The sequence below is a fragment of the Limnohabitans sp. MORI2 genome, from assembly GCF_027925025.1.
In the GTDB taxonomy this organism is placed as follows: Bacteria; Pseudomonadota; Gammaproteobacteria; order Burkholderiales; family Burkholderiaceae_C; genus Limnohabitans.
In genome coordinates this window covers 2,381,989-2,497,331 of the sequence record NZ_AP027058.1, presented here as the reverse complement: position 1 = coordinate 2,497,331, position 115,343 = coordinate 2,381,989, and the positions used below count along the sequence as shown (strand labels likewise).

The 115,343-nt window shown below is 54.8% G+C and carries 96 protein-coding genes, 9 tRNA genes and 6 rRNA genes (1 of these 111 running past the window's edge); 89 read left to right on the top strand and 22 right to left on the bottom strand.

Annotated elements, in window-relative coordinates; all coding sequences use genetic code 11:
• The 5 genes in view from lptA to QMG27_RS11945 are tightly spaced (at most 32 nt apart) and all read left to right on the top strand, a layout consistent with a single transcriptional unit that may run on beyond the window.
• A protein-coding gene (gene lptA / locus QMG27_RS11965; protein ID WP_281814658.1) for a lipopolysaccharide transport periplasmic protein LptA crosses the window boundary here: on the top strand, positions 1-110 show its final stretch. Its footprint begins 409 nt before the window's first position; only the last 110 of its 519 coding nucleotides appear in the window; its start codon lies off the left edge, out of view; the stop codon is at positions 108-110.
• A gap of 32 nt (positions 111-142) precedes the next feature.
• Positions 143-889 carry an LPS export ABC transporter ATP-binding protein gene (gene lptB / locus QMG27_RS11960; protein WP_281814655.1) on the top strand — a complete coding sequence of 249 codons (747 nt, stop codon included), beginning with the start codon at positions 143-145 and terminating at the stop codon, positions 887-889.
• 9 nt (positions 890-898) lie between these two features.
• Positions 899-2,470 (top strand): RNA polymerase factor sigma-54, encoded by a 1,572-nt coding sequence (locus QMG27_RS11955; protein ID WP_281811604.1) that lies wholly within the window; start codon positions 899-901, stop codon positions 2,468-2,470.
• Positions 2,471-2,478: 8 nt separating this feature from the next.
• Positions 2,479-3,852: a THUMP domain-containing protein gene (locus tag QMG27_RS11950; RefSeq protein ID WP_281811602.1), complete on the top strand. Its 1,374-nt coding sequence runs from the start codon at positions 2,479-2,481 to the stop codon at positions 3,850-3,852.
• Positions 3,849-4,295 carry a putative toxin-antitoxin system toxin component, PIN family gene (locus QMG27_RS11945; protein WP_281811600.1) on the top strand — a complete coding sequence of 149 codons (447 nt, stop codon included), beginning with the start codon at positions 3,849-3,851 and terminating at the stop codon, positions 4,293-4,295. The genes QMG27_RS11950 and QMG27_RS11945 overlap by 4 nt, the downstream gene beginning before the upstream one ends.
• 25 nt (positions 4,296-4,320) lie before the next feature.
• Here QMG27_RS11945 and QMG27_RS11940 read toward each other — a convergent pair whose 3' ends face one another.
• The 4 genes from QMG27_RS11940 to apaG are packed head-to-tail and all read right to left on the bottom strand — an operon-like array spanning position 4,321 to position 6,739.
• The gene (locus QMG27_RS11940) at positions 4,321-4,836 is read right to left on the bottom strand and encodes a CinA family protein (protein ID WP_281811598.1); all 516 of its coding nucleotides are present in this window, start codon (positions 4,834-4,836) and stop codon (positions 4,321-4,323) included.
• Positions 4,833-5,339 (bottom strand): phosphatidylglycerophosphatase A, encoded by a 507-nt coding sequence (locus QMG27_RS11935; RefSeq protein ID WP_281811596.1) that lies wholly within the window; start codon positions 5,337-5,339, stop codon positions 4,833-4,835. Before QMG27_RS11935 ends, QMG27_RS11940 begins: the two co-directional genes overlap by 4 nt.
• Positions 5,340-5,351: 12 nt before the next feature.
• Positions 5,352-6,341: a thiamine-phosphate kinase gene (gene thiL, locus QMG27_RS11930; RefSeq protein ID WP_281811594.1), complete on the bottom strand. Its 990-nt coding sequence runs from the start codon at positions 6,339-6,341 to the stop codon at positions 5,352-5,354.
• Between the two features lie 5 nt (positions 6,342-6,346).
• Positions 6,347-6,739 carry a Co2+/Mg2+ efflux protein ApaG gene (gene apaG, locus QMG27_RS11925; RefSeq protein WP_281811592.1) on the bottom strand — a complete coding sequence of 131 codons (393 nt, stop codon included), beginning with the start codon at positions 6,737-6,739 and terminating at the stop codon, positions 6,347-6,349.
• 55 nt (positions 6,740-6,794) lie between these two features.
• Between apaG and rpe the strand changes: the two genes are divergently transcribed.
• From rpe to QMG27_RS11890, 7 genes are all read left to right on the top strand, one after another.
• Positions 6,795-7,484 carry a ribulose-phosphate 3-epimerase gene (rpe, locus tag QMG27_RS11920; protein ID WP_281811590.1) on the top strand — a complete coding sequence of 230 codons (690 nt, stop codon included), beginning with the start codon at positions 6,795-6,797 and terminating at the stop codon, positions 7,482-7,484.
• Between the two features lie 28 nt (positions 7,485-7,512).
• Positions 7,513-7,908, top strand: coding sequence for a YkvA family protein (locus QMG27_RS11915; protein ID WP_281811588.1), 396 nt, complete (start codon positions 7,513-7,515; stop codon positions 7,906-7,908).
• Positions 7,909-8,012: 104 nt separating this feature from the next.
• Positions 8,013-10,517 (top strand): TonB-dependent receptor, encoded by a 2,505-nt coding sequence (locus tag QMG27_RS11910; protein ID WP_281811586.1) that lies wholly within the window; start codon positions 8,013-8,015, stop codon positions 10,515-10,517.
• Between the two features lie 108 nt (positions 10,518-10,625).
• Complete coding sequence (locus QMG27_RS11905; protein ID WP_281811583.1) at positions 10,626-11,393, top strand: hypothetical protein; 768 nt, start codon at positions 10,626-10,628, stop codon at positions 11,391-11,393.
• Positions 11,394-11,461: 68 nt separating this feature from the next.
• The gene (locus QMG27_RS11900; RefSeq protein ID WP_281811581.1) at positions 11,462-12,010 is read left to right on the top strand and encodes a hypothetical protein; all 549 of its coding nucleotides are present in this window, start codon (positions 11,462-11,464) and stop codon (positions 12,008-12,010) included.
• A complete protein-coding gene (locus QMG27_RS11895) occupies positions 12,007-12,522 on the top strand; it encodes a hypothetical protein (protein WP_281811579.1) in 516 nt (171 codons plus the stop codon). The genes QMG27_RS11900 and QMG27_RS11895 overlap by 4 nt, the downstream gene beginning before the upstream one ends.
• Positions 12,523-12,524: 2 nt before the next feature.
• On the top strand, positions 12,525-13,274 hold the full coding sequence (locus tag QMG27_RS11890; RefSeq protein ID WP_281811577.1) for a hypothetical protein: 750 nt from the start codon (positions 12,525-12,527) through the stop codon (positions 13,272-13,274).
• Here QMG27_RS11890 and QMG27_RS11885 read toward each other — a convergent pair.
• Genes QMG27_RS11885 through QMG27_RS11865 form a run of 5 tightly spaced genes read right to left on the bottom strand, consistent with a single transcriptional unit; the run spans position 13,253 to position 18,334 of the window.
• Positions 13,253-13,900: a response regulator transcription factor gene (locus QMG27_RS11885; protein ID WP_281811575.1), complete on the bottom strand. Its 648-nt coding sequence runs from the start codon at positions 13,898-13,900 to the stop codon at positions 13,253-13,255. The genes QMG27_RS11890 and QMG27_RS11885 overlap by 22 nt on opposite strands.
• Complete coding sequence (locus QMG27_RS11880; RefSeq protein ID WP_281811573.1) at positions 13,897-14,784, bottom strand: ATP-binding protein; 888 nt, start codon at positions 14,782-14,784, stop codon at positions 13,897-13,899. The genes QMG27_RS11885 and QMG27_RS11880 overlap by 4 nt, the downstream gene beginning before the upstream one ends.
• Positions 14,781-15,341 carry a cytochrome b gene (locus QMG27_RS11875; protein WP_281811571.1) on the bottom strand — a complete coding sequence of 187 codons (561 nt, stop codon included), beginning with the start codon at positions 15,339-15,341 and terminating at the stop codon, positions 14,781-14,783. Before QMG27_RS11875 ends, QMG27_RS11880 begins: the two co-directional genes overlap by 4 nt.
• A gap of 21 nt (positions 15,342-15,362) precedes the next feature.
• Positions 15,363-16,310, bottom strand: a complete 948-nt coding sequence (locus QMG27_RS11870) for a beta-propeller fold lactonase family protein (protein ID WP_281811569.1) — start codon at positions 16,308-16,310, stop codon at positions 15,363-15,365.
• Between the two features lie 11 nt (positions 16,311-16,321).
• Positions 16,322-18,334: a TonB-dependent receptor gene (locus QMG27_RS11865; protein ID WP_281811567.1), complete on the bottom strand. Its 2,013-nt coding sequence runs from the start codon at positions 18,332-18,334 to the stop codon at positions 16,322-16,324.
• A gap of 335 nt (positions 18,335-18,669) precedes the next feature.
• On the opposite strand from QMG27_RS11865, the gene QMG27_RS11860 reads away from it, so the two are divergent.
• The 6 genes from QMG27_RS11860 (at position 18,670) to QMG27_RS11835 (ending at position 26,372) form a co-directional block, all read left to right on the top strand.
• Positions 18,670-20,715, top strand: coding sequence for a 4Fe-4S binding protein (locus tag QMG27_RS11860; protein ID WP_281811565.1), 2,046 nt, complete (start codon positions 18,670-18,672; stop codon positions 20,713-20,715).
• Complete coding sequence (locus QMG27_RS11855) at positions 20,712-21,695, top strand: FAD:protein FMN transferase (RefSeq protein ID WP_281811563.1); 984 nt, start codon at positions 20,712-20,714, stop codon at positions 21,693-21,695. The genes QMG27_RS11860 and QMG27_RS11855 overlap by 4 nt, the downstream gene beginning before the upstream one ends.
• A 309-nt stretch (positions 21,696-22,004) precedes the next feature.
• Entirely contained in the window at positions 22,005-23,693 is a 1,689-nt protein-coding gene (locus QMG27_RS11850; protein ID WP_281811561.1) for a PQQ-dependent methanol/ethanol family dehydrogenase, read from the top strand.
• 80 nt (positions 23,694-23,773) lie between these two features.
• Positions 23,774-24,106: a c-type cytochrome gene (locus tag QMG27_RS11845; RefSeq protein ID WP_281811559.1), complete on the top strand. Its 333-nt coding sequence runs from the start codon at positions 23,774-23,776 to the stop codon at positions 24,104-24,106.
• Positions 24,107-24,394: 288 nt separating this feature from the next.
• Positions 24,395-25,915 carry an aldehyde dehydrogenase gene (gene adh, locus QMG27_RS11840; protein WP_281811557.1) on the top strand — a complete coding sequence of 507 codons (1,521 nt, stop codon included), beginning with the start codon at positions 24,395-24,397 and terminating at the stop codon, positions 25,913-25,915.
• Between the two features lie 73 nt (positions 25,916-25,988).
• Positions 25,989-26,372: a DUF779 domain-containing protein gene (locus QMG27_RS11835; protein ID WP_281811555.1), complete on the top strand. Its 384-nt coding sequence runs from the start codon at positions 25,989-25,991 to the stop codon at positions 26,370-26,372.
• Between the two features lie 4 nt (positions 26,373-26,376).
• Here QMG27_RS11835 and QMG27_RS11830 read toward each other — a convergent pair whose 3' ends face one another.
• Positions 26,377-28,410, bottom strand: coding sequence for a sigma-54-dependent Fis family transcriptional regulator (locus tag QMG27_RS11830; RefSeq protein WP_281811553.1), 2,034 nt, complete (start codon positions 28,408-28,410; stop codon positions 26,377-26,379).
• A 262-nt stretch (positions 28,411-28,672) separates the two neighbouring features.
• Here QMG27_RS11830 and pedF point away from each other — a divergent pair, with 262 nt between their 5' ends.
• From pedF to QMG27_RS11805, 5 genes are all read left to right on the top strand, one after another.
• Entirely contained in the window at positions 28,673-29,107 is a 435-nt protein-coding gene (pedF, locus tag QMG27_RS11825) for a cytochrome c-550 PedF (RefSeq protein WP_281814651.1), read from the top strand.
• A 9-nt stretch (positions 29,108-29,116) separates the two neighbouring features.
• The gene (locus QMG27_RS11820) at positions 29,117-29,992 is read left to right on the top strand and encodes a transporter substrate-binding domain-containing protein (RefSeq protein ID WP_281811551.1); all 876 of its coding nucleotides are present in this window, start codon (positions 29,117-29,119) and stop codon (positions 29,990-29,992) included.
• A gap of 87 nt (positions 29,993-30,079) precedes the next feature.
• Entirely contained in the window at positions 30,080-31,210 is a 1,131-nt protein-coding gene (locus QMG27_RS11815) for a Re/Si-specific NAD(P)(+) transhydrogenase subunit alpha (RefSeq protein ID WP_281814648.1), read from the top strand.
• Positions 31,211-31,229: 19 nt separating this feature from the next.
• Positions 31,230-31,550, top strand: a complete 321-nt coding sequence (locus QMG27_RS11810) for an NAD(P) transhydrogenase subunit alpha (protein ID WP_281811549.1) — start codon at positions 31,230-31,232, stop codon at positions 31,548-31,550.
• Complete coding sequence (locus tag QMG27_RS11805) at positions 31,547-32,983, top strand: NAD(P)(+) transhydrogenase (Re/Si-specific) subunit beta (RefSeq protein WP_281811547.1); 1,437 nt, start codon at positions 31,547-31,549, stop codon at positions 32,981-32,983. The genes QMG27_RS11810 and QMG27_RS11805 overlap by 4 nt, the downstream gene beginning before the upstream one ends.
• A gap of 6 nt (positions 32,984-32,989) precedes the next feature.
• Here the strand turns inward: QMG27_RS11805 and QMG27_RS11800 are convergent, their stop codons facing one another.
• Positions 32,990-33,766, bottom strand: coding sequence for a hypothetical protein (locus tag QMG27_RS11800; RefSeq protein WP_281811545.1), 777 nt, complete (start codon positions 33,764-33,766; stop codon positions 32,990-32,992).
• Positions 33,767-33,846: 80 nt separating this feature from the next.
• Here QMG27_RS11800 and QMG27_RS11795 point away from each other — a divergent pair, with 80 nt between their 5' ends.
• The 24 genes from QMG27_RS11795 (at position 33,847) to QMG27_RS11680 (ending at position 58,937) form a co-directional block, all read left to right on the top strand.
• Positions 33,847-34,569 carry a phosphoglycolate phosphatase gene (locus QMG27_RS11795; protein WP_281811543.1) on the top strand — a complete coding sequence of 241 codons (723 nt, stop codon included), beginning with the start codon at positions 33,847-33,849 and terminating at the stop codon, positions 34,567-34,569.
• Positions 34,570-34,784: 215 nt separating this feature from the next.
• Complete coding sequence (gene trpE / locus QMG27_RS11790) at positions 34,785-36,296, top strand: anthranilate synthase component I (RefSeq protein WP_281811541.1); 1,512 nt, start codon at positions 34,785-34,787, stop codon at positions 36,294-36,296.
• Positions 36,293-36,862 (top strand): aminodeoxychorismate/anthranilate synthase component II, encoded by a 570-nt coding sequence (locus QMG27_RS11785; RefSeq protein ID WP_281811539.1) that lies wholly within the window; start codon positions 36,293-36,295, stop codon positions 36,860-36,862. The genes trpE and QMG27_RS11785 overlap by 4 nt, the downstream gene beginning before the upstream one ends.
• A gap of 9 nt (positions 36,863-36,871) precedes the next feature.
• Positions 36,872-37,921: an anthranilate phosphoribosyltransferase gene (gene trpD, locus QMG27_RS11780; protein ID WP_281811536.1), complete on the top strand. Its 1,050-nt coding sequence runs from the start codon at positions 36,872-36,874 to the stop codon at positions 37,919-37,921.
• Positions 37,922-37,947: 26 nt separating this feature from the next.
• Positions 37,948-38,739: an indole-3-glycerol phosphate synthase TrpC gene (gene trpC / locus QMG27_RS11775; RefSeq protein ID WP_281811534.1), complete on the top strand. Its 792-nt coding sequence runs from the start codon at positions 37,948-37,950 to the stop codon at positions 38,737-38,739.
• A 6-nt stretch (positions 38,740-38,745) separates the two neighbouring features.
• Positions 38,746-39,546, top strand: coding sequence for a uracil-DNA glycosylase (locus QMG27_RS11770; RefSeq protein WP_281811532.1), 801 nt, complete (start codon positions 38,746-38,748; stop codon positions 39,544-39,546).
• Between the two features lie 60 nt (positions 39,547-39,606).
• Positions 39,607-39,692 (top strand) — tRNA-Tyr (locus QMG27_RS11765).
• Between the two features lie 63 nt (positions 39,693-39,755).
• Positions 39,756-39,829 (top strand) — tRNA-Gly (locus QMG27_RS11760).
• Positions 39,830-39,867: 38 nt separating this feature from the next.
• Positions 39,868-39,942, top strand: a tRNA-Thr gene (locus QMG27_RS11755).
• 39 nt (positions 39,943-39,981) lie between these two features.
• Positions 39,982-41,172 (top strand): elongation factor Tu, encoded by a 1,191-nt coding sequence (gene tuf, locus QMG27_RS11750; protein ID WP_281811530.1) that lies wholly within the window; start codon positions 39,982-39,984, stop codon positions 41,170-41,172.
• Between the two features lie 24 nt (positions 41,173-41,196).
• Positions 41,197-41,270, top strand: a tRNA-Trp gene (locus QMG27_RS11745).
• A 99-nt stretch (positions 41,271-41,369) separates the two neighbouring features.
• Positions 41,370-41,753 (top strand): preprotein translocase subunit SecE, encoded by a 384-nt coding sequence (gene secE, locus QMG27_RS11740; RefSeq protein WP_281811528.1) that lies wholly within the window; start codon positions 41,370-41,372, stop codon positions 41,751-41,753.
• Positions 41,753-42,349 carry a transcription termination/antitermination protein NusG gene (gene nusG / locus QMG27_RS11735; protein WP_281811526.1) on the top strand — a complete coding sequence of 199 codons (597 nt, stop codon included), beginning with the start codon at positions 41,753-41,755 and terminating at the stop codon, positions 42,347-42,349. The genes secE and nusG overlap by 1 nt, the downstream gene beginning before the upstream one ends.
• Before the next feature lie 112 nt (positions 42,350-42,461).
• Positions 42,462-42,893: a 50S ribosomal protein L11 gene (gene rplK, locus QMG27_RS11730; protein ID WP_281811524.1), complete on the top strand. Its 432-nt coding sequence runs from the start codon at positions 42,462-42,464 to the stop codon at positions 42,891-42,893.
• 1 nt (position 42,894) lies between these two features.
• On the top strand, positions 42,895-43,590 hold the full coding sequence (rplA, locus tag QMG27_RS11725) for a 50S ribosomal protein L1 (protein ID WP_281811522.1): 696 nt from the start codon (positions 42,895-42,897) through the stop codon (positions 43,588-43,590).
• Positions 43,591-43,851: 261 nt separating this feature from the next.
• Positions 43,852-44,352, top strand: coding sequence for a 50S ribosomal protein L10 (rplJ, locus tag QMG27_RS11720; RefSeq protein ID WP_281811520.1), 501 nt, complete (start codon positions 43,852-43,854; stop codon positions 44,350-44,352).
• 39 nt (positions 44,353-44,391) lie between these two features.
• Positions 44,392-44,769: a 50S ribosomal protein L7/L12 gene (gene rplL / locus QMG27_RS11715; protein ID WP_281811518.1), complete on the top strand. Its 378-nt coding sequence runs from the start codon at positions 44,392-44,394 to the stop codon at positions 44,767-44,769.
• A 258-nt stretch (positions 44,770-45,027) separates the two neighbouring features.
• A complete protein-coding gene (gene rpoB, locus QMG27_RS11710) occupies positions 45,028-49,140 on the top strand; it encodes a DNA-directed RNA polymerase subunit beta (protein WP_281811516.1) in 4,113 nt (1,370 codons plus the stop codon).
• 28 nt (positions 49,141-49,168) lie between these two features.
• Entirely contained in the window at positions 49,169-53,395 is a 4,227-nt protein-coding gene (gene rpoC / locus QMG27_RS11705; protein WP_281811514.1) for a DNA-directed RNA polymerase subunit beta', read from the top strand.
• Between the two features lie 74 nt (positions 53,396-53,469).
• The gene (locus tag QMG27_RS11700; RefSeq protein WP_281811512.1) at positions 53,470-54,027 is read left to right on the top strand and encodes a LemA family protein; all 558 of its coding nucleotides are present in this window, start codon (positions 53,470-53,472) and stop codon (positions 54,025-54,027) included.
• A complete protein-coding gene (gene rsmB / locus QMG27_RS11695) occupies positions 54,024-55,364 on the top strand; it encodes a 16S rRNA (cytosine(967)-C(5))-methyltransferase RsmB (protein WP_281811510.1) in 1,341 nt (446 codons plus the stop codon). The genes QMG27_RS11700 and rsmB overlap by 4 nt, the downstream gene beginning before the upstream one ends.
• Before the next feature lies 1 nt (position 55,365).
• On the top strand, positions 55,366-55,980 hold the full coding sequence (locus tag QMG27_RS11690) for a DUF4390 domain-containing protein (RefSeq protein ID WP_281811508.1): 615 nt from the start codon (positions 55,366-55,368) through the stop codon (positions 55,978-55,980).
• On the top strand, positions 55,977-58,256 hold the full coding sequence (locus tag QMG27_RS11685; protein ID WP_281811506.1) for an ATP-binding protein: 2,280 nt from the start codon (positions 55,977-55,979) through the stop codon (positions 58,254-58,256). The genes QMG27_RS11690 and QMG27_RS11685 overlap by 4 nt, the downstream gene beginning before the upstream one ends.
• Before the next feature lie 21 nt (positions 58,257-58,277).
• A complete protein-coding gene (locus tag QMG27_RS11680; protein ID WP_281811504.1) occupies positions 58,278-58,937 on the top strand; it encodes a response regulator in 660 nt (219 codons plus the stop codon).
• Position 58,938: 1 nt separating this feature from the next.
• On the opposite strand, the gene QMG27_RS11675 is transcribed toward QMG27_RS11680, so the two are convergent.
• Entirely contained in the window at positions 58,939-59,535 is a 597-nt protein-coding gene (locus QMG27_RS11675; RefSeq protein ID WP_281811502.1) for a hypothetical protein, read from the bottom strand.
• Positions 59,536-59,629: 94 nt separating this feature from the next.
• On the opposite strand from QMG27_RS11675, the gene QMG27_RS11670 reads away from it, so the two are divergent.
• A tRNA-Phe gene (locus QMG27_RS11670) sits at positions 59,630-59,705 on the top strand.
• A 95-nt stretch (positions 59,706-59,800) separates the two neighbouring features.
• Positions 59,801-60,313 (top strand): methyltransferase domain-containing protein, encoded by a 513-nt coding sequence (locus QMG27_RS11665; protein ID WP_281811500.1) that lies wholly within the window; start codon positions 59,801-59,803, stop codon positions 60,311-60,313.
• 14 nt (positions 60,314-60,327) lie between these two features.
• Here the strand turns inward: QMG27_RS11665 and QMG27_RS11660 are convergent, their stop codons facing one another.
• Positions 60,328-62,412: a UvrD-helicase domain-containing protein gene (locus QMG27_RS11660; RefSeq protein ID WP_281811498.1), complete on the bottom strand. Its 2,085-nt coding sequence runs from the start codon at positions 62,410-62,412 to the stop codon at positions 60,328-60,330.
• A gap of 63 nt (positions 62,413-62,475) precedes the next feature.
• On the opposite strand from QMG27_RS11660, the gene QMG27_RS11655 reads away from it, so the two are divergent.
• On the top strand, positions 62,476-63,444 hold the full coding sequence (locus QMG27_RS11655) for an AEC family transporter (RefSeq protein ID WP_281811496.1): 969 nt from the start codon (positions 62,476-62,478) through the stop codon (positions 63,442-63,444).
• A 37-nt stretch (positions 63,445-63,481) separates the two neighbouring features.
• Here the strand turns inward: QMG27_RS11655 and priA are convergent, their stop codons facing one another.
• The 4 genes from priA to QMG27_RS11635 all read right to left on the bottom strand — a co-directional run bounded on the left by priA (position 63,482) and on the right by QMG27_RS11635 (position 69,642).
• Positions 63,482-65,578 carry a primosomal protein N' gene (gene priA, locus QMG27_RS11650; RefSeq protein WP_281811494.1) on the bottom strand — a complete coding sequence of 699 codons (2,097 nt, stop codon included), beginning with the start codon at positions 65,576-65,578 and terminating at the stop codon, positions 63,482-63,484.
• 347 nt (positions 65,579-65,925) lie between these two features.
• Entirely contained in the window at positions 65,926-67,032 is a 1,107-nt protein-coding gene (hemE, locus tag QMG27_RS11645; RefSeq protein WP_281811492.1) for a uroporphyrinogen decarboxylase, read from the bottom strand.
• A gap of 25 nt (positions 67,033-67,057) precedes the next feature.
• The gene (locus QMG27_RS11640) at positions 67,058-67,462 is read right to left on the bottom strand and encodes a CoA-binding protein (RefSeq protein WP_281811491.1); all 405 of its coding nucleotides are present in this window, start codon (positions 67,460-67,462) and stop codon (positions 67,058-67,060) included.
• A gap of 2 nt (positions 67,463-67,464) precedes the next feature.
• The gene (locus QMG27_RS11635) at positions 67,465-69,642 is read right to left on the bottom strand and encodes a thioredoxin family protein (RefSeq protein ID WP_281811489.1); all 2,178 of its coding nucleotides are present in this window, start codon (positions 69,640-69,642) and stop codon (positions 67,465-67,467) included.
• 74 nt (positions 69,643-69,716) lie between these two features.
• On the opposite strand from QMG27_RS11635, the gene QMG27_RS11630 reads away from it, so the two are divergent.
• Entirely contained in the window at positions 69,717-70,553 is an 837-nt protein-coding gene (locus tag QMG27_RS11630; protein ID WP_281811487.1) for a creatininase family protein, read from the top strand.
• A 59-nt stretch (positions 70,554-70,612) separates the two neighbouring features.
• Here QMG27_RS11630 and QMG27_RS11625 read toward each other — a convergent pair whose 3' ends face one another.
• The 3 genes from QMG27_RS11625 to QMG27_RS11615 are packed head-to-tail and all read right to left on the bottom strand — an operon-like array spanning position 70,613 to position 73,819.
• Positions 70,613-71,281 carry a histidine phosphatase family protein gene (locus tag QMG27_RS11625; RefSeq protein ID WP_281811485.1) on the bottom strand — a complete coding sequence of 223 codons (669 nt, stop codon included), beginning with the start codon at positions 71,279-71,281 and terminating at the stop codon, positions 70,613-70,615.
• A gap of 22 nt (positions 71,282-71,303) precedes the next feature.
• The gene (locus QMG27_RS11620; protein ID WP_281811482.1) at positions 71,304-71,927 is read right to left on the bottom strand and encodes a LysE family translocator; all 624 of its coding nucleotides are present in this window, start codon (positions 71,925-71,927) and stop codon (positions 71,304-71,306) included.
• Entirely contained in the window at positions 71,924-73,819 is a 1,896-nt protein-coding gene (locus tag QMG27_RS11615; RefSeq protein WP_281811480.1) for an ATP-binding cassette domain-containing protein, read from the bottom strand. Before QMG27_RS11615 ends, QMG27_RS11620 begins: the two co-directional genes overlap by 4 nt.
• Positions 73,820-74,286: 467 nt before the next feature.
• Here QMG27_RS11615 and QMG27_RS11610 point away from each other — a divergent pair.
• The 10 genes from QMG27_RS11610 to rrf (QMG27_RS11565) all read left to right on the top strand — a co-directional run bounded on the left by QMG27_RS11610 (position 74,287) and on the right by rrf (QMG27_RS11565) (position 85,213).
• Positions 74,287-75,821 (top strand): 16S ribosomal RNA (locus tag QMG27_RS11610).
• 100 nt (positions 75,822-75,921) lie between these two features.
• Positions 75,922-75,998: transfer RNA gene (locus tag QMG27_RS11605), tRNA-Ile, on the top strand.
• 19 nt (positions 75,999-76,017) lie between these two features.
• Positions 76,018-76,093 (top strand) — tRNA-Ala (locus QMG27_RS11600).
• Between the two features lie 352 nt (positions 76,094-76,445).
• A 23S ribosomal RNA gene (locus tag QMG27_RS11595) occupies positions 76,446-79,322 on the top strand.
• A 131-nt stretch (positions 79,323-79,453) separates the two neighbouring features.
• Positions 79,454-79,566, top strand: a 5S ribosomal RNA gene (gene rrf / locus QMG27_RS11590).
• Positions 79,567-79,933: 367 nt separating this feature from the next.
• Positions 79,934-81,468: ribosomal RNA gene (locus QMG27_RS11585) — 16S ribosomal RNA — on the top strand.
• 100 nt (positions 81,469-81,568) lie between these two features.
• A tRNA-Ile gene (locus tag QMG27_RS11580) sits at positions 81,569-81,645 on the top strand.
• Positions 81,646-81,664: 19 nt separating this feature from the next.
• Positions 81,665-81,740 (top strand) — tRNA-Ala (locus tag QMG27_RS11575).
• 352 nt (positions 81,741-82,092) lie between these two features.
• Positions 82,093-84,969: ribosomal RNA gene (locus tag QMG27_RS11570) — 23S ribosomal RNA — on the top strand.
• A 131-nt stretch (positions 84,970-85,100) separates the two neighbouring features.
• Positions 85,101-85,213, top strand: a 5S ribosomal RNA gene (gene rrf / locus QMG27_RS11565).
• The 16S, 23S and 5S rRNA genes sit together here with 4 tRNA genes alongside, the layout of an rRNA operon.
• A gap of 57 nt (positions 85,214-85,270) precedes the next feature.
• Here the strand turns inward: rrf (QMG27_RS11565) and QMG27_RS11560 are convergent.
• On the bottom strand, positions 85,271-86,188 hold the full coding sequence (locus QMG27_RS11560) for an MBL fold metallo-hydrolase (protein ID WP_281811478.1): 918 nt from the start codon (positions 86,186-86,188) through the stop codon (positions 85,271-85,273).
• A 127-nt stretch (positions 86,189-86,315) separates the two neighbouring features.
• Between QMG27_RS11560 and QMG27_RS11555 the strand changes: the two genes are divergently transcribed.
• The 20 genes from QMG27_RS11555 (at position 86,316) to QMG27_RS11460 (ending at position 105,004) form a co-directional block, all read left to right on the top strand.
• Positions 86,316-87,068: a GNAT family N-acetyltransferase gene (locus QMG27_RS11555; protein ID WP_281811476.1), complete on the top strand. Its 753-nt coding sequence runs from the start codon at positions 86,316-86,318 to the stop codon at positions 87,066-87,068.
• A gap of 230 nt (positions 87,069-87,298) precedes the next feature.
• Entirely contained in the window at positions 87,299-88,021 is a 723-nt protein-coding gene (locus QMG27_RS11550; protein ID WP_281811474.1) for a CBS domain-containing protein, read from the top strand.
• A gap of 3 nt (positions 88,022-88,024) precedes the next feature.
• Positions 88,025-89,659: an apolipoprotein N-acyltransferase gene (gene lnt / locus QMG27_RS11545; RefSeq protein WP_281811472.1), complete on the top strand. Its 1,635-nt coding sequence runs from the start codon at positions 88,025-88,027 to the stop codon at positions 89,657-89,659.
• Between the two features lie 64 nt (positions 89,660-89,723).
• Positions 89,724-90,629: a glycine--tRNA ligase subunit alpha gene (gene glyQ / locus QMG27_RS11540; protein ID WP_281811470.1), complete on the top strand. Its 906-nt coding sequence runs from the start codon at positions 89,724-89,726 to the stop codon at positions 90,627-90,629.
• A gap of 18 nt (positions 90,630-90,647) precedes the next feature.
• Positions 90,648-92,777 carry a glycine--tRNA ligase subunit beta gene (gene glyS / locus QMG27_RS11535; protein ID WP_281811468.1) on the top strand — a complete coding sequence of 710 codons (2,130 nt, stop codon included), beginning with the start codon at positions 90,648-90,650 and terminating at the stop codon, positions 92,775-92,777.
• A gap of 15 nt (positions 92,778-92,792) precedes the next feature.
• Positions 92,793-93,359: a D-glycero-beta-D-manno-heptose 1,7-bisphosphate 7-phosphatase gene (gmhB, locus tag QMG27_RS11530; protein ID WP_281811466.1), complete on the top strand. Its 567-nt coding sequence runs from the start codon at positions 92,793-92,795 to the stop codon at positions 93,357-93,359.
• A complete protein-coding gene (locus QMG27_RS11525) occupies positions 93,359-94,105 on the top strand; it encodes a lysophospholipid acyltransferase family protein (protein WP_281814646.1) in 747 nt (248 codons plus the stop codon). The genes gmhB and QMG27_RS11525 overlap by 1 nt, the downstream gene beginning before the upstream one ends.
• A gap of 10 nt (positions 94,106-94,115) precedes the next feature.
• Positions 94,116-95,183: a SprT family zinc-dependent metalloprotease gene (locus QMG27_RS11520; RefSeq protein WP_281811464.1), complete on the top strand. Its 1,068-nt coding sequence runs from the start codon at positions 94,116-94,118 to the stop codon at positions 95,181-95,183.
• A 59-nt stretch (positions 95,184-95,242) separates the two neighbouring features.
• Positions 95,243-95,674, top strand: a complete 432-nt coding sequence (locus QMG27_RS11515) for a MerR family DNA-binding transcriptional regulator (protein ID WP_281811462.1) — start codon at positions 95,243-95,245, stop codon at positions 95,672-95,674.
• Positions 95,671-96,120, top strand: a complete 450-nt coding sequence (locus tag QMG27_RS11510; protein WP_281811460.1) for a PaaI family thioesterase — start codon at positions 95,671-95,673, stop codon at positions 96,118-96,120. Before QMG27_RS11515 ends, QMG27_RS11510 begins: the two co-directional genes overlap by 4 nt.
• A 21-nt stretch (positions 96,121-96,141) precedes the next feature.
• Complete coding sequence (locus QMG27_RS11505; RefSeq protein ID WP_281811458.1) at positions 96,142-97,323, top strand: isovaleryl-CoA dehydrogenase; 1,182 nt, start codon at positions 96,142-96,144, stop codon at positions 97,321-97,323.
• A 76-nt stretch (positions 97,324-97,399) separates the two neighbouring features.
• Entirely contained in the window at positions 97,400-98,053 is a 654-nt protein-coding gene (can, locus tag QMG27_RS11500) for a carbonate dehydratase (protein ID WP_281811456.1), read from the top strand.
• Between the two features lie 40 nt (positions 98,054-98,093).
• Positions 98,094-99,284: an acetyl-CoA C-acyltransferase gene (locus tag QMG27_RS11495; RefSeq protein WP_281811454.1), complete on the top strand. Its 1,191-nt coding sequence runs from the start codon at positions 98,094-98,096 to the stop codon at positions 99,282-99,284.
• A gap of 5 nt (positions 99,285-99,289) precedes the next feature.
• Positions 99,290-99,955 (top strand): SDR family oxidoreductase, encoded by a 666-nt coding sequence (locus tag QMG27_RS11490; RefSeq protein WP_281811452.1) that lies wholly within the window; start codon positions 99,290-99,292, stop codon positions 99,953-99,955.
• Between the two features lie 36 nt (positions 99,956-99,991).
• Positions 99,992-101,122, top strand: coding sequence for an acyl-CoA dehydrogenase family protein (locus QMG27_RS11485; protein WP_281811451.1), 1,131 nt, complete (start codon positions 99,992-99,994; stop codon positions 101,120-101,122).
• Positions 101,122-101,535, top strand: a complete 414-nt coding sequence (locus QMG27_RS11480; RefSeq protein WP_281811449.1) for a YchJ family metal-binding protein — start codon at positions 101,122-101,124, stop codon at positions 101,533-101,535. The genes QMG27_RS11485 and QMG27_RS11480 overlap by 1 nt, the downstream gene beginning before the upstream one ends.
• A 10-nt stretch (positions 101,536-101,545) precedes the next feature.
• Complete coding sequence (locus QMG27_RS11475; RefSeq protein WP_281811447.1) at positions 101,546-102,196, top strand: HAD family phosphatase; 651 nt, start codon at positions 101,546-101,548, stop codon at positions 102,194-102,196.
• Between the two features lie 312 nt (positions 102,197-102,508).
• Complete coding sequence (locus QMG27_RS11470) at positions 102,509-103,273, top strand: glucose 1-dehydrogenase (RefSeq protein ID WP_281811445.1); 765 nt, start codon at positions 102,509-102,511, stop codon at positions 103,271-103,273.
• A 5-nt stretch (positions 103,274-103,278) separates the two neighbouring features.
• Positions 103,279-104,304 (top strand): AraC family transcriptional regulator, encoded by a 1,026-nt coding sequence (locus QMG27_RS11465; protein ID WP_281811443.1) that lies wholly within the window; start codon positions 103,279-103,281, stop codon positions 104,302-104,304.
• A 10-nt stretch (positions 104,305-104,314) separates the two neighbouring features.
• Positions 104,315-105,004 carry an epimerase gene (locus QMG27_RS11460; protein WP_281811442.1) on the top strand — a complete coding sequence of 230 codons (690 nt, stop codon included), beginning with the start codon at positions 104,315-104,317 and terminating at the stop codon, positions 105,002-105,004.
• Positions 105,005-105,405: 401 nt separating this feature from the next.
• Here the strand turns inward: QMG27_RS11460 and QMG27_RS11455 are convergent, their stop codons facing one another.
• Positions 105,406-106,419 carry an AraC family transcriptional regulator gene (locus tag QMG27_RS11455; protein WP_281811440.1) on the bottom strand — a complete coding sequence of 338 codons (1,014 nt, stop codon included), beginning with the start codon at positions 106,417-106,419 and terminating at the stop codon, positions 105,406-105,408.
• A 118-nt stretch (positions 106,420-106,537) separates the two neighbouring features.
• On the opposite strand from QMG27_RS11455, the gene QMG27_RS11450 reads away from it, so the two are divergent.
• From QMG27_RS11450 to QMG27_RS11415, 8 genes are read left to right on the top strand one after another with little or no spacing between them, the layout of a single operon-like run.
• Positions 106,538-108,145: a carboxyl transferase domain-containing protein gene (locus QMG27_RS11450; protein ID WP_281811438.1), complete on the top strand. Its 1,608-nt coding sequence runs from the start codon at positions 106,538-106,540 to the stop codon at positions 108,143-108,145.
• A gap of 12 nt (positions 108,146-108,157) precedes the next feature.
• Positions 108,158-108,952, top strand: coding sequence for an enoyl-CoA hydratase/isomerase family protein (locus QMG27_RS11445; protein ID WP_281811436.1), 795 nt, complete (start codon positions 108,158-108,160; stop codon positions 108,950-108,952).
• Positions 108,953-108,973: 21 nt separating this feature from the next.
• Positions 108,974-110,998 carry an acetyl/propionyl/methylcrotonyl-CoA carboxylase subunit alpha gene (locus tag QMG27_RS11440; protein ID WP_281811434.1) on the top strand — a complete coding sequence of 675 codons (2,025 nt, stop codon included), beginning with the start codon at positions 108,974-108,976 and terminating at the stop codon, positions 110,996-110,998.
• Positions 110,999-111,000: 2 nt separating this feature from the next.
• Positions 111,001-111,915, top strand: coding sequence for a hydroxymethylglutaryl-CoA lyase (locus tag QMG27_RS11435; protein ID WP_281811432.1), 915 nt, complete (start codon positions 111,001-111,003; stop codon positions 111,913-111,915).
• Positions 111,916-111,944: 29 nt separating this feature from the next.
• Complete coding sequence (locus tag QMG27_RS11430) at positions 111,945-112,208, top strand: DUF1289 domain-containing protein (protein ID WP_281811430.1); 264 nt, start codon at positions 111,945-111,947, stop codon at positions 112,206-112,208.
• A complete protein-coding gene (locus QMG27_RS11425; protein ID WP_281811428.1) occupies positions 112,205-112,837 on the top strand; it encodes a 2-hydroxychromene-2-carboxylate isomerase in 633 nt (210 codons plus the stop codon). The genes QMG27_RS11430 and QMG27_RS11425 overlap by 4 nt, the downstream gene beginning before the upstream one ends.
• 27 nt (positions 112,838-112,864) lie before the next feature.
• Positions 112,865-114,685 carry a DUF294 nucleotidyltransferase-like domain-containing protein gene (locus QMG27_RS11420; RefSeq protein ID WP_281811426.1) on the top strand — a complete coding sequence of 607 codons (1,821 nt, stop codon included), beginning with the start codon at positions 112,865-112,867 and terminating at the stop codon, positions 114,683-114,685.
• Positions 114,685-115,341 carry a 3'-5' exonuclease gene (locus QMG27_RS11415; protein WP_281811424.1) on the top strand — a complete coding sequence of 219 codons (657 nt, stop codon included), beginning with the start codon at positions 114,685-114,687 and terminating at the stop codon, positions 115,339-115,341. The genes QMG27_RS11420 and QMG27_RS11415 overlap by 1 nt, the downstream gene beginning before the upstream one ends.
• Positions 115,342-115,343 lie beyond the last annotated feature (2 nt).

Below are 115,343 nucleotides of genomic sequence, written 5' to 3'. Positions count from 1 at the left end.
CCGATGTGTTCAGCATTGATGGCCACTTACCTCAAGACGCTGGCAAGGGTGTTGTGGGTCGAGTCAAAGTCGTTTTAGCGCCGCGCAATAAAACATTGGAAAAACCGTGATCGAAGTGCTCACCCCAACTGATGCAGCAGAGATGAGCGAAAGCCGCTTGGAGGCTCGCCATTTGCAAAAAGCCTATGGCAGCCGTCAAGTGGTGCACGACGTCTCGATTTCCGTGAGAAAAGGTGAAGTGGTTGGTTTGTTAGGCCCTAACGGCGCAGGTAAAACCACTTCGTTTTACATGATTGTGGGCTTGGTGCGTGCCGATGGTGGCAGCATCACGATTGATGGCGAGCCTGTGGCGCATTTGCCCATTCATCGCCGCTCGCGTTTGGGGTTGAGCTATTTGCCGCAAGAGGCGTCTATTTTTCGCAAGTTGAATGTGGAAGACAACGTGCGTGCGGTGTTAGAGCTACAACGTGATGACGACGGCAAGCCCCTGCACAGCGATGAAATTGAAAAGCGATTGACAGCGTTGTTGCAAGAGTTGCGTGTGGAACATCTGCGCATGTCGCCCTCTCTGGCCTTGTCGGGCGGTGAGCGTCGACGCGTCGAGATTGCACGCGCTTTGGCCACCAATCCTCGTTTCATCTTGTTGGACGAACCCTTTGCGGGTATCGATCCGATTGCTGTGATTGAGATTCAACGCATCATTGGTTTCTTGAAAGCGCGTGGCATGGGGGTGTTGATCACCGACCACAATGTGCGCGAAACGCTTGGCATTTGTGACCACGCGTGCATCATCAGCGATGGTCGTGTGTTGGCGCAAGGAACGCCGCGCGAAATCATTGAAAACGTGGATGTACGCCGCGTTTACCTTGGCGAACATTTCCGAATGTGATCGAGCATCATGAAACAAGGCTTATCACTCCGCGTTTCCCAACATCTGGCGCTCACGCCCCAGTTGCAGCAGTCGATCCGACTGCTGCAGTTGTCGACGCTGGAGTTGAGCCAAGAGATTGAGCAAATGCTCGATGAGAACCCGTTTCTAGACAAAGACTTTGAAGAAGCCCCTCGCGAAGAATTTGGTTTAGACAAGGCTGATACACCTGCGCGCGATGACGAGGTGGAGACCACGCGCGAGGTGCCATCTCTCGATGGCGTCATGTCCGAAATCAGTGTAGATAACACAGCCAGCGACACTGAGCCAAGTGTGGACGGTGTGGCTGAGAGCTGGGATGGCGACGGCAGCGTGGAGTTTTCTGCGGACGATTCTGAGTGGGGCGGCGACGCGCCCGCGAGCAACAGCAACAACACCGCAGACAGTGATGCTGCCGATGCGACTGAGCTGGCGCGCATGCAAGAGTCGCTGGCCTCGCATTTGCATCGCCAAGCACTGGCTTTGCGCTTGAGCCCTACTGATCAAGCTGCCTTGCGTTATTTGATTGAAAACCTCAACGACGACGGCTACCTGGAAGACACCTTGCGCAGCTTGGCCGAAGGTTTGGGTGGCGACGACGAAGAGCAAATCGAAGAGCTCGAACACCGCTTCCAAGTTGCCTTGTCACTGCTGCAAAGCCTAGAGCCTGTGGGCGTGGGTGCACGCGATTTGGCCGAGTGCTTGACACTGCAACTCAAAGCCTTGGAGCCCAAGGGTGAAGAAGCTTTGCAGATCCGTGACACAGCCATTCGCATGTGCAAGCAACCGATGGACATGTTGGCCAAACGCGATTTCAAACGCTTGGCCGTGTTGGTGGGCGACAGCGAAGCCAATGTGAAAGTGGCCATTGCGTTGATTGGCCGCTTAGAGCCCAAGCCCGGCCGCCGCTTTGCAGATGTTGAGCGTCATGTGGTGGTGCCCGATGTGTTGGTCACCCGTGTGGGCAAGTCAACTACTGCTCCGAAATTCAAGGTGGCTTTGAACCCCGATGTGATGCCCCGTTTGCGCGTGCACGACATTTACGCCAACGCACTCAAAGGCGGCAAAGGCGAAGCGCATGCGGGTTTGCAACAGCGCTTGCAAGAAGCGCGTTGGTTCATCAAAAACATCCAGCAACGCTTTGACACCATCTTGCGTGTGAGCAACGCGATTGCCGAGCGTCAAAAGAACTTCTTCATCCACGGTGAGCTCGCCATGCGCCCCATGGTGCTGCGGGAGATCGCCGAAGAGTTGGGGCTACACGAGTCCACCATCAGCCGTGTGACGACCAATAAATATATGAGCACGCCCTACGGCACGTTTGAGCTCAAGTATTTCTTTGGCTCTGGCCTTGAGACAGAGAGCGGCAACAACGCGTCGAGTACAGCGGTGCGTGCGCTCATCAAACAATTTGTGGCGAGCGAAAACCCTAAAAAACCGCTGTCGGATAATCAGCTTTCCGAAATGCTCAAAGAGCAAGGCATTGAGTGCGCTCGCCGCACCGTGGCCAAATACCGTGAGGCGCTGCGTATTGCGCCCACGACATTGCGCAAAGCGCTCTAAAGAAATCTATGAACCAACTGCATCTTTTCCTGCCCTGTGCGGCGGGCGTTGAAACCTATCTGGCCGAAGAGGTTCGGCACATCACGGGCGTGGGTGACGAAGACTTGCGCGTGTTTCGTGCCGGTGTGATGGTGCGCACGTCGTGGCGCGATGTGTTGAAACTCAACTTGCACAGCCGCTTGGCGCAGCGTGTGTTGGTGGAGTTGTCACACACGATGTATCGCCAAGAACAAGACCTGTACCGTGCGGCGTGTGAGGTGGCGTGGGAGTTGTGGTTCTCCCCCAAAGAGACGTTCAAGATTGAAATCACCGCGCAGCACAGCCCCTTGAAGAGTTTGAACTTTGCGGCCTTGAAAGTGAAAGATGCCGTGGCGGATCGCTTCCGTCACAAGTTTGGTGTGCGCCCTGATGTCAACACACAGTGGCCCGATGCGCGCATCTATGTGCACCTGACCACCGATGAGTGCACGCTCTACATCGACACCTCGGGTGAGCCACTGTTCAAACGCGGTTGGCGCGCTGACAAAGGCGATGCACCGCTGAAAGAAACCCTCGCCGCCGCCATGCTGGCCGCAAGCGGTTGGAGCATGGGCGATGGCACACCCGCCAACCCCGACGGACTTGCGGCCCAAGGCGTGCCGCTGTATGACCCCTGCTGCGGCAGCGGCACGATCGCGGTGGAAGCAGCACAAATTGCTTGCAACATCGCGCCGGGGTCGATGCGCAAATTTGGTTTCCAAAAACTCATTCCTTACCAAGAGCACGTATGGCATGGTTTGCTCGATAACGCCCGCGCGCAAGAGTGTGAGCCGCGTGCCCAAGTGTTCGGCAGTGATGTGGCCTTCCGTATGGTTGACTTTGCGCAGCGCAACGCCGAGCGCGGCGGTGTGGCACACGCGGTGCAGCTCAGAGGCGGTGATGCCTTGCAGCGCATGCCGCCCTGCGATGTGCCAGGTGTGATGTTGGTCAACCCGCCCTACGGCGAACGTATTGAAGCCGCAGGTATTGCGGGCGCTGCTCGCCGTGCGCGCTACTCACCACCTACCGAATATGTGTCGCCCTACGAAGACGTGAATCAAAACGGCGACGCTGGTTTTGATGATGCGGCTTATGGCGGCGGCATGGTGCGCGATGACATGCCACGTTTTGGCGCGCGCGATATTGCGCAAACCGAAGACGGTGGTGATTTCTTTGCCCAGCTTGCCAGCCACTGGAAGAAAAACTACGCAGGTTGGAGCGCTTGGATGCTGACGCCTGACCTCAAGCTGCCCAGCCGCATGCGCTTCAAAGAGTCGCGTCGCGTACCCATGTGGAACGGCCCGATTGAATGCCGCATGTTTCGCTTTGACTTGCGTGCGGGTTCGATGCGCAACAAGCCATGACAGCCGTGCGCGTGGTGCTCGACACCAACATCGTGCTCGACCTTTGGCTCTACAAAGATGCAGCTACACCTGCGTTGTTAGAAGCGCTTGAAAGCAAGTCTGTGCAGTGGCTCGCGACGCAAGTCATGCGTGACGAGTTAGAGCGCGTACTGGCTTACACGCACATTGCCAGTCGTTTGGCGTTCAGCCAGCTCAAGGCGCAAGACATCTTGAATCAGTTTGATGCGCATGCGCAGCTGATGCCTGTTGCGCCCAAGTGCCAGTTTGTGTGCAAGGATGGCGATGATCAAAAGTTCATTGATCTCGCAGCACAACACCAAACTCAACTCATCAGCAAAGACAAAGCGGTGTTGACCATGCGCAACCGCACGGCGCGTTTGGGTGTGGCGGTGGGTAAAGTGTTTCCAGCGGCTTTGCCCGCTTCAAAGGACGGCAGGCTTTGAGTGCTGTGTGAAGCGCATCGAGGCTTCAGTGTTGTTGCAATAAATCGAGCAGCGTTTTCAGCGCATGTTGCGCAGCAGCTTCACGTACCGCTGCTCGGTCACCACTGAAGTGCATCAACTCAGTTTTGACCCACGCTGTTTCTGCGCCTAGCGTGGGGCCTGTATCACTGGGCGTGGCCCATGCGAACCAAACAGTCCCCACGGGCTTGTCAGCAGAGCCGCCAGTGGGGCCAGCTACACCGGTGACGGCCAATGTCACTTGCGCATGTGAGCGGCGCATCGCGCCCAATGCCATGGCTTGCGCCACGGCTTCGCTCACCGCGCCATGTTCCGCAATCAAAGCTGAGTCCACGCCGAGCATGTCGTGTTTGGCTTCGTTGCTGTACGTCACAAAGCCGCGTTCAAACCAGTTGCTAGAGCCTGGCAAATCGGTGCAGCTGGCTGCGACCATGCCGCCGGTGCAACTCTCGGCGGTGGCCAGCATCCAGCCGTGTTGTTGCAGCACTTCGGCGAGTTGCTCCGTCAAAGTAGGTGAATTCATAGCGACCTCCAAACAGCAAACACCAGCAAAGTGCAAAACGCTGCGACCAAGTCATCAAATATGATGCCCCAGCCCCCGCGCCAGCCAAAACCTTTGAACAAGCTGTCTGCCCAGCGCACAGGGCCAGGCTTGGCTGCATCAAAGTAGCGGAACAACACAAACGCGCCCAGTTGCCCCCAAAACGTGGTGGGCGTCACTAGCCACAGCACTAACCAAAAAGCGATGACCTCGTCCCACACAATCGCGCCAGGGTCTGCCACACCCATGTGCTGCGCGGTGACGGTGCAAGCCCACCAGCCAACCAATGTGGACGCGGCAATCAGCACGCCCATTTGTAGCGGCGTGAGCCACATTTGCAAGAGGGCAAACACGGCCCATGCCCACAAGGTGCCCGCAGTGCCGGGCGCCAAGCGGCTCAGACCGGAGCCTGCGCCAAGCGCAATGAAATGCGCAGGGTGCGACATTAAAAAGCGGCGGTTGAGTTGGGGGGTGAAATCAGTCATGCAGTTTTCGCTTTAAGCGAAATGGTCAAACGATGCAAAGCGCTTGGCAATGGGCTGGCCTTGCGGGTCGAGCACCACCAAGCCTTGCTCAGCCGTGATGCGGCCAATGCGTGTGACAGGCGTGTTGGTTTCCCAGGCTGCGGCGTGCACCAGCTCGCGCTGGTTCACGGGTGCGGTGAAGCACAGCTCGTAGTCGTCACCACCCGATAACGCGAATTCGAGGCGTTTGTTCCAAGGCAAGTCAGCCAATGCAGGTGTGATGCCAGCGGGCAAACGCGCTTCGCCAAAAGCGCCAGCGGCTTGTAACCAGCCCGTGTCAATTTGTGCACCCACGCCAGATCGCTTGAGGATGTGGCCTAAGTCGCCCAGCAAGCCGTCGCTCACGTCAATGGCAGCGTTGGCTATGGCGCGTAATGCAGTGCCCAGTGCCACCCGAGGTGTGGGTTGCTCCATGCGCAAGCGGGCTTGCTCAAAGGTCTCGCCTGAAAGGGCGTGTGAACCACGAAACACCTCAAGCGCCAAGCGTGCATCGCCCACCGTGCCGCTGATGTAAATGTCGTCGCCTACTTGTGCGTTTTGGCGCAGCAGTGCATCGCCCGGCGGCACTTCGCCAAATACGGTGATGCAAATGTTGAGTGGGCCTTGGGTGGTGTCGCCGCCGACCAGTTCGCAGCCGTGTGCATCGGCCAAGGTCAACAGGCCACGAGAAAACCCTGCCAGCCATGCTTCGTCCACGCGGGGCAAAGACAGCGCGAGCGTGAAGCCCAACGGCTCTGCACCCACGGCGGCTAAATCGCTGAGGTTCACCGCCAAAGCCTTGTGGCCGAGGCGAACGGGGTCGACCGTGCTCAAGAAGTGGCGACCTTCCACTAACATGTCGCTGGACACGGCGAGCTGCATACCCTCGGTGGGCCGCAACAAGGCACAGTCATCCCCCACGCCCAGCGCCGCTTTGTTTGCGGGGCGTTTGAAGTAGCGCTCGATCAGGTCAAATTCACCCATGGCGGTCAGTGAAGGTTACGCCCGCCCGGCTCATCGCTGAGCGCGTCGAGCACAAACATGGGAATGTCGACATCAAACTTTTCGCCGTCTTCAGCCACGCAAAAGTAGCTGCCGTGCATCGTGCCTGTGGGCGTGCGCAGGCGTGTGCCGCTGGTGTATTCAAACTGTTCACCAGGTTTGAGGAATGGTTGGTGGCCGACCACGCCAAGGCCCTTGATTTTTTCGTGCGTGCCGTTGGCATCGTTCACATTCCAAGTGCGCGAGATGAGTTGCGCCGCCACATTGCCCACATTGGTGATGGTGATCGTGTAGGCAAACATGTACAAACCGCCGTCTGGGTCGGATTGCTCAGACAGGTATTGCGGTTGAACTTCGACTTGGAATTTGTAACGCAGCATGGGGTGATTTTGGCCTAAGCCGAAAACCCTGCCGAAGGGGTGAAATAATCACCCCATGACCAGCCCACGCCCCTCATTCAACATCGCCCCCTCTATCTTGTCTGCCGACTTCGCCCGTTTGGGCGACGAGGTGAAAAACGTCATCGCTGCTGGCGCTGATTGGATTCACTTCGACGTGATGGACAACCACTACGTGCCCAACCTCACGTTCGGCCCCATGATTTGCCAAGCCTTGAAACCGCACGCCAAAACGCCAGCGGGCGTGGCCGTGCCGATTGATGTGCATTTGATGATTTCGCCTGTGGACGCTTTAGCCGCATCGTTTGCCGAAGCAGGCGCGGACTACATCAGCTTTCACCCTGACGCCAGCGCCCATGTGCACCGCAGCATTCAAGCCATCAAGAGCAAGGGCGTCAAGGCGGGTCTGGTGTTTAACCCCGCCGAGCCGCTGGACGTATTGGAGTGGACGATTGACGAGATTGACCTCATTCTCATCATGAGCGTCAACCCTGGCTTTGGTGGCCAAAGCTTCATCGACTCGGCTCTGCGCAAAGTCGAACTGGCGCGCAAGTGGATCGAGCGCAGTGGCAAAGACATTCGCCTTGAGGTGGACGGTGGCATCAAGCCCGACAACATCCGCCAAGTAGCCGATGCCGGTGCTGACACCTTTGTGGCGGGCAGCGCGATTTTTGGCAAACCTGACTACAAGGCGGTGATTGACCAAATGCGCGTGGCGTTGGCCTAACGCCCAACCCGACCAGCGTATTGACGACATGAGCGATGACACCCCCGCCAGCACTTCCTTCATAAACAAGGCGAAGTCTTGGGCGCGCGGCATCAAGCGGGATGTGGTGACGGTTTACTTCGCTGCGCGTGATCCCAATGCGCCCCTGCTGGCGCGTATATTGGCTGGGTTGGTGGCGGCGTATGCGCTGAGCCCGATTGATTTGATTCCAGACTTCATCCCCGTGCTGGGCTATTTGGACGATTTACTCATCGTGCCTTTGGGCTTGTTGTTGGTCATTCGTTTGATGCCCGATGAGGTGCTGATCAATGCGCGCTCCAAAGCCGATACCCTGTTGGCTAGACCACGCAGCTGGTTAGCAGCCGCATGCATTGTGGCGGTCTGGTTGGTACTCGGGTTTTACCTAGCCCTATGGCTTGGGTGAGCGGGATTTATTCCCTGTTTCTTTCAGCGCAAAACACCTAAATTCATCAACATTCAGTCAAGGCATGTTGCCTTGTATCAGAGGTTGTTGATGGGTTGGTTTGCATGAATACGTTTCGTCCTTCTTGGGTTGCTTTGGCTGTCGCAGCCGTGTGCATGAGTTCTGGCGCGATGGCGCAAGATGCGGCTGAGTTACCCGTCGTCACCATCGTGGGCACCATGCCTATTCCCAGTCTATCGCAGCCTTTGTCCGAAATTCCTTCGGCGGTCCAAACGGCCAACAGCACAGACATTGCCAACAGCCAAGCCTTGGACTTGTCGAGCTTCATGAACCAGCGTCTGGGTGGCGTGTATGTGAACGAGGTGCAAGGCAATCCGCACCAAATGGATGTGAACTACCGCGGGTTCACCGCGTCGCCATTGCTGGGCACACCACAAGGTTTGTCGGTGTACATGGACGGTATGCGCATGAACCAACCGTTTGGCGATGTGGTGAGCTGGGATTTGATTCCCCGTTCTGCCATTCAGAACATGACCCTCATGCCCGGTTCCAATCCCTTGTTTGGTTTGAACACCTTGGGTGGTGCGGTTGCTGTGCAAACAAAATCAGGCCTGACAAGCCCCGGTACATCTGTGCAAACAACGCTTGGGTCGAATCAACGCCGCTCAATGGAGCTTGAGCATGGGGGACGCAATGACAAAGGTTTGCATTGGTTCGTGACAGGCAATGTGTTCAACGAAGAGGGATGGCGCGAGGCATCACCCTCGCGTGTGCGCCAAGCCTTTGGCAAGCTGGGCTGGAAAGATGGCCCGACCGATGTCGCTCTGACGATGAGCCACGCCAACAACGCACTCACCGGTAACGGTCTGCAAGAAGAGCGCATGCTGGCCAATGATTACCGCAGCGTCTACACCAAGCCCGATGAAACGCACAACCGCTCGACCTTGCTCAACCTCACGGGCAAGCATGTCATTGATGACAACACTTTGTTTGCTGGCAATGCTTATTACCGAACCATGCGCACACGAACCTTGAATGGGGATGTGAATGAAGGATCTTTGGATCAGTCTGTTTATCAGTTGAGTGCTGCTGATAGAGCCGCTTTGCAAAGTGCTGGGTACACCGGTTATCCAACAGCAACTTCAGGCTTGAACAAAACAAATACACCCTTTCCAATGTGGCGATGCATTGCTCAAGCACTGCAAAACGACGAGCCAGGCGAGAAGTGCACAGGGCTGTTAAACCGAACCAGTACAGATCAAAGCAATCACGGCTTTTCGGGTCAATTGACTTTGTTAGATCCTCTGCTGGGACATCGCAATCAATTCACAGGTGGCATGGGCTACGACACCAACCGCACAAAGTTTGAGCAATCGAGCCAATTAGGGTATGTCAATCCAGACCGTAGCATCACAGGCATCAATGCTTATGCCGATGGCGTCACAGGTGGCAACGTCGATGGCACGCCGTTTGACAACCGTGTCAACCTCAAGGGCCAAGCCACCACGTGGAGCGTATTTGCGACAGACACCATTTCTCTGGATGATCGCTGGCACGTCACCCTGTCTGGCCGTTACAACAGAACTCATGTGAGTAACCAAGATCAGATTAAACCCAGCGGAGTGGCCGGCTCCTTGGATGGAGACTACGTGTACCAGCGCTTCAACCCGGCAGCTGGTTTGGCATTCGCCATCAACCCAGCACTGAGTACTTATGTGGGTTATAGCGAAAGCAGCCGTACACCAACATCCATCGAGCTAGGTTGCGCTGATCCCGCTAATCCTTGCAAACTACCCAATGCAATGGCAGGTGACCCGCCTTTGAAACAAGTAGTGACGAAGTCTTGGGAGGCGGGATTGCGTGGATCTTTGTCTAAAGACACACAATGGACAGCAGGTGTTTTCCGCGCTCAAAGCGCCAACGATATTTTGTTTGTCGCCGCACCCAACGCCAATTCTTTTGGGTACTTTAAAAACTTTGGCGAAACGCTTCGCCAAGGCATAGAGCTTGGGCTGAACAGCAAACAAGGTGCGTTGAGTTATGGGGCGCATTACACATGGCTGCAAGCCACCTATCAAAGCGCAGAAACATTGGGCGGAGCTGCTAACAGTAGCAATGATCTTCATGGCTCTGGTTTAGATGGAAACATCGCCATCAAGGCCGGTGACACGATGCCATTGACACCCAAACAAATTCTGAAACTGCATGGCGATTACCAGTGGAGTGACGCATGGCGCAGTGGTGTTGGGGTCACTGCATTTGGCAGTATGTATGCACGCGGCAATGAAAACAACCAACACCAAGCCAACGGCGGGAACTACTTGGGAAGTGGCAAAACGGCTGGCTACAGCACAGTGAACTTCAACACCAGCTACAAATCTTCACGCGATACAACTTGGCTGATGAACATCATGAACTTGTTCAATCGTCAATATGCGACAGCAGCCCAATTAGGGCCCACTGCCTTCAATGCAAACGGCACCCAGTTTGTGGCTCGGCCATATGCAGGTGTAGGCAATCCCGCTCAATATCCATTGCAAAACAGCATGTTTGTTGCTCCCGGCGCGCCACGCAGCGTCTGGCTGAGCATGCGACACAACTTCAACTGATGTGTTGACCAGTCGGAGCGCTCTGTCAATTGGCTTAGCGTCTCAGGCTCAATATCCAAATTGAGAGCTAGGTTTTCAGTTACATTGCAAATAAATTAGCCACTGGGTGTGAATTTGAAATTAACTAACGCCTTCAGTTTGCCGAGCTTTGGCAAGCCTGTATTGCCACCCAATTCGGTGGATGCCAAAGTCGATATTGAGCCGATCTTGGCGCTATGGGCGTCGTTTGCTGGACTTTTGCTATTTGCCGGTTACTTGCTGTATGAAAAAGGTGTTTGGGCTTCTCTGTTGAGTGCCGATCCAACCTGCCTCACGGCCTTGATCGTCATTTTGTTTGTGGGTGCCACCGTATGGGTTGGACTGAGGGCCAATCAATTAGAGCAAGAGTACGAACACTTCACACAGTTCGAGACCTTACTTATCGACAGTCCATCTGCAGCTAAAGACTGGTTAAAGCGAAAACAATCATCGTGGGCGTACGAGTATTTCACGGCTATCCAAAGCAAGGGCCAAGCTTGGAGAGACCATTCGCGTTTGGTTGATTTGCTGGCAGAGAAAACATCTGCACCACACGAAATGCCATGGTGGATCAATGGTGTATTGCTCAAGTTGGGTTTGCTTGGCAAAGTAATTGGTTTTTCCATCATGGCCTTGCAACTAGGCGAGATGAGTAGTTTTGATTCTGGGCAAACCTCTGCGGTGCTAAAAACACTGACGGGTGGTCTAGGTATTGCCCTGTTAACCACCATGACAGGGCTGACGGCCAATATTTTGCTTGGCATACAGTTGATGCGCTTGGATCGCTTTGCCGATTACGTAACTGCCAAGGCGATCAAGATCAGTGAAGTCGATCTGCAAAAAATCATGGATTGCTGACAGTGGGCATTTCCAGACGAAAGCCACGTGAGCCAGAGGCAGACCCGTTTTATGACATGTTGTTCAACATGCTCATTGCCTTCGTTTTTTGTTTCGTGATTGCCTTGTTGGCATTCAACCCAAAATCCAATAAATCGGGTGATATTCCCGCCCATGCAGAATTCATCATCACCGTCACTTGGCCGGATATGAATCCGAACGATCTTGATACGTGGGTGGAGGATCCCGCGGGCAATGTGGTCTGGTTTAAAAAACGAGATGCCGGGCTGATGCACTTAGATCGCGATGATCGCGGCATGGCCAACGATACATTGCTGATGAATGGTCAAGAAGTGGTCAATCCGTTGAATCAAGAGGTGGTAACCATACGGGGTTTTGCCGCAGGTGAATATACCGTTAACGTTCATTACTATCAGAGCAAAGATAAGAAAGCAGTAGAAGCCAACGTATCAGTTGTCAAAGTTAATCCAAAAGCCGAAGTGATTTACTACGGGGCCGTTCAACTGCCACGCAGTGGTGAAGAGCGAACGGCCTGTCGATTTGTTGTAGGTAGTCAGGGTGAGGTTTTGAGTGTGAATACTTTGCCTAAATCCATTGTTGAAAGTACACAAAAATGAACTCCACTGTCGTTTTGGCCTTGTCGATTGGATTTGCCGTCTTGTGCTTTTTGCTGCTTTGTTTATGCATGCATGGCAATCTGACGAATCGCAACAAGATGCTGATGGTGTTGGTGGTCACAGCCTCCTACTTTATTGGTTACCAAGCTCTCAACGACAGCCAAGGCTGGGCATCTTCACGAGAGTTACCGCCTAGGTTCGTGTTGCTTGCCGCCGTGATTGAGGAGCCTTTGAAAGACAAAACAAAAGGAGAAATCTTTGTGTGGCTGCAGCCACTGACAGACAACCGACCTTCAGGTGAACCACGTGCCTTTAGGTTTCCTTATGAAAAAGGCCTTCACAGTCTTTTTGAAGAAGGCATGAAGAAGAATCGCAATGGCAATTCGCAAATGGGGGTTGTTGAATCGGCGCAACGCGGCTCGCGTGGCGTATCGTGGTTGAAACCTGCCGGTGCAGATGTGCAGCGCATCAAACTCAGAGACATGCCTGCTGCGCAGCTGCCGGAAAAGTAACCATGAAATTCGAAACAATTACTCAGTCAAAAAAAATCCAAATAGGATGCTTCATCACTGTTGCACTTGGATTGATTTTTTACCTAGCTCAGTCCGAGGTACTGGATGCAGATGACCCTAGTCATGGATTGTTCCCTCTGACGGTGGGGAAAACATGGATATATCAAGTCGCGACAGAAATGGATGATCCGGCAATCGAGAAAACATTGACTCTCTCAGTAGATCGGAAAATTGATTTTGAAGATATGACGACTTGGGTCCGGCGTAGTGCTGATGGCGCTGAATACTACATTCGCAGGGATGACACAGGCATCTACCGGGTGGCGCACCGGACAGATCTGGAAGAGCATGCAGCCAAAGACCCAAGTCGCCGCTACATACTTAAAACGCCTCTTCGAGTTGGAGACTCATGGGATGGGGGCATAACTGTGCCGTACTTGATTCGTCGCCCTAATCAGGTTCCAAATGACCTGAAGCAAAGCCATAAAGCGATCATGACTTTTCGTGTAGAGGCGCTGAACGAAGACGTTGCAGTGCCATTGGCTAAGTACACCGGATGCGCGCATGTGATAGGTGAAGCCAGTGTTCGCCTCTTTACCGATCCCATCAATGGCTTCAATGATGTGCCTCTCATTAGCCACGAGTGGTATTGCCCAAGAGTGGGCTTGGTCAAGTTTTCCAGAGAAGAAATTGTGCCGGGTCAATTCATGACAGGAGGCAAAGTGACTTATCAACTCAGCGATATGTATTGATTAATCAGCTGATGGCGTTGAGCCATATGAACCAACGCAGCAGTGTTGTTGACGGCTAGTTTTTCTTTGATTTGAGTTTGGTTGTTGGCCACAGTTTTGAGGCTGATGTTCAAGCGCTCAGCACATTCAGATGCGGTACAACCTTGAGCCAAGAGGCGCCAAATTTCTAATTCACGCAGGGTGAGTTGGGCAATGCGATCCGCCTCATCGTCTGTTGCTTGTTCGAATTGGTTGATTGATAAATCGTCGCTCAAATAGCGTTGTCCGTTGTGCGCTGATTTCACGCCAGTCACCAAGTTTTCAGGGGGCGAGTTTTTTGTGACAAAACCGATGGCCCCACCCTCTAGGGCGCTACGCACCAAGTTGCGTCCGTCATACATGCTGCACATCAAGACCTTAGCCTTGGCATCGCGTTGCTTGATCTTGCGCAACAACTCAAGCCCACCCACTGTGGGCATGGAAATATCGGAGATGGTCACATCCGGCTGGTATTGCAAATACGCGATGTAGCCAGAGGTGGCGCAGCTTGCTTCTGCGACCACGGAGATATCGCCTTCTTGTTCTAAAAAGCGTGCGTAGCCTGCGCGAACGACGGGATGGTCATCAACTAACAAAACTCGGATCATGACGATGCCTTTGAAATCGGAACTTCAACGTGGATGCGAAGCCCAGGCTGTGCATCTTCGAAATGGATGTGTCCGTGTAGGCTAGCAACTCGCTCGCGCATCCCGGTTAGGCCCAGGCCTTGCGTCTTATTTGAGCCTTGTTGCAACCCTCGCCCGTTGTCAGAGATCGACAAGGTCAACACATCTTGATGCGCATGGAGGCTGATCCACACTTGACTCGCTTGGGCGTGTTTAGCGATATTGGTCAATGCCTCTTGAGTGACACGGTACAAGGCAGTGCACAACACATCAGGCAAGCCGTGGGGTAAGTTATTCATTAGGCAGTGACATTGAATGTGGCAGTGTCGTTCCCAGCTGGTACATAGCTCTTGGATGCTCTCTGCAAGCCCCAAGCTGTCAAGGTTGGGTGGGCGCAACCGTTTGAGCATGTCTCGCGCCAAGCTGTGCATGCGTAGGGATGATTGGTCAATGCGCTGCGCCGCTTCAAGCGCGGCACTTGGATTGCTGTGAATGGTTTTGGTGATGTAGGCCGCTTCAATGCGCAACGCCGTGCAAGCTTGGCCCACTTCGTCGTGCAGTTCTTGCGCCAAGGTGCGCCGTTCATCTTCTTGGGCGCTCATCAAGCGTTGCGTCAAGTGACGATTGGCCACAAGCAACTCAGAAACTTCATGCGTGCGTTGAAAAGCAAACCAAGCCAATCCAATGGACAACACCAACAAGGTCAGGGGCACTTCGTCTAACTGAAAACGCTCATAGCTTTGCAATGTGTGCGCGAGCTTTTCAGACAATTCCCAGTGCGCAGCCAATACCCAAAACAAGACGACCACCACCAGCACGCGAAACAGGTCGCGCCATGCGGGTGAGGTGGCCTGGTTGGAGGTCATGGCAGCATGCGTTTGGCAATGCCATCGCGACGCACCATGTGCAGCAACGCGGCAAGAATGTGCACAGCAATCGTCACCATGAATACATAGCTGCATGCGGTATGCAAGGCGCTGAACACTTCTTTCAGATCGGCAGATGCCTCCCACAAACGAGGCAGAGGTGTACCAAAAAATTTGATGGGGTAAGCCGTGAAGCTAGATCCCAAAAATCCAGTCAAGGGCATCAACACCATGCACCCATACAGCAAGGCATGGCTGGTATGTGCCGCCCATGTTTGCCAAAGTGGCATGGTGTCGGGTAGTGCAGGTGGACGATGCGTCAAACGCCACAAGCCACGCAACACGATGAGCAAGCCCAATACGATACCAATGGATTTGTGCCAGTTGAACCACTCGGCGCGCAGGCCTGGCGGTGTTTTGGGAATGTCGCCCATCCATACCCCCAGCCACAGCTGGTAGATCAAACCCATCGCCAATAACCAGTGCAGTGCGATGGCGACGCGTGTGTAGCGTGTGGATGTGTTTTGATGCTCGAGTTCAGGTGTTGGTTCTTGCATGCGGGTCTTTCAAGCAGTAGATCAGTTGGCAGCAGCGCCCCAAGGTAGTTTGCCTACAGGGATCGTGACGATGGGTGTGAAGTTGTTGGCATCCACCACGCTGAGTGCATGGCTGCGACCTGCTGCGACGTAGAGCTTGTTGCCATCCGGTGTGATGGCCATATTCCACGGACGTTGACCCACAGGCACTTTGGTGTGAACTGTGAAGCTTTCTGTGTCAATCACAGCCACGTTGGCATCGCCGCCATTGCTGGCAAACAACCACTTGCCGTTGGGGTGCATGACAAGGCCGTTGGTGCGAGTTCCAACCGATAGCGATCCTTTGACCGTTAGCTTGGTCACGTCAATCGCCACCAACAAGCTGTCGGTCTCGACAGCCACATAAGCCGTTTTGCCATCTGGGCTGAATGCAATCCCGCGTGGGCGATTGCCCACGCGAATGCTTTTGATTTGTTTGCGTTTGGTCACATCGATCACGTCGATTTGGTCCGCCTCTTCTGCAGAAACCAGCATGAGTTTCCCGTTGGGGCTGAACACCGCGTGCTCAGGATTTTTCCCTTGCACAGGAATAGAAAATCTCACTTTCCAACGGGCTGTGGAAATGAAGCTCACGCTATTGCTACCCTCGTTGGCCACAGCGACCCATTGACCATCGGGTGAGCAATACACCGCTTCGGGAGACTCACCCAAAGTCAGTGTTTTGTCGATGTTCAAGCTCTCGGTGTGAATGGCTTGGAGTTGCGAACCGTTTTGGTTGCTCACATACAAATGCAGGTCATTTTTGCAGAGGGCCAAACCGCGAGGCTTACCGTCTGTGGCAATGGTTTGCACCACCATGTCCGTGCTGCTGTCGATGACGGAGATGTCGCCAGAGCCTTCGTTGGTGACAAAGACTTGGCCAGCGGCAAATGCTGCGCTATGGAGGGTGATCAAGAAACTGACCAATGCGAGGCGTGGATGGTTTTTCATGGGCAAGCGCATTACAGCGGAATTTGACTTTGAATACCTACAACCCAAGAGCGAGGTAGGCCGGGCTCGAAGTATTGTTTCGAGGATTGATTGACGATCACCGAGCTGACGGTGTCTTTGTTGGTCAAGTTGTCTACACCGACGAAGGCATCCAAACGGGCAGTTCCCACTTGGTAGCGCTGACGGATACGTGCATTCAACTGGCTGTAGCCAGATGCCAAGGCGTAGTCAGCTGTTGTGCTTGAGTTGGCATCATTGGCCCACATCCGTGAACGATTGATCAAATCTAAACCAGCCTCTAGACCCAGTGCAGGTTTTTGTCCCGCTGGTGCGAAACCTTTTTCCGACCACTGCAATGAAGCGAAGATTTGACGTTTGGGGATGGCTGGCAAGCTGTTGCCATTGGGTGGGCTATAGCTGGCTGAGCCTCCCTCGTAAGTTGCATTCATGAAAGTGGCTGAGGCCTGCGTGCGCCAGTTAGAGGTGTGCTGGTGACGCAGTGCCAACTCAATCCCTTCTCGTTTTGTTTGAGCAGCATTCGCATAAGCTGTTTTCCCATTGGACGATAGGGCCGCAACAATTTCATTGCTTGTGTCAATCTGAAACCACGCCGCATCAAATCGTGTGCTGGGTGATGGCAGCCATTTGCTTCCGACTTCCAGGTGTTTACTTCTTGAGGCTAACAAGCTTGGGTTGAATTTTTCAACGAAGTTGTTGTTGGCATCGCGTGAATAAGCCGCCTCTGCCATGGTCGGTGTTTCAAAACCTTTGCCTTGGTTGATGTAAACGTTTAGGTTGTTGTGTGCATGCCAAGTCAAACCGAGCACTGGGCTGGTGGCTTTGTAATTGACCGAGCCAGAGCCGTCGACGCCCGATGTCATGTCGTCGCGGCTTTTCAAGGTAACGTTGCTCTGACGAGCGCCAGTGGTTAAGGTGTATCGCTCACCCAAAGACCAATTCGCCTGCGCAAAGTAGTCTTGATTGCTTGCCTCATTGAGTTCGTTGCGCGTCAATGCACCGCTTTTTTCACCATTGGCAGCGGCGCCTCCTTGGCGTTGCTCTTGCGCATGATCGAACTCCGTGCCGATGACCCAATTCATGCGTTGGCCATCAAATACGTTTGCTTTACCTGTCGCTTGTAGACCTAAGCCTTCATAGCGTCTGTCAAGACCGGTCCACAGGTTGGTCGATTGGTACTGCAAATTTGTTCGCGTGCCGCTATAGATGCGAGCTTGCAGTTGTAGATCGCTGCTTACCCGATGCTCGGCCACGGCTCCTACTTGGTCTTGCTGCACCGTCTTGCGCGTTCTCCTTGCCACGGCATTGGTGCCTGCTTGTGCCGGATCGGCAGCCAGTTGTGCCGATGTCAAGCCCAGCGCATCATTGGCGTAGGGCATATCGAAAATATTAATGATGAATTTAAAGCGCGTATCTGGCTTCGCATCAACCGTGATGACGCTGTTGAGCTGTTTGCGTTGAGCGCCACTGTTGGTGCGATATCCATCGATTTCAAATGAGCTGTAGTCAGCGACTAGACCCACGTCACCACTGCGTTGGCTGAATTGCCAATCTGTGCGCTGCATGCCAAAAGAACCTGTATATAAGCTCACTTGTGCCTCGGGTGTATCACCTGCTTCGCGTGTAAAGGTTTGAATCACACCACCCGATGCATTGCCGTAGAGTTGTGCCAGCGGCCCTGTTAACACTTCCATGCGGTCGGTAGATGTCATGCTCACGGTCGATGCTTGACCTTGTCCATCGGGCATCGATGCTGGAATGCCATCGGTCAGGAGACGAATGCCTCGCAAACCAAAAGCAGCACGAGATCCAAAACCGCGAATCGAGATTTGCAAATCTTGTGCGTAGTTGTTGCGATTGAGTGCGACAACGCCTGGGGCTCGGTTGAGGACATCGGAGATGTTGACTTGAGCACCAGAGTTGCGAATGGTGTCTGCGTCGACCGTGAAGATCGAGGCTGGGGCATCAAATTGCTTTTGTTCGAGCCGGCCACTTTGGACGACCACTTCACTTATGGATGTCGTTGTTTGCGCATAGATGAGAGCGCTAGGGAAAACACTCAGGTAGAAAAGAGAGGCCAACTTGAGGGCATGATGAGGTTTGCTGAATTTATTTTTTTTCATGATGGATACAAGTGCAGGTGCTGGCGTATGTCTAGCAAAACTTATTCCAGCTCAGAGTACGCGGATCTGTGATGGCATCGTTCGTGCTTTTGATTTCTGATTTGTTAATTACTTGTGAATGAATGGATCAATTGAGGACTCGTCTAGTGACACATCTTCTAACGAGTGTGGCCTTGTTTCTCTCAGGGTTGTTCCTGATAAGTGCCCACGCGGGGGTGATGACGCGTGAAGCGATGGAGCGTGCATTCCCTGCTCCCTGGGTGGTGGGCGAAAAAGAGCGTGATCTGCCGGTTTGGCCTATCTTTCGTCAAGAACTGACGTCAACCACTATCGCGGCGTACGCCTTCGAGTCACAAGACTTTGCGGCGATTCCTGGCTTTTCCGGTACGCCGTTTAATTTGCTAATTGCACTGGATCCCAATGGCGAGTTTTTGGATGTGCGGGTGTTATCCCATCACGAGCCCGTGTTTCTAGAAGGCTTGGGCGAAAAGCCATTGTTTGCATTTGTGGAGCAATACAAAAATCTGTCGCTGAAACAAAGCATCAAGATTGGAACGGGGCAGAACAAGAGTGGCAAAGAAAGCGGTGCCAATGTCTACATCGACGGCGTGAGCAAAGCCACCGCCTCGGTGCGCATCTTGAACCAAAGCTTGTTGGCAGCTTCGCTCAAGGTGGCGCGTGCCAAGCTGGGCTACAGCGAAGGCCGTGACCCCGACCTAGTGGCCAAAGTTCGCACCGATGTGTTCAAACCCCTTGACTGGGCTGGCCTGCAAAAAGCAGGACTGATACAGCGCGCAACCTTTAAAAACAGCGACATTGAAAGCGCGTTTGTAGGCACCGCTGGCGAAGGCCAAGATGCCGAAGCCGTGCAACAGCCCAGCGCGGTCTTTGCGGATGTCTATGTGGCGCATTTGAGTGTGCCGACCGTGGGCAAGAACTTGTTGTCGCCCGAGAAATGGGCCTACTTGCAGCAGCGACTGGACCCTGGCGATCATGCTTTGTTGGTGCTGGCCAAAGGGCGTTACCCCTTGATGGGGGAGGATTTTGTGCGTGGAACCGTGCCCGATCGCCTGTCTCTGACGCAGCAAAAATTGCCCATCGAAATTCGTGACATGGACTTGGATGCCGTCTTGAACCTGCCAGCAGAACTGGTCGATGCGCAGTGGATGGTGGTGCGGGTCATTGCACCTGCGGGCTTAGACCCCGCTCAGCCGCTGAACTATGAGTTGCATGTCACGCGCAGCAAAGGCATTGTTTACCCCGAGCGGGTGACGCGACATTTCAGTGTTGTGGCCGAGTTGTCGCACGACTATGTGGAGCGAGCCGAATCGGATCAAAAAACATGGCACAGCATTTGGCTTGACCGCTGGCTCGAATTGGCGGTGTTGCTGGCCGCGCTGGCTTTGCTGGTGTGGGCTCTGCGCGAGCCACCTTGGTTGATGCGCCATCCATTGCGCATGGCCTGGTTTAGACGCGGTTACTTGTTGTTCACCTTGTGCTTTGTGGGCTGGTATGCGCAGGGGCAACTCTCGATCGTCAACCTCACGGCCTTCGTGCAAGCTGTGGTGGCAGGTAGGGGGCTTGGCTTTTTCATGTACGACCCGATGACGGTGCTGCTGTGGGCTTTTGTGGGCGTCACATTTTTCGTGTGGGGACGAGGCACGTTTTGTGGGTGGCTTTGCCCGTTTGGGGCTTTGCAAGATTTGGTCAGTCAAATTACCCAACGATTCGGGTTGAAGGTATGGCGGATCCCGCAGCGCTGGGACGATCGACTGAAAAAAATCAAATACGGGGTGCTGCTCGTGTTGTTGGCTTGCGCGGCGGTATCGGTGACGTGGACCGATCGATTGGTTGAAATCGAACCCTTTAAAACCAGCATCACGCTCAACTTTGTTCGCGCTTGGCCATTTGTGGTGTGGGCTGTAGCCATGGTGGTACTCAGCGCCTTTGTTTACAAGGGGTATTGCCGTTATCTCTGCCCCTTGGGGGCCGGCATGGGAGTGTTAGGCAAGCTGCGTCGCTGGGATTGGATTGCGCGCCGCAGTGAATGTGGCCAACCCTGTCAGCGTTGCCGCAGCGACTGCGCATACCAAGCCATCGACAAACAGGGCAAGGTGGATTACGACGAGTGTTTTCAGTGCATGGATTGCGTGGTGATTTACGAGAGCGATGCCTTATGTGTGCCACGTATTTTGGAGGTGCGTGAACGACATGCGGTGATACCGATTCATCTCGTCGACAAGAGGGAGAAGGGGAGCAGATGAAACGTCGCAACTTCATACAAGCAAGCTTGGGCTTGGGCATTTGGCCCATGGCTGTAACAGCTCAGCATCAGGCCTTGATTTGGCGAGACATCACATTCACAGGCTTGGGCACGGTATTGACCCTTCGTGCGGCACATGTAGACGCCAAAGCCTTGGACTTTGCCTTGCAACGTGCCCGAAAAGTGATTGAGCGCATTGAGGACGAGATGAGCCTGTTTCGTCCTGACAGCGCGCTCAGCCGATTCAATGCCAGCGGCGTGTTGATCCGTCCTTCCGCTGATTTGCTAAAAATTTTGCGAATCAGTCAGTACCTAGCCAAGCGCAGCCATGGCGCATTCGATGTGACAGTTCAACCTTTGTGGCAGCTTTATGCGCAAGCTCAAAAAGAGGGGCGATTACCTGCTGCAGACGAGGTTGACCAAGCACGTAAAAAAGTTGGCTGGCAGCGATTGTTGGTCACCGCCGATCGATTGGCTTTTGCCCAACCCGATATGGGCGTTTCTCTCAATGGCATTGCTCAGGGGTATGCCGCAGACCAAGTGCGCGCTAGCCTTGTGCGTGATGGCGTGGCGCATGCATTGATCAACACCGGAGAATGGGCAGCCATAGGCTTGGCAGAGGGGAAGCGCCCTTGGATGTTGGGCATTGCTGACCCTCATCGTGCCGATCATTGGTTGACGCGCGTGACGATGCAGGGGTGGAGTTTGGCGACATCAGCGGATGACCAATGCATGTTCAGTGCTGATCGCAAACACCACCATATTTTTGATCCCCATACCGGATATTCCCCCTACGATATTGCGAGTGTCAGCGTTGCAGCGCCTACCTGTACGGTGGCTGATGCCTTGACCAAGGTCTTATTTGTAGGAGGCTATGACCGTGCAATGCACTTGGCCAAAGCCTGGGGGGTATTGGCCTTGGTCGTTCTTAAAAATGGGAATTGGATAGCGTCTGACAACTTTCCACATGCCGCAGGCTGATTGAAATGTCACATAGCAAAGTGTTCCAAATGTGAACACCTGTGACAAATGATGTGACACATCTTTGAAAACAAACTGCTGAGACCCGAGGGTTAACGATGGGTTTGCGATGGCTTCTCTTTGCGTAATGATGGGGTTCCTCGCGTTGCGGGTTGGCATGTGTATTGCAAATCAAATGTGTACGGATGGGTGAGCTTGCAACGGGCTGCTTCTTCCGCACCGAGTAAACAAACGGAAGCGACGTTTATTTTTAACTGGAAAAAATACAGGAGATATGCTGTGAAAAGAAAACTTCTAAGCGTGCTGGTCATGCTTGCAACCGCCCATGTGTCGGCGCAAGTCACGGATGCCATGATTGCTAAAGATGCCGCAGATACCGATTCGGTATTGAGTTGGGGTATGGGCACACAAGGGCAGCGTTATTCACCCTTGACCACCATCAACACCAAAAACGTCAGCAAGCTGGCTCCCGCATGGTCCATGTCATTCGGTGGAGAAAAGCAACGCGGTCAAGAATCTCAGCCATTGGTTTACAAAGGCAAGATGTTCGTCACAGCATCGTATTCACGCATTTTTGCGATTGATGTGAAGACCGGTGAGAAGGTTTGGAAATACGAACACCGCCTGCCAGAAGGCATCATGCCTTGCTGTGACGTGGTTAACCGCGGCGCTGCATTGTTTGACAACTTGGTGATCTTCGGTACCTTGGATGCTCAATTGGTGGCCTTGGATCAAAACACAGGCAAAGTGGTGTGGCGCGAAAAGATCGACGACTACACCGCAGGCTACAGCTACACCGCTGCACCTTTGATCGCCGACGGTTTACTGTTGACCGGTGTGTCTGGTGGTGAATTTGGTGTCGTGGGGCGTGTCGATGCGCGTGATCCTAAGACCGGTAAATTGGTTTGGTCACGCCCAACCGTTGAAGGCCACATGGGCTACAAAGATGGCAAAGAAAACGGCATCAGTGGCACCACCAACGCCACTTGGCCAGGCGAGACATGGAAAACCGGTGGTGCATCCACTTGGTTGGGTGGCTCTTACGATGCGTCCACAGGCTTGGCTTACTTCGGTACAGGCAACCCTGGACCATGGAACAGCCACGTGCGTAAAGGCGACAACTTGTATTCATCGTCTACCGTGGCGATTGATGTCAAGACCGGCAAGATCGCATGGAGCTACCAAAACACGCCCAACGACGCGTGGGACTTTGACGGCGTGAACGAGTTTGTGACCTTTGATATGGACGGCAAACGCGTGGGTGCAAAGGCTGACCGTAACGGCTTCTTCTATGTGAACGATGCCAAGACCGGTAAGCTGATCAATGCGTTCCCCTTCGTGAAGAAAGTCACTTGGGCTTCTAGCATCGATCTGAAAACAGGCAGGCCTGTGTTTGTGCCTGAAAACCGTCCTGGCGATCCAACCGCAAGTGCGGATGGCAAGAAGGGTTCTTCGGTTTTTGCAGCCCCTGGCTTCTTGGGCGGCAAAAACCAAATGCCTATGGCTTACAGCCCCAAGTCTCAGCTGTTCTATGTGCCCACCAACGAATGGGGCATGGACATTTGGAACGAGCCAATCAGCTACAAAAAAGGCGCCGCCTACTTGGGCGCTGGCTTCACGATGAAGCCCTTGTTTGATGACCACATTGGCTCTTTGCGCGCCATCGATCCAAAGACTGGCAAAGTGGCTTGGGAAGTCAAGAACAACGCGCCTTTGTGGGGTGGTGTGCTGACCACCGCTGGTGATTTGGTGTTCTGGGGTACGCCTGAGGGTTACCTCAAAGCAGCTGATGCCAAAACAGGCAAAGTGTTGTGGCAATTCCAAACAGGCTCTGGCGTGGTGGCTCCTCCCATCACATGGAGCGACGGTGCTGACCAATACGTGAGCGTGGTCTCCGGTTGGGGTGGTGCTGTGCCTCTGTGGGGCGGTGAAGTGGCCAAGAAGGTCAACTTCCTCGAGCAAGGTGGTTCTGTTTGGACATTCAAGCTGCCCAAGTAATCGGCTGACTTTTTGATCCTAGAAGGGGTTTTAGAAGGCGCAAGCCCTCTGAAACCCCTTTTTAAATCAAGGCGAACTTTATGAAGAAAATCACACTCCTATTGATGTTGGCAACTGTTCAGGCGGCGTTCGCTGCTCCCTCACTCAGCGCCAAGGAAACTGCAGCAGCCATGGAGCTGGCAAAGTCCAACGGTTGTTTAAGCTGTCATGCCTTAGATGAAAAAATTGTGGGGCCTGCTTACTCAAAAGTGGCAGCTAAATACAGCGACGACAAAGATGCCGCAGCATCACTTGCCCAATCCATTCGCAACGGCTCGCAAGGTAAGTGGGGGCGTATCCCGATGCCCTCACATGGCACGATGAGTCAAGACGACATCAATCTCTTGGCACGTTGGGTGTTGACGATTAAATAGTCAAGATTCAATTCCCCCATCCATGAACACCTCGCACGCTCAAAGCGTGCGAGGTGTTTTTTCTTGTTGTGGATGTTTACTCGCGATATCCCCTATGAAACTCATTACATAAAGTAACAATTTGTAACAGGTGTCACGCATTGACGCATGAGAGTGTGACAAAACGCATCTATTTGTTGAGCATGAATATTTTTCGAATGATCTCTGTAAAGAAATAAAGCTGGAACAGCTTTTGCTGAATGCAAACACCCAATCAGGGAGTTTGAAGATTCAACAACGGAGATAGAAATGATTTATGCAAATCCTGGTGCAGCTGGCGCCAAAGTGCAATACAAAGCCCACTACGACAACTTCATCGGTGGCAAGTGGACACCCCCAGTCAAAGGTCAGTACTTCGATGTGATCACGCCTATCACTGGCAAGGTTTACACCAAAGCTGCACGCTCTGATGCTGCTGACATCGAGTTGGCACTTGATGCAGCGCATGCTGCAGCAGACAAATGGGGCAAAACCGATGCAGCCACACGCAGCAACATTTTGCTTAAGATTGCAGATCGCATTGAAGCCAATTTGGAATTGTTGGCTTACGCTGAGACCGTGGACAACGGCAAAGCCATTCGCGAAACCTTGAACGCGGACATCCCACTTACCGTCGACCATTTCCGTTATTTCGCTGGCGCTTTGCGCGCACAAGAAGGCGGCATCAGCGAGATTGATGAAAACACCATGGCGTATCACATCCACGAACCTCTGGGTGTGGTGGGTCAGATCATTCCTTGGAACTTTCCCATTTTGATGGCCGCATGGAAACTCGCTCCCGCATTGGGCGCTGGTAACTGCGTGGTGTTGAAGCCTGCTGAGTCCACCCCCATTTCCATTTTGATTTTGGTGGAGTTGATCGCTGACTTGCTGCCACCTGGCGTGTTGAACATCGTCAACGGTTTTGGTCGTGAAGCCGGTATGCCCCTGGCCACCAGCACACGCATTGCCAAGATTGCCTTCACCGGTTCGACCACCACAGGTCGCGTGATTGCACAAGCTGCAGCTAATAACCTGATTCCTGCTACCTTGGAATTGGGTGGTAAGTCGCCCAATATCTTCTTTGCCGATGTGATGGACAAAGACGACGGCTTCCTCGATAAAGCCATTGAGGGCATGGTGCTGTTTGCGTTCAACCAAGGCGAGGTGTGTACCTGCCCATCACGCGCGTTGATCCAAGAAAGCATCTACGACAAGTTCATGGAGCGCGTTTTGAAACGTGTGGCTGCGATCAAGCACGCCAACCCGCTGGATACCGACAGCATGATGGGTGCGCAAGCGTCAAAAGAACAGCTCACCAAGATCATGTCCTACCTCGACTTAGGCAAGCAAGAAGGTGCTGAAGTATTGGCAGGTGGCGGACAAGCGCATTTGGGCGGCGACTTGGAGGGGGGCTACTACGTGCAGCCGACCTTGTTCAAAGGTCACAACAAAATGCGCATCTTCCAAGAAGAAATCTTTGGCCCTGTGTTGGCTGTGACCACATTCAAAGACGAAGCCGAAGCCTTGGCCATTGCCAATGACACGCTCTACGGTTTGGGTGCGGGTGTGTGGAGCCGCAACGGCAACGTGGCTTACCGCATGGGCCGCGCCATCAAGGCCGGTCGCGTGTGGACCAATTGCTACCACGCTTACCCTGCACACGCAGCATTCGGTGGCTACAAAGAGTCAGGCATTGGCCGCGAAACCCACAAGATGATGTTGGACCATTACCAACAAACCAAGAACTTGTTGGTTAGCTACAGCGAAAGTAAGCTGGGCTTTTTCTAAATTGGAACGCTGATTTGTCTCTGGTTGCGCGTGGTGAGCAATTGCCACGCGCTTTTTTGTAGAGGAGCAAGACATGGTTGACAAAGTGGTGGCCACGCCCGCAGCGCTGGAGCTGGTTGAGTTGCTAAAGAAAAAACATGGCACGTTGATGTTCCATCAGTCAGGGGGCTGTTGCGACAACAGTGCTGCCAATTGTTATTTGCCTGGCGAGATCACGATGGGCGCTGGTGATGTGCTGCTGGGGAAGATTGGTGATTGCGAGTTTTACATCGGGCGCAATCAATACCAGTACTGGAAGCATACGCAGCTGATCATCGATGTGATCGAAGGCACGGGAGGCACTTTCTCGCTCGAAGGGCCTGAGGGTAAAGCTTTTCACACACGGTCGCGCGTCTTCACGCAAGCCGAACTGGATGAGTTGAATGCAGAGGAAGCTCGGGTTGAAGCAAAGCCTTGATGGCTTAGCTCAAGACATCTTCTGGCAGCAAATGCTTTTTGCGATAAATGGTGTTGCGTGACACGCCGAGCAATTTGGCAGCGGCAGACACGTTGCCTTTGCAGCTGCGCAGTGCTTGCGCAATCGCATCAATGGCCACGTTTTCAAGGTTCATGGCTTGCGACTGGGTGCGCATGTCGCTTGCCCATGTGGGAGCGGCTTGCGTCGCACTTTGTGGGAGCGGCGTTTGCGCCGTCTGAGCGCAGATGGACACGGGTGCCAAATCTTGAATTTCAGACACAAAGTCATCGGGCAGGTGATGCATTTGAATGTCGTTTTCACATTCGGCCATGACCACGGCGGTTCGCAATAGGTTGTAGAGCTGGCGAAAGTTGCCGGGCCAAGCGTAGCGGTGAAATACATCCATCACGTCTGCTGCGATACCAATGGATTTTTCAGCCGGGCAGACGCTAGCCAAAATCTTTTTGGCGACGACTTCTAAGTCTTTGCGCTCGCGCAAGGCGGGGAGTTTGACGACCAAGCCGTTCAGTCGATAGTACAAGTCTTCGCGGAATGTGCCATTGGCAATCATTTCCTTTAGATTTTTGTTCGTGGCGCAAATGATGGTGATGTCAACGTCAACTTCACGACCCGAGCCCAATGGATTGACCTTGCGTTCTTGCAGTACGCGCAATAGACGTGCTTGCAAATGCAAGGGCATGTCACCAATTTCATCTAGAAATAAGGTGCCTTCATTGGCAAATAAAATTTTGCCAGTGGAGCCTTTGCGTTTTGCGCCCGTAAAGGCGCCTTCTTCATAGCCAAACAGCTCGGACTCGATCAGGTTCTCTGGAATCGAGGCGCAGTTAACCGATACAAAATTTTTATGGCTGCGCGTGGAGTCGTTGTGAATGGCTTGGGCCAGCAAGTCTTTGCCAGTGCCAGTTTCACCCAGGATCATGATGGGGATATCTCGGCCTTGAATGATGCGCAGTTTTTGAATCACAGACGCAACTTGAGGATCCCCAGTGTCTAAGTAACGCAAACTAGAAAGTGGGATTTTGTCGTCTTTGCGCTTTTTATAAGGCGCAGTTGTGGCGTGCAAGGAAGTTGTGTGGTGCGATAAGTGAGAGGTTGGCGTGTTGAATTTAAGCTCGCTCTTGCAGCACACGCTCACCCCATCATGCAAACACAATCGGAAATATTGACCGTTGGCACTGCGCGCTTGGTCAAAAAATTGAGAGATCCCAATGCCAAATAAGGATGAAAAAGTATGAGCGCGCAGTGAATTGGTGGACATGCCAAATTGAAACTGTGCGCTTCGATTGGCTGACAAAAAGCGCCCATCGGTCGTGAAGACCGCAATGCCTTCGACGATGGTGCCGATGAATTCGGGGCGCGCGTGAAAATGAATGCGAACTTCCGTCGGGAACACATCGGCGAACATGTGGTTCTCAATCATTTGAGCGGACATGCGGGCCAGTGCCATGGTATGTTGGTGGTAACTGCGGTAGTCGCCCGTGACATCAAGTGCGCCAATGACATCGCCATGCGGGTCAAGGATGGGGGTACAGGAGCAGGTTAAAAATTGATTGGCTTGGAGGTAATGTTGGCTTCCGTGGACGACCAATGCTTGACCCTCTGCCAGCGCTGTACCAATCGCGTTGGTGCCTTTGCTTTTTTCGGACCAATCGACGCCCGGTGCCAGCGCGATTTGCGATGCTTTTTCCAGGAAATCGGTGTCACCCAATGAGTGAAGAATAGTGCCCGTGCGTGTGGTGAGCAGCACCATGCTGTGTGTGTTGGCAATTTGCTGATACAGCGTTTCCATCACGGGTGCTGCATGTTGGAACAAAAAATGATTTTCCTCGAGCAGCGCATTCACAGCGTGTGTAGAAGTGCCGCTGTAGTCGGGTGCATTGGCTGATGTAAGGCCAAAACCACGAGAGCGCTCTTGCGAAGAGGCAATGATGGCCGCGTGTTCAGGGCTGTTGTATTCCGCACCTTGGGAGTGGGCGCTCATCACGCCGCGGGCTGATGGTGGGTTGGCATTCATCATTTAGGGGTCCGTCTGGTATTAACTGCAAATCAGTGTTCGGTTTGAATATTTTCTGTTTGCATGAGTCACTTAGGAGATAGTTCTTTCCCTAGTTGGCCTCAAAATATTGTTCCAAATTGGCACACTCAGATGCCAATTTCAGTGGCTTGCTAATTGCTAGTTCAAGACGTATCGTTCACTTTTCAAAATTGAGGTTATGCAAGTCATGTCAATCACACGCCAACAATTTCATCGCCCATTCATTGCTCTTTGTGTTGCCTTGATGGCTGGGTGTTTCGCACAAGCCAGCTTTGCGCACGGCGATGTTGTGCCTCAATCGGTAGATACCTCCACATTGCCCCAGTTAGGCGCGAAATGGCTGGACGACAACCCCTATTCCAAAGGTGCGGCAAACAAAGAAGCGTTGCGAATTGGTACATCGGCCTACAACCAAAATTGCGCGCGCTGTCACGGCCTTGAGGCGATCTCTGGTGGCATCTCGCCAGACCTGCGAAAGATCGACAACGATTGCGCCGATTTGGCAGACCAAGCCAAGAAAAATGCTTGCTATCAAGAGATCAATGAGTATTTCGTTGCCACCGTGCGCCGTGGTCGCGCGCGGGATGGACGTGTGTATATGCCGCCATTTGAAGGCACCTTGTCGCAAGAGGCGATTTGGTCCATCAAGACCTATTTAGAAACACGTCGTGAGCGTTAAGGAGCTGTTTTGCAAGTCACCACAAAAAACCTAGGCGCATCGCGCCGTCAAGTCTTGGCCCTGGCGCCTTTGCTCTTGGGCACGCACGCTCTTGGTAATGCACAAGAGTTGAGTGCCATGGAAAAGATCAAAGCACGAGGTGTGCTGAAGGTGGCTATCTATAAAGACAACGCGCCTTATTCTGGCGGACCGGTGGCGGACATTCAGGGTGTGGATGTTGCACTTGCCAAAGCCTTAGCGACTCAACTCCAACTTCAGCTCGCACTGTTGCCTTTTGACGCAGGCGAGAACATGAATGACGATTTGCGCAACATGGTTTGGAAAGGTCATTACTTGGGGTATGGCCCTGCCGATGTGATGATTCATGTGCCGGTGGATCGCTATTTGATGAACGAAAACAAGCAAGTGCTGATTTTTGGTGCGTATGTGCGAGAACATTTGGTTGTGCTGCACAGTCCCACCAAGTTGCCTCGAGTTGAGAATCCAGAGGATCTCCAAGGGAAAACGATAGCTGTAGAAAAAGGCAGTGGTGCGGCCAGTGCTTTGATGGGTTATCGAGGTGGTTTGTTGCGCGACAAAATTTCTATTTTTAAAGATGGTGTGGACGCGGCAAAGGCCGTAATTACCGGTCAATTTGATGCTGCGTATGTGAGTCGTGCACAAGCAGAAGCCGCTGTTCATGCGGCTTCTGGGCAGGGGCGTTGGGTGTTGTCTTCGGTCGCATTGCCGGGCGTGATGCCGGCGGGATGGCCTTTGGGGTTGGCTGTCAAAGCCGACAACAAAGAGCTCGCCACGGCGTTGGATGCTGCATTGAACGCCTTGCGCCAAAACGGTGAATTGCTCAAGATCTATCAGTCACACGGATTGACCTTGGCCGCACCTTAAGGTCATACTACAGACTCTTTCATAAGTAATGACTGATTTAATGATCAGTCGTCTCATTAGGTTTTGTCCATGGAAAATCAAAAATCGCTGGTCATCGGCGTTCCCGCCGAGACTGCAGCAGGGGAGACGCGCGTAGCGCTCACGCCTGAAACAGCAAAAAAGCTAATTGCTCAAGGTCATGCATTGCGCATTCAAGCGGGTGCGGGTGTCGCTGCGAGCGTGCCAGATGAAGCCTATGCAGCAGTGGGTGTTCAGCTGGTTAATGCTGAACAAGCATGGGCTAGCGACTTGGTTTTGAAAGTTCGCGCGCCTGAAGCCGCAGAGACATCGTTGATCAAAGCAGGCAGTACGGTGGTGGGTATGTTGGAGCCCTTCAACCGCGAAGGCTTAGAGCGCCTGGCCGCAGCGGGTGCCACAGGCTTTGCATTGGAAGCGGCGCCGCGCACCACCCGTGCGCAAAGCATGGACGTGCTCTCGAGCCAAGCCAACATCGCGGGCTACAAAGCCGTCATGCTGGCCGCTGACAAATACCAACGCTTCTTCCCCATGCTCATGACGGCAGCGGGCACGGTCAAGGCCGCGCGCGTGGTCATCCTCGGCGTGGGCGTGGCGGGCTTGCAAGCCATTGCCACCGCCAAGCGCATGGGCGCGGTGATTGAAGCCACCGACGTGCGCCCTGCCGTGAAAGAGCAAATCGAGTCCCTCGGTGCCAAGTTCATCGACGTGCCGTTTGAAACCCAAGAAGAGCGCGACTGCGCCGAAGGCGTAGGCGGCTATGCCCGCCCCATGCCCCAAAGCTGGCTGGACCGTCAAAAGGTGGAAGTGGCCAAGCGTGTGGCGCAAGCCGATGTGGTCATCACCACCGCGCTCATTCCCGGCCGTGCCGCCCCTGTGTTGGTGACCGAAGAGATGGTCAAAGCCATGAAGCCTGGCTCGGTGATTGTGGACATTGCCGCAGGCAAAGGCCCGCACGGCACCGACGGCAACTGCCCGCTGACCGAAGCCGGCAAAACCGTCATCAAGCATGGCGTGACCTTGGTGGGTGAGACCAACCTGCCCGCCTTGGTGGCCGCCGACGCGAGCGCTTTGTACGCCCGCAACGTGTTGGACTTCTTAAAACTCATCGTCGACAAAGACAAGGGCTTGCACCTGAACTTAGAAGACGACATCGTGGCCGCTTGCCTCGTCACCCGTGACGGCCAAGTGACCCGCGCTTAAATTCACGAGGAACACACACATGGACGCTGTATCCCCCACCCTCGTCAACCTCATCATCTTTGTGCTGGCCATTTATGTGGGCTATCACGTGGTGTGGAACGTCACCCCAGCCTTGCACACGCCCCTCATGGCCGTGACCAACGCGGTGTCTGCCATCGTCATTGTGGGCGCCATGCTCGCTGCGGCCATGACCGAAACCACGCTGGGTAAAACCATGGGCGTGTTGGCTGTGGCCTTGGCTGCGGTCAATGTGTTTGGTGGCTTCATGGTCACCCGCCGCATGCTGGAAATGTTCAAGAAAAAAGACAAGCCCGCTAAAACATCTGGAGACCAAGCATGAGTTTCGACTTCGTCTCTATGAACCTTGTCACCTTGTTGTACTTGGTGGCCAGCATTTGTTTCATTCAAGCACTCAAAGGCTTGAGCCACCCCACCACTTCCATTCGCGGCAACGTGTTTGGCATGACCGGCATGACCATTGCCGTGCTCACCACGGCAGCCCTCATTGCCAAGTTGAGCGGCGGCGCGCTCGGCTTGGGCTGGGTCTTAGTGGGTCTCGTCATTGGTGGCGGTGCAGGCGCGATCATGGCCGCTCGTGTGGAAATGACCAAGATGCCCGAGCTGGTGGCCTTCATGCACAGCATGATTGGTTTGGCTGCGGTGTTCATTGCGGTGGCTGTGGTAGCCGAGCCTTATGCCTTCAACATCGTAGCCAAGGGCGACCCCATACCTGTGGGTAACCGCCTCGAGCTGTTCTTGGGTGCGGCCATCGGCGCCATCACCTTCAGCGGCTCGGTCATCGCGTTTGGCAAGCTCTCTGGCAAATACAAATTCCGTTTGTTCCAAGGTGCCCCCGTCACTTTTCCTGGTCAACACTTGCTCAACCTTGTGATGGGTTTGGCCACTGTGGGCTTTGGTGTGATGTTCATGTTCACCCAAGACTGGAACGCGTTCTACACCATGCTCGCGCTCTCGTTTGTGCTAGGTGTGCTGATCATCATCCCTATTGGCGGCGCAGACATGCCCGTGGTCGTGTCCATGCTCAACAGCTATTCGGGCTGGGCCGCAGCAGGCATCGGTTTCTCGCTCAACAACAGCATGCTCATCATTGCAGGCTCGTTGGTGGGTAGCTCGGGCGCGATTCTGAGTTACATCATGTGCAAGGCCATGAACCGCTCGTTCTTCAGCGTCATCTTGGGTGGCTTTGGTGCAGAGGCCGGTGCAGCCACGGGCGGTAGTCAAGAGCAACGCCCCGTCAAGAGCGGCAGTGCCGACGACGCGGCCTACATCTTGGCCAACGCCGAGACTGTGGTCATCGTGCCTGGCTACGGCTTGGCCGTGGCGCGTGCGCAGCATGCGGTGAACGAACTGGCTGAAAAGCTCATGCACAAAGGCATCACCGTCAAGTACGCCATCCACCCCGTGGCGGGCCGTATGCCTGGCCACATGAACGTGTTGTTGGCCGAAGCCGAAGTGCCCTACGACCAAGTGTTTGAAATGGAAGACATCAACGGCGAATTTGGTCAAGTCGACGTGGCCATCGTCTTGGGTGCCAACGACGTGGTCAACCCCGCCGCGTTGGAAAAAGGCAGCCCTATCTACGGCATGCCCATCTTGGAGGCCTACAAGGCCAAGACCGTGATCGTGAACAAGCGAAGCATGGCCTCTGGCTACGCGGGCCTGGACAACGAGCTCTTCTATATGGATAAAACCATGATGGTCTTTGGCGATGCCAAGAAAGTCGTCGAAGACATGGTCAAGGCGGTGGACTGATTAGGCTCAGTCCAAGTCTAAGTTCACGCCGATTTTCAATACCCATTTATCCACACTGCCCCCCGATGGATGAATGGGCTTGCCCAGCCCTAAGTTCCATCGACTGTGGGCGAGCTTTTCATCCCAAACGGCGTACAGCATTTCGTCGCGTTCTCTTTGTGGGCGCAGGGCTGATAGCACACCCCATCCGCTGAAGTACTCGACCCCGAGCTGTGTGGTGCCTGAGGTCGCGCGAGCGAGTTTGGCAGATGGCTGAAATTGGGTTTGCTTATTGGGGCCGCTGATGGGAATTTCAATTGAGGGGTTGACCACAACGTGCCATTGAGACCAGCGATAACCCAAGATGGGGTTGATGTCTGCACTGTTGCCCCCTTGTGATTCGTAGGGGCTAGAGGTGTAACCCACATCACCACGCACGCCCCAATACATGCCTCGGTGTGCATCGTGTTTGGTCACGTACTGCGCTTCCACTTTGAGTCCGTTGAGTTTGTTGTGGCCATCGGCATGTGACATGGGAAGCTCAAGTCCAACCGTCCAGCCGTTGCCTAGGCCGTAGCCATATTCCAGCAGCATTTGTGATACGCGATTGGGCAGGCCATCCGTGGTGGCTTTCGGTCGCGCTGTGCTTGCAATCACCTCAAGCTCAGGCTCTCCCGCTTTTGGGATGTCATCCGAATAAACGCGTAGCTCGTATGGCGCGGCATGGGCGCATGTGACACACAGCACAGCAGCCGATAACAGCCAAGCTGATCGGTATGGGTGTGGATGTGTGAACAAGGACATGGTTTGCAGAAAGGTTCGGTTGAGTTTGTATTGTCTTTGAATCTTTAAAATTAGCGCCTTTCACGTTGGTTATTTCGCGCATGTACTTTCAAGAGCAACAGTTAAAAGCGGTCATGGTTGATCTCGATGGCACCATGATCGACACCTTAGGTGACTTTGAGGTTGCGCTCAATCGCATGCTGACTGACCTTGATTTGCCGTTACTCAACCGTGTATTGGTTGAGCGCACCGTTGGTAAAGGTTCTGAGCATTTGATTCGTTCGGTGCTGGCGCACCAGTTGGCATTGCCTGAAGTGAAAGGCCTAGCCAATGTGTGCGAAGCGCGTAATGCAGAGCATTTGTATGAGGCGGCTTGGCAGCGTTACCAACATCACTACTTGGCCATCAATGGCGAATTCGCGACGGTGTACGCCGGGGTGGTCGACGGCTTGCAACAGATGCGCGATGCGGGTTTGCAACTTGCGTGTTTGACCAACAAACCGTTGTCGTTTGCCAAGCCTTTGCTGCAAGCCAAAGGGCTGGGTCATTTCTTCAGCCATGTGTTTGGTGGCGACAGCTTTGAACGCAAGAAGCCAGATCCATTGCCGTTGCTCAAAACCTGCGAAGTTTTGGGCGTACAACCGGGTCAAGCGTTGATGGTGGGCGACTCGAGCAACGATGCCCAAGCCGCGCGCGCAGCGGGGTGCCCCGTGGTTTTGGTGCGCTATGGGTACAACCACGGCGAGCCCGTGGATGGCGTGGATGCCGATGCCCGTGTGGATGCCTTGACCCAGATTAGGCAGGCCTTGACGGGCCAAGCTTGAGCCTTTGCTAAACTGCAGTCATGTTCATTCATCGCAACACAGTCACAGGTTGTCACGACCGGGGAGCTTGGCCCTGGCGTACGCCAACGACTGCGCTTGTTTAAAAGCACGCTCAGCTCTCTGATGCCGTGCCCGCGCTGATGCTCTTAGTTGATCAGCACTTGTCCGAATGAACGCCCCAACCGAAATGGGGCCCCGAGCTGTGGAGGCTCACGATGACTGAAACCGAATTCAAACAATTGGCCCAAGAGGGCTACAACCGCATCCCCTTGGTGGCGGAGGCGTTTGCCGATTTAGAAACCCCACTGTCCCTGTATCTCAAGCTCGCGCATGTGCAAAACAATGGCGAGCGCAGCTTCTTGCTGGAGTCTGTGGTGGGCGGCGAGCGTTTTGGACGCTACAGCTTTATTGGTTTGCCCGCTCGCACGTTGCTACGTGCCAGTGGTTTTGGCGAAGCGGCCAAGACCGAAGTAGTGACCGATGGCGTGGTGGTTGAAACCCACGCAGGCAACCCACTCGACTTTGTGGCTGATTACCAAAAGCGTTTCAAAGTAGCGTTGCGTCAAGGTTTGCCGCGTTTTTGTGGAGGCTTGGCTGGCTACTTTGGCTACGACACGGTGCGCCATATCGAAAAGAAATTGGCCCATTCATGCCCGCCGGATGACTTGGGCATGCCCGATATCTTGCTGCTGCAAACCGAAGAGTTGGCAGTGATTGATAACCTCTCAGGCAAGCTCTCGCTCATCGTGTACGCAGATCCTGCGCAGCCCGATGCGTATGCGAAGGCTCATGCGCGTTTGGCAGAGCTCAAGCTGCGTTTGAAAGCACCGGCACAAGCACCATCGATTGCGCCATGTGCGAGCCATCCCGCGGAGCGCAGCTTTGCGAAAGACGATTACTTGGCTGCTGTGCATCGCGCCAAAGACTTGATCGCTGCGGGTGACTTCATGCAAGTGCAAGTGGGTCAGCGCATTCACAAAAAATTCACGGCCAGCCCGCTGTCGCTGTACCGTGCGCTGCGTTCGTTGAACCCCAGCCCCTACATGTATTACTACAACCTTGGTGACGCCTATGTGGTGGGCGCATCGCCCGAGATCTTGGTGCGTCAAGAGTCCACACCCGAAGGGCAAAAAGTCACCATTCGCCCCTTGGCTGGCACGCGCCCACGTGGTGCAACGCCTGAGGCCGACAAGGCGGCAGAGGTCGAGCTCATCAACGACCCCAAAGAGCGTGCCGAGCATGTGATGCTGATTGACCTCGCACGCAACGACATTGGCCGCATTGCCAAAACCGGCAGCGTCAAAGTGACTGAGGCGTTTGTGGTGGAGCGTTACAGCCATGTGATGCACATCGTGAGCAATGTGGAAGGCTTGTTGCTTGACGATGCGAACGGTCAACCGCTCACCAGCATGGACGTGCTCAAAGCCACATTCCCAGCCGGTACGCTGACAGGTGCCCCCAAGGTGCATGCGATGGAATTGATTGACCAACTCGAACCCACCAAGCGCGGTTTGTACGGCGGCGCTTGCGGTTACCTGAGCTTTGCCGGTGACATGGACGTCGCGATTGCCATTCGCACAGGCATCATCAAAAACGACACGCTCTATGTGCAAGCTGCAGCTGGCGTGGTGGCTGACTCGGTGCCCGAGTTGGAGTGGCGAGAAACAGAACACAAAGCACGCGCCTTGTTGCGTGCCAGCGAGTTGGTTGAGGAGGGTATGGAATGAGCAAGATCAAACTCCTCATGGTGGACAACTATGACAGCTTCACCTTCAACATCGTTCAATACTTTGGCGAGTTGGGTACAGAGGTCGAGGTGTTTCGCAACGACGAAATCACGTTGGAAGGCATTGCTGCACGCAAGCCGGATCGTTTGGTGATTTCGCCTGGTCCTTGCTCGCCTGCTGAGGCCGGTATCTCGGTGTCAGCCATCCAGCACTTTGCGGGCAAGCTGCCCATCTTGGGCGTGTGCTTGGGGCATCAAAGCATTGGCGCAGCGTTTGGCGGAAAGATCATTCGTGCGCAAGAGCTGATGCACGGCAAGACCAGTGTCATCACTACCACCCAAGAAGGTGTGTTTGCTGGCCTGCCTGAGAAGTTCACAGTCAACCGCTACCACTCGCTCGCGATTGAGCGTGCCTCATGTCCTTCGTGCCTGAAAGTCACGGCATGGACAGATGACGGCGAAATCATGGGCGTGCGCCACACCGAGCTAGATATTCAAGGTGTGCAGTTTCACCCAGAATCCATCCTCACTGAGCATGGCCATGCCATGCTGAAAAACTTTCTGTAAAGGCGGGCCATGACAACCACCATCCATGCCATCACGCCGCAAGAGGCATTGCAACGTGTCATTGAACACCGCGAGATTTTTCACGACGAGATGCTGCACATCATGCGCCTCATCATGTCAGGTGAAATGTCGCCGGTGTTGATGTCGGCTTTCATCGCCGCCCTGCGCGTGAAGAAAGAAACCATTGGCGAAATTACAGCAGCTGCGCAAGTGATGCGCGAGTTCTCCACCAAGGTGGATGTGCCTGACCGCACGCACATGGTGGACATCGTCGGCACAGGTGGCGACGGTTCGCACACGTTCAATATTTCCACATGCTCGATGTTTGTCGTGGCTGCTGCGGGTGGCAAAGTCAGCAAGCACGGTGGTCGCAGTGTGAGCAGCAAAAGCGGCAGCGCCGATGTGTTGGAAAGCTTAGGCGTCAACATCAACTTGCCGCCCGCGCAAATTGCCAAGTGCATTGCGGATGTGGGCATTGGGTTCATGTTTGCGCCCAACCATCATCCCGCGATGAAGAACGTGGCGCCAGTTCGCAAAGAGTTAGGTGTGCGCACCATCTTCAACATCTTGGGGCCGCTCACCAACCCTGCTGGCGCGCCCAACATCTTGATGGGCGTGTTCCATCCTGATTTGGTGGGTATTCAAGTGCGTGCGTTAGAGCGCTTAGGTGCTGAGCATGCCTTGGTCGTCTATGGTCGTGATGGTTTAGATGAGGTGTCTTTGGGTGCGTCGACGTTGGTGGGCGAACTCAAAAACGGCCAAGTGCGCGAGTACGAAATTCACCCTGAAGACTTTGGCTTCGCCATGAGCAGCAACCGCGCTTTGCGCGTGGAAACCCCCGAGCAATCACGCGCCATGTTGCTGGGCGTGTTGGATAACCAAGCCGGCCCCGCACGCGACATCGTGGTGCTCAATGCGGGCGTGGCTTTGTATGCTGCCAATGTGGTTGACAGCATTGAGGCTGGTATTGCGCGAGCGCGGGAGGCGCTGGCCTCTGGTGCAGCCAAGGCCAAGCTTGACCAACTGGTTACTGTTGCGCATCAGCTGACTGCTGCATAAACGCGCTTGGCGCAAGAAAGAAACCCATGTCAGACATTCTGAACAAAATCGTTGCGGTCAAACACCAAGAGGTGGCTGCGGCCTTGCAGCGCAAATCATTGGCGGCCATGCGCATGGATGCTGAAAGTCGTGTGCTCACACGCGACTTTGTGGGTGCGTTGCGCGCCAAGATTGCGGCGGGCTTGCCTGCTGTGATTGCTGAAATCAAAAAGGCCAGCCCTTCCAAAGGCGTGATTCGCGAAGACTTCATTCCCGCCGACATTGCGCAAAGCTATGCCGAGCATGGTGCGGCATGTTTGTCTGTGTTGACCGACAGAGACTTTTTCCAAGGTCAGGTGGATTACCTCAAGCAGGCCCGTGCGTCATGCGACTTGCCCGTACTGCGTAAAGACTTCATGGTCGATCCGTACCAGGTGTACGAAGCGCGCGTGATGGGCGCTGACTGCATCTTGCTGATTGCCGCATGTTTGACCGATGCGCAAATGGCGGAGATGGAAGCAGTGGCGCGCAGCCTCGACATGGCTGTGCTGGTGGAAGTGCATGACGCGCAAGAGTTGCAGCGTGCGCTCAAACTCAAGACCCCCTTGGTGGGCATCAACAATCGCAACTTGCGCACCTTTGAGGTGTCGCTCGACACCACGATCGGTATGCTCAAGGATGTGCCGGCCGATCGTTTGCTGATCACCGAGAGCGGTATCTTGCAACGCAGCGATGTTCAAAAAATGCGCGATGTGAATGTGCATGCGTTCTTGGTCGGCGAGGCGTTCATGCGTGCGCCCGACCCCGGCGTGGCATTGGCTGAGTTGTTTGCTGCTTAATCTCGCATGACGGCGGATTTGTTTGGCGACGGTGCGCCGATTGATGCGCAAGTGCCGCGCCTGACCCAATGGTCGCCAGCTGACTGGCCCACGCAGCCTGATTGGCAGCCTGCGCTTGACGCGTTTTGGCGCAGTGCGCAAGGCGTGTCATTGGCGAGCTTTGTTCAATCGCGTTTAGATGCTGGCGCGGTGGTTTATCCCAAACATCCGTTGTGGGCGTTGCAGCTCACGCCCTTGTCGCAAGTGAGGGTGGTGATCTTGGGTCAAGACCCGTATCACGGGCCGCATCAAGCGCAGGGCTTGTCGTTCTCCGTAGCGCCCGGCGTCAAGATTCCCCCTTCGCTGCGCAATATATTCAAGGAGCTGCAACGTGATCTGGGTCAGTCGACGCCGAGTCACGGCTCGTTAGAGGCTTGGGCTAAGCGTGGCGTGTTGTTGCTTAACACCAGCTTGACGGTGGAAGACGGGCTGCCTGCGAGCCATGCCAAGCGCGGTTGGGAACAGTTGACGGATGCTTTGTTGGCCGAAGTGGCACGTACCGTTCCTGCTTGTATTTACATGCTTTGGGGTGGACATGCGCAGGCCAAGGCCGAATTGATTGCGCGTGAAACAACTGCGCAGGCCGCGACCTTTGTGGGGCTAAGAGATGGCAGCTCGGTTCCGCGTGAGGCTTTGGTGCTCAAAGCCAACCATCCCTCGCCTTTGTCGGCCTTGCGGCCGCCGCAGCCATTCATTGGTTGCGGTCATTTTTCGCAAGCCAAAGCCTGGCTGGCGCAAAGAAATCTGAGTTTGGATTGGAATTTGTGAGTCATTTGGCTCCAAAAACTCGCGAATACCCTAAAACTCTGCTATAGTTCGCGATTCGCCGGAGGGGTGCCCGAGTGGCTAAAGGGGGCAGACTGTAAATCTGTTGGCTTACGCCTACACTGGTTCGAATCCAGTCCCCTCCACCAGCGAAAACCAACAAGTAGAAGTGCCGGTAGGCCTGCAACTGTGACGATCTTTTCTGATCTGATGCGGGAGTAGTTCAATGGTAGAACCCTAGCCTTCCAAGCTAATGACGCGGGTTCGATTCCCGTCTCCCGCTCCACCTGTGGTTTTCAACGGATTGATTGGCGATCAATGTTTGCCCTTGTGGCTCAGTGGTAGAGCACTCCCTTGGTAAGGGAGAGGTCGCGGGTCCGATTCCCGCCAAGGGCACCAGATTTTTTGTGATTCACCTATTTTTTTCGGAGTCGAGAAATGGCAAAAGGTAAGTTTGAACGTACCAAACCGCACGTCAACGTTGGCACGATTGGTCACGTGGACCATGGCAAGACAACACTGACAGCTGCGATCACCACGATCCTGTCGACCAAGTTTGGCGGCGAAGCGAAGGCTTACGACCAAATCGACGCGGCTCCTGAAGAAAAAGCACGCGGTATTACCATCAACACCGCTCACGTTGAATACGAAACAGAAACACGTCACTATGCGCACGTGGACTGCCCTGGCCACGCTGACTATGTGAAAAACATGATCACTGGCGCGGCTCAAATGGACGGCGCTATCTTGGTGTGTTCTGCTGCTGACGGCCCCATGCCACAAACTCGCGAGCACATCTTGTTGGCTCGTCAAGTGGGCGTGCCTTACATCATCGTGTTCTTGAACAAGTGCGACATGGTGGACGACGCTGAGTTGTTGGAATTGGTTGAGATGGAAGTTCGCGAACTCCTGTCTAAGTACGACTTCCCAGGCGACGACACGCCAATCGTTCAAGGTTCAGCCAAGCTGGCCCTCGAAGGCGACAAAGGCCCATTGGGCGAAGAAGCCATTCTGAAGTTGGCTGCTGCTTTGGACAGCTACATCCCAACGCCTGAGCGCGCTGTGGACGGCAACTTCTTGATGCCAGTGGAAGACGTGTTCTCCATCTCTGGCCGCGGTACTGTGGTGACCGGTCGCGTTGAGCGCGGTGTGATCAAAGTCGGCGAAGAAATCGAAATCGTGGGTATCGTTGACACCGTCAAGACCACCTGTACTGGCGTTGAGATGTTCCGCAAGTTGTTGGACCAAGGTCAAGCTGGTGACAACGTGGGTATCTTGTTGCGCGGTACAAAGCGCGAAGACGTGCAGCGCGGTCAAGTGTTGTGCAAGCCAGGTTCAGTCAAGCCACACACTCACTTCACAGCTGAGATCTATGTGTTGAGCAAAGACGAAGGCGGCCGCCACACCCCATTCTTCAACAACTACCGTCCCCAGTTCTACTTCCGTACGACTGACGTGACAGGTGCTATCGAGTTGCCAGAAGGCAAAGAGATGGTGATGCCTGGTGACAACGTGTCGATCACTGTGAAGTTGATCCACCCCATTGCGATGGAAGAAGGCTTGCGCTTCGCTATCCGCGAAGGCGGTAAGACTGTTGGCGCTGGTGTGGTTGCCAAAATCATCGCCTAATTCACAAATTTAAGCGCTAGATTTAGGGGCGTAGCTTAGTGGTAAAGTTGCGGTTTCCAAAACCGTCGATGGGGGTTCGATTCCCTCCGCCCCTGCCACTAAAGGCTTAAAGCTCTGTGGTTTACCAAGCCCGCCATGATGGCGGGCTTCGGTGTCTTAACAAACGCATAAAAAACGGTACAGGAAAACCCTTATCCATGTCTGCAGCAAATATTGAAAACGTCTCAACGACCGCCGACAAGGCCAAGCTGGTCTTGGTTGTGGCTTTGGTCGTGGCTGCCTTGGGCGGTTTTTACACGTTGACTGCGCAAGGTCCCATTGTTCAATGGTTGACATTGGTGGGCGGCTTGGTGGCTGCTGTGGTGGTGTTCTTGTTGTCGTTGCCTGGTCGCCAGTTGGTGGCTTTTGGTGGTGATGCGTGGCGTGAAGTCAACAAGGTTGTTTGGCCAACTCGTAAAGAGTCCACCCAAATGACTTTGTATGTGTTTGCCTTTGTGGTGATCATGGCGCTGTTTTTGTGGCTGACCGATAAAACCCTTGAGTGGGTGTTTTACGACCTGATTCTGGGCTGGAAAAAATAATGAGCGACATCCTCGACAACGCCGCAGCGAATGCGGCTTCAGCACCATCTGCCTCTGTGAATCCTGATTTGCGTTGGTACGTGGTGCATGCCTACTCTGGTATGGAAAAGGCGGTTGAACGCAATATCCGTGAGAGCATCACGCGCGCTGGCATGGAAAACAAATTCGGTCGCATCTTGGTGCCTACCGAAGAAGTGGTGGAAATGAAAAACGGTCAGCGTCGTACGGCTGAGCGCAAGTTTTTCCCTGGCTACGTCTTCGTTGAAATGGTGATGGATGACGACACTTGGCACTTGGTGAAGCACACCAACAAGGTGACAGGTTTTGTGGGGGGGGCAAAGAACCGTCCTGCGCCCATTTCTGAGTCTGAAGTGCAGAAGATCGTGAGCCAAATGCAAGACGGTGCAGAGAAGCCTCGTCACAAGATTGAGTTCATGGTGGGTGAGTTGGTGCGCGTCAAAGAAGGTCCGTTCACAGACTTCAACGGCTCTGTCGAAGAGGTCAACTACGAGAAGAGCAAAGTGCGCGTCTCGGTCACCATCTTCGGTCGTGCAACGCCTGTGGAATTGGAATTCAGCCAGATCGAGAAAACTTAATCTGGTTCAAAGTTTTGTGGTTTGGTGCTTCCCGACTCGGTGCCAAGCTTTTGAAGTGAGTCGTTAACCCCGGGGAGTTCGCAAGAACGTTTGTACCCGCAAGGAGAAAAGTATGGCGAAAAAAATCGTCGGTTTTATCAAGCTGCAAGTGCCAGCTGGTAAGGCAAATCCATCGCCACCCATTGGTCCCGCATTGGGCCAACGTGGTTTGAACATCATGGAATTCTGCAAGGCGTTCAACGCCCAGACCCAAGGCGTTGAGCCAGGTCTGCCATTGCCAGTGGTGATCACTGCGTTTGCAGATAAATCCTTCACCTTCATCATCAAGACGCCTCCAGCGACCACCTTGATCAAGAAGGCCATCAAGCTCGACAAAGGTTCTTCACGTCCTCACGTCGACAAGGTAGGCAAGATCACTCGCGCTCAGCTCGAAGAGATCGCCAAAACCAAGATGGAAGACTTGAACGCTGCAGACTTAGACGCAGCTGTTCGCATCATCGCCGGCTCTGCCCGTTCGATGGGCGTGACTGTGGAGGGCGTGTGAAATGGCTAAGTTGACTAAAAAACAAAAAGCCCTCGTGGGTAAAGTTGAAACAACGAAGTTGTACGCCTTGGCTGATGCTTTGAGCATCGTCAAAGAATGCGCCACTGCCAAGTTCGATGAATCTATCGACGTGGCTGTGCAGCTCGGTATCGATGCTAAGAAATCTGACCAAGTGGTGCGCGGCGCTGTCGTGTTGCCAAACGGTACAGGTAAAACTGCTCGTGTGGCTGTGTTCGCACAAGGCGCTAAAGCTGAAGAAGCGAAAGCCGCTGGTGCTGACGTGGTGGGTATGGACGACTTGGCCGCGCAGGTCAAAGCTGGCGACATGCCTTTTGACATCGTGATTGCAGCCCCTGACGCCATGCGCGTGGTGGGTACTTTGGGTCAAATCTTGGGCCCACGCGGTCTGATGCCTAACCCCAAAGTCGGCACAGTGACGCCAGACGTTGCGACAGCTGTGAAAAACGCCAAAGCTGGTCAAGTCCAGTTCCGCGTTGACAAGGCCGGTATCGTGCACACCACCATCGGTCGTCGTTCATTCGACACCGACAAGTTGCAAGGCAACTTGGCTGCGTTGGTTGAAGCTTTGAACAAAGCCAAGCCAGCTTCTAGCAAAGGTGTTTACCTGCGCAAAGTCGCCGTGTCCTCCACCATGGGTGTGGGCGTGCGCGTGGATGTGCAAACCGTCGGCGCTTAAGCGACGAGGTCAAGTCAAGCGCTTTTTGGCGCTTGCAAAATTTGGGTGACGTGAAAACGTTGCCCGAAGTGGTGGGCTGAAGCAACTCTTCAAGGTTGCTCAGGCCATCCAAGACCGTTGGTGTGAAGCTTGACTTCACTTAATCGAATGACCAACGCAGATGGCGATCCCGCTAGACGGAATTCTTCCTGACAGTTAGGTCGCTGCAAAAGTGGCGTGTCAACGAGCAAATGCTTGACGACACATTTAAAGGAGTAGACCTTGAGTCTGAATCGCAGTGAGAAAGAAGCGGTCATTTCAGAAGTGACCAACCTCGCCGCCCAAGCTCAAACGCTGGTGATTGCGGAATACCGCGGCATCACGGTCGCTGACATGACTAAATTGCGCAACCAAGCGCGTAGCAATGGTGTGAGCCTGAGCGTGTTGAAAAACACACTCGCACGCCGTGCTGTGACTGGTAGCTCATTCGAAGTGGTGGCAGACCAGATGACCGGCCCGCTGATCTATGGCTTCTCTGTTGACGCAATCGCTGCCGCTAAGGTGGTGGCTGAGTTCGCGAAAACCAACGACAAGTTGGTGATCCGTGCTGGCGTTTACGGTGGCAAAGCGATGGACGCTAATGGCGTTAAGCAATTGGCAAGCATCCCTTCGAAAGAAGTGTTGTTGGCTCAGTTGTGTGGCTTGATGAAGTCGCCTATTTCCCGCACCGCAGTGGTGTTGGGTGCTTTGGCGGCCCAAAAAGGCGAAGCAGCTGCCGCTTAATGCGCAGCTTGTGTTTTAACTAATTGTTAGGAAATAAAAATGGCATTCGATAAAGACGCATTTTTGACCGCGCTCGACAGCATGACGGTCTTGGAACTCAACGACTTGGTGAAAGCCATCGAAGAGAAGTTTGGCGTGAGCGCAGCTGCTATGGCAGCTCCTGCAGCTGGTGGCGCTGGTGGCGCTGCTGCTGGTGGCGAAGAGAAGTCTGAATTCAACGTTGTGTTGACAGACGCTGGCGCAAACAAAGTGTCCGTGATTAAAGCAGTTCGCGAAATCACCGGTCTGGGCTTGAAAGAAGCCAAAGACATGGTTGACGGCGCTCCAAAGGCTGTGAAAGAAGGCGCTTCTAAGGCTGACGCTGAAGCCGCTAAGAAGAAGCTCGAAGAAGCTGGTGCTAAGGTTGAACTGAAGTAATTCGGTTCACCTTCGAGGCTGGAGTGCCCTGCAAAGGGCCTCCAGCCTTCTGTGCTTACAGAGCGCACCCATGAGCGGGTTGAAATCAACCTTCTTTTGAGTGTCTTCTGACCCCAACTGCAGAAGATGCCTTGGTTCGGGTTGCGTGCAATGCGCAACCGTCCGCCAACGCTGGTAGAGGCCAGCCGCCAAGCCCGTTGCATGCGAAGTCGACATCGCATGCAGCAACAGTTTTGAAAGATCAAGCCCGGAGATCTCATGGCCTATACATATACCGAACGCAAGCGCATCCGCAAGAGTTTCGGCAGCCGCGACAGCGTGCTGGAAATTCCATATTTGTTGCAAATGCAAAAAGACGCGTACACCGCGTTCTTGCAAGCTGACACCCCACCTAAAAAGCGTACCAACGATGGTTTGCAAGCTGCTTTTGAAGCTGCTTTCCCTATCGTGTCGCACAACGGTTTTGTCGAGATGAAATATCTCGAATACAACTTGGCCAAACCCGCCTTTGATGTGCGTGAATGCCAAACCCGCGGTTTGACTTTCTCTTCAGCTGTGCGCGCCCGCGTGCAACTCATCATTTATGACCGTGAGTCTTCAACACCACAGTCCAAAGTGGTCAAGGAAGTGAAAGAGCAAGAGGTCTACATGGGCGAAGTGCCTTTGATGACTGACAAAGGTTCCTTCATCATCAACGGTACTGAGCGCGTGATCGTGTCTCAGTTGCACCGCTCACCTGGCGTGTTCTTCGAACACGACAAGGGTAAGACCCACAGCTCTGGCAAATTGTTGTTCAGCGCACGCATCATTCCTTACCGCGGTTCATGGCTCGACTTCGAATTCGACCCCAAAGACTTGCTGTACTTCCGCGTCGACCGTCGTCGCAAAATGCCCGTCACAATTCTGTTGAAAGCCATCGGCTTGACACCAGAAACCATCCTCGCGAACTTCTTCGTGAACGACAACTTCCGCTTGATGGACAGCGGCGCCCAAATGGAATTTGTGGCTGAGCGTCTGCGCGGTGAAGTGGCTCGCTTTGACATCACTGACAAAGCCGGCAAAGTGATCGTTGCCAAAGACAAGCGCGTGACAGCACGTCACACCCGCGAGTTGGACGAAAGCAAAACCACGCACATCAGCGTGCCTGAAGACTTCCTCATTGGCCGCGTGTTGGCCAAGAACATCATCGACAGCGACACCGGCGAGTTGATTGCCCGTGCCAACGATGAGTTGACAGAAGCCTTGCTCAAGAAATTGCGCGAAGCCGGTGTGCAAGAACTGCAATGTATCTACACCAACGAACTCGACCAAGGTGCGTACATTTCGCAAACTTTGCGCACAGACGAAACTGTGGACGAATTCGCAGCGCGCGTGGCCATCTATCGCATGATGCGCCCTGGCGAGCCACCGACCGAAGATGCGGTGCAAGCCTTGTTCCAACGTTTGTTCTACAACCCAGACACGTACGATTTGTCGCGCGTGGGTCGTATGAAGTTCAACGCCAAAGTCGGCGCAACAGACTCTACAGGTCCCATGGTGCTGACCAACGACGACATCTTGTCTGTCGTGAAGATCTTGGTCGACTTGCGTAACGGCCGTGGCGAAGTGGACGACATCGACCACTTGGGTAACCGTCGTGTGCGTTGCGTGGGCGAATTGGCCGAAAACCAATACCGCACAGGTTTGGCACGTATCGAAAAAGCCGTGAAAGAGCGTTTGGGTCAAGCCGAGCAAGAGCCTTTGATGCCTCACGACTTGATCAACTCCAAGCCCATCTCTGCTGCGCTCAAAGAGTTCTTCGGCGCATCACAGTTGTCTCAGTTCATGGACCAAACCAACCCATTGGCTGAGATTACGCACAAGCGTCGTGTTTCAGCTTTGGGCCCAGGCGGTTTGACACGCGAACGCGCAGGCTTTGAAGTCCGTGACGTGCACGTGACCCACTACGGTCGCGTGTGTCCTATCGAAACACCAGAAGGTCCAAACATTGGTTTGATCAACTCTCTGGCTTTGTATGCCCGCTTGAACGAGTACGGCTTCATCGAAACACCTTACCGTCGCGTGGTCGATGGCAAAGTGACGATGGACATCGACTATTTGTCCGCCATCGAAGAAGGCAAATACGTCATCGCTCAGGCCAACGCGGCTTTGGACAAAGACGGCAAGCTGACTGGCGACTTGGTGTCTGCCCGTGAAAACGGCGAATCTATTTTGTGCGGCGCAGAGCGCATCCAATACATGGACGTGTCTCCAGCGCAGATCGTGTCAGTGGCGGCATCTTTGGTTCCGTTCCTCGAGCACGATGACGCGAACCGCGCGTTGATGGGTGCCAACATGTCACGCCAAGCCGTGCCTGTGTTGCGTCCTGAAAAACCCATGGTCGGTACCGGTATCGAGCGCGTTGCTGCGGTCGACTCTGGCACGGTGGTGACTGCCAACCGTGGCGGCGTGGTTGACTATGTGGACGCCACCCGCGTGGTGGTTCGCGTGAACGACGCTGAAGCGCAAGCTGGCGAAGTGGGCGTAGACATCTACAACCTCATCAAGTACCAACGTTCCAACCAAAACACAAACATCCATCAGCGTCCGATCGTCAAGCGTGGCGACAAGATTGCTAAGGGTGACGTGATTGCTGACGGCGCTTCAACTGACCTGGGCGAAATCGCCATCGGTCAAAACATGCTGATCGCCTTCATGCCTTGGAACGGCTACAACTTCGAAGACTCGATCTTGATCAGCGAGCGCGTGGTGGCAGAAGACCGCTACACCTCGATTCACATCGAAGAACTCGTGGTGATGGCACGTGACACCAAGTTGGGCGCGGAAGAAATCACACGCGATATTCCTAATTTGGCTGAGCAACAACTCAACCGTTTGGATGACTCCGGCATCATCTACGTGGGTGCAGAAGTGCAACCCGGCGACACACTGGTCGGCAAGGTCACGCCAAAAGGCGAAACCACACTCACGCCAGAAGAGAAACTGTTGCGCGCGATCTTCGGCGAAAAAGCCAGCGACGTGAAAGACACATCACTGCGCGTGAGCCAAGGTTCGCAAGGTACGGTCATCGACGTGCAAGTCTTCACCCGTGAAGGCATCCAGCGCGACAAACGTGCTCAGCAAATTATTGATGACGAACTCAAGCGTTTCCGTCTCGACTTGAACGACCAGCTCCGCATCGTGGAAGCTGACGCGTTTGACCGTATCGAAAAACTCTTGAACGGCAAAACTGCCAACGGTGGTCCTAACAAGTTGGCCAAGGGCAGCAAGATCGACAAGGCCTATTTGGCTTCTGTCGAGAAGTTCCACTGGTTCGACATCCGTCCTTCTGATGAAGAAACTGCAAGCCAGTTGGAAAGCATCAAGAACGCGATGGAACAAACCCGTCACAGCTTCGATTTGGCTTTCGAAGAGAAGCGCAAGAAGTTGACACAAGGCGACGAGTTGCCAGCAGGCGTGTTGAAGATGGTTAAGGTCTACTTGGCCGTCAAGCGTCGCTTGCAGCCTGGTGACAAGATGGCCGGTCGTCACGGTAACAAAGGTGTGGTGTCCAAGATCGTTCCGGTCGAAGACATGCCTTACATGGCCGACGGCACACCTTGCGACATCGTGTTGAACCCCTTGGGCGTTCCTTCACGTATGAACGTGGGTCAGGTGCTGGAAGTTCACTTGGGTTGGGCTGGTAAAGGTATCGGTCAACGCATTGGCAACATGCTCCAAGCAGAAGCCAAAGCCGCCGAAATCCGCAGCTTCATGGAAGAGTTGTACAACGGTTCAGGCCGCAAAGAAGATCTGAGCAAGCTCAATGACGCGCAAATCGTCGAGATGGCTGGCAACTTGACCAACGGTGTGCCTTTTGCAACTCCCGTGTTCGACGGCGCTGCAGAAGAAGACATCCGTGCCATGTTGAAGTTGGCGTACCCAGATGACATCGCCAAGGCGAAAGGTCTGACCGCCACACGTACACAAGCGCACTTGTTTGATGGTCGTACGGGTGAAGCTTTCGAGCGTCCCACCACTATCGGTTACATGCACTTCTTGAAGCTCCACCATTTGGTTGACGACAAGATGCACGCACGTTCTACTGGCCCATACAGCTTGGTCACACAGCAACCGCTGGGTGGTAAGGCTCAGTTCGGTGGTCAGCGTTTCGGTGAGATGGAGGTGTGGGCTTTGGAAGCTTACGGTGCCTCTTACACCCTGCAAGAAATGCTCACCGTCAAGTCCGACGACGTGCAAGGCCGTACCAAGGTGTACGAGAGCATTGTCAAAGGCGAGCACTCGATCGAAGCGGGCATGCCCGAATCGTTCAACGTGTTGGTCAAGGAAATTCGTTCCTTGGGTATCGACATTGAGTTGGACCGCTCTTAATCGCTTGGACTACATAAGGATTTAAAAAATGAAATCATTACTCGACCTGTTCAAGCAATTCACACCCGATGAGCATTTCGATGCCATCAAGATCGGCATGGCTTCTCCCGAGAAGATCCGTTCATGGTCTTTCGGTGAAGTGAAAAAGCCAGAAACCATCAACTACCGTACCTTCAAGCCTGAGCGCGATGGTCTGTTTTGCGCCAAGATCTTTGGCCCAATCAAAGACTACGAATGCTTGTGCGGCAAATACAAACGCCTAAAACACCGTGGCGTGATTTGCGAGAAGTGCGGCGTTGAAGTCACACAAACCAAAGTGCGTCGCGAGCGCATGGGTCACATCGACCTGGCCGCACCTTGCGCCCACATCTGGTTCTTGAAGTCATTGCCATCTCGTTTGGGCCTCGTGCTCGACATGACCTTGCGTGACATCGAACGCGTGCTGTACTTTGAAGCATACGTCGTGACCGACCCCGGCATGACACCTTTGAAGAAATTCGCCATCATGTCGGAAGACGACTACGAAGCCAAAGTGGTGGAGTACGGTGACGAATTCGTCGCCAAGATGGGCGCTGAAGGTATCAAGGACTTGCTCGAAGGCCTCGACCTCGACGTTGAAATCGAGAAGCTGCGCAACGACCTGACTGGCTCAGAACTCAAGATCAAGAAGAACGCCAAGCGTTTGAAATTGATGGAAGCGTTCAAGAAGTCTGGCATCAAGCCCGAGTGGATGGTGTTGTCTGTCTTGCCCGTGTTGCCACCTGATTTGCGTCCATTGGTGCCGCTGGATGGCGGTCGTTTTGCGACCTCTGACCTCAACGACTTGTACCGTCGCGTGATCAACCGTAACAGCCGTCTGCGTCGTTTGCTCGAACTGAAGGCGCCAGAAATCATTGCTCGCAACGAAAAGCGTATGTTGCAAGAGTCCGTGGACAGCTTGCTGGACAACGGTCGTCGCGGCAAGGCCATGACAGGCGCTAACAAGCGCGCCTTGAAGTCATTGGCTGACATGATCAAAGGTAAGAGCGGTCGTTTCCGTCAAAACTTGTTGGGTAAGCGCGTCGACTACTCTGGTCGTTCCGTGATTACCGTGGGCCCAACTCTCAAGCTGCACCAGTGCGGTTTGCCCAAGTTGATGGCGCTTGAGTTGTTCAAGCCTTTCATCTTCTCGCGTCTCGAAGCCATGGGCATCGCGACCACGATCAAGGCTGCGAAGAAAGAAGTCGAATCCGGCTCCGCCGTGGTGTGGGATATCTTGGAAGAGGTGATCAAAGAGCACCCCGTGATGTTGAACCGTGCGCCTACGCTGCACCGCTTGGGTATTCAAGCGTTCGAGCCGATCTTGATCGAAGGTAAAGCGATTCAGCTGCACCCACTCGTCTGTTCAGCGTTTAACGCCGACTTCGACGGTGACCAAATGGCCGTTCACGTGCCTTTGTCTGTGGAAGCACAGATGGAAGCCCGTACCTTGATGCTCGCTTCGAACAACGTGTTGTTCCCCGCATCTGGCGAACCCTCTATCGTGCCTTCACAAGACGTGGTGTTGGGCTTGTACTACGCCACCCGTGACCGTATCAACGGCAAGGGCGAAGGCTTGGTGTTTGCCAACGTGGCCGAAGTACAACGCGCGTTGGACGCCGGTGTGGTCGAGTTGACTGCCAAGGTCAGCGTGCGTATCACCGAGTGGACCAAAGACAAACAAACCGGTGAATTCACCGAGGCGACCAAGCTGGTGGACACCACCGTGGGCCGTGCCTTGCTGTCTGAGATCTTGCCCAAGGGCTTGCCTTTCGAAGTCATCAACAAAGCGTTGAAGAAGAAAGAAATTTCTAAGCTCATCAACGTCGCGTTCCGCAAGTGCGGTTTGAAAGACACTGTGGTGTTCGCTGACAAGCTGTTGCAAAACGGTTTCCGTTTGGCTACACGTGCCGGTATCTCGATTGCCATCGACGACATGTTGGTGCCACCAGAGAAGCACGCCATCATCAGCGCCTCTGAAAAAGAAGTCAAAGACATCGAACAGCAATACGTGTCCGGTTTGGTGACTTCTGGCGAGCGTTACAACAAGGTGGTTGACATCTGGGGTAAGGCGGGTGACGCCGTGTCAAAGGTGATGATGGACCAACTCCGCAAAGAGAAGACCATCGACCGTCACGGCAATGAAGTCGAACAAGAATCGTTCAACGCCATTTACATGATGGCCGACTCTGGCGCTCGCGGTTCTGCCGCTCAGATTCGTCAGTTGGCCGGTATGCGTGGTCTGATGGCTAAGCCTGACGGTTCCATCATTGAGACCCCCATCACGGCGAACTTCCGTGAAGGTCTGAACGTGTTGCAGTACTTTATTTCCACCCACGGTGCACGTAAGGGTCTGGCCGACACAGCGTTGAAGACAGCGAACTCCGGTTACTTGACACGTCGTTTGGTTGACGTGACCCAAGACTTGGTGGTGACTGAAGATGATTGCGGTACACAAAACGGTACCTTGATGCGCGCCATCGTTGAAGGCGGTGAAGTGATTGAATCACTGCGCGAACGTATCTTGGGTCGCGTGGCGGCAGAAGACGTGATCAACCCTGAAACACGTGCTGTGTTGATCAAGGCTGGCGTCATGTTGGACGAAGACACCATCGACGAAATCGAAGCCGCAGGCGTGGATGAAGTGAAAGTGCGCACAGCACTGAACTGCGAAACACGTTTTGGCTTGTGCGCGATGTGCTATGGCCGTGACTTGGGTCGCGGTGGCTTGGTCAATAACGGTGAAGCTGTGGGCGTGATCGCTGCGCAGTCCATCGGCGAACCAGGTACCCAGCTGACCATGCGTACGTTCCACATCGGTGGTGCTGCGTCGCGTGCGGCTGTGGCCTCCAGCGTGGAAGCTAAGTCGAATGGTGTGATTGGTTTCAATGCCACCATGCGTTATGTGTCCAACACCAAGGGTGAATTGGTGGTGATTTCTCGTTCTGGTGAAATCGTCATTCATGACGAACATGGCCGTGAGCGTGAGCGTCACAAAGTGCCTTATGGTGCGACCCTGACCGTCAAGGCGGACCAAACTATCAAGGCTGGCACCATCTTGGCTAACTGGGATCCATTGACCCGCCCCATCATTACCGAATACGCCGGTCAGGTGAAATTCGAGAACGTGGAAGAAGGCCTCACCGTGGCCAAGCAAGTGGACGAAGTCACTGGCTTGTCTACCTTGGTGGTGATTGACCCCAAACGTCGCGGCTCTACCAAAGTGGTTCGCCCACAGGTCAAATTGATTGATGCGTCTGGCAAAGAAGTCAAGATCCCTGGCACTGACCACGCGGTGACGATTGGCTTCCAAATCGGTGCGTTGATTCAAGTGCGCGATGGTCAAGATGTGGGCCCAGGCGAAGTCTTGGCGCGTATCCCTGTCGAAGGTCAAAAGACCCGCGACATTACCGGCGGTTTGCCACGTGTGGCCGAACTCTTCGAAGCCCGTTCACCCAAAGACAAAGGTGTGTTGGCCGAGATGACCGGTACTGTGTCCTTCGGTAAAGAAACCAAAGGCAAGGTTCGTTTGCAGATCACCGATCCAGAAGGCAAGGTCTGGGAAGAACTCGTGCCCAAAGAGAAAAACATCTTGGTGCACGAAGGCCAGGTGGTCAACAAGGGCGAGAGCGTGGTGGACGGCCCAGCCGATCCACAAGACATCTTGCGTTTGTTGGGTATCGAAGAGCTGTCTCGCTACATCGTCGACGAAGTGCAAGACGTTTACCGCTTGCAAGGCGTGAAGATCAACGACAAGCACATTGAAGTGATCGTGCGTCAGATGCTGCGTCGCGTGGTGGTCGAGAGCGTGGGTGATTCCAACTACATCGCTGGCGAACAAGTGGAACGCTCCGAGATCCTCAATACCAACGAAGCCTTGCTCAAAGACGGCAAAGTGCCAGCGACTTACACCAACTTGTTGTTGGGTATCACGAAGGCCTCGTTGTCGACCGACTCGTTCATCTCTGCGGCTTCTTTCCAAGAAACCACACGTGTGTTGACCGAAGCGGCCATCATGGGCAAGCGCGACGAATTGCGCGGCTTGAAGGAAAACGTCATCGTGGGTCGTTTGATCCCGGCCGGTTCTGGTTTGGCGTACCACAAGGCCCGCAAGGTGAAAGACGCGATGGACGATGCCGAGCGCCGCGCCATTGCCGAAGCCGAAGCTGCTGAATTGGCCGGAGGCTCTTCTGAGGAAAAGGCTCAAGCTGATCACGGTGCAGGCGAAGAAGCGTAAAGCGACCCTCTCAACAAAGGCCCGAAAGGGCCTTTGTTGTTTGGGAGGATCGGTCAAAGCACAAGGAGTGCAACATGCTTGATGCGTGGTGGTTTTGGTTTTGTGTCGCCTTGATGGTGTTTTGGAGCGTGGGGGCCTATCGCCGCTTGGTGGGGTTACGCACAGCCGTGAATAAACAATTCGCCGTGCTAGAAGAGCTGATGTTGCGCTATCAAGCCTTGGTGCAAGAGGCTACGACAGCAGCGGTGACATCACCTTCCGGATGGCAGACAGCGGTCTCACCCGAGTTAGGGGCGAGTCATTGGACGCGGTTGCAGGTGGCGGCTAATTTATCGGCCATGGCATTGGCCCGCATGCAAGAGCACCCGCTAGATCCAGCTTCGTCAATTGCGTTGGTGGCAACCAGTCGAGACTTGCAAGACGCATGGGAAGCGCTGACGCATCCCGATGTTTACTATGTCTCGGTTCCTGCTGAGTTGACGCAACGTTGGACTGAATTGGGCATCGCTATACAGCCCGATTTACAACGCTTTAACCAAGCTGTAGTGAATTACAACGAAGCGATTGACATGTTCCCCGCGAATTGGATGGCGCGTACGTTCAAGTTCAAGCCCGGGCGCATCTTGGCATGAGTGAGTCCAAATCAGCGCCTGTGGCCTTGTGGCAGCAGCTACAAGCCGTTGCGCATGCGCTGGCGCAGGTGCGTCGAGGGGCCTCGGGGACCACTGCATTGGAGGGCGTATCTCCCGCCTTGCGCCCTGGCGTGCAGGCGTTGTTGTTTCAAACATTGCGTCACCTTGGACGTGCTCAAGCATTGCGTGCGCAATTGGCCACGCGTGCGCCTGCACCCTTGGTAGATGCAATGTTGTGCACTGCATTGGCCTTGGCATGGGACTCAGAGCAGGCGCCTTACGAACCCCACACCTTGGTGAATCAGGCTGTTGAGGCTGCTAAAAAATCACGCAATTTGCGTATGCAAGCCAATTTTTTGAATGCATGCTTGCGTCGATTTTTGCGTGAGCGTGATGCGTTGATTCAAGCCACGAATCATGATGTGCAAGCTCACTGGAATCATCCGGTTTGGTGGGTCAAGCGCTTGCAAAAAGATCATCCAGAACATTGGCAACAAATTTTGCGGACCAATAACCAGGCCGCACCGATGACCTTGCGTGTCAATGCGTCACGGACCTCGCGCTCAGCTTTGCAAGACATGTGGGCAGCGAAAGGCGTGGCATCACACCCGGTGGGTGAGCAAGGCTTGGTCTTGACGCAAGCGACCCATGTGCATGAGATTCCCGGTTTTTCAGAGGGGCTGTGTTCGGTACAAGATGCGGCCGCACAGTGCGCGGCGCAACTACTGCTGAAAGACTTTGCGCCGATGCGTGCGGGCTTGCGCGTGCTGGATGCTTGTGCCGCGCCTGGTGGAAAAACTGCGCATTTGCTAGAGCTACTCAATGAGCAGAGTGAGGTGCTGGCGTTGGACATCGATCCGCAAAGGTGTGAACGAATTCAACAGAATTTGAAGCGTATCGGCAAAGTCGCGACGGTGGTTGCCGCCGATGCCGCCCAAACGCGCACATGGTGGGACGGGCAACTGTTTGATGCGATCTTGCTTGACGCGCCTTGTACGGCATCGGGTATCGTGCGACGTCATCCAGATGTGCGCTGGTTGCGCCGCGAGTCGGATATCGACAACCTCGCTGCAATTCAGAAAAATTTACTCAAGCAGTTGTGGCCGTTGGTCAAGCCGGGTGGGCGATTGCTGTACTGCACATGTTCTGTCTTCAAGGCCGAGGGCGATGACCAAGTCAAAACGTTTGTTGAACACAACACCAATGCCCGTTTAATGCCCTCTCTCGGGCATTTAAGACCTCAAAACGAGACAAGTACCGCCGAGCTCGCCGACAATCTGCCTGGTGACCATGACGGCTTCTATTACGCTTTGTTTGAAAAAATACCAGCACCTTGAAATGCTTGCCTTGCGCGGCTTTCAGGGGGCTAAGCGTTGTTGCGTGCTGATCGCGGTCGTGTGTCTGCTGGCAATACCCAACTTGGCGTTAGCGTATACGACGGTTGAGTTGCAAGACCTGAAGCTAGAGCGGCAAGATGCGGCATTGTCGATGAGCGCGAATTGGCGATTCGACCTGCCTTCGGCATTAGAAGATGCGCTGCTCAAAGGGATTACCTTGTACTTTGTCACAGAGGTTGAAATTACCCAAGAGCGTTGGTACGTATACAACCAGCGTGTGGCGCAAGCAGAACGTCATGTGCGCTTGTTTTATCAGCCGTTGACGCGACGATGGCGTGTCAACATTTCTCCGCAACCATTCAGTGTGACTGGCTTAGGCATGAGCTTGGGGCAAAGCTATGACAGCGCAGAAGAAGCGATGGGAGCTGTGCGTCGTATCGTGCAGTGGCGTATCGCCAATGCAACCGACTACAACCCAGAGGCGAAGCAGACCATCAGCATCAACTTCAAGCTAGATCTCAAACAATTGCCACGGCCGTTGCAAATTGGTGCGACTGGGCAAAGTGATTGGAATATTGGCTTCAGTAAAACACAGCGATTGGAGTTGACGCCATGATTGAGCTGGCTGAAAAGCGCACGCGCCTTTCTAGCTTTCAGTTGCGGTGGTTGTTGGTCATCAGCGCAGCGGTGGTTTTGGGCCTAGGGCTGGTGCTGCTTTTCTTGCTCACACAAGCGGCTGATAACCGTGAGCTCTATGAGAAAAACTACCGCCAACTGTTCGCCTTGAATGTGGTGGTCGCGACACTGCTCATGGGTGTCATTGCATGGTTGTCTGCGCGGTTGCTGATGCGCCTGCGCGAAGGCAAGTTTGGCAGCCGACTGCTGCTAAAAATCGCGGCAACTTTTGCCTTGGTGGGGTTCTTGCCCGGCCTATTGATTTACAGCGTGTCATACCAGTTTGTATCGCGCTCGATTGAGAGCTGGTTCGATGTCAAGGTGGAGGGGGCGTTAGATGCCGGTTTGAATTTGGGGCGGACCACGCTGGACACCCTCGCCAATGACCTAGGGCAAAAAACGAGGGCAGCCAGTGCGCAAATCAATGACCTTCCAGATGCCTCTGTGGGGCTTGCACTTGAGCGCATGAAAGACCAGCTCGATGCGGATGACGTTATTTTGTGGACCACGACGGGGCAGGCCATTTCAAGTGCCGGTGAGTCACGCTACAAAATCAATCCAGATCGACCCACGTCAGCGCAGCTGCGTGCAGTGAAAACCCAAAACATCGTGACCGCGATAGAGGGCCTCGATGAGGCTGAATTGCAAGGCAATGCCAAAGCAAGGATTCGCGCGTTGGTGTTGGTCGCGCCGTCTGGTTTGGGGTTGTTGATTGAGCCGCGCGTGTTGCAAGTGACCAAAGCCATTCCGCCAACCTTGGTGAGTAATGCGCTGGCGGTTGAGGTGGCTTACCGCGAGTACCAAGAGCGCGCACTCGGTCGCGATGGACTGCGCAGCATGTACATCGGTACTTTGACCTTGAGTTTGTTTCTGGCCGTATTTGGTGCCGTGTTGTTGGCGGTGCTCATTGGCAATCAGTTGGCTCGACCTCTGCTCATGCTGGCCGAGGGTGTGCGAGATGTAGCTGCAGGTAATTTAAGCCCCAAGCCGGCATTGCAAGGACGCGATGAACTCGGTGGTTTGACGCGTTCGTTTGCAGAAATGACGCAACAACTGGCAGACGCGCGTGCGGCAGTCGATCGAAGTATGTTGCAGGTGCATACCTCACGCGCCAATTTGCAAACCATCCTCGATAACTTGACTGCAGGGGTCATCGTGTTGACGGAGGATGGCCGCATCAAGTCATCGAATCCAGGTGCCACGCGCATTTTGCGCGTGCCCTTGGCCGCCTGGGAGGGGCGTGCTTTGAGTGACATCGAGGGCTTGGTTGAGTTTGCCGAGCATGTGCACCGCGAGTTCGATGGCTTTTTGGGCGAGCGTAGCCAACATGGGCTTGATCATTGGCAGCAATCGTTTGAATTGCATGCCACAGCCATCAGTCCGGCCGTTCAATTGACCGACGATAAGCAGCAACACATCACCTTATTGGCTCGTGGAGCCGTCTTGCCTAACAGTGGACGTCTGCTCGTTTTTGACGATATTTCTGAAATTGTGTCTGCCCAACGTGCCCAAGCCTGGGGTGAAGTGGCTCGCCGTTTGGCGCATGAAATTAAGAACCCATTGACACCCATTCAATTGTCTGCAGAGCGCTTAGAGATGAAGCTCGGCGGCAAGCTGCAAGAGTCAGAGCAGTTGATTTTGAACAAGTCCGTCAAAACCATCGTGGATCAAGTCGATGCCATGAAACGCTTGGTGAACGAGTTTCGTGACTATGCGCGATTGCCAGTGGCCGAACTCAAGCCTTTGGATTTGAATGCCTTGGTGCAGGATGTGATGCAGTTGTATGGCACAGAGAACGCCGCTGTTCCTGTTTATGCCCAATTAGATGCCGCTTGTCCGATCATCTTGGGGGATGCTCAGCAACTCCGACAAGTGGTGCACAACCTTTTACAAAATGCACAAGACGCCACCGATGGACAACCCCATCCAATGGTCTCCATTGCAACGCAATGGGTCTCGACCTCTGGGCGCGTCCGCTTGGTGGTGCGGGACAACGGGCCAGGTTTTCCACCCAAAATTTTGAATCGTGCCTTTGAGCCGTATGTAACCACCAAAACCCGTGGTACAGGGTTGGGATTGGCGGTTGTGAAGAAAATTGCGGACGAACATTCGGCCCGTGTCGACCTCAAAAATCGTGGATTACAAGGGCGGGTGATTGGGGCGCAAGTGTCGTTATCATTCCAAGTTGCAGAATCACAACAAAATCAACTGATTTAATCCAGCGAGACAAGTTAAGACATGGCAAATATTTTGGTGGTGGATGACGAGTTGGGTATTCGTGATCTCCTGTTTGAGATCCTCAACGATGAAGGTCATGCCGTAGAAGTAGCTGAGAACGCAGCGCAAGCACGACTGGCCAGACAGGCCGCCCGTCCTGATTTGGTCTTGCTGGACATTTGGATGCCCGACACCGACGGTGTGACCCTGCTCAAAGAATGGGCGGGTGCGGGCTTGTTGAATATGCCTGTCATCATGATGAGTGGTCACGCCACCATTGACACGGCGGTTGAGGCCACCCGCATTGGTGCGCAAGCCTTCTTGGAAAAACCCATCACTCTGCAAAAGCTGCTCAAGGCTGTGGAGCAAGGTTTGGCGCGTAAGCCTTTGATGGCTGCCCCATCGAAAGTGGGGGGAGTTGCGCAAAGTAAAGATGTGGCAGCGATGTCTAACGCCCCTCAGGCTGTGGTGCTGCCGCCAACCCATCAAAGTTTTGACTTGGAGCAACCCTTGCGAGAGGCGAGAGACGCATTTGAACGCGCCTACTTTGAATACCACTTGACACAAGAGAATGGATCGATGACGCGTGTGGCCGATAAAACCGGACTCGAGCGTACCCATCTGTACCGCAAGCTCAAACAGCTAGGGGTTGATCTGTCTAAGGCTAAACGAGCAGGTTAACTTAGTCCTGCTTATCGGAGGCTTCGTGCGTGCGCTGTCGCACGGTGTCTACGATGCGAGTGTGATGTGCTACCCAGCGCAAGGCGAGCGCGCCAATGAGTGCCCCGTTCAAATCACCGATCACCATGTACGCCAGTTGATGAGGATCGACAAGTTGTGATGTGTCTAATGCAGACCAAAGTAAATGGTGTGTGAGGGCATTCAGTAAAGCGTAGAACAACGCTAATTTGAGCAAGTCACTCAGTTGTGTCAGAGCTAAATCGCGTTTTTGCATGAAGCGCATCAACACCACGGCCAGTGCAGCGCTGCCTGCCGAAATGACGGTGTTGCAAATGTTGAGCCATAAGCTGTCGCTCATCCAAAAGAAAAGCAAAGCGCCGCCAAATGCGGTTCCTAGTGAGCCCCACAAAAGACCCAATAGCAAGACATTTAACAAACGAAGAAAGCTGGGTAGATAGACGAAGCTGATGTGCTCTGTGACCTCTAGGTGACTGAATAACCAACTGTTGGCAATGTGCGTGGCCGCGTATAGAACACCTGCCAACGCAACCCAGAGGACGAGGCCAATACCAGCGGTGTTAGTTTGTTGAGTGGTCATGTTGGGCGGGCGAACCTTTGAAATCGCAGAAAGTTCTGTTTTTCATAGAGGGCATCTTAATCCCTGCCTCATAGGGTGCTACAATCTAACTCTCGGCCCGGTAGCTCAGTTGGTAGAGCAGCGGATTGAAAATCCGCGTGTCGGCAGTTCGATTCTGCCCCAGGCCACCAGATACACCCCGTAACTTCGAAAGAAGCTACGGGGTTTTTCTTTGTATAGTCCGCAGGCAATCCATCAAAAGTGATGGCAATCAATAAGGATGACAATGAAACTACATGTCGGTGGTAAGGAAGTCAAAGAAGGCTGGAAGTTGCTAAATGCTCAGGATGGCCCCGGCGTTGATTTTGTTGGTGACATTCGTGATTTGTCGCAATTCCAAACAGCCTCGTGTTCCGTCATTTATGGCTCTCATATCTTGGAGCACATTGGGCAGCAGGACATGGTTGAAACGCTACGTGGCATTCGTCGACTCTTAAAGGCAGATGGTGAGCTCTACATCAGCGTGCCTGACCTAGATACGTTGTGTCGCTTGTTCCTTCATCCAGAGATGGATTTCGACGGCAAATTTCATGTCATGCGCATGATGTTTGGTGGCCAAGTTGACCCTTGGGATTTCCATTACATCGGTCTTAACTTTGACATCTTGGCCAACTATTTGAGTGCTGCTGGCTTTACTGCATGCAAGCGCGTAGATGCATTTGGCTTATTTGACGACACCAGCAGTTTTGCGCCATACGGCGTGCCCATCAGTTTGAATGTGATTGCGTATAACCAGTGACGTTGAACGTGGCGTCACTTATTCGCTGCGTTCTCAGCTGATGCCGCACTGGCACGCTGGGCAAACTCTGCACGCAAAGCTTTGAGCTTTTCGCGAGGGTCTTCTTTGATGGTTGCTTTGTCGAGCCCCATCTCTGCAATGAAGCGACTGGGTTGAGCGGCAATCATCTCGCGGCCCTTTTTGCGCTTGCGTGTCCAGCTCACGGCCAAGGTGCGTTGTGCTCGCGTGATGCCCACGTACATGAGTCGGCGCTCTTCTTGCAGTCGCACGGCAATGTTTTCATTGGTGTGCTCGGTGCCGGGTTCGTCGTCTAAACGGAAAGGCAACATGCCTTCGGTGACGCCGACTAACATGACGTGCGGCCACTCCAAACCTTTGGAGGCATGCAAGGTCGAGAGCGTCACCACGTTTTGGTCTTTCTCACGCTCGGTGAGCGTGGAGAGCAGCGCGATGGTTTGCGCCACCTCCAACAGGTTTTTCACCTCGTTGCCAGTGGTCACGCCAGCGGTGTCATCAATCTGACCGCCACAGCGCTGTGCCATCCAGTCGCAAAACTCCATCACGTTCGCCCACTTGGATGCAGCGGCTTTTTCGCTTTCTTCGGCGTCGTAGAGGTGTTTTTCGTAGCCAATGTCTTTGAGCCAATCGGTCAAGAAAGCGCGAGCGTCATCAGCGCCCGTGGTGAGACGGGCGCGAAATTCAAGGTCGTTCACGTAGCGGCCAAACTCGTGCAAGCTGCCCAAAGCGCGTGAGCTCAACACAGAGGGCAGGCTGTTGCTGAACAGCGCTTCAAACATGCTGAGTTTGTATTTGCTCGCGAACTCACCCAAAGTGGCCAAGGTTTGGTGGCCAATTCCGCGCTTGGGTGTGGTGACCGCGCGCAAGAACGCTGGGTCGTCGTCGTTGTTCACCCACAGGCGCAGCCATGAACACAGATCGCGAATTTCAGCGCGGTCAAAAAAGCTTTGACCACCCGACACCTTGTAGGGAATTTGCGCCTTGCGCATGGCGATTTCAATCACGCGGGCTTGGTGATTGGCGCGGTAGAGGATGGCAAAGTCTTGCAGCTCGCGGTGACCGCTGCCTCCGGCATCGGTGCCTGCACGTAGCGATTGGATGCGTGCCACCACGCGTTCGGCTTCGTGTTCTTCGGTGTCGGCATCGACCACGCGCACAGGCTCGCCTTCGCCGAGTTCTGAGAACAAGGTTTTGGGAAACAGCTTGGGGTTGGGCTGAATCACGTTGTTGGCCGCACGCAAAATGGCGCTGGTGGAGCGGTAGTTTTGCTCCAGCTTGATGACCTTCAGTGTGGGGAAGTCTTGCGGCAGTTTGCGCAGGTTGTCGAGCGTCGCGCCGCGCCAGCCGTAAATGGATTGGTCGTCGTCCCCTACAGCGGTGAATCGGGCATTTTCACCGACCAAGCACTTGAGCACTTCGTATTGGGTGGCGTTGGTGTCTTGGTATTCGTCGACCAGGACGTGGCCGAGCTGGTTTTGCCATTTCTGGCGTACTTCCTCATGCTCTTGCAGCAGTTTCAAGGGCATGCCAATGAGGTCGTCAAAGTCCACGCTTTGGTAGGCGGCCAGACGTTCTTCGTAGCGGGCCATGATTTTGGCGATGGTGCGCTCGTTGTCGTCTTTCGCTAGCGCCAACGCTTGGGCCGAATTGAGGCCCATGTTCTTCCACAAGCTGATGGTCCATTGCCATTGACGTGCGGTGGCAATGTCTGTCGTGCCGCCGGCGTCTTTCAAAATGCCGGTCACATCGCCACTGTCCATGATGCTGAACTGAGGCTTTAAGCCCATCACACCGCCGTCTTGCCGCAACATGCGCACGCCCAGTGCGTGAAAAGTGCAAATCAGCACATCGTTGGCAGCTTTGCCAATCAGGCCACGGGCGCGCTCACGCATTTCAGCGGCCGCTTTGTTGGTGAAGGTGATCGCCGCGATGCGTTTGGGTTCAAGCCCTGTTTGAATGAGGCGGCCAATCTTATGGGTGATCACACGTGTCTTGCCCGAACCAGCGCCCGCCAAGACCAGACAAGGACCGTGCAAGAAATTGACGGCTTCTTGTTGCGCGAGATTAAGACCAGCAGACATTCGGGAGACAGTGAAAGTGAAGCGGGCAATGATACCGACCTGCTCGCAAGGCAAAATAGACGCGTGCTGAACATTCTTCTCGTTACCTTCCCCTTCTTTGCGCTTGTGCTGGCTGGCTTTGTGGCGGCGCATCGCCGCATGCTGCCGCTGGACGCAATTCCAGGTTTGAATGGTTTTGTGTTGTTCTTTGCGCTGCCATGCATGTTGTACCGCTTTGGCGCGAGCACACCCATCGTGCAACTGCTGGATGCCACGTTGTTCTTAGCTTATTTACTGTGCGCCTTGCTGATGGTGGGCTTTGTGGTGGCGGTGAGTTTGAACAAGCGCATTGGCTGGAACGACGCCTCGTTTGGTGCATTGGTTGGCGCGTTTCCCAATACGGGCTTTATGGGGGTCCCGTTGTTAGTGGCCTTGCTGGGTGCGTCGGCTGCTGGCCCTGCCATCGTGACGATTGTGGTGGACATGGTCATCACCACGTCGTTGTGCATTGCGTTGTCACGCTTAGATGGTGCGGACGAACACGGCGCAAGCAAGGCGGCTAGAAGTGCCTTGAAAGGTGTGCTGACCAACCCCATGCCGTGGGCCATCAGCTTAGGTGGTTTGTCTTCAGCGATGGATTGGCAGTTGGTGGGCCCTGTTGCCAAGACCGTGGGCTTGTTGGCTGACGCCGCGTCGCCCGTGGCACTGTTCACGATTGGCGCAGTGCTGGCGCGTTCACAAATTCGTGTGAAAGAAAGCGGTCATCCGCCCATTTTGTGGCGCGACTTTTTGCCTGTGGCACTTTTCAAATTGATCTTGCATCCCGTGCTGGTCTTGCTCGTCTTGGCTGCTGCAGTGCAAATGGGCTTTGTGATTGAACGCTTCACCATGGTGGTGGTGGTGCTGGTGGCAGCATTGCCGAGTGCCAGCAATGTGGCCTTGCTGTCGGAACGCTTTGGTGCGGACACAGGCCGAATCGCCATGATTATTTTGTTCACCACCGCGGCCGCGTTTTTTACTTTTTCGGGCGCTGTTGCCTTGCTGCACGGCTAAAGCGTCGAGACATAGGGTCTCGTCAGACGGCTTCGTTTTAAATGGCCAGCGGGTCTACATCCACCGCCCAGCGAATGACTTGCCGATGTGCGCTGCGTAGGGCATGCAAATCTGCCTGCCAATGCGATAAGAAATGCTGCAGCGCTTTGCGCGAGGTGCATTCAATCAACATCTGCGCACGCTCGATATTGGCCACGCGCTGAATCGTCATCGGCACAGCTGGGTACAAATCCACCATCAACTCATCGGCCAAGGCTGCGCCTGCGTCACGTGCAGCGTTTAAAAAGCCTTGCGCGGCTTCTTGGCTGCGTGCTTCTGCGCGCACCAAGGCTTGGAAGCTGAAAGGCGGCAAGGTGGCTTGCTCGCGTTCTTTGAGTTGTTGCTCGGCGAAGGCAGGGTAGTCGTGCTGTTTGAGCGCTTCAAACAGCGGATGCAGTGGGTGAAAGCTTTGCACCCACATCTCGCACGGACTGCTGGTTTGCATGTCAGCATCGCGGCCCGCACGACCTGCGGCTTGCATGAGCAAACTGAATAAGCGCTCAGGTGCACGGAAGTCACTCGAAAACAAAGCGCCATCAGGATTGAGCGCGGCCACTAAGGTGACGCGTCTGAAGTCGTGTCCCTTGGCAATCATTTGCGTGCCCACCAACACGTCCACTGCGCCCGCATGTACCTCAGCCAGTTGACGTTCGAGTTCGCCTTTGAGGCGTGTGCTGTCTGCGTCAATGCGGGCAATGCGGATGGGTTCGCCATCGGGGCGGCGGACGTCTGCGAGCAATTCGGCCAAATGCTCTTCGAGTTGCTCGGTGCCTCGGCCCAGGGGCGAAATGTCTAAGTTGCCACAGCTCGGGCACGCGCGTGGCACGGGCTGCGTGAAGCCGCAGTGGTGGCAGCGCAGCGTGCGGTCGAGTTTGTGGAACACGCGGTAGGCGCTGCAATGCGGGCATTCGCTTTTCCAGCCGCAGTCGTTGCAGTTGAGTACGGGGGCGTATCCACGGCGGTTGAGCAGCACCAAGATTTGTTCGCCGCGCGTCACGCGCTCGCGCATGGCGTCGAGCAAGTGGTTCGAGAACACGGTTTTGTACGGCTGGCGGTTCATGTCCACACGACGCACCAAGGGCAAAGCACCTTGGCCCACACGCGAGGGCATGGCCAAGCGCATGTAGCGGCCTGCGGGCTCAGAGGCAGTAGCGGGGCGGCTGTGGTGCCAGCTTTCGAGTGAAGGCGTGGCCGAACCCAAAATCACTTTCGCGCCTTCGAGTTGTCCGCGGTAGATGGCGAGGTCCCGCGCTGAATAACGCGCACCTTCTTGCTGCTTGTAGCTCGGATCGTGCTCTTCATCCACCACGATGAGCTGCAAATGCGGCATCGACGCAAACACCGCCATGCGCGTGCCCAACACAATGCGCGCTTCGCCGCTGTGTGCGGCCAGCCAGTTTTTCAGGCGTTGCGCAGGCGTGAGGCTGCTGTGCATGGACACCAAACAATCGGCACCCCAATGCGGACAAAAGCGTGCGCGAAACCGTTCTTCCAGCTGAGGCGTGAGGTTGATCTCGGGCACCATCACCAAAATTTGCGCGTGTGGGTTCTGTTCCAACACGTTCTGCGCAGCGCGTAAATACACCTCGGTCTTGCCGCTGCCGGTGTTGCCAAACAACAAGAACGGACCTTTGTGGGCCGCAATGTCGGCCAGCACGTGGGTTTGTTCTGCGGTGGGCGTGGGAATGACGGGGGCTGCGCCTTCGTAAGCGGCCACGGCTTTGGGCTTGCGCTTTAAGCGGCGGGCCCATTGCTCGGTGCTGAGGTCACGCAGTTGGCTGGGCAGTGCGGCCAAAGCCACTTCGCCTGCGCTGCGTTGGTAGTAGCTCGCGGCAAACTGCACCAACTGGCGCCAGTGGGGGCTGAGCGGTGGCAGACCATCCAACACGCTGGCGATGGCGCGCAGCTGCAAGGGCTCGGTGGTTTCGGCTGGCGTTTTTGCATCGTCCCACACCACGCCTAACAATTCGCGACTACCCAGTGGCACGCGCACCAAGGTGCCAGGCGCATGCGCTGCATCGCTTTCGTACGTGAGAGCGGCACCAATTCCGCTGTGCGCGGGGGTGTGAACCATCACTGAAATTAAGTGCGACATGTCAAGCGGTCAGTTGGGTGATTTTGCTCAGGTGTTTTGGCAGAAAAGGCTTTAAGTCGTTGATTTAAAAAGGCTTCAGGGTAAACCCAGAGATTCTGTGGATAACTTTGTTGATATCTGCAGTTGTGAGGCTCCCAAGGCGCATGGATCAAGGCTTGGAACAAACTGCCCGAAAAAAATGCATCCCAAGAATCCTATATGAATCAATGACTTACGAGCGATTAAAGTTTTCCAAAATCCGGCAAAAGAAAAAAACACGTTTGAGCCATGGATCAGCTTTTTTGTGCATAAGTGTGAAGTCGAAGTAAAACTTTTGGTGACTTGACACACTCTTTCTCTCAACAGTTTTAGGCTTTTCTCAACGCACGTGAGTAGCTGTGCACCGTCTCTACCAGCACGCCCACGCTCTCGGGTGGTGTGTATTGGCTGATACCGTGGCCCAAGTTGAAAATTTGGGTGGGGCCGGTGGTGGTTTTGTCGGTGTGGGGTTTGCCAAAGGCGTCGAGCACACGGCGCGCTTCCGCGGCCACGGCGTCGGCTGGGGCAAACAAAGCGTTGGGGTCAAGGTTGCCTTGCAGGGCTTTGCCTAGGCCGCCTACAGCGCCGCCGACTTCGGCACGGGCGGTGGCTAAGTTGACCGTCCAGTCCACGCCCAAGGCATCGCAGTCGAGCTCGGCCATTTCGGGCAACCACAAGCCGCCGCCTTTGGTGAATACGATGCGTGGAATCACCGCGCCATCATGGCTGCGTTTGAGCTGCGCCAACACGCGTGCGGTGTAGGCCATGCTGAATTGTTGGAACATGCCGTCGGCCAGCACGCCGCCCCAGCTGTCGAAGATCATCACGGCTTGGGCGCCTGCGTCGATTTGCGTGTTCAGGTAGACAGCCACGGCATCGGCGTTGATTTCCAAAATGCGGTGCATCAAGTCGGGGCGGCTGTACATCAGGCTTTTGACTTGGCGGTAGTCGTCAGAGCTGCCGCCTTCGACCATGTAGCAGGCCAGCGTCCAAGGGCTGCCTGAAAAACCGATGAGCGGCACGCGGCCATTCAAGGCTTTGCGAATGCTGGTGACCGCGTCAAACACGTAGCGCAGCTTGGCCATGTCCGGCACGGCCAGCTCGGCCACGGCAGCTTCGTCGCGTACATGCTTGGCGAACTTGGGGCCTTCGCCTTGGGCGAAGGTCAGGCCCAGACCCATGGCGTCGGGCACGGTCAAGATGTCGCTGAACAAGATGGCAGCGTCGAGCGGGTAGCGCTCCAGTGGCTGCAGGGTGACTTCGGTGGCGTAGTCCACGTTGGTGGCCAAGCCCATGAAGCTGCCCGCTTTGGCACGGGTCTCACGGTATTCAGGCAAATAACGGCCGGCTTGGCGCATGAGCCAAATGGGGGTGTGGTCGGTTGCTTGACGCAGGCAAGCGCGCAAGAAGGTGTCGTTTTGGAGTGGTGCAAACATGGCGACATTGTCGCCGAGTACGGTCTTAGCCCAGTTGACGGTGCTCAACCATCAAGCAAAGGTTTTGCACCACGACCAAGCCTGCGTCAGCGGCTTGTTTGGCGGCTGCGTCGTTGACCACACCGATTTGTAGCCACAACGATTTCGCACCAATGGCAATGGCTTCTGCTGCGATGGGTGGAATGTCTTCTGAGTTGCGAAAACAGTTGACCATGTCAATGCGTTCGTGCATCGCCGCTTCGGTGAGTGAAGCGTAGGCTTTTTCGCCCAGCACTTCGGGGGCATTGGGGTTGATGGGCACGATGCGAAAGCCGTGCTCTTGCATGTACTTCGCCACGCGGAAACTGTCACGGTGCGGTTTGGGCGACAGGCCTACCACGGCGATGGTTTTGCAATTGGCGAGACTTTTGCGAATAGCGGCTTCGGACATGTTTATTGGCTGGTGACGATGGTGGGGGCGGGCAAGGTGGCCAGCGCTTCTTTCATCTTGCTCACGCTGAGCAACTCTGACAACACCAGCGGCGCTTTGCCTGGCGCATACAACACATACACAGGCACGCCGCTGCGCCCTAATGCGGTGAGTGCTGCGGTGATGGCGGGGTCGCGACGCGTCCAGTCGGCCCGCATGAGGGTGACTTGGTGTGAGGCAAAGTCTGCCAATACCTCGCTGTCAGATAGCGTGGATTTTTTGTTGATTTGGCAGGTCACACACCAAGCGGCGGTGAAATCCACAAACACGGGACGACCTTGTGCCAAGCTTTGCGCCACGGAGGTTTCGGACCATGGCTGCCAAGTGGCGCTGCCCTTGGATGTGGCGATGTTTGGCTTTGCATTGCTTTCTGCAGCGCTTGTGGTTGGCGCATTCAATTCTTCTGCAAAGCTAAACACGCCCCAAACCAAGCCCGCAGCAACCAGCCAAGCCAAACCACGCGCAGCAGGCGTGTGTTGTTTGATCGCCCAAATCAAAACAGCGAGCAGCAGCAAACCACATAGCGCAAACATGGCCGCATCTAAGCTGGTTTGTTGGCCCAACACCCACAGCAACCACACCACGGTGGCCAACATGGGGAAGGCCAACAACTGACGCAGCGTGACCATCCAAGGGCCAGGGTGAGGCAGCAGGCGGGCCACTGCCGGCATGAAGCTGGCCAGCAAATAAGGCGCAGCAAGCCCCAAGCCCATCACCATAAAAATGCTCAGCGCTTGCCATGCGGGCAAGGTCATGGCCAACCCCAATGAAGCACCCATGAAGGGGGCGGTGCAGGGCGACGCCACTGCCACAGCCAGCACCCCCGAGAGTGCGGCGTCCATGACGGGGTGTTTGTATTGAAAGCTCGCCACGCGGGAGGGCAGTATTTGCCCAAATTCAAATAAGCCAAACAAGTTCAGCGCAATGAGTGTGAAGAAGGCTGCCAGCACACTCACCACGACGGGCGATTGCAATTGGAAGCCCCAGCCCAATTGCTCACCCGCCACACGCAGCGCCAACACGCCAGCACCCAAGGCCAAAAAGCTCAACACCACACCTGCGGTGTAGGCCATGCCCGCCACCCGGTGTGCACGGTGAGCGCGGCTGTGTTGGGCAAAGCCCAGCAGTTTGATGGCCAACACAGGAAGCACACAAGGCATGAGGTTGAGGATGAGACCGCCTACAAAAGCGCCTAACATCGCCAACGCAAAACCCAAAGCGCCTTCGTCGCTCGCAACAGGTGCGACGACGGGTGCTGTGGCCGCTGGTAGTTCTGACACCGCAGGCCATGCTTGTGTGATGGCGGCAGACACTTCAAAACCTTGTCGCGCCGAGTCCTCACCCGCCGTGAGTACAAAACTCAGTTCTTTCGGGTCGTTCAAACGCAAATTACTCAGCGGAAGCTGCACGGTCCACACGCCGTCTTGCCAAGACTGGCTGGCGCGAGGGTGTTGTTCGGCGGCAGATTCCAACACCTCGGGCGCATTTGGAAAAACGCCCAAGCTTTTGCCGTGCAACGCGGCAGGTAAGCCGCTGACTTGCAGTGCCAAGCGCTGCGCATCAAAACTGGTGGTGGCTTTGACTGCGGGTAAGGCTTGGGGTTGCTGCGCTTGCAAGGCGTCAAACGCAGCAGCTTGAGGTGCATAGCTGCTGTTGACGGGAATGCGCAAGGCAAATTCGCCTTCTTGCGGGATGCACTCAAGGCGGCACACCAGCCAGTTGGCGTGCACTTGCAGGTCTAGCGTTTGTGAGGCGTTGGGTTTGTAGTCTTTTGAAACCATCAGCGGCACGGCCAGCAACACGGTTTTGTCGTAGCCGTAATTGGTGAGGTTGCCCGCTTTGAGCTTGTGCGGCAGAGGCCATTGCACATCAGCGGCTGTGATGCCTGCGGGGAGGTTGAGTTCAATTTGTGTGGGTAGGCCTGAGTCGCCAGGGTTGCGCCAGTAGGTGTGCCACTCGGGCTGGTGCGTGAGCTGCAAGCCCACCCATACGGGCTGACCCGCTTGCACGCCTTGCGGTGCATGGGCCACCAGTTCGGCGCGCACCTGCGGTGTGCTGACCACGGCGCTGGGCACGCCTTGCGCCCATGCAGAGCCGAGCAAGCCGGTAGCCAATAAAACACATGAGAAGAGTTTGAACATGCGCCAGATGTTACCGAGCTATGGCCTAAACCGCCTTGCGCTGGGGCAATGGCAAGGAAAGTAAGATGGCGTTCATGACTGCGAATACCAGCACACACACCGCCCAAGCTTTGGCCTCTCACCGTTGGGCTGAACTTAACACGCGTGACTTTGCCGCGTTGGATCCTACTCGCACAGTGGCCGTGTTGCCGCTAGGCGCCACGGAACAGCACGGGCCACACCTGCCGTTGTCGGTGGACACGGTGTTGGTGGATGGCGTGGTCAATGCTGCGCTGGGTCATTTGGCGGCGACGGATCCAGTGCTGGTGCTGCCCACGCAAACCGTTGGGCTGAGCACTGAGCACACCGCCTTTGCGGGCACGCTGCACTTGTCGCCACAAACCTTGATTCAACTCTGGTGTGACATTGGTGCATCTGTAGCGCGTGCGGGCGTGAAGAAGCTGCTGATGTTCAATTCGCATGGCGGCAACGTGGGGTTGATGGATGTGGTGGCCCGCGAACTGCGCGCACAGCATGGCTTGATTGTTTACAGCAGCAGCTGGTACAACTTGCCAATGGATGCGGACGTGATGGGGCAGTTTTCTGCAGATGAACACCGCTTTGGCATCCACGCAGGTGACATTGAAACATCCATGATGCTGGCGCTGTCGCCCAGTAGCGTGAACATGGCCGAGGCGCAAAACTTTGCCTCCAGCTCGCAAGATCGAGCCAAGCACTATGCAGTGTTGGGCAACGGCAAAAGCGCCAAACTCGGTTGGCACATGCAGGACTACAACCCGCAAGGCGCTGCAGGAAATGCTGCTGCAGCCACGGCCGCTAAGGGCGAGGCGCTGGTGCAAAGTGCGGGCGAGCAGCTGGCGCTGTTGCTCAAAGAACTGGTTACGTTGCCGCTAAGCACGGTACGCGTTTAAGGCCTTAGTCAGCGCGGGCCAAGACAAGCGTGCGGCCCTAAAAATTCAGTAACTGAGTTTTAAGCGAACGTCACCCAGGCTTTGTGATTGGGTGTTTCCAAGTGTGGCAAGCCATTAAAGCTCTGTAGGCTGTGCCGTTTCGGGTTGAAGCTGAATTCAGTTACGGCCGTGTTGCGCAAACGCATGTTCAGCTCAATGCTGGTTTCTGGGCTGGTGCGCAGCACATGTGCTACCGCCGTGGCAATCGGCCCGCCGCTGGATACCAACAAAACATTCCCGTCCTGCTGTTGGCGAATTTGGTCAAGTGCAGATGTAACGCCATGCGCAAATTCGGCATAGCTGGGCATGCCTTGTGGGCTAACAACTCCCGCCATCCATTGCGCGAGGCCGTCGCGTAACAGTCGGAAATACTGTTTGTAGCCTTCTTGTGTGGTGGGCTTGACCAACTCGCCGGGTTGAATGCTGCGAATCACGGCCTCGGCATCGTACTCATTGAGGGTGGGCAATACGAGAGCCTCATGTGTCGTGCCCATGCCGGCTTGAATGCCAGCCAAGGTTTGCGCGTGGCGTTTCATCGACCCAGTGATGACGGCGTCAAATTGGATGCCTAGCGATCGCCAGTGCTCGCCAAGGCGTTGGCTTTGCTGTTGCCCCAATGGGCTGAGCTGGTCGTAGTCGGCGGCGCCTAAGGAGGCTTGCCCGTGTCGCACTAAGTAGAGATGTCCCATGTTTGTGATGCGTGTTATTTATTCAAGGTGCTTGCAGTGCGGAGCGCACCATCCACACCACCGTGCCCAAAAGCGCCAAGGCCATGATGCGGTTGAACCATTGCAGCCGTTGGGCGGTGTCGTTGGGTCCGCGCAACCAATGGCGCAAGCTGGCGCCTATCCATGCATAGGTGAGGTTGCTGGTGAGCCCAAAGAACATGAAGATGGGCAAGGTTTCAAGCAAGCGGGTGATGGTGTCCTCATGGCCAATGACCCAGCCACTCACCACAGACAAAGCCAAGAACCACGCTTTGATGTTGACGAATTGCAGCGTCACACCTTGTTTGAAACCTACAACTGGGCCAATTGCTGCCTCGCTCAAATGTTGCGTGTTTGCCAGTTTCCATGCGAGCCACAACAAATACAAAACACCCGCCGCCAGCAGCCCCCAGCGCAGGGGTGGGTAGCCCAGCACCATCACGCCTAATCCCGCTGCGTTGAGCATGAGCAATACCCCCCAGCCAGCTGGCACGGCGCAGACAAAAGGTAACGCACGACGCAAGCCGTGGTTGGCTGCAATCGTGGCCGACAGGGCGGTGTTTGGCCCCGGTGTGAAGGTGCCCACCGTCGCGAGGGTGATCAAGGTAAATAGTTCTTCGCTGCTCATGCAGGCGAGGATAGTTGCTCCCAACGCTCTAGGGCTGTCATCAGTGCGTCTTCAATTTCGGTATCGCGCTTGTGCAGCTGCGCCATTTTGGCGGGATCGCTGGCGTAAAGGCTGCTGTCGTTCAGCGCGGCTTGCGTTTCTTTTTGCTCAGCTTCGAGCGAGGCGATGAGATCGGGGAGTGCGTCGAGTTCGCGTTGCTCTTTGTAGCTGAGCTTGCGAGCCTTCACGGCAGGTTGCGCTGCTGGCGCTTTGGGCTGTTCTGAGACAGTGTTTTTTGCAATCGGTGCTGCAGGTTTGGCCTGTGGGGCTAGGCTGCGAGCACGTTCGGACTGGATGAGCCAGTCCTGCACGCCGCCCTCGTATTCACGCCAGAAACCAGGCTTGTCATCCGCACCTTCAAACACTAAGGTGCTGGTGGCCACGTTGTCGAGGAAGGTGCGGTCATGGCTGACGATGAACACTGTGCCATCGTACTTTTGCAGCAATTCTTCGAGCAATTCCAGTGTGTCGATGTCCAAGTCGTTGGTCGGCTCGTCCAGTACCAGCACGTTGGCGGGGCGCGCAAACAAGCGTGCCAAGAGCAAACGGTTGCGTTCACCGCCTGAAAGAGAGCGAACTGGCGACGTAGCACGCGCGGGCGAAAACAAGAAGTCATCCAAGTAGCTTTTGACATGTTTGCGCTGTGTGCCGATTTCAATCCACTCACTGCCGGGGCTGATGAAGTCTTCCAGCGAAGCGTCCATGTCCAGTGCGTTGCGCATTTGGTCAAAGTACGCCACTTGCAAGTTGGCTCCTTGGCGAATCTTGCCGCTGTCGGGCTGGAGTTCGCCCAAAATCATTTTCAACAGGGTAGATTTGCCAACGCCGTTGGGGCCGATCAAGCCCACCTTGTCGCCACGCAAGAAGGTGGCGGAGAAGTTTTTGGCAATCACTTTGCCACCGAAGGCTTTGCTTACTTCTGTGAGTTCAGCCACGATTTTGCCGGTGGGTGCGCCGCTGGCCACATCCAACTTAACTCGGCCCACGGCTTCGCGACGCGCTTCGCGTTGTTTTCGCAAGGCCTCTAGGCGGGCGATGCGGCTTTGGCTACGTGTGCGGCGCGCTTCTACGCCTTTACGAATCCAGACCTCTTCGCCTGCCAATAGCTTGTCGGCCTTGGCGTTGATGACGGCTTCTTGTGCGGCCTGTTCTTCTTTTTGTAGTTGGTATTGCGAGAAGTTGCCGGGGTAGGTCATCAAATGGCCACGGTCCAATTCCACAATGCGTGTGGCCACTTTGTCGAGGAACGAGCGGTCGTGGGTGATGGTGATGATGCTGCCCTTGAAATCAATCAAGAGTTGCTCTAGCCATTCAATGCTGTCGAGATCCAAGTGGTTGGTTGGTTCGTCGAGCAAGAGCACATCCGGCGATGTGACCAAGGCCTGGGCGAGGGCTACGCGTTTGAGTGTGCCGCCAGAGAGCGCATTGATACGCGCGTCAGGGTCTAGGTGCAAGCGGTGCAATGTTTCTTGTACACGCTGTTCCCAGTTCCAGCCGTCAAACATTTCAATCTCGTTTTGCATGGCAGTGAGGTCGCCCTCACCTGCAGAGTACTGCTCGATCAGATGAATGACTCGCGCAAGACCGGCACTGACTGATTGGAAGACGGATGCGTTGCTGTCGAGTTGCGGTTCTTGCGCCACATAGGTCACGCGCAAACCTTGCTGAACGCGTAATTCACCGTCATCGGGCTTCTCAAGTCCGCCCAAGATACGTAGTAAAGAGGATTTGCCTGCGCCATTACGGCCGATCAGACCAACGCGTTCAGCGGTTTCAAGAGAGAACTCTGCGTGATCTAGCAAAGCTACGTGCCCAAATGCGAGCTGGGCGTTCTGTAAAGTAATCAAAGACATGCCGCATTATCTAGGGCCCTGCCAGAAGGCGGCCAATCAATGTGTGACCTCTTTCGGAGAAGGGGGTAAGTTGGCGCGTTATGAACTTTTTTGAAAAAAGTTGCGCGAAGCCAAAAAGTAGTGCTATACTGACGGGCTCCGCTAATGAGAACTGTTAAGGGTTAACCAGAAGCAGCATTGACGGAGGTGGTAAAAAAGATTTTTAAAATTTCTTCGAAATGTTCAAAAATCCGATGTATACTGCAAGGCTTCGCTGATCGCAGCGGTCTTACTCAAGAGATTGGGTGGTTCATTAAAAACATACAGCCGATAAGCGTGGGCGTTTGATGGTGATTGCCAAGTTCTTTAGGAACTTAGCTTTTTAGCTAACAAACGCTCATGAAGTAAAACGATGTGAAATTCGTCAAAGAAAATCACGTCGATTCCAATTTATGAGTTGCTCGAAAGAGCGAAAAAATATCAAGATCGAACTATAGAGTTTGATCCTGGCTCAGATTGAACGCTGGCGGAATGCTTTACACATGCAAGTCGAACGGCAGCACGGACTTCGGTCTGGTGGCGAGTGGCGAACGGGTGAGTAATATATCGGAACGTGCCCAGTCGTGGGGGATAACGTAGTGAAAATTACGCTAATACCGCATACGATCTACGGATGAAAGCGGGGGATCGCAAGACCTCGCGCGATTGGAGCGGCCGATATCAGATTAGGTAGTTGGTGAGGTAAAGGCTCACCAAGCCGACGATCTGTAGCTGGTCTGAGAGGACGACCAGCCACACTGGGACTGAGACACGGCCCAGACTCCTACGGGAGGCAGCAGTGGGGAATTTTGGACAATGGACGCAAGTCTGATCCAGCCATTCCGCGTGCAGGACGAAGGCCTTCGGGTTGTAAACTGCTTTTGTACAGAACGAAAAGGTCTCTATTAATACTAGGGGCTCATGACGGTACTGTAAGAATAAGCACCGGCTAACTACGTGCCAGCAGCCGCGGTAATACGTAGGGTGCAAGCGTTAATCGGAATTACTGGGCGTAAAGCGTGCGCAGGCGGTTATGTAAGACAGAGGTGAAATCCCCGGGCTCAACCTGGGAACTGCCTTTGTGACTGCATAGCTGGAGTACGGCAGAGGGGGATGGAATTCCGCGTGTAGCAGTGAAATGCGTAGATATGCGGAGGAACACCGATGGCGAAGGCAATCCCCTGGGCCTGTACTGACGCTCATGCACGAAAGCGTGGGGAGCAAACAGGATTAGATACCCTGGTAGTCCACGCCCTAAACGATGTCAACTGGTTGTTGGGTCTTCACTGACTCAGTAACGAAGCTAACGCGTGAAGTTGACCGCCTGGGGAGTACGGCCGCAAGGTTGAAACTCAAAGGAATTGACGGGGACCCGCACAAGCGGTGGATGATGTGGTTTAATTCGATGCAACGCGAAAAACCTTACCCACCTTTGACATGGCAGGAACTTACCAGAGATGGTTTGGTGCTCGAAAGAGAACCTGCACACAGGTGCTGCATGGCTGTCGTCAGCTCGTGTCGTGAGATGTTGGGTTAAGTCCCGCAACGAGCGCAACCCTTGTCATTAGTTGCTACATTTAGTTGGGCACTCTAATGAGACTGCCGGTGACAAACCGGAGGAAGGTGGGGATGACGTCAAGTCCTCATGGCCCTTATAGGTGGGGCTACACACGTCATACAATGGCTGGTACAAAGGGTTGCCAACCCGCGAGGGGGAGCTAATCCCATAAAACCAGTCGTAGTCCGGATCGCAGTCTGCAACTCGACTGCGTGAAGTCGGAATCGCTAGTAATCGTGGATCAGAATGTCACGGTGAATACGTTCCCGGGTCTTGTACACACCGCCCGTCACACCATGGGAGCGGGTTCTGCCAGAAGTAGTTAGCCTAACCGCAAGGAGGGCGATTACCACGGCAGGGTTCGTGACTGGGGTGAAGTCGTAACAAGGTAGCCGTATCGGAAGGTGCGGCTGGATCACCTCCTTTCTGGAAAACTGCAATCTAAATTGAACGTCCACACTTATCGGTTGTTTTGAAGGTTGTCGTCGATTGAGCTCGGGTTTGCTGAGTTGGTCGCGACCGGCTTGGGTCTGTAGCTCAGTTGGTTAGAGCACTGTGTTGATAACGCAGGGGTCGTTGGTTCGATTCCAACCAGACCCACCAAACGTCTAAGTGATTCATTGGGGGATTAGCTCAGCTGGGAGAGCACCTGCTTTGCAAGCAGGGGGTCGTCGGTTCGATCCCGTCATCCTCCACCATTCATTCAACAACAAAGCGGCTTCTATTGAGGCTTTTTTGTTGTTGATCGATATTGATTGATTAACTAGGCTGTTCATTAAAAATTCATAGAGTAGATATCAGAGTTACTAGCGGAAACTGCACATTCGTAAAGGTTTAGTGCAGACCGTGCCGCTAGTAACATTTTTGATTGCGTCAAAACGAATATTCAACGATGTTGAAAGACATTTTTGAAATTCAGTAATGACGAATAATTCTCTCGATAGAAATATCGAAGTTTATTCACATTACGGCATAACGCGACAGGTGAGAGACCTGTCAAATCAGTCCTTGAAAACAATTTTGATCTCGAAAGAGGCGTCAAAGTTATAGGGTCAAGTGACTAAGAGCATATGGTGGATGCCTTGGCAATGATAGGCGACGAAAGACGTGATAGCCTGCGATAAGCTTCGGGGAGCTGGCAAATAAGCTTTGATCCGGAGATTTCTGAATGGGGAAACCTTCCCGCAAGGGAATCCTGCAGTGAATACATAGCTGCAGGAGGCGAACCGGGTGAACTGAAACATCTCAGTAGCTCGAGGAAAAGACATCAACCGAGATTCCGAAAGTAGTGGCGAGCGAAATCGGAGAAGCCTGCTAGTGATAACACAAGACTTAACGGAACGATCTGGAAAGGTCGGCTATAGAGGGTGATAGCCCCGTACGTGAAAAGACCTGTGTGGTACTAAGCTAGCGACAAGTAGGGCGGGACACGTGTAATCCTGTCTGAATATGGGGGGACCATCCTCCAAGGCTAAATACTCATCATTGACCGATAGTGAACTAGTACCGTGAGGGAAAGGCGAAAAGAACCCCGGGAGGGGAGTGAAATAGATCCTGAAACCGTATGCTTACAAAAAGTAGGAGCCCGCAAGGGTGACTGCGTACCTTTTGTATAATGGGTCAGCGACTTACATTCAGTGGCAAGGTTAACCGAATAGGGAAGCCGTAGAGAAATCGAGTCCGAATAGGGCGAATTAGTCGCTGGGTGTAGACCCGAAACCAAGTGATCTATCCATGGGCAGGATGAAGGTGCCGTAACAGGTACTGGAGGTCCGAACCGACTAATGTTGCAAAATTAGCGGATGACCTGTGGATAGGGGTGAAAGGCTAAACAAACTTGGAAATAGCTGGTTCTCTCCGAAAACTATTTAGGTAGTGCCTCAAGTATTACCTGCGGGGGTAGAGCACTGTTTTGGCTAGGGGGTCATGGCGACTTACCAAACCAATGCAAACTCCGAATACCGCAGAGTACAGCTTGGGAGACAGAGCACCGGGTGCTAACGTCCGGACTCAAGAGGGAAACAACCCAGACCGCCAGCTAAGGTCCCTAAAATTGGCTAAGTGGGAAACGAAGTGGGAAGGCTAAAACAGTCAGGATGTTGGCTTAGAAGCAGCCATCATTTAAAGAAAGCGTAATAGCTCACTGATCGAGTCGTCCTGCGCGGAAGATGTAACGGGGCTAAGCCAGTTACCGAAGCTGCGGATTTGCAATTTATTGCAAGTGGTAGGAGAGCGTTCTGTAAGCCTGTGAAGGTGTGTTGTAAAGCATGCTGGAGGTATCAGAAGTGCGAATGCTGACATGAGTAGCGTTAAAGGGGGTGAAAAGCCCCCTCGCCGTAAGCGCAAGGTTTTCTACGCAACGTTCATCGGCGTAGAGTAAGTCGGCCCCTAAGGCGAGGCAGAGATGCGTAGTTGATGGGAAACAGGTAAATATTCCTGTACCGATGTGTAGTGCGATGTGGGGACGGAGAAGGTTAGCTCAGCAGACTGTTGGATATGTCTGTTCAAGCCTGTAGTCGTGCCTGGTAGGTAAATCCGCCGGGCTTAGATGAGGGGTGATAACGAGGATGCTTGCATCCGAAGTGAGTGATACCCTGCTTCCAGGAAAAGCCACTAAGCTTCAGCTACACACGACCGTACCGCAAACCGACACTGGTGCGCGAGATGAGTATTCTAAGGCGCTTGAGAGAACTCAGGAGAAGGAACTCGGCAAATTGACACCGTAACTTCGGAAGAAGGTGTGCCTTTAGTATGTGAACCTGTACAAGGGGAGCAGAATGAGGCCTCAGAGAATCGGTGGCTGCGACTGTTTAATAAAAACACAGCACTCTGCAAACACGAAAGTGGACGTATAGGGTGTGACGCCTGCCCGGTGCTGGAAGATTAAATGATGGGGTGCAAGCTCTTGATTGAAGTCCCAGTAAACGGCGGCCGTAACTATAACGGTCCTAAGGTAGCGAAATTCCTTGTCGGGTAAGTTCCGACCTGCACGAATGGCGTAACGATGGCCACACTGTCTCCTCCTGAGACTCAGCGAAGTTGAAATGTTTGTGATGATGCAATCTCCCCGCGGAAAGACGGAAAGACCCCATGAACCTTTACTGTAGCTTTGTATTGGATTTTGAACGGATCTGTGTAGGATAGGTGGGAGGCTTTGAAGCCGGGACGCTAGTCTCGGTGGAGCCGACGTTGAAATACCACCCTGGTGCGTTTGAGGTTCTAACCTAGGTCCATTATCTGGATCGGGGACAGTGCATGGTAGGCAGTTTGACTGGGGCGGTCTCCTCCCAAAGCGTAACGGAGGAGTTCGAAGGTACGCTAGTTACGGTCGGACATCGTGATAATAGTGCAATGGCATAAGCGTGCTTAACTGCGAGACTGACAAGTCGAGCAGATACGAAAGTAGGACATAGTGATCCGGTGGTTCTGTATGGAAGGGCCATCGCTCAACGGATAAAAGGTACTCTGGGGATAACAGGCTGATACCGCCCAAGAGTTCATATCGACGGCGGTGTTTGGCACCTCGATGTCGGCTCATCTCATCCTGGGGCTGTAGCCGGTCCCAAGGGTATGGCTGTTCGCCATTTAAAGAGGTACGTGAGCTGGGTTTAAAACGTCGTGAGACAGTTTGGTCCCTATCTTCCGTGGGCGCTGCAGATTTGAGGAAGCCTGCTCCTAGTACGAGAGGACCGGAGTGGACACACCTCTGGTGTATCGGTTGTCACGCCAGTGGCATTGCCGAGTAGCTATGTGTGGAAGAGATAACCGCTGAAAGCATCTAAGCGGGAAACTCGTTTCAAGATGAGATCTGCCGGGGCCTTGAGCCCCCTAAAGAGTCGTTCAAGACCAGGACGTTGATAGGTCAGGTGTGGAAGCGTAGTAATACGTTAAGCTAACTGATACTAATTGCTCGTGCGGCTTGACCCTATAACTTTGATCGAAACCTTAACTGGTTTGTTGTGATCAAGGAAGTTATGCCAAGTGACGCATTCAAAATAAATCTGATATCACTCTATGAATTCGTTGCCTTGACCCAGTCAAGGTGACAACAAGTTATGCCTGATGACCATAGCAAGTTGGTACCACTCCTTCCCATCCCGAACAGGACCGTGAAACGACTTAGCGCCGATGATAGTGCGGATTCCCGTGTGAAAGTAGGACATCGTCAGGCTCTTACAGCCTCAAAAACCCCCGCTCATTCGAGTGGGGGTTTTTGTTCCCAAGCTCTCTACCTAAGGGTAGAGATGTTTGGAGATTCTTCTGAACGAAAAATCTCCAAACATTTGCAAAGTGGCGCTTAGATGTGCTATACTGCAAAGCTTCGCTGATCGCAGCGGTCTTACTCAAGAGATTGGGTGGTTCATTAAAAACATACAGCCGATAAGCGTGGGCGTTTGATGGTGATTGCCAAGTTCTTTAGGAACTTAGCTTTTTAGCTAACAAACGCTCATGAAGTAAAACGATGTGAAATTCGTCAAAGAAAATCACGTCGATTCCAATTTATGAGTTGCTCGAAAGAGCGAAAAAATATCAAGATCGAACTATAGAGTTTGATCCTGGCTCAGATTGAACGCTGGCGGAATGCTTTACACATGCAAGTCGAACGGCAGCACGGACTTCGGTCTGGTGGCGAGTGGCGAACGGGTGAGTAATATATCGGAACGTGCCCAGTCGTGGGGGATAACGTAGTGAAAATTACGCTAATACCGCATACGATCTACGGATGAAAGCGGGGGATCGCAAGACCTCGCGCGATTGGAGCGGCCGATATCAGATTAGGTAGTTGGTGAGGTAAAGGCTCACCAAGCCGACGATCTGTAGCTGGTCTGAGAGGACGACCAGCCACACTGGGACTGAGACACGGCCCAGACTCCTACGGGAGGCAGCAGTGGGGAATTTTGGACAATGGACGCAAGTCTGATCCAGCCATTCCGCGTGCAGGACGAAGGCCTTCGGGTTGTAAACTGCTTTTGTACAGAACGAAAAGGTCTCTATTAATACTAGGGGCTCATGACGGTACTGTAAGAATAAGCACCGGCTAACTACGTGCCAGCAGCCGCGGTAATACGTAGGGTGCAAGCGTTAATCGGAATTACTGGGCGTAAAGCGTGCGCAGGCGGTTATGTAAGACAGAGGTGAAATCCCCGGGCTCAACCTGGGAACTGCCTTTGTGACTGCATAGCTGGAGTACGGCAGAGGGGGATGGAATTCCGCGTGTAGCAGTGAAATGCGTAGATATGCGGAGGAACACCGATGGCGAAGGCAATCCCCTGGGCCTGTACTGACGCTCATGCACGAAAGCGTGGGGAGCAAACAGGATTAGATACCCTGGTAGTCCACGCCCTAAACGATGTCAACTGGTTGTTGGGTCTTCACTGACTCAGTAACGAAGCTAACGCGTGAAGTTGACCGCCTGGGGAGTACGGCCGCAAGGTTGAAACTCAAAGGAATTGACGGGGACCCGCACAAGCGGTGGATGATGTGGTTTAATTCGATGCAACGCGAAAAACCTTACCCACCTTTGACATGGCAGGAACTTACCAGAGATGGTTTGGTGCTCGAAAGAGAACCTGCACACAGGTGCTGCATGGCTGTCGTCAGCTCGTGTCGTGAGATGTTGGGTTAAGTCCCGCAACGAGCGCAACCCTTGTCATTAGTTGCTACATTTAGTTGGGCACTCTAATGAGACTGCCGGTGACAAACCGGAGGAAGGTGGGGATGACGTCAAGTCCTCATGGCCCTTATAGGTGGGGCTACACACGTCATACAATGGCTGGTACAAAGGGTTGCCAACCCGCGAGGGGGAGCTAATCCCATAAAACCAGTCGTAGTCCGGATCGCAGTCTGCAACTCGACTGCGTGAAGTCGGAATCGCTAGTAATCGTGGATCAGAATGTCACGGTGAATACGTTCCCGGGTCTTGTACACACCGCCCGTCACACCATGGGAGCGGGTTCTGCCAGAAGTAGTTAGCCTAACCGCAAGGAGGGCGATTACCACGGCAGGGTTCGTGACTGGGGTGAAGTCGTAACAAGGTAGCCGTATCGGAAGGTGCGGCTGGATCACCTCCTTTCTGGAAAACTGCAATCTAAATTGAACGTCCACACTTATCGGTTGTTTTGAAGGTTGTCGTCGATTGAGCTCGGGTTTGCTGAGTTGGTCGCGACCGGCTTGGGTCTGTAGCTCAGTTGGTTAGAGCACTGTGTTGATAACGCAGGGGTCGTTGGTTCGATTCCAACCAGACCCACCAAACGTCTAAGTGATTCATTGGGGGATTAGCTCAGCTGGGAGAGCACCTGCTTTGCAAGCAGGGGGTCGTCGGTTCGATCCCGTCATCCTCCACCATTCATTCAACAACAAAGCGGCTTCTATTGAGGCTTTTTTGTTGTTGATCGATATTGATTGATTAACTAGGCTGTTCATTAAAAATTCATAGAGTAGATATCAGAGTTACTAGCGGAAACTGCACATTCGTAAAGGTTTAGTGCAGACCGTGCCGCTAGTAACATTTTTGATTGCGTCAAAACGAATATTCAACGATGTTGAAAGACATTTTTGAAATTCAGTAATGACGAATAATTCTCTCGATAGAAATATCGAAGTTTATTCACATTACGGCATAACGCGACAGGTGAGAGACCTGTCAAATCAGTCCTTGAAAACAATTTTGATCTCGAAAGAGGCGTCAAAGTTATAGGGTCAAGTGACTAAGAGCATATGGTGGATGCCTTGGCAATGATAGGCGACGAAAGACGTGATAGCCTGCGATAAGCTTCGGGGAGCTGGCAAATAAGCTTTGATCCGGAGATTTCTGAATGGGGAAACCTTCCCGCAAGGGAATCCTGCAGTGAATACATAGCTGCAGGAGGCGAACCGGGTGAACTGAAACATCTCAGTAGCTCGAGGAAAAGACATCAACCGAGATTCCGAAAGTAGTGGCGAGCGAAATCGGAGAAGCCTGCTAGTGATAACACAAGACTTAACGGAACGATCTGGAAAGGTCGGCTATAGAGGGTGATAGCCCCGTACGTGAAAAGACCTGTGTGGTACTAAGCTAGCGACAAGTAGGGCGGGACACGTGTAATCCTGTCTGAATATGGGGGGACCATCCTCCAAGGCTAAATACTCATCATTGACCGATAGTGAACTAGTACCGTGAGGGAAAGGCGAAAAGAACCCCGGGAGGGGAGTGAAATAGATCCTGAAACCGTATGCTTACAAAAAGTAGGAGCCCGCAAGGGTGACTGCGTACCTTTTGTATAATGGGTCAGCGACTTACATTCAGTGGCAAGGTTAACCGAATAGGGAAGCCGTAGAGAAATCGAGTCCGAATAGGGCGAATTAGTCGCTGGGTGTAGACCCGAAACCAAGTGATCTATCCATGGGCAGGATGAAGGTGCCGTAACAGGTACTGGAGGTCCGAACCGACTAATGTTGCAAAATTAGCGGATGACCTGTGGATAGGGGTGAAAGGCTAAACAAACTTGGAAATAGCTGGTTCTCTCCGAAAACTATTTAGGTAGTGCCTCAAGTATTACCTGCGGGGGTAGAGCACTGTTTTGGCTAGGGGGTCATGGCGACTTACCAAACCAATGCAAACTCCGAATACCGCAGAGTACAGCTTGGGAGACAGAGCACCGGGTGCTAACGTCCGGACTCAAGAGGGAAACAACCCAGACCGCCAGCTAAGGTCCCTAAAATTGGCTAAGTGGGAAACGAAGTGGGAAGGCTAAAACAGTCAGGATGTTGGCTTAGAAGCAGCCATCATTTAAAGAAAGCGTAATAGCTCACTGATCGAGTCGTCCTGCGCGGAAGATGTAACGGGGCTAAGCCAGTTACCGAAGCTGCGGATTTGCAATTTATTGCAAGTGGTAGGAGAGCGTTCTGTAAGCCTGTGAAGGTGTGTTGTAAAGCATGCTGGAGGTATCAGAAGTGCGAATGCTGACATGAGTAGCGTTAAAGGGGGTGAAAAGCCCCCTCGCCGTAAGCGCAAGGTTTTCTACGCAACGTTCATCGGCGTAGAGTAAGTCGGCCCCTAAGGCGAGGCAGAGATGCGTAGTTGATGGGAAACAGGTAAATATTCCTGTACCGATGTGTAGTGCGATGTGGGGACGGAGAAGGTTAGCTCAGCAGACTGTTGGATATGTCTGTTCAAGCCTGTAGTCGTGCCTGGTAGGTAAATCCGCCGGGCTTAGATGAGGGGTGATAACGAGGATGCTTGCATCCGAAGTGAGTGATACCCTGCTTCCAGGAAAAGCCACTAAGCTTCAGCTACACACGACCGTACCGCAAACCGACACTGGTGCGCGAGATGAGTATTCTAAGGCGCTTGAGAGAACTCAGGAGAAGGAACTCGGCAAATTGACACCGTAACTTCGGAAGAAGGTGTGCCTTTAGTATGTGAACCTGTACAAGGGGAGCAGAATGAGGCCTCAGAGAATCGGTGGCTGCGACTGTTTAATAAAAACACAGCACTCTGCAAACACGAAAGTGGACGTATAGGGTGTGACGCCTGCCCGGTGCTGGAAGATTAAATGATGGGGTGCAAGCTCTTGATTGAAGTCCCAGTAAACGGCGGCCGTAACTATAACGGTCCTAAGGTAGCGAAATTCCTTGTCGGGTAAGTTCCGACCTGCACGAATGGCGTAACGATGGCCACACTGTCTCCTCCTGAGACTCAGCGAAGTTGAAATGTTTGTGATGATGCAATCTCCCCGCGGAAAGACGGAAAGACCCCATGAACCTTTACTGTAGCTTTGTATTGGATTTTGAACGGATCTGTGTAGGATAGGTGGGAGGCTTTGAAGCCGGGACGCTAGTCTCGGTGGAGCCGACGTTGAAATACCACCCTGGTGCGTTTGAGGTTCTAACCTAGGTCCATTATCTGGATCGGGGACAGTGCATGGTAGGCAGTTTGACTGGGGCGGTCTCCTCCCAAAGCGTAACGGAGGAGTTCGAAGGTACGCTAGTTACGGTCGGACATCGTGATAATAGTGCAATGGCATAAGCGTGCTTAACTGCGAGACTGACAAGTCGAGCAGATACGAAAGTAGGACATAGTGATCCGGTGGTTCTGTATGGAAGGGCCATCGCTCAACGGATAAAAGGTACTCTGGGGATAACAGGCTGATACCGCCCAAGAGTTCATATCGACGGCGGTGTTTGGCACCTCGATGTCGGCTCATCTCATCCTGGGGCTGTAGCCGGTCCCAAGGGTATGGCTGTTCGCCATTTAAAGAGGTACGTGAGCTGGGTTTAAAACGTCGTGAGACAGTTTGGTCCCTATCTTCCGTGGGCGCTGCAGATTTGAGGAAGCCTGCTCCTAGTACGAGAGGACCGGAGTGGACACACCTCTGGTGTATCGGTTGTCACGCCAGTGGCATTGCCGAGTAGCTATGTGTGGAAGAGATAACCGCTGAAAGCATCTAAGCGGGAAACTCGTTTCAAGATGAGATCTGCCGGGGCCTTGAGCCCCCTAAAGAGTCGTTCAAGACCAGGACGTTGATAGGTCAGGTGTGGAAGCGTAGTAATACGTTAAGCTAACTGATACTAATTGCTCGTGCGGCTTGACCCTATAACTTTGATCGAAACCTTAACTGGTTTGTTGTGATCAAGGAAGTTATGCCAAGTGACGCATTCAAAATAAATCTGATATCACTCTATGAATTCGTTGCCTTGACCCAGTCAAGGTGACAACAAGTTATGCCTGATGACCATAGCAAGTTGGTACCACTCCTTCCCATCCCGAACAGGACCGTGAAACGACTTAGCGCCGATGATAGTGCGGATTCCCGTGTGAAAGTAGGACATCGTCAGGCTCTTACAGCCTCAAAAACCCCCGCTCATTCGAGTGGGGGTTTTTGTTTTTTGGTCTCTTAATTTGTATTAAAGATATGTGCGTCTTGGAGAGTACATGCGCCACTTTTTTCTAAGTCTTTACACAAACCAACAACCCAGTTTTCGAAGGTGAGTTCTTTCCCATACGCTTCGTGCAACAAACCCAAATATCGGGTGGCTTGTGCCCAAGCTAGAAAATCATCAAATGGTATTTTTTGAAACTCGAGCAATTTGAATTTCAACAACACTTTGGCAGCATAAATTGCATGTTTATCAGGCGCATTTCGAAACTGTTTTAATCGGCTCCATGCGCGTGCCAATGCGCCAGTAACATCATCAAAAAGCCCGCCATGGCCGGGCAAGATAAGTTTCGGTTCGAGGCCTTCAATTAGCTTCAAGGTTTGGCCTACCTCATCAAAGGCAGACAAACCTTCGATTTCAGGAAACACAACGCCGAAGCCGTTTTCCCATAGTGCATCAGCGGAAATCAAAATCCCGTTTGCTTTGTTAAAAATCACCACGGAGTGTGGATCATGCCCGGGGGCAGCGTGAACCCGCCACTCATTAGAACCAATAAGAAAAGTATCACCATCCTTCAACACATGGGTCTTGAAAAACGCTGGGCAGTGTTGTCCCGTCGGGATGTAAGTCAATGCCGCTGGATTCCATGCATCTACATAATTTGCATGCCCAGGTGGAATATAGGTCTCTATGCTTGGATCAATGGCTTGAAAGTAAGCGTTACCACCGCAATGATCGCTGTGTAAATGCGTGTTGAGAATTCCACTGAGCCGCCGCGTCCCAAGGTGCGATGTAACCAACGCATGCGTCTGCTTGGCATGCGTCCAATAGCCAGTGTCTACCAGAACTGCCTGTTCCTCATCCGAAATTAATACGTTATTAGATGACAGCCAACCTCTCTCAAAAAAAACAACGCCTGCAGGTAACCTGTGCATATTGATCCCAACCTATTAATGGCATTCGATTTTGACAGGTACACATCAACTGCACTCATAAAGTTGTAAGCAGAGTTACAACCAGAAATTAAGCGTAATGTTCGTATGTTGTCAGATTAATGCAAGAATGAGGGAAAACCCGTATAATGCAAACATGACTCTCGTAGAAACTATCGCCAAAACCACCCTGGAAGGGGGACGTCATATGCTACGCCTGACAGGGGCCGCTCAAGAGCAGCTGCGTAAAACGGAAGGGGCGCTGGTTCCAATTGCGCCACTGTCATCAGAGCATTTGCCGCAAATCCTATGGCATTTACAGGGTTTGTCAGAGCGAGATCGATATTTGCGCTTTGGCTACGCAGCCACTGATGCACAGATTCAGCAATATGTGAACAACTTGAATTTTGATCGCGATGAAATCTACGGCATTTTTAATACAGATTTAGAAATCATCGCCATGGCTCATCTGGCCTTGATTCGACATGAGGGACACGCGCCCAATTCAGAGTTTGGTGTTTCAGTCTCTGCACATGCGCGTGGACGTGGTTATGGCGCACGTTTATTTGAGCGTGCGGTCATACATGCGCGCAATGAAAAGGTGTACCAAATGTACATCCATGCCTTGAGTGAAAACGCGCCCATGATTCGGATCGCCCGTAATGGCGGCGCCAAAATTGAACGAGATGGGTCGGAAACAGAGGCGTATTTGAGCCTGCCAAAACGTGACCTCGATAGCCGCGTCACCGAGTTTGTCGCCGATCAGTATGCCAAAACCAACTACAGCATCAAAGAAGATGCCAAACGTTTTTGGAATTTTTTGGCTAAAGTACAAGAAATTCGACAGGGTGTACGTAACGCACGCCACCAAGCGGCAGAGTAAAGCAGGTGCGCATTGACATGGGCTATGCTAAGGGCTTGTGAGACTCTCGCAGCCCGTGCTGCCCCACTGTGATACCCCCGCAATCTCGAGACAACGAAAAGCAAGACAAGCGTACCTATTGGCAGCGCTTAATTGAGTTCATACACCCTGGCCCAGATTCACGGGAAGAGTTACTAGACGCTCTCTCAGAGGCAGAAGACAACCAAGTCATTGGGGCGGAGAGTCGCGTCATGCTTGAAGGCGTTCTTCGCATGGCTGACCTCACAGCAGGCCAAGTCATGGTGGCGGCGCCGCGTATGGACCTCATACAACTTGAGGCGCCGATGGAGGAAACACTTCACCAAGTGATTGATACAGGGCACTCACGCTTTCCAGTTTACGAGGGCACGCGAGACAATCTCGTTGGTATCTTGTTGGCAAAAGACTTGCTCAAGTTGCAACGTGCACCAGAATTAAATATCCGCACCTTGCTGCGTCCCCCCGTGTTTGTGCCAGAAAGCAAGGGTTTGAATGATTTACTGCGTGAATTTCGAAACACACGCAACCACCTAGCTATAGTAGTTGATGAGTTTGGACGAATCGCTGGACTTATCACCATTGAGGATGTGCTCGAACAAATTGTGGGTGACATTGAAGATGAGTTCGACAGTCAAGACGATGTCGGCGACATCTTTGCTTTGGCAGATCAAACTTACCGCGTCAGTGGTGATGCCTCGCTGGAGCGAGTTGGTGAAGCGTTTTCTACAGCGCTAGATGTCGGGAACATCGAAGGTGCTGACGATGCGCATTTCGACACCATAGGCGGCCTCATCGCTCATGCAATGGGGCATGTGCCCAAACGTGGTGAATATTTTGATTTAAGCCCACTACGTTTTGAGGTGCTACACACCCGTGGTGGCGCGGTGAAGTGGTTCAAGGTTTATCCTTTGCCCGTTGAGAAAACCCCAGCTTAGAGCATGCATCCAACCCAAGCCGAGAGACAAGTTGGTGCGCTGACATGGGCACTCGCATTGATGCTAGTGATGGCGGGGTGCCTACAAGCCGTGTCGCTGGCGTGGCCATTTGATGGGGAAATGCAAGGGCGAGCCCAAGGCTGGCTGCAATGCCTAAGTATGTTGGCGGTAGCTTGGCACCTCGATCGCAGTTGCAACAACAAGCAAGCATTTTTGATCACGTGGCTGTTTGCATTTGCTTGGCTCTTGGGCTGCATATGGTGGCTTTACATCTCAATGTATCGTTACGGTGGCTTGTCTGCGATATTGGCAGCGATGGCTGTGGTGTCGCTGGCTGCCGGGTTGGCATTGATCTACGGCTTGGCCGGCGTGCTCTATGTTCGGGTGTGTCAGCAAGGTGTGGGTCTCATGGCTCGAGCAAGCGCTTTTGCGTGTGTGTGGATGCTCGCAGAAATGGTGCGGGGCACGCTGTGGACTGGCTTTCCTTGGGGGGCAGTGGGATATGCCCATGTAGATGGCGTTTTAAGACACTGGGCACCTTGGTTTGGTGTCTATGGTTTGTGTGGCATCAGCGCATTCATCGCCATGGTTATCGCCTGTCGAAAAGATGTGCAAATCAGCAAATCATGGAAAGCTCAAGTGGTGACGTTCACCGTGCTGATCAGCCTTAGCTGCGCCTGGTTGGCATCGCCCACTCATGACGATCAGAGAGAAACTTTTTCAAGTCGTCCATTCAGTGTGACCTTGTTGCAGGGCAATATCGCGCAAGATTTGAAGTTCGGCGAAGGCGTGAGCCAAGCGCTCAACAGCTACCGAACCGCGTTGCTGCTAAGCACAAGTGACCTCACGGTCACACCAGAAACCGCACTTCCGCTGATCCAGCAACAAATCCCCGATCGTTATTGGCATGAGCTAGAGTCTCACTACAGCAAAGGACAGCAAGCAGCACTCATTGGGATGCCTGCAGCTATGCGCACCACACAAGGCCAACTGCAGTACAGCAATTCAGCCGTTGCACTGATGCCGCAAGCGACCCCTGCATCCACAGCCAGCTACCAATACGACAAGCACCACTTGGTGCCCTTTGGCGAATTTGTGCCACCACTCTTCCAATGGTTTGTGCGCATGATGAACATCCCGTTGGGAGACTTCACCAGAGGTGATGTGGCGCAGCCTAGTTTGGTGTTCAAAGGTGAGCGCATCGCTCCCAATATTTGCTATGAAGATTTGTTTGGCGAAGAGTTGGCTCGTAGCTTTGCCGATCCTGACAAAGCTCCCACCATCATGGTCAACCTCAGCAACATCGCGTGGTTCGGCGACACCGTAGCTATTGATCAGCATCTACACATCTCGCGCATGCGCGCCCTAGAACTAGGCCGCCCCATGCTGCGCGCCACAAACACAGGGGCCACGGCCATCATCAACGCCAAAGGCGAAGTCACGCAGCGCTTACCCAGTGCTGTCCAAGGGGCGCTCACTGCGGAGGTTCATGGCGTGCATGGACCCGTGACACCCTACGCCCGCTGGGTGTCTGTATGGGGGCTTTGGCCATTGGCAGGACTGGCCCTGTTCACCCTCTTGATCGTGGCAGCCCAATCGCATGCAGCTCGCCACGGCCAGAGGCGTTTCGGCCCGTAAAATCAGAGGTTTGCGGGCGTATTGACCTGCAGCTTAAATTGCCAGCGCATGCTGGCCACTTTGCATGCTGACTTTTCAACAAATCATTCTCAAACTCCAGTCCTACTGGGCCGAGCAAGGCTGCGCCTTGTTGCAACCCATCGACATGGAGGTCGGTGCGGGCACCTCACACACCGCTACGTTCTTGCGCGCTTTAGGCCCAGAGCCATGGAAGGCCGCCTATGTGCAACCCAGCCGCCGCCCCAAAGATGGCCGCTACGGCGAGAACCCCAACCGCTTGCAGCACTACTACCAATACCAAGTGGTGTTGAAGCCCGCGCCCAGCAACATCTTGGAGCTGTATCTGGGCTCCCTCGAAGCCCTCGGCTTTGACCTCAAGAAAAACGACATCCGCTTCGTCGAAGATGATTGGGAAAACCCAACTCTGGGCGCATGGGGCTTGGGCTGGGAAGTTTGGCTCAACGGCATGGAAGTCACGCAGTTCACGTACTTCCAACAAGTGGGCGGCATTGACTGCAAGCCCATCACCGGCGAAATCACTTATGGCTTAGAGCGTTTGGCCATGTACCTGCAAGGTGTGGACAACGTCTACAACTTGCAATGGACCGATGGCTTGACGTATGGCGACGTGTACAAGCAAAACGAAGTGGAGCAATCCACCTACAACTTCGAGCACAGCGATGCCGAGTTCTTGTTCACAGCTTTTGGGGCGCACGAAAAACAAGCACAGCACCTCATGGGCGCGCAACTCGCATTGCCCGCTTACGAGCAAGTGCTCAAAGCCGCGCACACCTTCAACTTGCTCGACGCGCGTGGTGCGATCAGCGTGACCGAGCGTGCGGCCTACATCGGCCGTATCCGTAACTTGGCACGCGCCGTGGCGCAAAGCTATTACGAGAGCCGCGAACGCTTGGGCTTCCCCATGGCTCCGCGTGAATGGGTTGAGCAAATTCCGAAGAAGGCCGCTTGAGCGTAGGACGATAAGAACATGACCACACAAAACCTACTCATCGAACTCTTCGTGGAAGAGTTGCCTCCTAAGGCTTTGCAAAAACTCGGCGACGCATTTTCAAGCGTGCTGTTTGATCAACTCAAAGCCCAGGGCTTGACTGCGGCTAACTCCGCCGTCACTGCTTACGCTTCGCCACGTCGTTTGGCTGCACACATCACAGCCGTGTCGGCACTGGCCGCTGACAAAGCCGTGCAGCAAAAACTCATGCCCGTCACCGTGGGCGTGGACGCCAGCGGCAACGCCACACCCGCCTTGCTGAAAAAACTGCAAGCCTTGGGCGCAGGCCCCGAGGCTGTGGCGCAACTCAAACGCGCTCCCGATGGCAAAGCAGAAGCCTTGTTCTACGACAGCATCGTCAAAGGCGCGAGCTTGACCGATGGTCTGCAAAAAGCATTGAGCGAAGCCATCGCCAAATTGCCGATCCCCAAAGTGATGAGCTACCAGCTCGAAACCGATTGCGAATTGCCTGGCTGGAGCAGCGTCAACTTTGTGCGCCCCGCGCACAGCTTGGTGGCTTTGCATGGCAGCACCGTGGTCCCTGTGAAGGCTTTGGGCTTGACTGCTGGCAACAGCACACAAGGCCACCGCTTTGAAGCTCGTGTGTCGCCCGTGGTCTTGGCCAACGCCGATGTGTACGCAGCGACACTCGCCAAAGACGGCGCCGTCATCGCGAGCTTCACTGAGCGCCGCGCTGAGATTGCACGTCAACTCGAAGCTGCAGCCGCCAAGGTCGGCGGTGGCGTGAAGGCGATCGAAGATGCAGCATTGCTCGATGAAGTGACTGCGCTCGTCGAACGCCCCAACGTGTTGGTGTGCGAGTTTGAAAAACAATTTCTCGACGTGCCGCAAGAGTGCCTCATCCTCACGATGAAGGCCAACCAAAAATATTTCCCATTGCTCGATGCAGCAGGCAAGCTCACCAACAAGTTCTTGGTGGTCAGCAACATCACGCCTGATGATGCATCTGCCGTGATCGGTGGCAACGAACGCGTGGTGCGTCCCCGTCTGGCTGATGCCAAATTTTTCTTTGACCAAGACCGCAAAAAGACACTCGCCTCGCGCGTGGAGGGCTTGGCCAAGGTCGTGTACCACAACAAACTTGGCACCCAAGGTGAGCGCACCGACCGCGTGCGCGCCATCGCCAAAGGGATTGCCGCTTTGTTGCCACAAGCCAAAGACGCTGCTTTCGTGAAAGCCGTTGACGCCGCTGCACAGCTGGCCAAAACCGATTTGCTGACCGACATGGTGGGTGAGTTCCCTGAGTTGCAGGGCATCATGGGTGGCTATTACGCACGTCACGATGGCTTGAGCAACGACGTGGCCGAAGCCATTGAAGACCATTACAAACCTCGCTTCGCGGGCGACGAATTGCCACGCAACACTGTAGGTGTTGTGGTGGCATTGGCCGATAAGTTAGAGACCTTGGTGGGTATGTTTGGCATTGGTAATTTGCCAACGGGTGACAAAGACCCATTCGCTTTGCGTCGTCACGCTTTGGGTGTGGTACGCATGTTGAGCGAAGCCAATTTGGATGTAGCCTTGGACGCACTGATTGCACAAGCCATTCCCGCCTTTGGCGACAAAATCACTGACCCTGCTGCGGCTTTGTCTTCGTTTATTTACGACCGACTCTCCGGCAGCCTGCGCGAGCAAGGCTATTCTGCGCAAGAAGTCGAAGCCGTGTTGGCCTTGCGCCCACAGCGCTTGAGCGATGTGGCCAAACGCCTCACCGCTGTCCGCGCTTTCGCCACTTTGCCCGAAGCTTCTGCTTTGGCTGCCGCCAACAAACGCATCGGCAACGTGCTCAAAAAAGCTGGCGAGGTCGATGCACACGTCAACACCGCCTTGTTCAAAGAAGACGCCGAGCAAGCTTTGTATGCCGTGATGCAAAAGCTGCTGCCCGAATCTGAGGCGCAGTTCAATGCGGGCGACTACACCGCTTCTTTGCAAACGTTGGCTGCTTTGCGTTCGCCTGTGGATGCGTTCTTTGACGACGTCATGGTCAACGCCGAAGAGATGGACTTGCGCTTGAACCGCCAAGGCATGCTGAAGAAACTGCACGAAGCCATGAACCGCGTGGCTGATTTGTCAGCCCTCGCGTCTTAAAGCCAAAGCCCAGTCATGCAAACCAAACTCGTCATCCTCGACCGCGACGGCACCATCAACTGCGACAGCGACGACTATGTCAAGTCGGCTGACGAGTGGATTCCGTTGCCTGGTGCACTCGAAGCGATTGCGCGTTTGAACCACGCTGGCTGGCGTGTGGTGGTGGCATCCAACCAATCTGGTTTGGGTCGTGGCTTGTTTGATGTGGCTGCGCTGAACGCCATGCATACCAAGATGCACAAGCTCTTGGCTGCTGTGGGTGGTCGCATTGACGCCGTGTTTTACTGCCCACACAGCCCAGAAGAAACATGCAACTGCCGCAAGCCCTTGCCTGGCCTGTATGAGCAAATCGGCGAGCGCTACGGCATGGACATCACAGGCGTGCACACCGTAGGCGATTCGCTGCGCGACTTGCAAGCAGGCGCTGCTGTCGGTTGCGCCACGCACTTGGTGCACACAGGCAAAGGCGAAAAGCTAAAGGGCCAACCTCTGCCAGCAGACTTCCCCCAAGGCACTCTGGCCCACGATGACCTGGGTGCATTTGCCGACTGGTTGTTATCTCAGTCAGGAGCCCACGCATGATGCCTATGCTTCGTTCAACGCTGCACATGGCGTTCATGTTCGTCACGATCATCCCGTACACCTTGGCCATTTTGGTGGCGCGTTTGCTGGGCGCCAAAGGCAATGTGCGTTATGCCATTGCACAAAAGTGGCTCACCCTCAGCATCGATGCAGCGCGCGTCATCATGGGCATTCGCTACGAGGTGCAAGGCCAAGACAACTTGCCCGTGGGTGAAACCAGCCCCGCCATTTTGTTGGTCAAGCATCAGTCCACGTACGAAACGTTTTTGATGCCGGCCATCATGCCGCACCCCTTGGCCTACGTGTTCAAAAAAGAACTGTTGTACGTGCCGTTTTTCGGGTGGTCTATCGGCAGTTTGGACATGATTCACATCGACCGCAGCCAACGCGCCAAGGCTTTTGCCAAAGTGGTGGAGCAGGGGCAGGCTTTGCTTGACAGAGGTGTGTGGGTCATCATGTTCCCCGAAGGTACGCGCATTCCACGTGGCGAGCGCGGCAGCTACAAAACAGGCGGCACACGCTTGGCCATTGCCACGGGGGCGCCGGTCATTCCTGTGGCAGTGACTTCGGCCAAATGCTGGCCACGCAGAGCCTTCATCAAAACCCCTGGCGTGGTGGATGTCTCGATTGGTAAACCCATTCCCAGTGCGGGCCGTGATGCCGACGAGCTGATGCGCGAAGTTGAAACCTGGATCGAAGCCGAAATGCACCGCCTCGACCCTGAGGCCTACACCGGCCAACACTGAGCGCACGCGCATGAGCCGCTTCTTGCAACTCGTGCTCGACATGTTCGATGGGGCGACTACCAAAGCCCTGCAGGGGCTTGGCGCAGACAAGCGACCCAACCCCCAAAAACGCCAGCCTCGACAACCCAAGCGACTCAAGCCGCAAGGCTTGATGGGCGGCTTGCACCGCGATGCCAACGCCTTACCGCAAGTGCCTGCGCTGCATGGCCCACACATGCCGTCGGAACCACTGGGGCAGGTATTGCCCAAGGCTCACTATGCCCACCCTCGCGCCACACGCCGTATCCAACTCGGCACGACCGATGTGGCGTATGCCTTTCGGCGCGGCAAGCGCCGCACTATTGGCATGGCGATTGGCCCAGACGGCCTAGAGGTGAGTGCTCCGCGTTGGGTCACATTAGGTGAAGTGGAATCTGCCCTGCGCGAAAAAGCCGATTGGATTGCGCGCAAGTTGGTCGAGATGCAAGAGCGTCAACAGCAACTCGGCGCCGCGCGCATCGTGTGGGCAGATGGTGTGGTGTTGCCGTATTTGGGCGACCAGCTGAAAGTGGTGCTTGACTCAAGCAGCACGCTTAAAAAGAACAGTGCACAGTTTGAGCCTGCACAGTCGCTGCACGGTGGCGATGTGCGCTCTGTCTGTGCGGATACCGGCACTCAAGACAGTGTGCAAGCCGCTGCGCCCTTGCTACATACCTTGCGTCTTGGCCTTCCGCTCAACGCCGAGCCCCAACAAATCCGCGATGCTGTGCAGGCATGGCTCATGCGTCAAGCCAAAGCTTTGTTTGTGGAGCGGCTCAACCACTTCGCGCCGCAGTTGGGCGTGCAATGGCACAAGGTGTCACTCAGCAGCGCTGCCACGCGATGGGGCAGCGCCAGTGCCAACGGGGCCATTCGGCTGAACTGGCGCTTGGTGCACCACAAGCGTGACGTGATCGACTACGTCGTGGCCCATGAGCTCAGCCATTTGCGTGTGATGGACCACAGCCCGCGGTTTTGGGAAACCGTGCAAAGCGTCATGCCCGACTATGCCCAGCGCCGACGTGTTCTTAAGGATGAACCCTTACCCCCGTGGTCTTGACTTGGAATTTGGAAAAAAATCGCCATAATTGACGTTTACGTAAACGTAAACAAGAAATCATGGCCACCACCTATTCCATCAGCGATCTAGCGCGTGAGTTTGACCTCACCACGCGAGCCATTCGTTTTTACGAAGACATGGGCCTGTTACAGCCCGAGCGCTCTGGCCCTGGCGGGCGCAACCGCGTGTACAGCCACCGCGACCGCACGCGCTTGAAGCTCACCTTGCGCGCCAAGCGTTTGGGCTTGTCGCTGACCGAGGCCAAAGACCTGATCGACATGTACGACAGCCCGCGCGACACCGGTCCGCAGCTGCAAAAGTTTTTGGTCGTGCTCGATGCGCACAAGCGTGAACTCGAAGCGCAAATGGCCGAGATTCAAGCCAACCTCGACGAGGTCAAAGCCCACGAAAAAGAAGCGCGCACCTTGCTAGCCAAGCAAGGTGAGAAGCCTGTCAAAACCACCAAGCCTGCGAAAGCGAGCAAGGTATGACAGCCGCTGCTGCACCCGCACACCCTCATTTACACGCCCGCATCGAAGCCAGCTTTGTGCGCCAAGGCATGATGCAGCACCTCGGTGCACGCATCGTGTCGGTGGCGCCTGGTGAAGTTGAAATCGCCTTGCCGTACTCCGAGCGCGTCACCCAACAACAAGGCGGCTACCACGGCGGCGCCATGGGCGCGTTGGCCGACATTGCTGCGGGCTACGCTGGATTGACCCTAGCGGCAGATGGCCAAGAGGTCACCACCGTCGAATACAAGATCAACTTCCTCGCCGCTTTCTCGGGCGGCGAATTGCGCGCACGCGGCCATGTGGTGCGTGCGGGCAAGCGCCTCATCATCACCACCGCCGAGGTGGTGCATTTGAATGACGACGGTGGCGAATCGCCTTGCGCTTTGATGCAGCAAACCCTCGCCACCGTCAACAAAACCTACTAAGACAACTCTCAGGAGACACACATGCACAACATGCCCGGACTCAACTTCCAACTCGGCGAAGACATCGACGCCTTGCGCGACGCCGTGCGCGAATTTGCGCAAGCCGAAATCGCACCCCGCGCTGCGCAGATCGACCACGACGACCAGTTCCCCATGGACCTGTGGCGCAAGATGGGCGACTTGGGCGTGCTCGGCATCACCGTGGGCGAAGAGTACGGCGGCGCCAACATGGGCTACCTCGCACACATGGTGGCGATGGAAGAAATTTCACGCGCCTCAGCCAGCGTGGGCCTCTCCTACGGCGCGCACAGCAATTTGTGCGTGAACCAAATCAAACGCAACGGCAACGACGCGCAACGCGCCAAGTACTTGCCCAAACTCATCAGCGGCGAACACGTGGGCGCTTTGGCCATGTCCGAACCCGGCGCAGGCTCTGACGTCATCAGCATGAAGTTGAAGGCCGAAGACAAAGGCGGCTACTACTTGCTCAACGGCAACAAGATGTGGATCACCAACGGCCCCGACGCCGACACCTTGGTGGTCTACGCCAAAACCGAACCCGAACTTGGCGCACGTGGCGTCACCGCCTTTTTGATTGAGAAGGGCATGAAGGGTTTCAGCATCGCGCAAAAGCTCGACAAGCTCGGCATGCGCGGCAGCCACACCGGCGAACTGGTGTTTCAAAACGTCGAGGTGCCAGCTGAAAATATTTTGGGCGGCCTCAACATGGGCGCCAAAGTGTTGATGAGCGGTTTGGACTACGAACGCGCCGTGCTCACCGGCGGCCCTCTGGGCATCATGCAATCGGTGATGGACAACGTCATCCCCTACATCCACGACCGCAAGCAGTTTGGCCAAAGCATTGGTGAGTTTCAACTCATCCAAGGCAAAGTGGCCGACATGTACACCGTGCTGCAAGCCGCACGCAGCTTTGCCTACACCGTGGCCAAAAATCTCGACATGCTCGGCGCCGACCATGTGCGCCAAGTGCGCAAAGACTGCGCGTCCGTCATTTTGTGGACCGCTGAAAAAGCCACATGGATGGCCGGCGAAGGCGTGCAAATTTTTGGTGGCAACGGCTACATCAACGAATACCCATTGGGCCGTTTGTGGCGCGATGCCAAGCTGTACGAAATCGGCGCAGGCACCAGCGAAATTCGCCGCATGTTGATTGGCCGCGAGCTGTTTGCCGAGACAATGTAGGGTATCCCGCCCCACGTAGCATGAGGGCCGGATAGGTTCAACACGCCTTCAACTGGCTACGAGGGGGAAATAACACATGCCACATTCACTGCAACACCTTTTTGACAACAACCGCGAGTGGGCCTTGCGCATGGAGCGCGAGCAGCCCGGCTTCTTCTCGCACCTGTCGCACCAACAAAACCCCAAGTATTTGTGGATTGGTTGCTCGGACAGTCGTGTGCCTGCCAACCAAATCACGGGCTTGGAGCCAGGCGAGGTGTTTGTGCATCGCAACATCGCCAACGTGGTGGTGCACTCTGACTTGAATGCGCTGTCTGTCATTCAATATGCGGTCGACTTCTTGAAGGTCGAGCACATCTTGGTGGTGGGCCACTACGGTTGCGGTGGTGTGCTGGCTACCTTGCGCGGTGCGCGTGTGGGCTTGGCCGACAACTGGTTGCGCCATGTGCACGACGTGAAGATTCGCCATCGTCGCCGCATCGACCACTTGCCCGTGCCCGTGCAAGAAGACGTGTTGTGCGAGATGAACGTCATCGAACAAGTGGGCAACGTCGCGCTGAGCAATGTGCTGCAAGACGCTTGGGCCCGTGGCCAAAAAGTGTCGGTGCACGGCTGGTGCTACGGCCTCAAAGACGGCATTGCCAAAGACCTGGGCGTGAGCATGAGCCACGCCGGTGAGGTGATGGATGTGTTCCGCAACGCACTCAAACGTTACCCACGCGGGGGCTAAGCCACCTGCGTGATTGATTCAACTCAAGGAGACTTTTCACATGACCACTCACGCAGACCCCGTTGTCATCGTCAGCGCTGCACGCACGCCCATGGGCAGCTTTCAGGGCGACTTTTCTAGCCTCTCGGCTCACGACTTGGGTGGCGCCGCCATCAAAGCCGCCGTCGAACGCGCAGGCATTTCGCCTGAGCTGGTGACCGAAGTTTTGTTTGGCAACTGTTTGATGGCCGGCCAAGGCCAAGCCCCTGCACGCCAAGCGGCGTTCAAAGGCGGCTTGCCTAAGAGTGCTGGCGCGGTCACGTTGTCGAAGATGTGTGGCTCGGGCATGCGTGCTGCCATGTTTGCCAACGACATGCTGTTGGCTGGCACGCACGACGTGTTGGTGGCTGGTGGCATGGAAAGCATGACCAACGCCCCCTACCTCGTGCTCAAAGGCCGTGGCGGCTACCGCTTGGGCCACGACAAAATTTACGATCACATGATGCTCGACGGCTTGGAAGACGCCTACGAACCCGGTCGCAGTATGGGCACCTTTGGTGAAGACTGCGCGGCCAAATACAACTTCACACGCGAAGCGCAAGACGCGTTTGCCACCGCCAGCGTGCAACGTGCCAAGGCTGCCATTGAGTCGGGTGCATTCCAAGCCGAAATCACACCCGTCACCGTCAAAACCCGCGCAGGCGAAACCGTGGTGTCGATTGACGAAGGCCCTGGCAAAGTCAAGCTCGACAAAATCACCTCGCTCAAACCCGCGTTCAAAAAAGACGGCACCGTCACTGCGGCCTCTAGCTCGTCCATCAACGACGGCGCAGCCGCCATGGTGTTGATGCGCGAAAGCACCGCCAAGAAATTGGGCTGCAAGCCACTGGCGCGCATCGTCAGCCACGCCACCCACGCGCAAGAGCCTGAGTGGTTTGCCACCGCCCCCGTGGGAGCCACCGAAAAAGCCTTGGCCAAAGCCGGCTGGAAAGTGGAAGACGTGGACCTGTGGGAAGTCAACGAAGCCTTTGCCGTGGTGCCCATGGCCCTCATGCACGACCTCAAAGTCCCGCACGACAAGGTGAACGTCAACGGCGGCGCCTGTGCCTTGGGTCACCCCATTGGCGCATCGGGCGCGCGCATCATGGTCACGCTCATTCACGCGCTCAAAGCACGTGGCCTCAAAAAAGGCGTGGCCACCTTGTGCATTGGCGGCGGTGAAGGCACGGCTGTCGCACTCGAACTCGTGTGAGCTGAATGCACACCGCCCTCGTCATCGGCGCGTCACGTGGCATTGGCCTAGAGCTGGTGCGTCAGTACCTCGCTGAGGGCTGGCGCGTCATTGCCACCGCGCGTGACGAGGCCGGCTTGGCCTTGCTCAAAAGTTTGGGCGCCCAAGCCTTGCGCGTGGATGTGGCCAGCCCCATGAGCGTGAGCGGCCTCGACTGGATGCTCGATGGCGAAAAAATTGACGTCGCTTTGTATGTGGCTGGCGTCATCGACCACGCCAGCATCGACGCGGCGCCCACGCAGCAAGCCTTTGACCGCGTGATGCACACCAACGTCATGGGCGCCATGATGGCCTTGCCGCAAATCGCCACCAAGGTGGAAGACGCCAACGGCGTGCTGGCCTTTGTCAGCAGCGTCATGGGCAGCTTGCAAGGCACACGCAGCAGCGATGCGGCGCTGTACCGCATCAGCAAAGCCGCGCTCAACATGGTGGTGCGCACCGCACAACCCGCTTACCCCAAAGCGCGCATCGTGGCGCTGCACCCCGGCTGGGTGCAAACCGACATGGGCGGGGCCAATGCCACGCTCACCGTCGAGCAGTCGGTCACGGGCATACGCCACACGCTCGCGCATCTCACGCCCGAACACGCGGGCCAGTTTTTGTCTTTTGACGGCAGCACCATTGCGTGGTGAGGCTGCTTACCCCTTTACTTTAAAACGGACACAGCCATGTTGCTCACCCCCGACCAAACCATGATTCGAGACGCCGTGCGCGACTTTGCCCAGCAAGAAATTTGGCCCCATGCCGCGCAGTGGGATAAAGACAGCACCTTCCCGCACGAGGTGCACAAAGGCTTGGCCGCGCTTGGCGCCTACGGCATTTGTGTGCCCGAAGAGTTGGGTGGCGCAGGCTTGGACTACCTCACCCTCGCCTTGGTGTTGGAAGAAATCGCCGCAGGAGACGGCGGCGTGAGCACCGCCATCAGCGTGACCAACTGCCCTGTGAACGCCATCCTCATGCGCTACGGCAACGACGCGCAGAAAAAGAAATGGCTCACCGAACTCGCGCAAGGCCACATGCTTGGCGCGTTCTGTTTGACCGAGCCACACGTCGGCTCTGACGCTTCTGCGTTGCGCACCACCGCCACCAAAGAGGGTGACGAATACGTCATCAACGGTGTGAAGCAATTCATCACCAGCGGCAAAAACGGCCATGTGGCTATCGTCATCGCCGTGACCGACAAAGGCGCGGGCAAGAAAGGCATGAGCGCTTTCATCGTGCCCACCAACGCACCCGGCTACCACGTGGCCCGTTTGGAAGACAAGCTCGGCCAACACAGCAGCGACACCGCGCAAATCAACTTTGACAACTGCCGCATCCCTGCCGAAAACCTGATTGGCGCAGAGGGCGAGGGCTACAAAATTGCCCTGTCTGCTTTGGAAGGCGGGCGCATTGGCATTGCCGCGCAAAGCATTGGCATGGCCCGCAGCGCGTTTGACGTGGCCTTGCAATACAGCAAAGACCGTGTGAGCTTTGGCACTGCCATCTTCAACCACCAAGCCGTGGGCTTTCGCTTGGCCGAGTGCGCCACGCAACTCGAAGCCGCACGTCAACTCATGTACCACGCCGCCACCTTGCGCGACGCGGGCTTGCCCTGCTTGAAAGAAGCCGCCATGGCCAAACTCTTTGCCAGCGAAACGGCCGAGAAAGTGTGCAGCGTTGCCATTCAAACCTTGGGTGGCTACGGCGTGGTGAGCGACTTCCCCGTGGAGCGCATCTACCGCGATGTGCGCGTGTGCCAAATTTACGAAGGCACCAGCGACGTGCAAAAAATCATCATCCAACGCGCGTTGGCTTGATGGCGCACATGAGCGCCTCAGCAGCTTGCCCCTGCGGGCGCGTGGATGCCAAGAAACGCCCAGCAGCCTACGCCGATTGCTGTGGCCGTTATGTCGACCACTTCGGCGATGCGCCCGCGCCCGATGCCGAGCACCTCATGCGCTCGCGCTACAGCGCCTTTGTGTTGGAACGTGCCGACTATCTTCTGACCACCTGGCACCCCAGCACACGCCCCGCGTCGCTTGACTTTGATGAAGCCACCAAATGGTTAGGGCTAGAGGTGCGTGAACACAAGGCCACGGGTGCAGACACCGCCGAGGTGGATTTTGTTGCTCGCTACCGTGTGCAAGGCAAAGCCGTGCGCCTGCAAGAGCGCAGCCGCTTTGTGCGTGAAGACGGGCGTTGGTACTACGTGGATGGCGATCAGTCCTGATAATCCGCGCATGACATTTGAAGCTGTTTTGTTTGATTGCGATGGCGTGCTGGTTGACAGCGAAGCCATCACCTGCGGTGCGCTGCGCGACATGCTCGAAGAAAACGGCTGGCGCTTGAGCTTGGCCGAATGCATGGCGCAGTTTGTGGGCCACACCGTGCGCAGCCGCGCCGACCTGATTGAGCGCCACACCGGCAAGCCACTCACCGACGCGTTCATGGATGAGTTTTACCGCCGCCGCAACATCCGCCTAGAAAACGAAATCACCCTCATCGACGGCGCACTCGAAGCCGTGCAGTACTGGCACGCGCAGTGCGAGGGGCGCATTGCCGTGGCCTCGGGCGCAGACCGCTACAAGGTTGAGATGATGTTGCAGCGCGTGGGCTTGGCCGAACTGTTCAAAGGTCGCATCTTCAGCGGCCACGAAACCCCGCGCAGCAAACCCTTCCCCGATGTGTACCTGGCTGCCGCCGCGCATTTGCAAGCCGACCCCACGCGTTGCTTGGTGGTCGAAGACACGCCCATCGGCGTGGCAGCTGGTGTAGCCGCCGGTGCCACGGTGTGGGGCTATGCGCCTGCGGGGGCGAATCCTGAGGTGTTGCGTGAGGCGGGGGCGGTGCATGTGTTTGAGCGAATGCGTGCGTTTCGTTTGAACGCGTAACGATTTAAGGTGGAACAGGTAGCGGTGAATGAGGACGTCGCCACTTCGACAGCTTTCACCCATAGTTATTGATGGATCGCGGATCCACCAGTTGCTCTCTTAGCTACCCTTTATAGAACTCAGAACGAGCCAAGTCCGAATCTCACTCATGCTGGCTGGACGGCCTAGTAACTTCGGTTCAAGCAAGTGGCCGAGTCCTTGGTTGGCGTATTTCGAATATGATTTGGCGTGATCTGAATATGACCCATGCCATCGAACTCCTAGACTTCTTACATCCGAGAACTTCACTCGGTCTATAAAAAGGAGTCTGAAATGTCCAATCAAGTAGCCCTGATTACTGGCGGTGCCACTGGCATCGGCAAGGCCGTCGCCCTCAAACTGGCCACCAAAGGCGTCACTGTCATCATGAGCGGTCGTCGTGCCGAAGTTGGCAAGGCTGCCGTCGCCGAGGTTTCCGCTGCGGCCCGCAACGGTGCGCAAGTTCGCTTCGTGCAAAACGACGTGGCCGATGAAGCCGCGGTCAAGACGATGATTGACAGCATCGTGGCTGAGTTCGGTCGCCTGGACATGGCGGTCAATAACGCTGGCGTGTCCAACGAGACTGGCACTCTTGTGCAGTCGAGCAGTGACAACTACCGTGAGATGGTCGAGACCAACATCATGGGCGTGTACTTCAGCATGAAACACGAACTCGTTCAGATGGTTAAACAAGGTGGCGGCGCTATCGTCAACTTGGCCTCCATCGCCGGTCTGAATGGCATTGCCTGGAGTGCTCCGTACGCTTCTACCAAGCACGCAGTGGTGGGGCTGACCAAGTCGTCTGCGCTGGATCACGCGACCCAAGGCATACGAATCAACGGTGTTGCTCCTGGTGCCATCAAGACTGACATCATCGCCGTCCAGCTCGGCGGAGGTGACCCCAACTACAACGAAAAAAGCATCTCAGCGATGCACCCCATGAATCGCCTGGGCCGCCCCGAAGAAGTCGCCAATGCCATCTGCTGGCTGCTGTCGGAAGAAGCCAGCTTCGTCACCGGTCATATTCTTAACGTGGATGGCGGCTTCCAAGCGAAGTAAGGACAATGAATAGCACCGTTCCAGACAAGTTGAATATTCCGGCCACGCTGTGGGAGGGCCTCAAGCGGGCCGGGGTTGACCGTGCAGAGGTCATTCGACGCGCGAACCTGCCTCTGAGCGTGCTGAGGGACGACGCGCCAATTTCCACGACGCAGTTCTTCGCCCTATGGCGGGCCATCGAAACTGTTAGCCAAGACTCGACCATTGGCCTTCGCATCGCAACGGGTCTGGACGGTGCGGTGATGCCTCTCGCTTTTGTTGCGGCACAGCACGCCCGGACGTTCCGCGACGCACTGAGTCGGGTTGCTCGTTTCAAGCGGTTGTGTGCACCTGAAGACGTTTCGGTCAAAGATGTTGCTGACTACAGTGAGCTCGTCATCCGGTGGCCTCATGGAGATTCAGAAACTGCTCCGCGTTCGTTAGTTGATGCAACGATGGCGTCGTTCATGGAACTGGGACGCAGAGGAACAGGTGAGCGCATCGCACCTCTGTCCCTAGAGTTCGCTCGTCCGGCTGCGTCAAGGTCTGCACTTGAGCGGTACTTCAGATGTGACATCAAATTCGACACGAAGGTCGACCGCATTGCGTTCCGACGAGAAGACCTCGACAAGCTTTTCATCACGCACAACAAGGAACTGATCGATGTTCTTGCGCCGGAACTGGACAGGCGCCTTGAACATCATGGAGCGTCTGATTCTGTGGCGGAGCAGACCAAGTGGGTTTTGCGACGTCGTTTGACAGCCGGTCGCCCGGATATTCGCTCGGTAGCCGCTGAGCTTGCGATGAGCGAACGCTCTCTACAACGCCGCCTGACTGATGAAGGCGTCAGCTTTCAAACATTGGTGAGTCAGACCCGACATCAGATGGCACTCGAGCATCTGGCAGATAACTCACTCACGCTGATCGAAATTGCCTATCTGCTGGGCTACGAAGACCAGAACTCATTCTTCCGTGCCTTCAGGCAATGGGAGAACCAAACCCCTTCCGATTGGCGTGATGCACACACTGCCCTCGGCCACACGGATAACTAGGCGAGTCAACATGCGCGTTCTGATATTTGGAGCTTCAGGGATGGTAGGTGGTGGCGTACTGCGAGCGTGCCTTCGTGCGCCCGATGTCGAAAAAGTGGTCTCGGTTGGCCGTACAGCACTTGCTATGACTCATGCCAAGCTTATTCAATCCGTGCGGCCCAACTTTGCAATCGACCCGTCCACTATCTTGGACGATGAACTGTGTGGTGTGGATGCCTGTTTTTATTGCTTGGGCGTGTCGTCATCCGGTATGACGGAAGAACAGTACACCGCCGTGACCTACCGATTGACGCTGTTGATAGCGGAGCGCTTGGCCAATCTGAGTCCCAACGCCACGTTCGTGTACGTTTCTGGCGCCGGCGCTGATAGCAGCGAGCAAGGTAATTCCATGTGGGCACGCGTGCGAGGCAAGACTGAGAACGCACTCCTTCGCCTCCCCTTCAAACGCGTGCACGCAATCAGGCCCGCTGTTATCCAGCCGCTGAACAATCAAGTTTCGAAAACGGATTCGTACCGTGTCTTCTACAAGGTGTTTGGTCCGTTGCTCACGGTCGGCAGAAAGCTGTTCCCATCGCATGTGCTTAGCACCGAGGTCATCGGCCAAGCGATGCTACAGATTGCTCGCCATGGCGCATATGTACCTGTGCTCGACTCGCCTGCTATCTACGCTGTGTCTCTCTCAAAGGCTGAGCTGCGCTAGAGCGACAGCCCTCCCTTTGACAAAACGGAGGCAGCAGACTTAAGAAAAAGGATCAAGAATTTAGCGAGCCGCAGATCGCTTCCGCCGTATTGCAGAAGTCCGAATTCGTCGCCTGAAAGCCGCCATTGAACAACGACTGCTCTTGGTCGAGTGCGGCTATGAAAAAGAAGCGCACGATCGTGTTCTGACTGTTATCAGCGTGGGGCGTGCGCAAAGAGTTGTGGGTGACAGCTACCGAATAACGAAAGAAATAAAAAAACCGTGCACAAGGTCCGGTTCTTATTTGTGCGTCGCAACAAGCGGCAATCAGTGGCCCAAAACCCCCGACGCGCCGTAGCCTGTTTCTGAGCGCACTTGTTGTGCGGCAAAGGCTTCGCTTTGTTGAGCATGTCTAAGGACGGTTAGCCCTTTCGCAGGGCGTCAGGCGTTTGATCGGTCCAAGTGCGAAACGCGCGCATAAAGCTTTTGTCGTTGGCAAAGCCCACCTCGGCAGCAATTTGCTTGATGGGCTTTTTGGTTTTGAGCAGCAAGTGCATGGCGCGTTCGCGGCGCACGCTGTCTTTGAGTTCTTGCAGGCTTGCGCCCTCGTCTTGCAGCTGGCGGTGCAGGGTGCGCGGCGACATGTGCAGCAGGGCGGCCAAGTCGTCGGCGTTGCGCGTGGCTTGCGGGTGTTCGGCCAAGGCTTGGCGCACTTTTTCTACTAGCAAGCGGTCACGCCGATAAGGCCTAACGGTCAAGAGCAGGGCGCGTTGCAACATGCGTTGTAGCGCGGCTTCGTCACGACGCACGGGCAGTTGCAAATAGCCCGCATCAAAACGGATGCGGCTCAGCGACGCATCAAACTGCGTTGGCCCGTCAAACAACACGCGGTAGCTGGCGTGGTGCGGCGGCGCGGCAAAGTGCAGCTCGGTTTGCAAGAGGTCAATGCGCGAGTCGGTGAGCCAGCAGGCCACGCCCAGCGCATTGCGCAACACCGACACGGTGCAAAACTCACGCAGGTCGCCAAGGTTGTGCTGTTCGTGCAGCTCAATGCTGGCGGCGTGTTTGTCGGTGGTGAGGTGCAGGGCAATGTCGTCGGTCAGCAGGTTGTGGTGGCGACACCAGCGCTGCATGGCCACGCCCAGCGTGGGCGCGGTGAGGCTGGCGCGCACCAGCATGCCGTAGCTGCCCCAAGGCAGGCGACGGCGAAACCAGCCAAGCGCTTCGTCGTCGAGCTCGCGCATGGCGGCTTCGCTCATCCACTCCATTTGCAGGGCGGTCACGCGGGCGTTGGCGCTTTTGAGTTGGCTTGGCGTGATTTGTGCCTTGCGCAAGGCGGCAGTGGGGTCAAGCCCGCGTTGGGTGTAAGCCTTCACCATGGCGCGTATGAACGCCATCGGGGTTTCGGCTCGGGTGGGGCGATTGGGGTTTGCCATAGGTGGCGTTATTTTGGCAGGATTTGCAACCCGTGTGGCATGTGTGATGTGGCGCGTGCACCTATGCTTGTTGGCAATCTTTGCGCTAGATGCCGCAATGCCAACCAAGGAAAACACGATGACTGTTTTGCAAACCCAACTCAACGCACGCTCTGCCGACTTCTTGGCCAATGCCGCTGCCATGCAGCAGGTGGTCGACGATTTGCGCCTGCACCTAGAACGCATGGCCCAAGGCGGTGGCGAAGCCGCTCGCGCCAAACACACGGCACGCGGCAAGTTGCTGCCCCGCGACCGCGTGCAAATGCTGCTCGACCCCGGCACGCCGTTTTTAGAAGTGGCCCCACTCGCTGCGCTCAATATGTACAACAACGACGCGCCTTGTGCGGGCGTCATCGCTGGCATTGGCCGCGTGAGCGGTGTGGACTGCATGATCGTGTGCAACGACGCCACGGTGAAGGGCGGCACGTATTACCCCATGACGGTGAAAAAGCATTTGCGTGCGCAAGAAATCGCGCAGCAAAACCGCTTGCCTTGCATTTACTTGGTCGACTCGGGCGGTGCCAACTTGCCCAACCAAGACGAGGTGTTCCCCGACCGTGACCACTTTGGCCGCATCTTCTTCAACCAAGCGAACATGAGCGCGCAAGGCATTGCGCAAATCGCGGTGGTGATGGGCAGCTGCACTGCTGGCGGTGCCTATGTGCCGGCCATGAGCGACGAGACCATCATCGTGAAAAACCAAGGCACCATCTTCTTGGGTGGCCCACCTTTGGTGAAGGCCGCCACTGGCGAGGTGGTGAGCGCCGAAGACTTGGGCGGTGGCGATGTGCACACCCGCCTCTCAGGCGTGGCCGACCACTTGGCACAAAACGATTTGCACGCTTTGTCTTTAGCGCGTCAGGCGGTGAAAAACCTCAACGCACACAAAGCCCCCAACATTGCCACGCACGCGCCCGTGCCACCCAAGTACGACGCCAAAGAGTTGTACGGCGTCATCCCCACCGACACACGCAAACCCTTTGATGTGCGCGAGATCATTGCGCGCATCGTCGATGGCTCTGAGTTTGACGAGTTCAAAGCTCGCTTTGGCACCACGCTGGTGTGCGGCTTTGCCCGCATCGAAGGCATGCCCGTGGGAATCATTGCCAACAACGGCATTTTGTTTTCCGAGTCGGCATTGAAGGGCGCGCACTTCATCGAGCTGTGCTGCCAGCGCAAAACGCCACTCGTGTTTTTGCAAAACATCACCGGCTTCATGGTCGGGCGCAAGTATGAAAACGAAGGCATCGCTCGCAACGGCGCCAAGATGGTCACCGCCGTGGCCACAGCGGCTGTGCCCAAGTTCACCGTCATCATTGGCGGCAGTTTTGGCGCAGGCAACTACGGCATGTGCGGCCGTGCATTTGCGCCGCGCTTTTTGTGGATGTGGCCCAACGCCCGCATCAGCGTCATGGGTGGCGAGCAGGCCGCGAGTGTGTTGGCCACGGTCAAGCGCGATGGCATTGAAGCCAAAGGTGGTCAGTGGAGCGCCGAGGAAGAAGACGCTTTCAAGGCGCCCATTCGCCAACAGTACGAACACCAAGGCCACCCCTATTTCGCCACCGCACGCCTGTGGGACGACGGCGTGATTGATCCTGCCGACACACGCCGTGTCTTGGCTTTGGGTTTGAGTGCTTCTCTGAACGCGCCCATTCCTGAGACCAAGTTTGGTTTGTTCCGCATGTGATGGGTGATTGACATGACAACCCCATCTCATACTGCGCTGACCATTGCCGACCACGGCGCGGTGCGCACCATCACCCTCAGCCGCCCCGATGTGCGCAACGCCTTCAACGACGAAGTCATTGCCGAGTTGAAAGCCGCTTTCACCGACGCAGGCCAAGCAGCCGATGTGCGCTGCGTGGTGTTGGCCGCCGAAGGCCCCGCTTTTTGCGCAGGCGCTGACCTGAACTGGATGCGCCGCATGGCCGACTACACGCGCGACGAAAACCTTGCCGACGCAGGCCAGCTCGCTGCCATGTTGCGTGCGATTTACGAATGCCCCAAACCCACCATCGCCCGCGTGCAAGGCGATGTGTTTGCTGGAGGTGTGGGCTTGGTCGCCGCTTGCGACATGGCTGTGAGTGTGGACACCGCCACCTATTGTTTGAGCGAGGTGAAACTCGGGCTCATCCCCGCCACCATCAGTCCCTACGTCATTCGCGCGATGGGCGCACGTGCTTCGCACCGTTACTTTTTAACCGCCGAGCGTTTCAGCGCGGCAGAGGCGCACCGCATTGGTTTGGTTCACGAGGTGGTGGCTGCTGACGCGCTGGACGCCAAAGTGGCTGAGCTCACCAGCACTTTGGTGAGTGCCAGCCCCAACGCTGTGCGTGCCTGCAAACGCTTGGTGCAAGACGTGGCCGAGCGCGAAATTGACGACGCCTTGGTGGCGCACACCGTGGCGGGCATTGCCGACATTCGTTCAAGTGCTGAAGGCAAAGAGGGTGTGCAGTCCTTCTTGCAAAAACGCAAGCCTTCGTGGTTGCTGTGACAGGTGAATTGGAGTTTCAAGATGTTTAAAAAAATCCTCATTGCCAACCGTGGCGAAATCGCCTGCCGTGTCGCCGCAACCGCGAAGCGCATGGGCATCAAAACCGTGGCCGTGTATTCGGACGCCGACGCGCAAGCCAAGCATGTGCAGGTCTGCGACGAAGCTGTGCACATTGGCGGAAGCGCACCCAAAGACAGCTACTTGCGTTGGGAGCGCATTTTGCAAGCCGCCAAAGACACCGGCGCGCAAGCGGTGCACCCAGGCTATGGCTTTTTGAGCGAGAACGAAGACTTTGCCAAAGCGTGTGCCGCCGCAGGTTTGGTGTTCATTGGTCCACCTGCCTCTGCCATTTTGGCGATGGGCTTGAAGGCCGAATCCAAACAGCTCATGGAAAAGGCAGGCGTGCCCTTGGTGCCCGGCTACCACGCCGCCGACCAAGACCCTGCGCTGTTGCAACGCGAAGCCGACCGCATTGGCTACCCCGCGCTCATCAAAGCCAGCGCGGGTGGCGGTGGCAAAGGCATGCGCGTGGTCAACAGCAGCGCCGAATTTGCCGACGCGTTGGCCAGTTGCAAACGCGAAGCCATCAACAGCTTTGGCGACGATGCGGTGTTGATTGAAAAATACGTGCAACGCCCACGCCACATTGAGATTCAAGTGTTTGGCGACACGCACGGCAACTGCGTCTATTTGTTTGAACGCGATTGCTCGGTGCAACGCCGCCACCAAAAGGTGCTGGAAGAAGCACCCGCACCCGGCATGACCGAAGCCTTACGAAAGCAAATGGGCGAAGCTGCCGTGGCCGCCGCCAAAGCGGTGAACTACGTGGGCGCGGGTACGGTGGAATTCATCGTCGAACAAACGGCGTATGACAAGCCCGAGAGCATGAAGTTTTATTTCATGGAGATGAACACGCGCTTGCAAGTGGAGCATCCCGTGACTGAAGCGATCACTGGCCTCGACTTGGTGGAGTGGCAACTGCGCGTGGCCAGCGGCGAACCGCTGCCTTTGCAGCAAAGCGATTTGCGCATTCACGGCCACGCCATTGAAGCGCGCATTTGTGCCGAGAACCCCGACAACAACTTTTTGCCTGCCACCGGCACGTTGGCGGTGTATCGCAAACCTGCGTGCAGCAGTTTTGAAATCAGCGATGTGCGCGTGGACGACGGCGTGCGCGAAGGCGACAGCATCAGCCCGTTTTACGACTCGATGGTGGCCAAGCTCATCGTGCACGGCGACACGCGCGAGCAAGCGCTGGCGCGTTTGGACGAGGCCCTGTCGCAAACTCGCATCGTGGGCTTGACCACCAATGTGCAGTTTTTGCGCCACATCATTCGCACCGATTCGTTTGCCACAGCCAAGCTCGACACTGCGTTGATTCAGCGGGAAGACAAAGCCTTATTCGGTCAAGAAGCCGTGGGCTTGCCACTGGCTGCTGCCTCGGTGGTGGCGCACACCTTGCATCAAGAGCAGGCTCAAGTGGGCCATGATCCGTTCAGCCAACGCGATGGCTGGCGCGCCTATGGCGTGGCCACGCGTGCGTTTGGGTTTGACTTTCACGGCGCGAGCTACTCTGCCGTGTTGAGCTACTTGCACGACGGCGTGTTGCAACTCGCCGTGGGCGAAGGTGACGATGCCGTGAGCGGCACATTGGTATGGCGCGCCGAGGCCGATGCCTTGCATGTGAGCTTTGCCGACCACACGGCCCGCGTACAGGTGTTCATCGAAGCGCAAGCCCACGAAGACGTGGCCCATGTGTTTGCCCCGCAAGGTGCCACACGCATCACCGTGGTGGATGCACTGGCCTACGCGGGCGAAACCCAAGAGGCCGGTGGCCGTTTGACTGCGCCCATGCCAGGCAAGGTGGTGTCGTTTGCGGTTGCTGCAGGTGACAAAGTCAAGGCCGGTCAGCCGCTGGCAGTCATGGAAGCGATGAAAATGGAGCACACCATTGCCGCCCCTGCGGATGGTGAAGTGTTAGAACTGCTCTATGCGCCGGGTGACCAAGTGGCCGAAGGTGCAGAGCTTTTGAAATTGAAAGTGTGACCATGTTGACCTCTTTGCCGCATCGTGTGCGTTTGATTGATGTGGGCCCGCGCGACGGCCTGCAAAACGAAAAGCAGCCTGTGCCTGCCGCCGTTAAGGTGGAACTGGTGCACCGCTTGCAAGCGGCGGGGCTGAAAGAAATTGAAGTCACCAGTTTTGTCAGCCCCAAGTGGGTGCCGCAAATGGCAGACAACGCCGAGGTCATGGCGGGGCTGCATCGCCAGCCTGGCGTGAGCTACTCGGTGCTCACGCCCAATTTGCAAGGCTTTGAGGCAGCGCTGAAAACCAAGCCCGATGAGATTGTGGTGTTTGGCGCGGCCAGCGAAGCGTTTAGTCAAAAGAACATCAACTGCTCGATTGCCGAAAGCATTGAACGCTTTGCCCCGGTGGTCAAAGCGGCACGCGACGCAGGCATTGCCGTGCGGGGCGCCATGAGCTGCACGGTGGGTTGCCCGTATGAGGGCGACATTGCCCCTGAGCGTGTGAGCTACTTGGCAGGTTTGATGAAAAGCATAGGCGTGCAGCGCGTGGACGTGGCCGACACCATTGGCGTGGGCACGCCGCGCAAGGTGCAAGCAGCCATCGAAGCCACGCTCAAGCACTACGCGCTCAACGATGTGTCGGGCCACTTTCACGACACCTATGGCCAAGCGCTGAGTAACACCTTTGCTGCTTTGCAAATGGGCGTGTGGAATTTCCAATCGTCGGTCGCTGGCTTGGGGGGCTGCCCCTACGCCAAAGGTGCCACAGGTAATGTGGCCACTGAAGACGTGGTGTACCTGATGCAAGGCTTAGGCATCGAAACGGGCATTGACCTGGATAAGTTGATTGATGCGGGCGTGTTCATCAGCGAGGCCTTGGGCCGCCAGCCCAATTCCCTCGTGTCACGCGCGGTTTTGAACAAGCGCGCGGCCTGAGGCTGGGTGTTCGCTGACAATGTCAATCCATGTGTGGAAGCGAACTCACCCCTAAACCTCAAGGACTTACACCTTCGGATCTGCGCTTGCAAGCGCAGGCCAAGCGTGTGTTGCAAAGCGCCGATGCGCCACCGTCGCCGTGCATCTCGGTTTGTCGCATGTCGGATGACACCACTTACTGTGAAGGTTGCTGGCGCTCGTTAGACGAAATCGCTGGTTGGGCGCAACGCAATCCCGACGAGAAACGCGCCGTGTGGCAGCAGATTGAAGAACGTTTGGAGACGCATGCATGAAAACCATCACCTGCTACCTCGATTTCATTTCGCCTTACGCCTACCTCGCATTTGAAGCTTTGCCACAAAGCTTGATGGGCGTGAGCCACCGCATGGTTTACAAGCCGGTGTTGTTTGCCGCCATGCTCAAGCACCACGGTCAGCTCGGCCCCGCCGAGATCGCTGGCAAGCGCGAGTGGACATATCGCCAAGTGGTGTGGCAGGCCAAGCAGTTGGGTGTGACATTGGACATGCCGCACGCGCACCCGTTTAACCCTCTGGCACTGCTGCGCTTGGCAGTGGCCTGCAGCACAAACGGCGAACCTAACCGTTATGTGTGCGAAACCATCTTCAAGCATGTGTGGCACGGCAGTGCGGCAGCTGACGATGCCACGCGCTTGCAAGCCCTCACGCAACAACTGGCACCTGTGCGCTCGGCCGATGCGGCAGAAGTGAAAGACCAGCTCAAAGCCAATACCGAAGAAGCCATTGCCCGCGGTGCGTTCGGCGTCCCTACGTTTTACGTAGATGACAAAGTGTTTTGGGGGCTAGATTCTTTACCCATGTTGCGCGCTTACCTTGATGGAGATCAATGGTTTGACACGGCTTGGCATAGCGCTGCAAGCATTCAGCAAGGCATCAAGCGTTGAATCGAGAGATTGCTCTGACAATGCCTTATGCCCAACGCTTTTAATTTCTCTGCTTCTCCGTTTGACTGCTTAACACCCGACCAACAACGCTTGGTACGTGACAGTGTGGACGTGGTGTACTACCCCGAGGGTGAGGCTATTTTGGATGTGGGCGCCGTGCCCACCCATTTGTTTGTCATCATCAAAGGCTTTGTCACGCAGTACGACGGTGACGAAGTCATCACCACCTACGGCCCCGACGATACCTTTGACGGGCGCGGACTGGTTGCAGGCAAGAGCAGCAATAAATTTGTGGCACAAGAAGAGGTGGTGGCCTATCAGCTGGCTCGCCAAACCGTGACCGACTTGATTGCTGACAACGCCACCTTTGGGGCCTTGCTGTTTTCGGACTTGAGTAACAAACTCACGGCGTTGTCTCAGCGGCAGAGTCAGCACGAGTTGCAATCGCTCACACTCTCTCGTGTGGACGAGGCGTTTGTTCGCCCCGCGCATTTTGTGAGCATGGATTCTGATGTTGTTTCTGCGGTGCAGGTCATGCAAATTCAACGCACGAAATGTGTGTTGGTCCGCGACACAGCCACATCACCTGAACGTTTGGGAATGTTTACGTCATCGACGTTACAGCGTGCCATTTTGAACGGCACGCCGTTGAACCAGCAGCGCGTGAGTGAGCTGGCGAATTTTCAAATCATCAGCGTGCGCCCAGATGCCCAGGTAGGTGATGCTTTGGCGATGTTGCAGCGCCATCGTGTGCATCGACTGGTGGTGATGGATGATGCACAAGTGGTGGGGGTGCTAGAAGCGTTGGACCTCTTTAGCTTCTTGTCGAATCATTCGCACCTCATCACCGTGCAAGTGGAGGCGGCGACTGACATTGAGGGCTTGGCACAGGCTGCCACACAAATCACACGCATGGTGACAACGCTGTATCGCAGCGGGACGCGTGTGAGCTTGATTGCCCGCTTGGTGCAAGATTTGAACGCGCGTTTGTTTGAGCGTGCATGGCAAATCATTGCGCCACCCGATTTGGTGGCCAACAGTTGTTTGTTTGTGATGGGCAGCGAGGGGCGTGGTGAGCAATTGCTCAAGACCGATCAAGACAATGGATTGATCCTGCGCGATGGGTACACGCCGCCCGACAACCTTGAGGCGTTGTGCCAACAGTTCTCGCAGGCGCTGTCCGCTTTTGGTTACCCCGAATGCCCCGGGCACATCATGGTCAGCAACCCCATGTGGCGTAAAACAGCATATGACTTTGGCCAGATGGTGAAGCAATGGTTGCTGATGCCAACTGCAGACAGTTTGATGAACCTTGCCATCTTTTTAGACGCGCACCCTGTGTGCGGTGATGCCCACTTGTTGCAAGACACACAACAGGTGTTGATGCGCATCGCCACAGACAACGACGCCATGCTGGCGCGTTTTGCTGCGGCCATTGATGCATTCGGCAATAGCCAAGGCTGGTGGAATCGCTTGCTTGGCTTGGACGATCAACAAGGTCTGCACCTGAAGAAAGAGGGCATCTTCCCCTTGGTGCATGGTGTGCGCAGCTTGGCATTGGCCGAGCATTTGCACGAAACAAGCACCACTGCGCGCATCGATGCCTTGGTCATGCGTCACGTTCTTACCCCAGCACTGGGGGCTGAGTTGACGCAAAGTTTGCACTTCCTCATTGGGCTCAAACTTAAAGCAGGCGTGACCGAAATAGAAACACAACGCGAGGTGTCGGGCTTGGTGAACGTGGCCAAGCTCTCCACCTTAGAGCGTGATTTGCTCAAAGACGCCTTGGGTGTGGTCAAGCATTTCAAAGGCTTGCTGCGTAGTCGATTCAAACTTGACTCCCTCTGATGCAGTCGCTGATCTCTCCTAAAAAATGGTGGCGCAGGCTCAAGCGCGGGTGGTTGATTTATCACTTGGGCTTGCCCGAGTTTCGTTTCATGTTTGATCGGCCACCCCCCAATGAATGGGTGTCGCTCGATTGCGAAACCACAGGTCTGAATGTCGGCACGGACGAAATCATCTCCATTGGAGCGGTGCGCATTGTGGGCAACAAGATCATGACCAGCGAACGCTTTGAAGTGCTTGTACGCCCTGAGCGCGGTGTGTCGGCGGACAGCGTGCGCATTCACCGCTTGCGCGAGCAAGATGTGGCCCAAGGCTTGCCAGCGGATGAAGCGATGAAGCAACTCATGCGTTTCATTGGCAGCCGTCCTTTGGTGGGGTACTTTTTAGAGTTTGATGTGGCCATGCTCAACAAAGCCATTTGGCCGTTGTTGGGGCAAGGATTGCCGCAAGAAAAAATCGAAGTCTCGGCGATGTACTACGACTATAAATTTCGCCAGATGCTGCCGTATGAGCAACAAACCAACCCCAACATCGATTTACGTTTTGCGACCTTGATGTCAGATTTGGATTTGCCAGTGCGTGAGGCGCATGATGCGTTGAATGATGCGGTGATGGCTGCTATGGCCTTCATCAAGTTGCGTCAATTGCGCGGCGCTTGATT

Excerpts from the sequence above, each read along its gene's own strand:
- lptB (WP_281814655.1), top strand. The coding sequence starts at position 143 with ATGAGCGAAAGCCGCTTGGAGGCTCGCCATTTGCAAAAAGCCTATGGC.
- QMG27_RS11955 (WP_281811604.1), top strand. The coding sequence starts at position 899 with ATGAAACAAGGCTTATCACTCCGCGTTTCCCAACATCTGGCGCTCACG.
- QMG27_RS11950 (WP_281811602.1), top strand. The coding sequence starts at position 2,479 with ATGAACCAACTGCATCTTTTCCTGCCCTGTGCGGCGGGCGTTGAAACC.
- QMG27_RS11945 (WP_281811600.1), top strand. The coding sequence starts at position 3,849 with ATGACAGCCGTGCGCGTGGTGCTCGACACCAACATCGTGCTCGACCTT.
- QMG27_RS11940 (WP_281811598.1), bottom strand. The coding sequence starts at position 4,836 with ATGAATTCACCTACTTTGACGGAGCAACTCGCCGAAGTGCTGCAACAA.
- QMG27_RS11935 (WP_281811596.1), bottom strand. The coding sequence starts at position 5,339 with ATGACTGATTTCACCCCCCAACTCAACCGCCGCTTTTTAATGTCGCAC.
- thiL (WP_281811594.1), bottom strand. The coding sequence starts at position 6,341 with ATGGGTGAATTTGACCTGATCGAGCGCTACTTCAAACGCCCCGCAAAC.
- apaG (WP_281811592.1), bottom strand. The coding sequence starts at position 6,739 with ATGCTGCGTTACAAATTCCAAGTCGAAGTTCAACCGCAATACCTGTCT.
- rpe (WP_281811590.1), top strand. The coding sequence starts at position 6,795 with ATGACCAGCCCACGCCCCTCATTCAACATCGCCCCCTCTATCTTGTCT.
- QMG27_RS11915 (WP_281811588.1), top strand. The coding sequence starts at position 7,513 with ATGAGCGATGACACCCCCGCCAGCACTTCCTTCATAAACAAGGCGAAG.
- QMG27_RS11910 (WP_281811586.1), top strand. The coding sequence starts at position 8,013 with ATGAATACGTTTCGTCCTTCTTGGGTTGCTTTGGCTGTCGCAGCCGTG.
- QMG27_RS11900 (WP_281811581.1), top strand. The coding sequence starts at position 11,462 with ATGCTCATTGCCTTCGTTTTTTGTTTCGTGATTGCCTTGTTGGCATTC.
- QMG27_RS11895 (WP_281811579.1), top strand. The coding sequence starts at position 12,007 with ATGAACTCCACTGTCGTTTTGGCCTTGTCGATTGGATTTGCCGTCTTG.
- QMG27_RS11890 (WP_281811577.1), top strand. The coding sequence starts at position 12,525 with ATGAAATTCGAAACAATTACTCAGTCAAAAAAAATCCAAATAGGATGC.
- QMG27_RS11885 (WP_281811575.1), bottom strand. The coding sequence starts at position 13,900 with ATGATCCGAGTTTTGTTAGTTGATGACCATCCCGTCGTTCGCGCAGGC.
- QMG27_RS11880 (WP_281811573.1), bottom strand. The coding sequence starts at position 14,784 with ATGACCTCCAACCAGGCCACCTCACCCGCATGGCGCGACCTGTTTCGC.
- QMG27_RS11875 (WP_281811571.1), bottom strand. The coding sequence starts at position 15,341 with ATGCAAGAACCAACACCTGAACTCGAGCATCAAAACACATCCACACGC.
- QMG27_RS11870 (WP_281811569.1), bottom strand. The coding sequence starts at position 16,310 with ATGAAAAACCATCCACGCCTCGCATTGGTCAGTTTCTTGATCACCCTC.
- QMG27_RS11860 (WP_281811565.1), top strand. The coding sequence starts at position 18,670 with ATGACGCGTGAAGCGATGGAGCGTGCATTCCCTGCTCCCTGGGTGGTG.
- QMG27_RS11855 (WP_281811563.1), top strand. The coding sequence starts at position 20,712 with ATGAAACGTCGCAACTTCATACAAGCAAGCTTGGGCTTGGGCATTTGG.
- QMG27_RS11850 (WP_281811561.1), top strand. The coding sequence starts at position 22,005 with ATGCTTGCAACCGCCCATGTGTCGGCGCAAGTCACGGATGCCATGATT.
- QMG27_RS11845 (WP_281811559.1), top strand. The coding sequence starts at position 23,774 with ATGAAGAAAATCACACTCCTATTGATGTTGGCAACTGTTCAGGCGGCG.
- adh (WP_281811557.1), top strand. The coding sequence starts at position 24,395 with ATGATTTATGCAAATCCTGGTGCAGCTGGCGCCAAAGTGCAATACAAA.
- QMG27_RS11835 (WP_281811555.1), top strand. The coding sequence starts at position 25,989 with ATGGTTGACAAAGTGGTGGCCACGCCCGCAGCGCTGGAGCTGGTTGAG.
- QMG27_RS11830 (WP_281811553.1), bottom strand. The coding sequence starts at position 28,410 with ATGATGAATGCCAACCCACCATCAGCCCGCGGCGTGATGAGCGCCCAC.
- pedF (WP_281814651.1), top strand. The coding sequence starts at position 28,673 with ATGGCTGGGTGTTTCGCACAAGCCAGCTTTGCGCACGGCGATGTTGTG.
- QMG27_RS11810 (WP_281811549.1), top strand. The coding sequence starts at position 31,230 with ATGGACGCTGTATCCCCCACCCTCGTCAACCTCATCATCTTTGTGCTG.
- QMG27_RS11805 (WP_281811547.1), top strand. The coding sequence starts at position 31,547 with ATGAGTTTCGACTTCGTCTCTATGAACCTTGTCACCTTGTTGTACTTG.
- QMG27_RS11800 (WP_281811545.1), bottom strand. The coding sequence starts at position 33,766 with ATGTCCTTGTTCACACATCCACACCCATACCGATCAGCTTGGCTGTTA.
- QMG27_RS11795 (WP_281811543.1), top strand. The coding sequence starts at position 33,847 with ATGTACTTTCAAGAGCAACAGTTAAAAGCGGTCATGGTTGATCTCGAT.
- trpE (WP_281811541.1), top strand. The coding sequence starts at position 34,785 with ATGACTGAAACCGAATTCAAACAATTGGCCCAAGAGGGCTACAACCGC.
- QMG27_RS11785 (WP_281811539.1), top strand. The coding sequence starts at position 36,293 with ATGAGCAAGATCAAACTCCTCATGGTGGACAACTATGACAGCTTCACC.
- trpD (WP_281811536.1), top strand. The coding sequence starts at position 36,872 with ATGACAACCACCATCCATGCCATCACGCCGCAAGAGGCATTGCAACGT.
- trpC (WP_281811534.1), top strand. The coding sequence starts at position 37,948 with ATGTCAGACATTCTGAACAAAATCGTTGCGGTCAAACACCAAGAGGTG.
- QMG27_RS11770 (WP_281811532.1), top strand. The coding sequence starts at position 38,746 with ATGACGGCGGATTTGTTTGGCGACGGTGCGCCGATTGATGCGCAAGTG.
- tuf (WP_281811530.1), top strand. The coding sequence starts at position 39,982 with ATGGCAAAAGGTAAGTTTGAACGTACCAAACCGCACGTCAACGTTGGC.
- secE (WP_281811528.1), top strand. The coding sequence starts at position 41,370 with ATGTCTGCAGCAAATATTGAAAACGTCTCAACGACCGCCGACAAGGCC.
- nusG (WP_281811526.1), top strand. The coding sequence starts at position 41,753 with ATGAGCGACATCCTCGACAACGCCGCAGCGAATGCGGCTTCAGCACCA.
- rplK (WP_281811524.1), top strand. The coding sequence starts at position 42,462 with ATGGCGAAAAAAATCGTCGGTTTTATCAAGCTGCAAGTGCCAGCTGGT.
- rplA (WP_281811522.1), top strand. The coding sequence starts at position 42,895 with ATGGCTAAGTTGACTAAAAAACAAAAAGCCCTCGTGGGTAAAGTTGAA.
- rplL (WP_281811518.1), top strand. The coding sequence starts at position 44,392 with ATGGCATTCGATAAAGACGCATTTTTGACCGCGCTCGACAGCATGACG.
- rpoB (WP_281811516.1), top strand. The coding sequence starts at position 45,028 with ATGGCCTATACATATACCGAACGCAAGCGCATCCGCAAGAGTTTCGGC.
- rpoC (WP_281811514.1), top strand. The coding sequence starts at position 49,169 with ATGAAATCATTACTCGACCTGTTCAAGCAATTCACACCCGATGAGCAT.
- QMG27_RS11700 (WP_281811512.1), top strand. The coding sequence starts at position 53,470 with ATGCTTGATGCGTGGTGGTTTTGGTTTTGTGTCGCCTTGATGGTGTTT.
- rsmB (WP_281811510.1), top strand. The coding sequence starts at position 54,024 with ATGAGTGAGTCCAAATCAGCGCCTGTGGCCTTGTGGCAGCAGCTACAA.
- QMG27_RS11690 (WP_281811508.1), top strand. The coding sequence starts at position 55,366 with ATGCTTGCCTTGCGCGGCTTTCAGGGGGCTAAGCGTTGTTGCGTGCTG.
- QMG27_RS11685 (WP_281811506.1), top strand. The coding sequence starts at position 55,977 with ATGATTGAGCTGGCTGAAAAGCGCACGCGCCTTTCTAGCTTTCAGTTG.
- QMG27_RS11680 (WP_281811504.1), top strand. The coding sequence starts at position 58,278 with ATGGCAAATATTTTGGTGGTGGATGACGAGTTGGGTATTCGTGATCTC.
- QMG27_RS11675 (WP_281811502.1), bottom strand. The coding sequence starts at position 59,535 with ATGACCACTCAACAAACTAACACCGCTGGTATTGGCCTCGTCCTCTGG.
- QMG27_RS11665 (WP_281811500.1), top strand. The coding sequence starts at position 59,801 with ATGAAACTACATGTCGGTGGTAAGGAAGTCAAAGAAGGCTGGAAGTTG.
- QMG27_RS11660 (WP_281811498.1), bottom strand. The coding sequence starts at position 62,412 with ATGTCTGCTGGTCTTAATCTCGCGCAACAAGAAGCCGTCAATTTCTTG.
- priA (WP_281811494.1), bottom strand. The coding sequence starts at position 65,578 with ATGTCGCACTTAATTTCAGTGATGGTTCACACCCCCGCGCACAGCGGA.
- hemE (WP_281811492.1), bottom strand. The coding sequence starts at position 67,032 with ATGTTTGCACCACTCCAAAACGACACCTTCTTGCGCGCTTGCCTGCGT.
- QMG27_RS11640 (WP_281811491.1), bottom strand. The coding sequence starts at position 67,462 with ATGTCCGAAGCCGCTATTCGCAAAAGTCTCGCCAATTGCAAAACCATC.
- QMG27_RS11635 (WP_281811489.1), bottom strand. The coding sequence starts at position 69,642 with ATGTTCAAACTCTTCTCATGTGTTTTATTGGCTACCGGCTTGCTCGGC.
- QMG27_RS11630 (WP_281811487.1), top strand. The coding sequence starts at position 69,717 with ATGACTGCGAATACCAGCACACACACCGCCCAAGCTTTGGCCTCTCAC.
- QMG27_RS11625 (WP_281811485.1), bottom strand. The coding sequence starts at position 71,281 with ATGGGACATCTCTACTTAGTGCGACACGGGCAAGCCTCCTTAGGCGCC.
- QMG27_RS11620 (WP_281811482.1), bottom strand. The coding sequence starts at position 71,927 with ATGAGCAGCGAAGAACTATTTACCTTGATCACCCTCGCGACGGTGGGC.
- QMG27_RS11615 (WP_281811480.1), bottom strand. The coding sequence starts at position 73,819 with ATGTCTTTGATTACTTTACAGAACGCCCAGCTCGCATTTGGGCACGTA.
- QMG27_RS11560 (WP_281811478.1), bottom strand. The coding sequence starts at position 86,188 with ATGCACAGGTTACCTGCAGGCGTTGTTTTTTTTGAGAGAGGTTGGCTG.
- QMG27_RS11555 (WP_281811476.1), top strand. The coding sequence starts at position 86,316 with ATGAGGGAAAACCCGTATAATGCAAACATGACTCTCGTAGAAACTATC.
- QMG27_RS11550 (WP_281811474.1), top strand. The coding sequence starts at position 87,299 with ATGCTTGAAGGCGTTCTTCGCATGGCTGACCTCACAGCAGGCCAAGTC.
- lnt (WP_281811472.1), top strand. The coding sequence starts at position 88,025 with ATGCATCCAACCCAAGCCGAGAGACAAGTTGGTGCGCTGACATGGGCA.
- glyQ (WP_281811470.1), top strand. The coding sequence starts at position 89,724 with ATGCTGACTTTTCAACAAATCATTCTCAAACTCCAGTCCTACTGGGCC.
- glyS (WP_281811468.1), top strand. The coding sequence starts at position 90,648 with ATGACCACACAAAACCTACTCATCGAACTCTTCGTGGAAGAGTTGCCT.
- gmhB (WP_281811466.1), top strand. The coding sequence starts at position 92,793 with ATGCAAACCAAACTCGTCATCCTCGACCGCGACGGCACCATCAACTGC.
- QMG27_RS11525 (WP_281814646.1), top strand. The coding sequence starts at position 93,359 with ATGCCTATGCTTCGTTCAACGCTGCACATGGCGTTCATGTTCGTCACG.
- QMG27_RS11520 (WP_281811464.1), top strand. The coding sequence starts at position 94,116 with ATGAGCCGCTTCTTGCAACTCGTGCTCGACATGTTCGATGGGGCGACT.
- QMG27_RS11515 (WP_281811462.1), top strand. The coding sequence starts at position 95,243 with ATGGCCACCACCTATTCCATCAGCGATCTAGCGCGTGAGTTTGACCTC.
- QMG27_RS11510 (WP_281811460.1), top strand. The coding sequence starts at position 95,671 with ATGACAGCCGCTGCTGCACCCGCACACCCTCATTTACACGCCCGCATC.
- QMG27_RS11505 (WP_281811458.1), top strand. The coding sequence starts at position 96,142 with ATGCACAACATGCCCGGACTCAACTTCCAACTCGGCGAAGACATCGAC.
- can (WP_281811456.1), top strand. The coding sequence starts at position 97,400 with ATGCCACATTCACTGCAACACCTTTTTGACAACAACCGCGAGTGGGCC.
- QMG27_RS11495 (WP_281811454.1), top strand. The coding sequence starts at position 98,094 with ATGACCACTCACGCAGACCCCGTTGTCATCGTCAGCGCTGCACGCACG.
- QMG27_RS11490 (WP_281811452.1), top strand. The coding sequence starts at position 99,290 with ATGCACACCGCCCTCGTCATCGGCGCGTCACGTGGCATTGGCCTAGAG.
- QMG27_RS11485 (WP_281811451.1), top strand. The coding sequence starts at position 99,992 with ATGTTGCTCACCCCCGACCAAACCATGATTCGAGACGCCGTGCGCGAC.
- QMG27_RS11480 (WP_281811449.1), top strand. The coding sequence starts at position 101,122 with ATGGCGCACATGAGCGCCTCAGCAGCTTGCCCCTGCGGGCGCGTGGAT.
- QMG27_RS11475 (WP_281811447.1), top strand. The coding sequence starts at position 101,546 with ATGACATTTGAAGCTGTTTTGTTTGATTGCGATGGCGTGCTGGTTGAC.
- QMG27_RS11470 (WP_281811445.1), top strand. The coding sequence starts at position 102,509 with ATGTCCAATCAAGTAGCCCTGATTACTGGCGGTGCCACTGGCATCGGC.
- QMG27_RS11465 (WP_281811443.1), top strand. The coding sequence starts at position 103,279 with ATGAATAGCACCGTTCCAGACAAGTTGAATATTCCGGCCACGCTGTGG.
- QMG27_RS11460 (WP_281811442.1), top strand. The coding sequence starts at position 104,315 with ATGCGCGTTCTGATATTTGGAGCTTCAGGGATGGTAGGTGGTGGCGTA.
- QMG27_RS11455 (WP_281811440.1), bottom strand. The coding sequence starts at position 106,419 with ATGGCAAACCCCAATCGCCCCACCCGAGCCGAAACCCCGATGGCGTTC.
- QMG27_RS11450 (WP_281811438.1), top strand. The coding sequence starts at position 106,538 with ATGACTGTTTTGCAAACCCAACTCAACGCACGCTCTGCCGACTTCTTG.
- QMG27_RS11445 (WP_281811436.1), top strand. The coding sequence starts at position 108,158 with ATGACAACCCCATCTCATACTGCGCTGACCATTGCCGACCACGGCGCG.
- QMG27_RS11440 (WP_281811434.1), top strand. The coding sequence starts at position 108,974 with ATGTTTAAAAAAATCCTCATTGCCAACCGTGGCGAAATCGCCTGCCGT.
- QMG27_RS11435 (WP_281811432.1), top strand. The coding sequence starts at position 111,001 with ATGTTGACCTCTTTGCCGCATCGTGTGCGTTTGATTGATGTGGGCCCG.
- QMG27_RS11430 (WP_281811430.1), top strand. The coding sequence starts at position 111,945 with ATGTGTGGAAGCGAACTCACCCCTAAACCTCAAGGACTTACACCTTCG.
- QMG27_RS11425 (WP_281811428.1), top strand. The coding sequence starts at position 112,205 with ATGAAAACCATCACCTGCTACCTCGATTTCATTTCGCCTTACGCCTAC.
- QMG27_RS11420 (WP_281811426.1), top strand. The coding sequence starts at position 112,865 with ATGCCCAACGCTTTTAATTTCTCTGCTTCTCCGTTTGACTGCTTAACA.
- QMG27_RS11415 (WP_281811424.1), top strand. The coding sequence starts at position 114,685 with ATGCAGTCGCTGATCTCTCCTAAAAAATGGTGGCGCAGGCTCAAGCGC.